This window comes from Streptomyces sp. NPDC002643, from assembly GCF_053592555.1.
The window spans coordinates 1-114876 of record NZ_JBSFVY010000013.1; the positions used below are offsets into that span (position 1 = coordinate 1).

Annotated in this window: 92 protein-coding genes and 6 pseudogenes (1 of these 98 only partly in view); 51 read left to right on the forward strand and 47 right to left on the reverse strand. The window is 70.7% G+C overall.

Translation table 11 applies throughout. The annotated features are described in order from the left end of the window. Positions 1-469: 469 nt before the first annotated feature. The 5 genes and pseudogenes from ACWD4G_RS20620 to ACWD4G_RS20640 all read right to left on the reverse strand — a co-directional run bounded on the left by ACWD4G_RS20620 (position 470) and on the right by ACWD4G_RS20640 (position 3394). Positions 470-931 carry a GNAT family N-acetyltransferase gene (locus ACWD4G_RS20620; protein WP_451295802.1) on the reverse strand — a complete coding sequence of 154 codons (462 nt, stop codon included), beginning with the start codon at positions 929-931 and terminating at the stop codon, positions 470-472. A 655-nt stretch (positions 932-1586) separates the two neighbouring features. Then, on the reverse strand, positions 1587-1910 hold the full coding sequence (locus ACWD4G_RS20625; protein ID WP_451295391.1) for a hypothetical protein: 324 nt from the start codon (positions 1908-1910) through the stop codon (positions 1587-1589). 95 nt (positions 1911-2005) lie between these two features. Further along, a pseudogene (locus ACWD4G_RS20630) lies at positions 2006-2248 on the reverse strand (hypothetical protein). 42 nt (positions 2249-2290) lie between these two features. Further along, positions 2291-2759 (reverse strand): annotated as a pseudogene (locus ACWD4G_RS20635) (MarR family winged helix-turn-helix transcriptional regulator). A 167-nt stretch (positions 2760-2926) separates the two neighbouring features. Beyond that, positions 2927-3394 (reverse strand): MarR family winged helix-turn-helix transcriptional regulator, encoded by a 468-nt coding sequence (locus ACWD4G_RS20640; protein WP_451295393.1) that lies wholly within the window; start codon positions 3392-3394, stop codon positions 2927-2929. A gap of 298 nt (positions 3395-3692) precedes the next feature. On the opposite strand from ACWD4G_RS20640, the gene ACWD4G_RS20645 reads away from it, so the two are divergent. From ACWD4G_RS20645 to ACWD4G_RS20660, 4 genes and pseudogenes are all read left to right on the forward strand, one after another. Next, positions 3693-4073, forward strand: a complete 381-nt coding sequence (locus ACWD4G_RS20645) for a DoxX family protein (RefSeq protein ID WP_451295395.1) — start codon at positions 3693-3695, stop codon at positions 4071-4073. Between the two features lie 27 nt (positions 4074-4100). Further along, on the forward strand, positions 4101-4904 hold the full coding sequence (locus ACWD4G_RS20650; RefSeq protein WP_451295397.1) for a pirin family protein: 804 nt from the start codon (positions 4101-4103) through the stop codon (positions 4902-4904). An 11-nt stretch (positions 4905-4915) separates the two neighbouring features. Continuing rightward, positions 4916-5308 carry an NADPH-dependent FMN reductase gene (locus ACWD4G_RS20655; RefSeq protein WP_451295804.1) on the forward strand — a complete coding sequence of 131 codons (393 nt, stop codon included), beginning with the start codon at positions 4916-4918 and terminating at the stop codon, positions 5306-5308. A gap of 174 nt (positions 5309-5482) precedes the next feature. Beyond that, positions 5483-5665 (forward strand): annotated as a pseudogene (locus tag ACWD4G_RS20660) (HAD family hydrolase); the annotation flags it as partial. 357 nt (positions 5666-6022) lie between these two features. On the opposite strand, the gene ACWD4G_RS20665 reads toward ACWD4G_RS20660, so the two are convergent. Continuing rightward, positions 6023-6361 carry a GNAT family N-acetyltransferase gene (locus tag ACWD4G_RS20665; RefSeq protein ID WP_451295399.1) on the reverse strand — a complete coding sequence of 113 codons (339 nt, stop codon included), beginning with the start codon at positions 6359-6361 and terminating at the stop codon, positions 6023-6025. Positions 6362-6392: 31 nt separating this feature from the next. Next, positions 6393-7382: a pirin family protein gene (locus ACWD4G_RS20670; protein ID WP_451295401.1), complete on the reverse strand. Its 990-nt coding sequence runs from the start codon at positions 7380-7382 to the stop codon at positions 6393-6395. A gap of 329 nt (positions 7383-7711) precedes the next feature. On the opposite strand from ACWD4G_RS20670, the gene ACWD4G_RS20675 reads away from it, so the two are divergent. Further along, a complete protein-coding gene (locus ACWD4G_RS20675; protein WP_451295403.1) occupies positions 7712-8743 on the forward strand; it encodes an LLM class flavin-dependent oxidoreductase in 1032 nt (343 codons plus the stop codon). Between the two features lie 82 nt (positions 8744-8825). Then, the gene (locus ACWD4G_RS20680) at positions 8826-9515 is read left to right on the forward strand and encodes an NADPH-dependent F420 reductase (RefSeq protein WP_451295806.1); all 690 of its coding nucleotides are present in this window, start codon (positions 8826-8828) and stop codon (positions 9513-9515) included. On the opposite strand, the gene ACWD4G_RS20685 is transcribed toward ACWD4G_RS20680, so the two are convergent. Continuing rightward, complete coding sequence (locus ACWD4G_RS20685) at positions 9472-10035, reverse strand: dihydrofolate reductase family protein (protein WP_451295405.1); 564 nt, start codon at positions 10033-10035, stop codon at positions 9472-9474. The genes ACWD4G_RS20680 and ACWD4G_RS20685 overlap by 44 nt on opposite strands. Before the next feature lie 476 nt (positions 10036-10511). Further along, positions 10512-12026: an NCS1 family nucleobase:cation symporter-1 gene (locus ACWD4G_RS20690; RefSeq protein ID WP_451295407.1), complete on the reverse strand. Its 1515-nt coding sequence runs from the start codon at positions 12024-12026 to the stop codon at positions 10512-10514. 158 nt (positions 12027-12184) lie between these two features. On the opposite strand from ACWD4G_RS20690, the gene ACWD4G_RS20695 reads away from it, so the two are divergent. The 3 genes from ACWD4G_RS20695 to ACWD4G_RS20705 all read left to right on the forward strand — a co-directional run bounded on the left by ACWD4G_RS20695 (position 12185) and on the right by ACWD4G_RS20705 (position 14019). Beyond that, positions 12185-12754, forward strand: coding sequence for a hypothetical protein (locus tag ACWD4G_RS20695; protein WP_451295409.1), 570 nt, complete (start codon positions 12185-12187; stop codon positions 12752-12754). Between the two features lie 190 nt (positions 12755-12944). Beyond that, a complete protein-coding gene (locus ACWD4G_RS20700) occupies positions 12945-13472 on the forward strand; it encodes an aspartate carbamoyltransferase (protein WP_451295411.1) in 528 nt (175 codons plus the stop codon). Between the two features lie 55 nt (positions 13473-13527). After that, positions 13528-14019: a GNAT family N-acetyltransferase gene (locus ACWD4G_RS20705; RefSeq protein ID WP_451295413.1), complete on the forward strand. Its 492-nt coding sequence runs from the start codon at positions 13528-13530 to the stop codon at positions 14017-14019. Here ACWD4G_RS20705 and ACWD4G_RS20710 read toward each other — a convergent pair. From ACWD4G_RS20710 to ACWD4G_RS20720, 3 genes and pseudogenes are all read right to left on the reverse strand, one after another. Further along, positions 13996-14748: a phosphotransferase gene (locus ACWD4G_RS20710; RefSeq protein WP_451295415.1), complete on the reverse strand. Its 753-nt coding sequence runs from the start codon at positions 14746-14748 to the stop codon at positions 13996-13998. The two genes, ACWD4G_RS20705 and ACWD4G_RS20710, sit on opposite strands and share 24 nt — an antisense overlap. A gap of 129 nt (positions 14749-14877) precedes the next feature. Next, a pseudogene (locus ACWD4G_RS20715) lies at positions 14878-15078 on the reverse strand (carotenoid oxygenase family protein); the annotation flags it as partial. Between the two features lie 52 nt (positions 15079-15130). Continuing rightward, entirely contained in the window at positions 15131-15376 is a 246-nt protein-coding gene (locus ACWD4G_RS20720) for a carotenoid oxygenase family protein (RefSeq protein WP_451295417.1), read from the reverse strand. 2 nt (positions 15377-15378) lie between these two features. On the opposite strand from ACWD4G_RS20720, the gene ACWD4G_RS20725 reads away from it, so the two are divergent. The 3 genes and pseudogenes from ACWD4G_RS20725 (at position 15379) to ACWD4G_RS20735 (ending at position 16891) form a co-directional block, all read left to right on the forward strand. Continuing rightward, positions 15379-15540 (forward strand): hypothetical protein, encoded by a 162-nt coding sequence (locus ACWD4G_RS20725; RefSeq protein WP_451295831.1) that lies wholly within the window; start codon positions 15379-15381, stop codon positions 15538-15540. A gap of 68 nt (positions 15541-15608) precedes the next feature. Next, a pseudogene (locus ACWD4G_RS20730) lies at positions 15609-16049 on the forward strand (Ig-like domain-containing protein); the annotation flags it as partial. Further along, positions 16046-16891, forward strand: a complete 846-nt coding sequence (locus ACWD4G_RS20735; protein WP_451295808.1) for a L,D-transpeptidase family protein — start codon at positions 16046-16048, stop codon at positions 16889-16891. The pseudogene ACWD4G_RS20730 and the gene ACWD4G_RS20735, both read left to right, overlap by 4 nt. A gap of 125 nt (positions 16892-17016) precedes the next feature. Here ACWD4G_RS20735 and ACWD4G_RS20740 read toward each other — a convergent pair whose 3' ends face one another. Continuing rightward, entirely contained in the window at positions 17017-17325 is a 309-nt protein-coding gene (locus tag ACWD4G_RS20740; RefSeq protein ID WP_451295419.1) for a DUF6355 family natural product biosynthesis protein, read from the reverse strand. Between the two features lie 265 nt (positions 17326-17590). Here ACWD4G_RS20740 and ACWD4G_RS20745 point away from each other — a divergent pair, with 265 nt between their 5' ends. Continuing rightward, complete coding sequence (locus ACWD4G_RS20745) at positions 17591-18568, forward strand: phosphotransferase enzyme family protein (RefSeq protein ID WP_451295421.1); 978 nt, start codon at positions 17591-17593, stop codon at positions 18566-18568. A gap of 38 nt (positions 18569-18606) precedes the next feature. On the opposite strand, the gene ACWD4G_RS20750 is transcribed toward ACWD4G_RS20745, so the two are convergent. The 3 genes from ACWD4G_RS20750 to ACWD4G_RS20760 form a co-directional block, all read right to left on the reverse strand. After that, complete coding sequence (locus tag ACWD4G_RS20750; RefSeq protein ID WP_451295423.1) at positions 18607-19182, reverse strand: dihydrofolate reductase family protein; 576 nt, start codon at positions 19180-19182, stop codon at positions 18607-18609. Between the two features lie 271 nt (positions 19183-19453). Then, positions 19454-20986 (reverse strand): glycosyl hydrolase family 28 protein, encoded by a 1533-nt coding sequence (locus ACWD4G_RS20755; protein WP_451295425.1) that lies wholly within the window; start codon positions 20984-20986, stop codon positions 19454-19456. A gap of 95 nt (positions 20987-21081) precedes the next feature. Next, a complete protein-coding gene (locus ACWD4G_RS20760) occupies positions 21082-24558 on the reverse strand; it encodes an Ig domain-containing protein (RefSeq protein ID WP_451295427.1) in 3477 nt (1158 codons plus the stop codon). Positions 24559-25069: 511 nt separating this feature from the next. Here ACWD4G_RS20760 and ACWD4G_RS20765 point away from each other — a divergent pair. After that, positions 25070-26095, forward strand: coding sequence for a 6-phosphofructokinase (locus tag ACWD4G_RS20765; RefSeq protein WP_451295429.1), 1026 nt, complete (start codon positions 25070-25072; stop codon positions 26093-26095). Between the two features lie 114 nt (positions 26096-26209). Here the strand turns inward: ACWD4G_RS20765 and ACWD4G_RS20770 are convergent, their stop codons facing one another. Further along, entirely contained in the window at positions 26210-27097 is an 888-nt protein-coding gene (locus ACWD4G_RS20770) for a universal stress protein (protein ID WP_451295431.1), read from the reverse strand. A 190-nt stretch (positions 27098-27287) separates the two neighbouring features. Continuing rightward, the gene (locus ACWD4G_RS20775) at positions 27288-27914 is read right to left on the reverse strand and encodes a class I SAM-dependent methyltransferase (RefSeq protein ID WP_451295433.1); all 627 of its coding nucleotides are present in this window, start codon (positions 27912-27914) and stop codon (positions 27288-27290) included. A 266-nt stretch (positions 27915-28180) separates the two neighbouring features. On the opposite strand from ACWD4G_RS20775, the gene ACWD4G_RS20780 reads away from it, so the two are divergent. Together ACWD4G_RS20780 and ACWD4G_RS20785 are read left to right on the forward strand one after the other, a co-directional pair. Then, positions 28181-28894 carry a GntR family transcriptional regulator gene (locus ACWD4G_RS20780; protein WP_451295435.1) on the forward strand — a complete coding sequence of 238 codons (714 nt, stop codon included), beginning with the start codon at positions 28181-28183 and terminating at the stop codon, positions 28892-28894. A gap of 37 nt (positions 28895-28931) precedes the next feature. Next, positions 28932-30098, forward strand: coding sequence for an NAD(P)/FAD-dependent oxidoreductase (locus tag ACWD4G_RS20785; RefSeq protein ID WP_451295437.1), 1167 nt, complete (start codon positions 28932-28934; stop codon positions 30096-30098). Between the two features lie 47 nt (positions 30099-30145). Here ACWD4G_RS20785 and ACWD4G_RS20790 read toward each other — a convergent pair whose 3' ends face one another. After that, positions 30146-30871, reverse strand: coding sequence for a helix-turn-helix domain-containing protein (locus ACWD4G_RS20790; protein ID WP_451295439.1), 726 nt, complete (start codon positions 30869-30871; stop codon positions 30146-30148). Between the two features lie 233 nt (positions 30872-31104). Here ACWD4G_RS20790 and ACWD4G_RS20795 point away from each other — a divergent pair, with 233 nt between their 5' ends. Next, positions 31105-32334 carry a serine hydrolase domain-containing protein gene (locus tag ACWD4G_RS20795; protein ID WP_451295441.1) on the forward strand — a complete coding sequence of 410 codons (1230 nt, stop codon included), beginning with the start codon at positions 31105-31107 and terminating at the stop codon, positions 32332-32334. 93 nt (positions 32335-32427) lie between these two features. Here ACWD4G_RS20795 and ACWD4G_RS20800 read toward each other — a convergent pair whose 3' ends face one another. Both ACWD4G_RS20800 and ACWD4G_RS20805 read right to left on the reverse strand, forming a co-directional pair. Next, positions 32428-33906: a DUF1996 domain-containing protein gene (locus ACWD4G_RS20800; protein WP_451295443.1), complete on the reverse strand. Its 1479-nt coding sequence runs from the start codon at positions 33904-33906 to the stop codon at positions 32428-32430. Between the two features lie 210 nt (positions 33907-34116). Beyond that, positions 34117-35496 carry a DUF5685 family protein gene (locus ACWD4G_RS20805; RefSeq protein ID WP_451295445.1) on the reverse strand — a complete coding sequence of 460 codons (1380 nt, stop codon included), beginning with the start codon at positions 35494-35496 and terminating at the stop codon, positions 34117-34119. A gap of 232 nt (positions 35497-35728) precedes the next feature. On the opposite strand from ACWD4G_RS20805, the gene ACWD4G_RS20810 reads away from it, so the two are divergent. Then, positions 35729-36691, forward strand: coding sequence for a hypothetical protein (locus ACWD4G_RS20810; RefSeq protein ID WP_451295447.1), 963 nt, complete (start codon positions 35729-35731; stop codon positions 36689-36691). Between the two features lie 116 nt (positions 36692-36807). Here ACWD4G_RS20810 and ACWD4G_RS20815 read toward each other — a convergent pair whose 3' ends face one another. Continuing rightward, the gene (locus tag ACWD4G_RS20815) at positions 36808-37470 is read right to left on the reverse strand and encodes an RICIN domain-containing protein (protein ID WP_451295449.1); all 663 of its coding nucleotides are present in this window, start codon (positions 37468-37470) and stop codon (positions 36808-36810) included. A 207-nt stretch (positions 37471-37677) separates the two neighbouring features. Here ACWD4G_RS20815 and ACWD4G_RS20820 point away from each other — a divergent pair, with 207 nt between their 5' ends. Together ACWD4G_RS20820 and ACWD4G_RS20825 are read left to right on the forward strand one after the other, a co-directional pair. After that, positions 37678-39297 (forward strand): protein kinase domain-containing protein, encoded by a 1620-nt coding sequence (locus ACWD4G_RS20820; RefSeq protein ID WP_451295451.1) that lies wholly within the window; start codon positions 37678-37680, stop codon positions 39295-39297. Between the two features lie 83 nt (positions 39298-39380). Then, positions 39381-41273 (forward strand): SMI1/KNR4 family protein, encoded by a 1893-nt coding sequence (locus ACWD4G_RS20825; protein ID WP_451295453.1) that lies wholly within the window; start codon positions 39381-39383, stop codon positions 41271-41273. Between the two features lie 4 nt (positions 41274-41277). Here ACWD4G_RS20825 and ACWD4G_RS20830 read toward each other — a convergent pair whose 3' ends face one another. After that, a complete protein-coding gene (locus ACWD4G_RS20830; protein ID WP_451295455.1) occupies positions 41278-42192 on the reverse strand; it encodes a LysR family transcriptional regulator in 915 nt (304 codons plus the stop codon). Positions 42193-42454: 262 nt separating this feature from the next. Here ACWD4G_RS20830 and ACWD4G_RS20835 point away from each other — a divergent pair, with 262 nt between their 5' ends. Both ACWD4G_RS20835 and ACWD4G_RS20840 read left to right on the forward strand, forming a co-directional pair. Further along, complete coding sequence (locus tag ACWD4G_RS20835; RefSeq protein WP_451295457.1) at positions 42455-44743, forward strand: FdhF/YdeP family oxidoreductase; 2289 nt, start codon at positions 42455-42457, stop codon at positions 44741-44743. A 181-nt stretch (positions 44744-44924) separates the two neighbouring features. Further along, positions 44925-45833, forward strand: coding sequence for a PaaX family transcriptional regulator (locus tag ACWD4G_RS20840; RefSeq protein WP_451295459.1), 909 nt, complete (start codon positions 44925-44927; stop codon positions 45831-45833). Positions 45834-45866: 33 nt separating this feature from the next. Here ACWD4G_RS20840 and ACWD4G_RS20845 read toward each other — a convergent pair whose 3' ends face one another. The 5 genes from ACWD4G_RS20845 to ACWD4G_RS20865 form a co-directional block, all read right to left on the reverse strand. Continuing rightward, positions 45867-46274: a hypothetical protein gene (locus ACWD4G_RS20845; protein ID WP_451295461.1), complete on the reverse strand. Its 408-nt coding sequence runs from the start codon at positions 46272-46274 to the stop codon at positions 45867-45869. Between the two features lie 189 nt (positions 46275-46463). Then, positions 46464-48047, reverse strand: a complete 1584-nt coding sequence (locus ACWD4G_RS20850; protein WP_451295463.1) for a benzoate-CoA ligase family protein — start codon at positions 48045-48047, stop codon at positions 46464-46466. A 10-nt stretch (positions 48048-48057) separates the two neighbouring features. Then, complete coding sequence (gene boxB / locus ACWD4G_RS20855; protein WP_451295465.1) at positions 48058-49479, reverse strand: benzoyl-CoA 2,3-epoxidase subunit BoxB; 1422 nt, start codon at positions 49477-49479, stop codon at positions 48058-48060. Positions 49480-49483: 4 nt separating this feature from the next. Continuing rightward, entirely contained in the window at positions 49484-51151 is a 1668-nt protein-coding gene (gene boxC, locus ACWD4G_RS20860; protein ID WP_451295467.1) for a 2,3-epoxybenzoyl-CoA dihydrolase, read from the reverse strand. A 113-nt stretch (positions 51152-51264) separates the two neighbouring features. Further along, positions 51265-51699, reverse strand: coding sequence for a hypothetical protein (locus ACWD4G_RS20865; protein ID WP_451295469.1), 435 nt, complete (start codon positions 51697-51699; stop codon positions 51265-51267). 498 nt (positions 51700-52197) lie between these two features. Between ACWD4G_RS20865 and lpdA the strand changes: the two genes are divergently transcribed. Next, the gene (lpdA, locus tag ACWD4G_RS20870) at positions 52198-53610 is read left to right on the forward strand and encodes a dihydrolipoyl dehydrogenase (protein ID WP_451295471.1); all 1413 of its coding nucleotides are present in this window, start codon (positions 52198-52200) and stop codon (positions 53608-53610) included. 185 nt (positions 53611-53795) lie between these two features. Further along, on the forward strand, positions 53796-54686 hold the full coding sequence (locus ACWD4G_RS20875; RefSeq protein WP_451295473.1) for a LysR family transcriptional regulator: 891 nt from the start codon (positions 53796-53798) through the stop codon (positions 54684-54686). 73 nt (positions 54687-54759) lie between these two features. On the opposite strand, the gene ACWD4G_RS20880 is transcribed toward ACWD4G_RS20875, so the two are convergent. Further along, positions 54760-55578, reverse strand: coding sequence for an SAM-dependent methyltransferase (locus tag ACWD4G_RS20880; protein ID WP_451295475.1), 819 nt, complete (start codon positions 55576-55578; stop codon positions 54760-54762). A gap of 330 nt (positions 55579-55908) precedes the next feature. On the opposite strand from ACWD4G_RS20880, the gene ACWD4G_RS20885 reads away from it, so the two are divergent. After that, positions 55909-57519 carry a hypothetical protein gene (locus tag ACWD4G_RS20885; RefSeq protein ID WP_451295477.1) on the forward strand — a complete coding sequence of 537 codons (1611 nt, stop codon included), beginning with the start codon at positions 55909-55911 and terminating at the stop codon, positions 57517-57519. A 31-nt stretch (positions 57520-57550) separates the two neighbouring features. On the opposite strand, the gene ACWD4G_RS20890 is transcribed toward ACWD4G_RS20885, so the two are convergent. After that, positions 57551-58543, reverse strand: coding sequence for a bile acid:sodium symporter (locus tag ACWD4G_RS20890; RefSeq protein WP_451295479.1), 993 nt, complete (start codon positions 58541-58543; stop codon positions 57551-57553). A 16-nt stretch (positions 58544-58559) separates the two neighbouring features. Then, positions 58560-60200: a phosphoglucomutase (alpha-D-glucose-1,6-bisphosphate-dependent) gene (gene pgm / locus ACWD4G_RS20895; protein WP_451295481.1), complete on the reverse strand. Its 1641-nt coding sequence runs from the start codon at positions 60198-60200 to the stop codon at positions 58560-58562. Positions 60201-60435: 235 nt separating this feature from the next. On the opposite strand from pgm, the gene glnT reads away from it, so the two are divergent. The 6 genes from glnT to ACWD4G_RS20925 all read left to right on the forward strand — a co-directional run bounded on the left by glnT (position 60436) and on the right by ACWD4G_RS20925 (position 66605). Then, complete coding sequence (gene glnT, locus ACWD4G_RS20900) at positions 60436-61794, forward strand: type III glutamate--ammonia ligase (RefSeq protein WP_451295483.1); 1359 nt, start codon at positions 60436-60438, stop codon at positions 61792-61794. A gap of 76 nt (positions 61795-61870) precedes the next feature. Then, positions 61871-62758, forward strand: coding sequence for a glutamine amidotransferase (locus ACWD4G_RS20905; protein WP_451295485.1), 888 nt, complete (start codon positions 61871-61873; stop codon positions 62756-62758). Continuing rightward, positions 62746-63435 (forward strand): GltB/FmdC/FwdC-like GXGXG domain-containing protein, encoded by a 690-nt coding sequence (locus ACWD4G_RS20910; protein ID WP_451295487.1) that lies wholly within the window; start codon positions 62746-62748, stop codon positions 63433-63435. Before ACWD4G_RS20905 ends, ACWD4G_RS20910 begins: the two co-directional genes overlap by 13 nt. A gap of 13 nt (positions 63436-63448) precedes the next feature. Next, positions 63449-64768 carry an FMN-binding glutamate synthase family protein gene (locus tag ACWD4G_RS20915; RefSeq protein ID WP_451295488.1) on the forward strand — a complete coding sequence of 440 codons (1320 nt, stop codon included), beginning with the start codon at positions 63449-63451 and terminating at the stop codon, positions 64766-64768. After that, a complete protein-coding gene (locus ACWD4G_RS20920) occupies positions 64765-65868 on the forward strand; it encodes an FAD-dependent oxidoreductase (protein WP_451295490.1) in 1104 nt (367 codons plus the stop codon). The genes ACWD4G_RS20915 and ACWD4G_RS20920 overlap by 4 nt, the downstream gene beginning before the upstream one ends. 71 nt (positions 65869-65939) lie before the next feature. Beyond that, positions 65940-66605, forward strand: coding sequence for a helix-turn-helix domain-containing protein (locus ACWD4G_RS20925; protein WP_451295492.1), 666 nt, complete (start codon positions 65940-65942; stop codon positions 66603-66605). Positions 66606-66645: 40 nt separating this feature from the next. Here ACWD4G_RS20925 and ACWD4G_RS20930 read toward each other — a convergent pair whose 3' ends face one another. Beyond that, entirely contained in the window at positions 66646-67767 is a 1122-nt protein-coding gene (locus ACWD4G_RS20930) for an acyl-CoA dehydrogenase family protein (protein WP_451295494.1), read from the reverse strand. A gap of 129 nt (positions 67768-67896) precedes the next feature. Here ACWD4G_RS20930 and ACWD4G_RS20935 point away from each other — a divergent pair, with 129 nt between their 5' ends. Together ACWD4G_RS20935 and ACWD4G_RS20940 are read left to right on the forward strand one after the other, a co-directional pair. After that, positions 67897-68883, forward strand: a complete 987-nt coding sequence (locus ACWD4G_RS20935) for an LLM class F420-dependent oxidoreductase (protein WP_451295496.1) — start codon at positions 67897-67899, stop codon at positions 68881-68883. 251 nt (positions 68884-69134) lie between these two features. Further along, complete coding sequence (locus ACWD4G_RS20940; RefSeq protein ID WP_451295498.1) at positions 69135-70169, forward strand: sulfotransferase family protein; 1035 nt, start codon at positions 69135-69137, stop codon at positions 70167-70169. A 57-nt stretch (positions 70170-70226) separates the two neighbouring features. Here ACWD4G_RS20940 and ACWD4G_RS20945 read toward each other — a convergent pair whose 3' ends face one another. Continuing rightward, positions 70227-70778 carry a hypothetical protein gene (locus ACWD4G_RS20945; RefSeq protein ID WP_451295500.1) on the reverse strand — a complete coding sequence of 184 codons (552 nt, stop codon included), beginning with the start codon at positions 70776-70778 and terminating at the stop codon, positions 70227-70229. A 24-nt stretch (positions 70779-70802) separates the two neighbouring features. Between ACWD4G_RS20945 and ACWD4G_RS20950 the strand changes: the two genes are divergently transcribed. From ACWD4G_RS20950 to ACWD4G_RS20970, 5 genes are all read left to right on the forward strand, one after another. Continuing rightward, positions 70803-70925 carry a hypothetical protein gene (locus tag ACWD4G_RS20950; protein ID WP_451295502.1) on the forward strand — a complete coding sequence of 41 codons (123 nt, stop codon included), beginning with the start codon at positions 70803-70805 and terminating at the stop codon, positions 70923-70925. A 157-nt stretch (positions 70926-71082) separates the two neighbouring features. Further along, entirely contained in the window at positions 71083-72693 is a 1611-nt protein-coding gene (locus ACWD4G_RS20955) for an alpha/beta hydrolase (RefSeq protein ID WP_451295504.1), read from the forward strand. Between the two features lie 305 nt (positions 72694-72998). Next, entirely contained in the window at positions 72999-73835 is an 837-nt protein-coding gene (locus ACWD4G_RS20960; protein WP_451295506.1) for an acyl carrier protein, read from the forward strand. A gap of 388 nt (positions 73836-74223) precedes the next feature. Continuing rightward, positions 74224-76119, forward strand: coding sequence for a serine/threonine-protein kinase (locus ACWD4G_RS20965; protein WP_451295508.1), 1896 nt, complete (start codon positions 74224-74226; stop codon positions 76117-76119). A gap of 162 nt (positions 76120-76281) precedes the next feature. After that, positions 76282-78330, forward strand: coding sequence for a serine/threonine-protein kinase (locus tag ACWD4G_RS20970; RefSeq protein WP_451295509.1), 2049 nt, complete (start codon positions 76282-76284; stop codon positions 78328-78330). A gap of 21 nt (positions 78331-78351) precedes the next feature. Here ACWD4G_RS20970 and ACWD4G_RS20975 read toward each other — a convergent pair whose 3' ends face one another. From ACWD4G_RS20975 to manD, 4 genes are all read right to left on the reverse strand, one after another. After that, the gene (locus tag ACWD4G_RS20975; protein WP_451295511.1) at positions 78352-79422 is read right to left on the reverse strand and encodes an L-idonate 5-dehydrogenase; all 1071 of its coding nucleotides are present in this window, start codon (positions 79420-79422) and stop codon (positions 78352-78354) included. Continuing rightward, the gene (locus ACWD4G_RS20980; protein WP_451295513.1) at positions 79419-80813 is read right to left on the reverse strand and encodes an MFS transporter; all 1395 of its coding nucleotides are present in this window, start codon (positions 80811-80813) and stop codon (positions 79419-79421) included. Before ACWD4G_RS20980 ends, ACWD4G_RS20975 begins: the two co-directional genes overlap by 4 nt. Positions 80814-80895: 82 nt before the next feature. Next, entirely contained in the window at positions 80896-82344 is a 1449-nt protein-coding gene (locus tag ACWD4G_RS20985) for a mannitol dehydrogenase family protein (RefSeq protein WP_451295515.1), read from the reverse strand. Beyond that, entirely contained in the window at positions 82341-83549 is a 1209-nt protein-coding gene (gene manD, locus ACWD4G_RS20990) for a D-mannonate dehydratase ManD (RefSeq protein WP_451295517.1), read from the reverse strand. The genes ACWD4G_RS20985 and manD overlap by 4 nt, the downstream gene beginning before the upstream one ends. A 156-nt stretch (positions 83550-83705) precedes the next feature. On the opposite strand from manD, the gene ACWD4G_RS20995 reads away from it, so the two are divergent. Beyond that, positions 83706-84416, forward strand: coding sequence for a GntR family transcriptional regulator (locus ACWD4G_RS20995; RefSeq protein WP_451295519.1), 711 nt, complete (start codon positions 83706-83708; stop codon positions 84414-84416). 24 nt (positions 84417-84440) lie between these two features. Here the strand turns inward: ACWD4G_RS20995 and ACWD4G_RS21000 are convergent, their stop codons facing one another. Next, entirely contained in the window at positions 84441-86807 is a 2367-nt protein-coding gene (locus ACWD4G_RS21000; RefSeq protein ID WP_451295521.1) for a glycosyl hydrolase family 95 catalytic domain-containing protein, read from the reverse strand. A 90-nt stretch (positions 86808-86897) separates the two neighbouring features. Further along, positions 86898-87794, reverse strand: a complete 897-nt coding sequence (locus tag ACWD4G_RS21005; protein WP_451295523.1) for a PfkB family carbohydrate kinase — start codon at positions 87792-87794, stop codon at positions 86898-86900. Positions 87795-87917: 123 nt separating this feature from the next. Here ACWD4G_RS21005 and ACWD4G_RS21010 point away from each other — a divergent pair, with 123 nt between their 5' ends. From ACWD4G_RS21010 to ACWD4G_RS21040, 7 genes are all read left to right on the forward strand, one after another. After that, positions 87918-89012 carry a LacI family DNA-binding transcriptional regulator gene (locus ACWD4G_RS21010; RefSeq protein WP_451295525.1) on the forward strand — a complete coding sequence of 365 codons (1095 nt, stop codon included), beginning with the start codon at positions 87918-87920 and terminating at the stop codon, positions 89010-89012. Between the two features lie 199 nt (positions 89013-89211). Further along, positions 89212-90528, forward strand: a complete 1317-nt coding sequence (locus ACWD4G_RS21015) for an ABC transporter substrate-binding protein (RefSeq protein ID WP_451295526.1) — start codon at positions 89212-89214, stop codon at positions 90526-90528. A gap of 110 nt (positions 90529-90638) precedes the next feature. Then, the gene (locus ACWD4G_RS21020) at positions 90639-91607 is read left to right on the forward strand and encodes a carbohydrate ABC transporter permease (RefSeq protein ID WP_451295528.1); all 969 of its coding nucleotides are present in this window, start codon (positions 90639-90641) and stop codon (positions 91605-91607) included. Beyond that, entirely contained in the window at positions 91604-92476 is an 873-nt protein-coding gene (locus ACWD4G_RS21025; RefSeq protein WP_451295530.1) for a carbohydrate ABC transporter permease, read from the forward strand. The genes ACWD4G_RS21020 and ACWD4G_RS21025 overlap by 4 nt, the downstream gene beginning before the upstream one ends. Positions 92477-92502: 26 nt before the next feature. Next, positions 92503-93483: a hydroxyacid dehydrogenase gene (locus ACWD4G_RS21030; protein WP_451295810.1), complete on the forward strand. Its 981-nt coding sequence runs from the start codon at positions 92503-92505 to the stop codon at positions 93481-93483. A gap of 63 nt (positions 93484-93546) precedes the next feature. Continuing rightward, positions 93547-95499 carry a DUF2264 domain-containing protein gene (locus tag ACWD4G_RS21035; RefSeq protein WP_451295532.1) on the forward strand — a complete coding sequence of 651 codons (1953 nt, stop codon included), beginning with the start codon at positions 93547-93549 and terminating at the stop codon, positions 95497-95499. Next, positions 95496-96251 carry a sugar phosphate isomerase/epimerase family protein gene (locus tag ACWD4G_RS21040; protein ID WP_451295534.1) on the forward strand — a complete coding sequence of 252 codons (756 nt, stop codon included), beginning with the start codon at positions 95496-95498 and terminating at the stop codon, positions 96249-96251. The genes ACWD4G_RS21035 and ACWD4G_RS21040 overlap by 4 nt, the downstream gene beginning before the upstream one ends. Before the next feature lie 41 nt (positions 96252-96292). Here ACWD4G_RS21040 and ACWD4G_RS21045 read toward each other — a convergent pair whose 3' ends face one another. Further along, complete coding sequence (locus ACWD4G_RS21045; protein WP_451295536.1) at positions 96293-98218, reverse strand: glycoside hydrolase family 97 catalytic domain-containing protein; 1926 nt, start codon at positions 98216-98218, stop codon at positions 96293-96295. 178 nt (positions 98219-98396) lie between these two features. Here ACWD4G_RS21045 and ACWD4G_RS21050 point away from each other — a divergent pair, with 178 nt between their 5' ends. Continuing rightward, on the forward strand, positions 98397-101270 hold the full coding sequence (locus ACWD4G_RS21050; RefSeq protein WP_451295538.1) for a glycosyl hydrolase family 95 catalytic domain-containing protein: 2874 nt from the start codon (positions 98397-98399) through the stop codon (positions 101268-101270). Between the two features lie 103 nt (positions 101271-101373). Here the strand turns inward: ACWD4G_RS21050 and ACWD4G_RS21055 are convergent, their stop codons facing one another. Both ACWD4G_RS21055 and ACWD4G_RS21060 read right to left on the reverse strand, forming a co-directional pair. Further along, positions 101374-102315, reverse strand: coding sequence for a zinc-binding dehydrogenase (locus tag ACWD4G_RS21055; protein WP_451295540.1), 942 nt, complete (start codon positions 102313-102315; stop codon positions 101374-101376). 150 nt (positions 102316-102465) lie between these two features. Further along, positions 102466-103077 (reverse strand): TetR/AcrR family transcriptional regulator, encoded by a 612-nt coding sequence (locus tag ACWD4G_RS21060; protein WP_451295542.1) that lies wholly within the window; start codon positions 103075-103077, stop codon positions 102466-102468. A gap of 136 nt (positions 103078-103213) precedes the next feature. Here ACWD4G_RS21060 and ACWD4G_RS21065 point away from each other — a divergent pair, with 136 nt between their 5' ends. Further along, positions 103214-104131 (forward strand): squalene/phytoene synthase family protein, encoded by a 918-nt coding sequence (locus ACWD4G_RS21065; RefSeq protein ID WP_451295544.1) that lies wholly within the window; start codon positions 103214-103216, stop codon positions 104129-104131. A 114-nt stretch (positions 104132-104245) separates the two neighbouring features. On the opposite strand, the gene ACWD4G_RS21070 is transcribed toward ACWD4G_RS21065, so the two are convergent. Both ACWD4G_RS21070 and ACWD4G_RS21075 read right to left on the reverse strand, forming a co-directional pair. Further along, entirely contained in the window at positions 104246-104740 is a 495-nt protein-coding gene (locus tag ACWD4G_RS21070; RefSeq protein ID WP_451295546.1) for a carbonic anhydrase family protein, read from the reverse strand. A 411-nt stretch (positions 104741-105151) separates the two neighbouring features. Then, entirely contained in the window at positions 105152-106306 is a 1155-nt protein-coding gene (locus tag ACWD4G_RS21075) for a restriction endonuclease (protein ID WP_451295548.1), read from the reverse strand. A gap of 304 nt (positions 106307-106610) precedes the next feature. Here ACWD4G_RS21075 and ACWD4G_RS21080 point away from each other — a divergent pair, with 304 nt between their 5' ends. Both ACWD4G_RS21080 and argB read left to right on the forward strand, forming a co-directional pair. Continuing rightward, positions 106611-107267: an isochorismatase family protein gene (locus ACWD4G_RS21080; protein ID WP_451295550.1), complete on the forward strand. Its 657-nt coding sequence runs from the start codon at positions 106611-106613 to the stop codon at positions 107265-107267. A gap of 403 nt (positions 107268-107670) precedes the next feature. Next, positions 107671-108165 (forward strand): annotated as a pseudogene (gene argB / locus ACWD4G_RS21085) (acetylglutamate kinase); the annotation flags it as partial. Here the strand turns inward: argB and ACWD4G_RS21090 are convergent. Continuing rightward, positions 108159-108374 carry an MbtH family protein gene (locus ACWD4G_RS21090; protein ID WP_451295552.1) on the reverse strand — a complete coding sequence of 72 codons (216 nt, stop codon included), beginning with the start codon at positions 108372-108374 and terminating at the stop codon, positions 108159-108161. The pseudogene argB and the gene ACWD4G_RS21090 overlap by 7 nt on opposite strands. Before the next feature lie 118 nt (positions 108375-108492). On the opposite strand from ACWD4G_RS21090, the gene ACWD4G_RS21095 reads away from it, so the two are divergent. Continuing rightward, the gene (locus ACWD4G_RS21095) at positions 108493-109599 is read left to right on the forward strand and encodes an alpha/beta hydrolase-fold protein (RefSeq protein ID WP_451295554.1); all 1107 of its coding nucleotides are present in this window, start codon (positions 108493-108495) and stop codon (positions 109597-109599) included. 35 nt (positions 109600-109634) lie between these two features. Here the strand turns inward: ACWD4G_RS21095 and ACWD4G_RS21100 are convergent, their stop codons facing one another. Further along, complete coding sequence (locus ACWD4G_RS21100; protein ID WP_451295556.1) at positions 109635-111335, reverse strand: ABC transporter ATP-binding protein; 1701 nt, start codon at positions 111333-111335, stop codon at positions 109635-109637. Continuing rightward, positions 111322-114876, reverse strand: partial view of an amino acid adenylation domain-containing protein gene (locus tag ACWD4G_RS21105; RefSeq protein WP_451295558.1) — the 3' portion only. Its footprint extends 7428 nt past the window's final position; the window shows 3555 of its 10983 coding nt (coding positions 7429-10983); its start codon lies beyond the right edge, outside the window; its stop codon occupies positions 111322-111324. The genes ACWD4G_RS21100 and ACWD4G_RS21105 overlap by 14 nt, the downstream gene beginning before the upstream one ends.

Sequence of the window (114876 nt, forward strand, 5' to 3'; positions counted from 1 at the left end):
GTCAGCCCACCACCCTGCGCATACCTCATGAAGACGGCGTACCGCGAGGATCAAGCCCTGTCAGCCGCTACGACAACCCGAGTTCAAGCTCAGTAGACGGATAATCGGGCGAATTATGTGGAGAGTCCTTTCCGCACAGCCGAAATCCGCGACACCTGCCCAATTCGGGCCACCGCGTTGCCATCCACTCGCACTCGTCCGGTCGTCAAGGCCGACGCCGAAGGACGTCCCCCAGGCCCCGTTCTGCTGACCGGGCCGCTCGCTCAGCTCCGGGCCGCCACGGGCGCCGCCGACCGGGGTGCCGCGAACTCCTGGGATCGGGCTGCCGGGGCCGCTGGTCATGGTGTGGACGTGGGCGCGTAGGTGTGTGTCCGGCCGTCGGATCGCGCGGCGGTCGGCCGCCGAAGTTCGCCCCACAGGGCTACAAGCTCGGCACGCAGGCGAGTGCGGCATCGTATGACTGACCACTTCACGACGGCGCTGCGTAACAGCGGATGGCCACCGTCTGGTGCGGACTCCACTGCTGCTCGGCCGTGGCCATCAGCTCCCAGCCCAGCCGCTCGTACAGGGCTGCCGCCGCGATATCAGACGCGACGACGTCGAGTACCGGATGCAGGCAACGACGTCGCGCTTCCTCCACTGCTTGGCCGACAAGCAGCGCACCGATCCGATGTCCCCTCGCCTGCGGGGCGACGAACAGCCTGCTGACCACGGCGGTCATACCCCGCGTCGTCCCGTTCCGCTCGCTCCACAACATCGGGGCCAGATCGCCTTCGCCGGCTTGCGACAAACTGACATGCCCGACCAGGCCGCCTTCGAGTTCGGCAATCCAGGAGCCCAGCAGGGTGCCGCGTGACAGCCACTCGACGGGCTGATCCGGCCAGTTCAGCGGATAGCCGTCGCGCGCATGGACCTCAGCGAGGACCCGCACGCACTCCTCAACATCGCCATCAGCCCTCTGCCGGACCCGGCGGCTCGGCCTCTCGTCCGACACCCCGGAACTCTCGATGTTCACTCGGGTATAGAAACACAGGCCACAGAGTCACAACCAGCCACTTTCGATACAGGCCCTAGCAGCGGCGAACGGCACGCCGAGAGGGGACCCGACGTACGGCACTGTCCGTCGAGCGCGATTTCTCGTAGGGAAGTGCGGGGCTGCTCGGGGCAGGGCGGCGAGCGACACGGTCACGCGACGTGGGTGGCCGTCATCGGCCAGGCCACGTCCGGCCTGTCGTACGCGGACGAGGAGTTCACGGCGAACCAGCAGACGTTCAGGACCTGCCCACCGAGGGTGAGACCCAACTGCTGGGCGAAGAGGCGCGGTTCTGACGGCGGAGCCGACGCAGTGGCGCATCAGTCGGTTTCCCGACTCCCCCGTGCCGGTATCTGTCCGGGGATGCGAGGTATCCCAGTGAGCGGCGTCAGCCGACGGCCGCAAGCCGGCTCAGGAGCTGCATGAACTGCGCGTCGCCGCCGGCGAGCAACGGAAGCGGCGGCTGCTGGGCGCCGCGCGGCCGACGATCCGGGATGCCCGGGTGCCCTCCGGGGCCGGGGCATCGGCGATCCGCGGCAGGGGCGTGGTGAGGTCACCGACCGGAGGGAGCAGCTGGGTGGCTGCGGCGGCTGACGCGGAGGCGAGGATGGCCTGGAGCCGACGGGACCGCCCCGGCGGCGGCGTGCGGCCGGTCGGCGGGGTTCTTGGCCAGCAGGGTGTGCACGGTGTGCAGCGGCTCCGGGGGTGCGCTGGGGCGAATCCCGGCCAGCCCGGCCGGGGCTTCGTGGACGTGCCGGTAGAGCATCCCGGCGGCGTCCGGGCCGGTGAACGGCGCCTGTCCGGAGGGCAGTTCGTACAGTACGCAGCCCAGCGCGTACAGGTCGGCGGCGGGGCCGACCGGCTGCCGCAGCGCCACTTCGGGCGCGGTGTCAGGCAGCCGTGCCCAGAGCGGGGGCGGCCTCGTCGGGGGTGGCGCCGTCGGTCAGCCGGGCGATACCGAAGTCACTCCGCTCAGGCGTCATCCGGGAACTCTCCCGAGGAAGCGGCGGCCAGGGGCGCGCTTCATCGTGCCGCCCTTGGCGTTCCAGGGTGCGACCCAGCATCAGGTGACCCAGCATCAGGTGGGCGTAGCGCTTCACCGGGTCACGGTCGATGAAATTGCGCAACTACTCCTCCGCACGGGCCAGTTGAGCGGAGTCGCTCGGCGGTGGTCTCCTCGTGCGACGCTCCGGCGCCATTGTCGAACACGTGCAGCGCGCTCGCCCAACAGCCGGCCGCCACCGGCCCCCCTTCCGCCTACGAGGAGGACGGGCCCTCGACGTGCTCGATCACCCGGTTGGCCACATGGGCGAACTGGCGAAGCTCCTCCGGTGTCAGGAGATCGACGAACAACTCACGGACGGCCTCCACATGACGGGGTGCGGCCGCTTTGATCGTCTCCATGCCCTGCGGCGTGATGGCCACGAACGCGCCGCCCGTCCTCCGGGCACTCCTGCCGAGTCACCAGCCCCCGCTTGGCCATGCGGGAGATCTGATGGGACATCCTGCTCTTCTCCCACTCCAGGCATTTCGACAGGTCCACGTTGCGCTTGCGGCCGCCCGGTGCCTCGCTGAGATCGACGAGCACGGCGAAGTCGGCGGGGGACAGATTGGCATCCTGCTGAAGGTGACGGGAGAGCCGACCGGCCAGCTTCTCGTACATGCGAACCACACCGCGCCAGGCTTCCTGCTCCTCCGGAGTGAGCCATTTCGGTTGTTGAGTCATACAACGAGACTACTCACTTGTTGACTCATCATCTATCAGTCGCAGCCGGGGGCGGCTTTTCTCCGCCCCCGACCACCGCAGCGAACCGACGCCGCGAGCCGCTCGCCACTGTTGACGCATCAACTTTGCGCCTCTAGAGTTCAGGGCCGCAAGACAACCACCGACCGTCAGGACGCGTCCTCGTCCAGTTTCGCGACCACCCGGTCGGAGACCTGGCCCAGCGTGCGCAACTCCGAAGGAGTGACATGGTCGAGGAACAGCGCCCGCACGGCCTCCACATGGAGCGGGGCCGCCGCCTCGATCGCCGCGCGCCCCTCCTCCGTGATCACCACGAACGCGCCGCGCGCATCCTCAAGGCACTCCTCCCGTACGACCAGGCCACGCCCGGCCATCCGCGCGATGTGGTGGGACATCCGGCTCTTCTCCCACTCCAGCGCCCGGGCCAGGTCCTGATAACGCTGCCGCCCCTCCGGCACGTCCGTCAGATTCACCAGCACCGCGAAGTCGGCCGCCGACAGCTTCGACTCCGTCTGCAGCAGGCGGGAAAGCCGGCCTCCGAGCTTCTCGTGCAACCGGACGAAGCCCCGCCAGGCATGCTGCTCCTCCGCCGTCAACCACCGCACGTTCTCCTCCATGGAGAAAGTGTAGACGTGGTTGACAGTTCACCAAACGAGGTTCCCCGGATCGCCGCGCCTTACCGCGGCGGCCGGCCACCGCTCCGGGGGTGCGGCGCAACCTGTCCTGCCCTGACTGCCGCGCCGCACCTCCGGGCCCGCCGACACCACTCCCCGAACTCCCGATGAGCGGGTTGACGCGTCATCTAGTCTCACGTAGTTTAGCCCTTGCGCCGATTTAGATGATGCATCAATTACCACCTCCCTGCGAGGCCTGCGCACGACGGTCCCGCACACCCAGCTCTCAAGAGGTATCCCCATGAACGTCGCCCTGTGGGTCGTCGCGGCCCTGCTCTCTCTCGTCTTCCTCGGCGCCGGCGCCATGAAGCTCACGAAGTCGAAGGAGCAACTCCTCGCCTCAGGACCGAACATGGCCTGGGTCGAGGACTTCTCGCCCGGCGTGATCAAGACGATCGGCGCCGTTGAAATCCTCGGCGTCATCGGGCTGCTGCTGCCCCCGGCGGTGGACATCGCCACGGTCTTCGTCCCCCTGGCCGCGACCGGCCTGGCGCTGGTCATGATGGGCTCCGCGATCGAACACGGCCGGCGCAAGGAGTACCAGTCGATCGCCGTCCCCGTGGTCCTGCTCGCCCTCGCCGTCTTCGTGGCCTGGGGCCGCTTCGGACCGCACTCCTTCTGACGGCAACCGCACGAGACTGAGAGACCCATGCCTGCGATCACCGTGGACGACGTACTCGTCCTGCCGCGCCTGCCCGAGCTGGACCCGGCGGGCACGTTCCACCGGCCCGTCCGCCGTCTGGTGAGGGCAGTGCGAGGATTCGAGGGCGACGGTTTCCCGGTACGCCGTGCCTTCGCCGGTGTGCCGTTGCCGGAGCTGGACCCGTTCGTGCACATGGACCATCTCGGCGAGGTCGAGATGGCGCCGGGCGAGCCCATGGGCACGCCGTGGCATCCGCACCGCGGCTTCGAGACCGTCACCTACCTCATCGACGGGGCCGTGGAGCACCAGGACTCCAACGGCGGCGGCGGAAAGCTCACCGACGGCGACACCCAGTGGATGACCGCGGGAGCCGGCGTCCTGCACATCGAACAGCCGCCGGAGCACCTGGTCATGAGCGGTGGGGTCCTGCACGGAGTGCAGTTGTGGGTCAATCTGCCCCGGGCGAAGAAGATGACCCCGCCGCGCTACCAGGACATTCGCGTCAACGCGCTGGTCTACGCCCTGGCGGGGCACGGCACGGTCGGGGCCGAAGCCCGCCCGTTCCAGGAGGGCCGGCTCGCCGTCTTCGGCGAGGGTGACGCACTGCGTCTGACCGCCGACCGCGCCCAGGAGTCCCGCGCACCCAAGCTGGAGCTGTTCACGCTGGGCGGCCTCCCGATCCGCGAACCCGTCGTCCAGTACGGCCCGTTCGTGATGAACACCCCCGAAGAGGTCAAGCATGCCTTCGACGACTACCGGGCGGGCCGCCTCGGCGTCGTCCCCTCCCGGCACCTCCCCCACACTCCCTGAACCAGCCGTTCATCGCCCGCACTAACGCCGAGTTCGAGCTCGTCGACCTCCGGGACTACCCGCTGCCGCACCTGGACGCGCCGCAGCCCCCGGCGATGGGCCGCTACCCGGGCGAGCACACCAAGAAGTGGGCGGAGAAGATCGCCTCGTTCGACGGGTTCGTCTTGTCGTACGGCGGTGTCGGCGGAGCCCGGCCCGTGGAGCATCTGCGGCTGGTCGGCGGCGAGTTGCGGATGGCCAATGTGCGCCAGCCGGTGGCGCTGTCGCGGATGACGGAGTTCGAGAACTTCAGCGTCCTCAAGCCCGGCCACTACAACGTGGCGGCCCTCGGCACCCTGCTCGACCAGGTCGTGGCCTGGAGCAGAGCCCTGCCACCGCTCCGCACGGCCACCGTCACCGCCTGAGCCGACCGGGGACACCAGTCCCTGCCGATGCCGGGTCCGGTACCACCGGGCCCGGCGTTCCGTTCCCGCGGCGGCCAGGGTGGTGATCCCTCGTGCCGGGCTGCTCTGATACTGCTGCTACGGCAGCGCATCCGACCCTGAGTTCTTCCCGCACCCGGAACGCATGTGCCCGCCGCCTTCGGCGACATGCCCAACGACCTGCCCATGCTCGGCGCGGTGGGCCGCCCCTACGCCATGGCCAACGCCCATCCGGACGTACTGGCCGCCGCAGCCGGACGCGCGCCCTCCAATGACGAGGATGGCGTGGCACAGGTGCTGGAAGAGTTCGTCGACGCGCTCACCCGCAGCCGCAGTTGATACATCATCAATTGGAATGGAGTCCACCGGTCGTGCCTCTCGCAGTGCGATTCTCCTCGTACGGCAGCATCGACGGCTTGCGTACCGTCCCGACATGGTCGGCGTGGTGGACGCGGCCGGTGAAGGGGTGAGCGGGTTCAGCGTCGGTGCGAAGGTGCTCGGGTGCTCGACGCCTCCGGCCGGTGTGAGATCCCGGACTTGAACGGCCTCACGGAAGCCGCTGTCGCGCTGGACGCGAGCCAGGCGGGCCACGCGTGAGCGGCGAGATCGTCATCTTGCCGGAGTAGGGCGCGCGCCCTACTGCCGCAGCGTGAGAGGGCGGGCACCGGTCGGCCGGTGCCCGCCCTCTCACAGGTTTCAGCCGACCTGCGACTCCAGCCACCGCAGGACGTCGGGCGTCACCGGATCAGTGAGGTCGGCGAACTCGTCATGGCGCTTGAGGAACTTGGCGACGTAGGGGCAGACCGGCACGATCCGCTGTCCGGACTCGCGTGCGTCGGCGAGTGCGTGCTGGACCAGCTGGGCGCCGAGCCCCTGACCGGCGAAGGCCTCGTCGATCTCCGTGTGGAAGAAGACGCGCTGCTCACCGCGGTCGCGGTAGGAGGTCACACCGACGCGTCGGCCGTCGACCAGGATCTCGTACAGGCGCTCGGCGTCCACTCTCTCGACGACAGGAGTGGCGGAGGACTGGTTCATGGGGTGCCCGCTTTCTTGATCGTGGGTTCGGTCAGCGGCGCGGCCGGTTGCCGCGTGGCTTGATGACGGCGTTCGGGAGGGGCGGAGCGGGAATGCGGCCCCCGGGGAAGTCCTCGATGACGCCGAAGCGGTCGGAGGAGGCTTCCCACTCCGCTCGGGCCTTGACGATGTCGTCGTGGCTGCGGCCGACGAAGTTCCACCACATGACGATCTCCTCCTCGAACGGAGGCCCGCCGAGCAGGATCGTCCGTGCCGTGGTGTCCGACTCGTTCACCAGCGTCAGGGTGTCCTCGCCGCAGGGGACGTAGCCGACTTCGGCCGGCCGCAGCACGGTGTCGAGCAGGCGGACGTCTCCGCTGTCGACCAGCAGACCGTGTTCGAAGGCCGGGTCCACGGCGAACGTGACCGCCGCGCCCGGCGCGAGGAGGATCTCGGCGCCGAGCAGAGACGTGAAGGTCCGCACCGGAGAGGCGGCTCCGGCGAGCGCGCCCAGGAAGACCCTGACCTCGACTCCGTCGAGATGCGTCGGCTCGGGGACGTAGTGCTCGAAGCCCCGCTCGGTGTCGCGACGCTCTTCCGGCAGCGCCACCCACAACTGCACACCGTGGATGATCGTGGTCTTCGCGGTGGAGACCTCGGAATGGGCGATGCCGTGACCACCGGTCATGAGGTTCATCTCACCGGGCCGGATCAGGGCATGGGTCCCCAGGGTGTCGCGGTGCTCGATCTCCCCGCTGAACAGCCAGCTCACGGTCTGGAGCCCGGTGTGCGGGTGCGGGCCGATGTCCATGTTTCCGGACGCGGTGATGTCATGGGGGCCGTAGTGATCGGCGAAGCACCAGGCTCCGATCAGCGTACGGTCCCGCTGCGGCAGCGTCCGCCGCACATACATCGCGCGCGGACCGCCCAGCGGCACGTCCCGCGCCGGCAGGACGTCGACCCGGGGCGCCCCGGCCGGCCTGTCGCCATCGACGAGCGCACCGCAGCGCAGTGCCGCAGGGTCGGTTTCCACGTTGCTCACCGAGAGCACCTCCACACAGCCTTGGTTGACACATCAATTATGTTGGGTGATGATTGACACGTCAACCAGTTGGGTGTCGCGTGTGTCCGCGGAGTGCAGACGGAGAGGCCCATGACCGCCACGGAGTTCGAGCTCGGGCTCAATTCGTTCGCCACCGCGGGGCCCGCTGCTGCCTGCCGCTCATGATGGCCCGTGACCTGCGGCTGAGCCGTTTCGACCTCAAGTACGGCCTCATGAACCTCCCGCGCGAAGCCCGCCCCCGTTCGATCGCGCCGCTGGGCCGCGAAGTCGCCCCGCGGGTGCAGCAATCGCTCACGAAGGAGCCCACCATGTCTGATCTCGTCTTCGGTCTGGACACGTTCGGCGATGTGCCGCAGGACGCCTCGGGCAGGCCGGTGTCCGACGCCCAGGCCATCCGGCAGGTCGTCGACGAGGCCGTTCTCGCGGAGCAGGCAGGCGTCGATGTCATCGCCCTCGGCGAGCACCACCGCCCCGAGTTCGCGATCTCCAGCCCGGAGACCGTGCTCGCCGGCATCGCCACCCGCACCCACCGCATCCGTCTGTCCTCCGGCGTGACCGTGCTCAGCTCCGACGACCCGGTCCGTGTCTTCCAGCGGTTCTCCACGGTGGACGCGCTCTCGAACGGCCGGGCCGAGGTCATCCTCGGGCGTGGCTCCTTCACCGAGTCGTTCCCCCTCTTCGGGTACGACCTGGCCGACTACGACGTGCTGTTCGAGGAGAAGATCGAACTCTTCGCCAAGCTGCTTCAGGAGAAGCCCGTCACCTGGAGCGGCACCAAGCGGGCCGCGCTGGAGGACGCCGACGTCTTCCCCAAGACCGAGTTCGGGCACCTGAGCACCTGGGTCGGGGTCGGTGGCTCGCCCCAGTCGGTCATCCGCACCGCGCGCTACGGCTTCCCGCTGATGATCGCCATCATCGGCGGTGCCCCGGAACGCTTCGCGCCCTACATCGACCTCTACCGGCGCGCCACCGACAAGTTCGGCACCACCGCCCACCCGGTCGGGATGCACTCCCCCGGCTTCATCGCCGACACGGACGAGGAGGCCAAGGAGCTGCACTGGCCGCACTACAAGGTCATCCGCGACCGCATCGGCGCGCTGCGCGGCTGGCCGCCGGTCCGCAAGGAGAAGTACGAGGCCGAGATCGCCCATGGCTCCCTCTACATCGGCTCGCCCGAGACCGTCGCCCGCAAGATGGCCCGCGCGATCGAGTCGCTCGGCGTCGGCCGGTTCGACCTGATCTACACCACCGGGGCGCAGCCTGCCGAAGCCCGGCTGCGCGCCGTGGAGTTGTACGGCACGAAGGTCATCCCGATGGTCCGCGACCTGCTCGCCGACTGACACCGCGAACGGAGAAGACGACATGGACACCACGGCCGTACACACGCTCGGCACCCTGGGCGCGGGCTAGGTCGGCACCGTACTGGCACGTCTGGCCCTGGCATCGGGCTACCGCGTGCTGATCGCCGGGTCGGGCGACCCGGAAAGGATCGCCCTCACCATCGAAGTCCTCACCCCCGGCGCGGTCCCGGTCACCGCAGAGGAGGCCGCGGCCAAGGCGGACGTCGTCATCCTGGCCCTCCCTCTCGGCAAGCACCGCAACGTTCCCGCCGAGGCGCTGGAGGGCAAGCTCGTCGTCGACGCCATGAACTACTGGTGGGAGGTCGACGGAATCCGCGAGGACCTCACCGATCCACGGACCTCCTCCAGCGAGACCGTGCAGGAATTCCTGTCCGGTGCGCGTGAGGTGAAGGCCTTCAACCACATGGGCTATCACGACCTAGAGGGCGGAGCCCGGCCCTTGGGGGTCCGTGGCCGCAAGACGATCGCGATCGCCGGTGACGAACCGGACGACCTCATGACCGTCTCCCGCCTCGTCGACGACTTCGGCTTCGACCCCGTCATCGCGGGCCCTCTCGCCGCGGGCGTACGGCTCGAACCGGGCACCGAACCCTTCGGCGCCGACGTCGACGCCGAGGAACTGCGCGCGATGCTCCACCGCTTACCGGAATCGGAGCGCGGGCGCGCCATCGCCGCGGCACGGTCGGCCGCGCCGGTGCCGGCACCGGCTAGCGCACCACGCGGTGGTGGAGGTAGACGACTCTCGAACTGAAGGTACGGGTCTCGACGAGTTCGAGATCCACTCGGCGCTCGTCCTGGGGAAAGAACGGAATGCCGCCGCCGACCAGCACCGGGTGGACCATGGCCCGGTACTCGTCGATCAGACCCGACGCGGCCGCCTCTGCGGCGAGAGTCGCGCCACCGATCGCGATCTCCCCTTCCCCCGGCTCCGCTCGCAACCGCTCGATCTCCTCCGCCAGGCCACCGGAGGCCAGGCGGGCATGGCCCCGCACCGCCGACAGCGTGGTGGAGAACACCACCTTGGGGAGCGGATTCCAGAGGGCGACCCACTCGAGTTCCGAGTCGGAGAGCGATGATTCCTGGTCGGCGGTCTCCCAGTACAGCATCGTCTCGTACAGCCGTCGTCCCAACAGATGGACGCCGACCTGACGGATCTCGTCGATCCAGAAGCGAAAGACCTCCTCGTCGGGCACCGTCCAGTCGAAGCCGCCGTCCGGCCCGACGATGTAGCCGTCAAGCGAGACGCTCATCGAATAGGTCACGCTGCGCATCGGAAGTCCTCCTCGGTGACGGGTTCGACAGTACGACCGCCAAACGCCGCAGAACTCATCGCGACTCGCGGAATCCGCCCCGCTGGTCCGCTCGGGCGGATCGGTGGCGACCACAAGGTTCGTGGCTGATGTGCAGGCGCTCAAGGCCATGGACGTCACCGCGACCAACTTCGTGCCGCCGGCCTCCGGCCCTCTCCTCGACCGCGCGGCGGATGCGGTCGTCACCGGGTACGTCGTCCCGCCGCCGATCACCCGCGTCCCGCTTGAGCACGCCCCGGCCGTCGTGAACGACACCGTGCCGGGGGCGGCCGAGGCAAGATCGTCGTTCGGGCTCGCCACCCGCCAGGCCCGGGACGCTCGCGGGACAGGCGACGGCGCCGGCGATCGACTCACAATCCTCGGTTCCCGGATGAGGCAGGCCGTGTGGCGCGGCCGGTGTGTTCTACCGGCCGCGCCTGGCCCGGGCACTTTGGTGGCTACTTCGCGGCCGGAGCCGGAGGGTCGGCGACAGGGGTGGTGAGGGGGCTCTTGCCACCGCTGAACGCGAAGTAGAGCACCCCGGCCACGATGACGCCGATGAACCAGGAGTACGGGCCCAGGGTGTCCCCGTATCCGGAGGGGCCGTAGACGGGGAGGAGGCTGGAGAATACGGCGCCCACCGCGGCGGCCGCGAACGCCCGGATGTTCCAGCCGCCCTGGAAGCGGAACTCCCCGTCCTCCTGGTAGAGCGCGGGCACGTTCAGTTCCGTCTTCCTGAGGAGGTAGTAGTCGACGACGATCACGCCGAAGAGCGGGCCCATGGTCGAGCCGATGGCGTTGACGAAGCTGGGGGCGTTGTCCCAGGGGTGCAGCGGGTAGAGCAGCAGCGCGATGACGGCGGCGATGAGGCCGCCGCGCCGGAAGGTCACGTACTTCGGGGCCACGTTGGCGAAGTCGAAGGCGGGGCTGACGAAGTTGGCGACGACGTTGATGCCGAGCGTCGCGACGGCGAAGGTCAGGGCGGCGAGCAGGACGAGGAACGCGCTGTCGAACTTGGCGGAGATCTCGGCCGGTTCGAGGATGACCTCGCCGTACACCTTGCTGGCGGCGGCCGTGGTGACGGCGGCGACGAGGGAGAAGAGGATCAGGTTGACGGGCAGGCCCCAGACGTTGCCCTTCCTCAGGGCCTTGGTGTCCGGGGTGAAGCGCGCGAAGTCGCCGAAGTTGAGGAAGAGGGCGGCGAAGTAGGTCACCCAGGTGGCGGCTATCGCGGCGATCGCGGCGAACGAGCCGGGGCTGACGTCGAGCCCTGTGGCGCTCTTGGCGAGCGCCGCCAGGTCCTTGGCCGGCATGTCGACGGAGAAGGACAGTGCCCCGGCCTTCACGGACAGCGCGACCGCCAGGATCAGCATCATCAGCCAGACCGCGGGGCCGGCGAAGTCCTGGAAGCGGCGGACCGTCTCCATCCCCTTGCTGATGATGAGCAGCTGGGCCGCCCAGACACCGAGGTAGCACAGCACTTCGAGGCCGCTGTGGTCGAAGAGGTGAGTGGTCTCGTGCAGGTGCTGGGGGCCGTCGTAGCGGACGAGGAAGGCGACGATGGCGCCGGCCGCGGCGCTGGTCTGGGCGCCGTACCAGAAGGTGGCGACCACGGCCCGTACGAGGGCGGGGACGTTGGCGCCGAAGGTGCCGAACGAGGCGCGGGCGAGGACCGGGTAGGGGACGCCGGTCTTGACGCCCGCCTTGCCGATGAGGGTCATCAGCCAGTAGATGACCAGCGAGCCCACGCCGATGCCGATGAGGAACTTGAAGGTGTTGCCGGCGACGAGGAACAGGCTGGCGGCCAGGAAGTAGCCGTACAGACTGTGTACGTCCGAGGTCCAGACGTTGAAAATGCTGAAGGCGCCCCACTTGCGCTCGGTGGCGGGGGCGAGATCCGCGTTGTAGAGACGGGGGGAGTACCCCGGCGGTGTGGCGGTTCTGTCCGCGTCCGCGCTGTCCGTGGCCGTCATGTCTTGCTCCTTCGTGCTGGGCCCCGACATCCCCTCCGGCGTCGCGCCGGATGGTTGATGTGTCAGACAAGGGCCCGGACGTTGCGCCGGGATGCCGGACACGTAACGGACTCGTCAACGGAAAACTTTTTCCACTCCTGGGCTCGGCCGCAGACCACATGGTGCATCTGTCGGCGGACGAGGGGATGCCCCGTCAGCCGGTGAACGATGCCCCGTCAGCCGGTGAGCAGCGAGAACCGGGCCAGCGGCTCCACGAGTTCGCGTTCCTGTTGCTCCTGCCGGTGGCGCTGCTGACCATGGCGGCCGCCGCAGCCGCCGGCCGCGTGATCGGCCGGCTGGGAGCGCGGTTGCCGGCTGTGCTCGCCCTCGCTGTGGCGGGCGCCGGGTTCCTCGTCCCGGTGCTGTGGTCCGGAACCGCCGCGATGGTCACCGGCGTGAGCGTGGCCGCGGCGGGACTGGGCGCCCTGTTCGTCGTCGCCTCCGCCACCGCACTCGCCACGGTCGCTCCCCATGAGGCCGGGGTGACGTCGGGCATCGTCAGCACCTTCCACGAGTTCGGCGCCTCGGCCGGCGCAGCGGCTGTCTCCAGCGCCGCCGCCACGAGCATCGCCGCCCACACCAGCGCCCAGAGCGCCTCCGGGTTCGACGACGCGTTCCTCGTCGCCACGGGCATGTCCGCGGTCTCCGCCGTCATCGTTCTGTGGCTGATTCCCGCCAAACATCAGTAGGCCCGAGCCAACAGGCCCGAAAGCCGACAAAGGCGGCGGGCTGCCCCGCACTTCCACCGCTGCGGCGCGGTCGAGCCCGAAGGCACCCGCCCCCACGCACACCCCACCGGCCACCGCGTCGCGGTGATCCCACCCCAACGAAGAGGGCGTACCCGCACGCCCTCGAAGTACTGACTGACGGAGGCACTGGATGCACCACGGCAGGCGTCGGCTCCTGACAGCCGGCATCAGCGCGGCGAGCATCGGCGCGCTGATGGGCGCGGCTCTTCTGATCGGCGGCCCCCGGCAGGACGGCGAACAGGGGCGGACCGACCGGCAGAAGACGATCGCCGAACGCGGCAGGACCGTAATGCCGTTCGACCTCGAACAGACCACCCACCACTTCACCCCGACCGAGACGGGTGGGGTTCAGGACGTCGTCGCCGACCAGCCCGACGACGCCGAGCAGGTCGGTCTCATACGCGCCCACCTCCGGCAGGAGGCCGAGGCGTTCGGGCGAGGCGACTTCGGCGACCCCGCCCAGATCCACGGCGAGAGCATGCCGGGCCTGGCGGAACTTCAGGACGGCTACGATCGCGTCGAGGTGCGGTACCGGGAACGGCCCGACGGGGCCACCCTCACCTACGCCACCGAAGAGTCGGTGCTCGTCGATGCCCTGCACGACTGGTTCGAAGCACAGCTCAGCGACCACGGCGACCATGCCGAGGCCGGCCACTGACCGGCGGACCGAGCACCGAAGCGGGCCCGTCACCCCGCACATCGCACGATCGGAAGTGGAGAGCTTGAACGACCCGTACGAGGTGAGCGAGGGGGTGCCGTCCATCGAGGTCTTCCGGCGCCTGCGCACCGATGCCGGTCTCTCGGACAAGGACCCCGAAGCCGTCGCCCTGGCCCTGCCCAACACCTGGCACGGGGTCGTCCTCCACCACGAGGGCGAGCCCATCGGCATGGGCCGCGTCATCGGTGACGGCGGTACCGCGTTCCAGATCGTCGATGTCTGCGTCCACCCCGCCCATCAGGGCCGCGGCCTGGGCAAGCGCATCATGGCCGCCCTCACCGGAGAACTGGAGCGCCGGGCGCCCGCCACCGCTTACGTCTCACTGATCGCCGACGGGCCCGCCCGCTTCCTCTACGAGAAGTTCGGCTTCGCCGACACCGCCGCGCACGACTCGATCGGCATGTATCGCGTGATGGGTGGAAACCATGGCTCCAGCGGACCGCACACGGCCCAGGGGCCACCCTCACGGCGCCGAGGAAGGGCTTAGTCCCACGGCCAGTTCGTGACGGTGGGCCGACACCCACCGATACGCGGCCCGCACCGCTTCGACGACGCCCTGGTCGCGCAGACGGATCATGGCCGGCTCACCGCGTGACGCCGCTGAGTCGATGCCCCGCCAGCAGCGGTCCTGCCACCACAAGATCGTATCCATGAGCCTCCACGGGTCGGCCAGGCCGTACGCGTCGCAGACCAGCCCGATCCGCCGAGCGGCTTCCGGCACGTCCCTCACGCTCGGGCCAAGGTCCACGTACTGCCAGCAGATGTGCGCGACGTCATGAATGCGCTCACCAGGGGCGGCGAGGTCCCAGTCGATGAAAGCCACCGGCTGCCAGTCACCACGCTCAACCGCGTAGATGGTGTTCTTCGGCGACAGGTCGTTGTGGCAGACAACCTCATGGGTGCCGGCCAACGGAGATCCACTCGTCAGGTCATGGAACTCGCGGACGAGTTCAGCCACCCGCGCCAGGCTCGCGTCCGAGCAGGCGTCCCGCCGCTGACCGAGTGTCCAGGCCGCCTGGCCGTCGAGGTGGCTGAGGATCTCCCGTCCCTGCCCGTCGAAGCCCAAAAAGCGTGGCGCACCAGCCCAACCACGCTGCTCGAACAGGGCCAGCAGCTGATGGACGAAGTCCGAACGCGCCGACGGCGGCCGACGCACGGTCGCACCGATCCGGACAACGTGATTGATGAGGCCACCGGGCAGAGCTGACTCGTCCATGCCACCACCTTGCCAGCAACCGGTTGTTCATCGCCGGAGGCATCGCGAGAGCCCGGACGGCGAGGAGTCCAACGGCGCGCAGGGCGATCCTGCCGCGCCCCGCGACTCAGGGTCAGGAGTCCCTGGGCCCTACGACCCGTCACCGCGGTGGGCGGCGATCGCGCGGTCCAGGGTGTGGTGGTCGGCCCAGCTGCCGTGGAAGCCGAAGGGGACCCGGCTGGGGAGTCTGACCCGGGCCAGCGGGGTGCGGCGCAGGTCGGCGGCGTCGTGGATGAGCAGTTCGCTGAGGTCGGTGGTGCGGTTCCACCAGAGGGTGAGCAGGTAGCCGTCGTTCTCGTTGCGGTCGTTCTCGCGGGCGACGAAGACCGGCTCGCGGGGCTGGTCAGGCCGTCCGGTCCCCCGACGACGGTGGTGCGATCGAGGAGATGGTCGTGGCGGGCCAGTCCGTCGGACATGGTGTCGTCCGCCAGCCGCGTGTGGTGACGAAGTAGCCGTAGCGGGTCGGGCGGCCTGTGTACGCGTCGTTGATCTTGGGGAACTCGCCGTGGATGCCGCTGATCATCTTCTCGGTGGCCCGTCCGGTGGCCAGGTCGACCCGCCACTGGTACGGCAGGGCCGGGGGAACCACTCGTGGGCCACACGCACGAGGTCACCTGGCACGAACTCGGCGGCCACTGGGCCAACACCCACTTCTTCAACGCCTACGAGAACGACGGCGAGCTGATCATCGACGGGCACCGCATCAGCCGGCTCGGCACCCCCATCGACCGCATCGGCACACCGCTCGGCTAGTTCCGCCTCGACCTGGTGGCCCGGAGCATACCCGGCGTGGTCTGGGACGAGAACTCCCTCGAACACAGGTCTCGTTCACCTTCGACAGGCCGATCACCGACAGGAAGGCCGTCGAGTCCGCCGTCGAGGTCACCGCCGACAGCGGACAGAGCGTCGTGGGCCACTGGTTCGGCGGGCAGCGCCTCGGCTTCCTTCCGAAGGAGTACTGGAAGCCCCGCTCCACGGTCACCGTCAAGATCCGTCTCGCCGGAGTGAAGGGGGCCGACGGCGTGTACGGCGAACAGGACCAGACCCTCCGGTTCAAGGTCGGACGCAGTCAGGTGTCCACCGTGGACGCAGTCAAGGGCGGCGGGGACTCCGGTCAGGACGCCGCCTGGTTCTACGACAACTCCCTCATCGGCGACGTGGTCGTGGTGAACAACTCCGACGACAGGGTCATCGCTGCCGACAACGGACTCAACGGCTGGAACATGCCGTGGGGCGAGTGGACGGCGGGGTCGGCGCGATGAGCCAGCTCGTCTCCTCCCTGGGCTCCCGTCTGCCCGTTCCCTCAGCGGTCCTGGCCGTGGCCCTCGCCCTGGCCGGATGCGGTGGCCCCGGCACCAGCACCGGCGCCGACACGCCGGGGGAGGTCCCCTCGGCCACCACCAGTGCGCAGGACACCCGGCCCGTCACGTCCAGCACGGCTCGCGCCCGGTCCGGGCCGAACACGTCCGGCGGGAAGAGCACGGACGCCGAAGGCGTGGCCCCGAGCGCGTCCGCCCCGGCCGAGCTGCCGGGCCTCGGCCCCAAGACGCTCGCCGAGATCCCCGACAACGCCCGGCAGGTCGTCATCGTCACCGGGAAGGGCAGGAACTCCTCCACGTCGCAGGTGGTGCTGTACCAACGCACCGACGACGGCTGGGCCGCCGGGCGGACCTGGGCCGCCCACAACGCGCTCCGGGGCTGGACCGACGACCATTACGCGGGCGATCTGCACTCGCCCATCGGTGTGTTCACCCTCAGCGACGCGGGCGGACCGCCCGCCGACCCGGGTACGAAGCTGCCCTACGACCGGTCCGGCTCCTTCACCATCGGCGGCACCGGATTCGAGGGCGAACCCCTCGCCGGCTCCTTCGACTACGTGGTCGCGATCGACTACAACCGCAAGCGGGGCACCTCCCCGCTCGACTGGACCCGTCCGCTCGGTACGAGCCGCGGCGGCGGCATCTGGCTGCACGTCGACCACGGGGGACCCACCCACGGCTGTGTGAGCCTGGCGAAGCAGCACATGAAGGAGTTGCTGCTGACACTCGACCCGGCGCTGCACCCGGTGGTCGTGATGGGGGACGTCACATCCCTCGAACGGTGACGACCGGTGCCACGAGCGAGCGTTCACGAACCGAGAGGGAGCCGAACGCGGGGCGTGGCGGTGTACTTCGGGACACCGCCACGCCGTCGGAGCGCGTGTGCTCCAGTGGTGGTTCGGGTGCTGGTTCAGCAGGTCCCGACGTACACCGCGTAGTCGATCTCGTCGGTGCTGCCCAGCTTCCTCTCGCCAGGCTTGACGCACCAGTACCGGACGTCGGTGGTCCAGTCCAGCTCGATCTTGATGATGACCTTTCCGCTGCCGCAGTGACCGTAGTAGGCGGTGTCACGGGTCTCGTAGTAGCCGCAGGCCCTCGCGGAGGTGTCCCCCGACGGCGCCGCCGCAGCCGTGGTGGTGGTGCCGACTGACAGCAGCCCGGCCGTGGCGATCGCGGCGGCCGCGGTGGTCAGCCGCTTGAGCGGGATGTGCTTGTTCACGTGTTCTCCTTCGATCGACGGCACCGGTCGCAGGTCAGCGCGACCGGTGGACACGGCAGGGCTCGCGGTCTCAGCTCCGCCGCGGAGTTCTGTCGCAACCGGGCCGGCGGCGCGGCTGTCGCGACCAGAACGTCCGATCCAGGTGTAGTGGCGCACACGTTGTTCGCGCTCGGAACGCTGACACCGAACAAACAACCTCCGAAAAAACCTGCTTTCGGGCATGGGATAGTCACCGTTGACCATCAGCTTGCGGAGGGGTGACCGAATGCGCGACGCAGCCGAGTTCGTGGCGGAGACCTATGCGCTGGGCACCGGCCCGTGGACGGTGACGCCCGTCGCCCGTGGTGCGTTGGGCCAGATCTGGAAGGTGTCCGGGAACGGGTGCTCATGGGCGGCGAAGGAACTCCTCTTCGGCTGCGACGAAGAACAGGTCCGCCGGGAGGCGGCGTTGCGGCAGGCCACGGAGAACCTGGGGATCGCGTCACCGCGGCTCATCCCCAATCGGCACGGCGCCCATGTCTCACGGCTCGCTCCCTCTTCGGGCGGGTCCTACGTCAAGTTGTACGACTGGGTCGACGGCATCGAGGCGGACCCGTCCGACCCGGACATCCTCGACTGGTTCGGCCGGACCATGGCACTCCTCCACAGAGCGGGAGAGGGCGCGGCCGAGGCACCGCACTCCTGGTACGAGCGGTGCCCTCGGGGCTCCGAGTGGAAGGAGCTGCACGAGAGGGTGCGAGAGGCCGGGCTGCCGTGGTCGGACGCGCTGGGCCGGTTCATCGACACCTCCGCGGCGGAGCTGGCGCACTGGGTGACCGTGTCCGGCGCCGGTGACCGGGTGACGTCGCATCTGGACCTGCGGCCCCAGAACGTTCTGGTCGGCGCCCGCGGGCCGGTCCTCCTCGACTGGGACAACGCCGGGCCCATCTCGGCGGAACGGGAACTCGCACGTGCGCTGTACGTGTGGTGCGGCGGCAACGAGGCGAACACCGATGCGGCCCGGCGGTTGGTGCGGGCCTACAGGAGAGCCGGAGGCACCGCCGCCCTCGCGGGGCCGCAGTCCTTCTCCATGCTGTTCGCGACTGACCTGAACTACATCCAGGTACAGGCCGAGTGCGCCATCGACCCGACCGTGACCGCCGCCCAGCGCGAGTTCGCGAGCGACCAGGTCGTCGCCGCGCTGCGCAGGGTGCCCGACCTCGCGGCCGTCGCCCGGTTGACCGCCGCGCTGGAGGACCTGTGACCGCGTACCGCGAACCCCTGCCCTCGCGCGCCCGCGCGTCAGTGGAGGGTGGGCCGGTAGACGAGTTCTTGGATGTGGCCGTCGAGTGTCCGGCTCTCCAGTAGCTCCAGGTCGAAGTCGGCGGCGTCCCGGAAGATCGGGTCCATCCCGGTCCGGCCGGTGATGACGGGGAAGAGCGTCACCTGCAGGCGGTCGACCAGGCCGGCGGCCATCAGTGCCCGGTTCAACGACAGGCTGCCGTGCGAGCGCAGCGGCACGTCGGACTCCTCCTTGAGCCGGGCGACGACGTCGACGGCGTCACCGCTCGCGACGGTCGCGTCCGGCCAGTCGAGAGGGCCTTCCAGGGTCGAGGACACCACCGTCGCCGGCATGTTCCTCATACGCGTGACCCATGGGTCGCGCACATCGGACTCCTCGGTGCTCGCCGCCAGCATCCGTACGAATGCGCGATAGGTGTTGGCCCCGAAGACCATGCGCTGTTCCTCGCTGTACAGGGCGAGGCGGTGGTCGAGCAATTCAGGGCCCTGCTTGCCCCAGTAGCCGGTCCAGTCGCCGGTGGCGGCTCCGTAGCCGTCGAGGCTGGAGAAGATGTCGAAGGTGTAGGTGGCGGTCATGTCGTTCTCCTGCGATGCGGTCGATCGGTGGGGAAGGAGACGGGAAGGGAGCGGGGGGAGAGACCGGCGGTCTTCCCTGAGTGGGCTTCCGAGCCCGTCTCACTCATAGACCCCGCACGCATCCGAAACTCATCGCCATGCCAACCTCCACCGGCCCCGGCCACTCGAATGGCACCGGTGGCCCGACCGCCGCGACCGGCCACCTGCCGGGTGGCCCTGTCCATGGCGCAGGACCAGGCCGGGGACCTGGTCCTGCGCGTCGGCCGGTGTGTTACTCGGCCGCGGCCTCCTCCGTGGTGAGGAAGCGGAGGTTCTGTACGTACTCGTTGACCAGCATGGGGACTCCGTCGGAGGCCAGGTACCAGCGCGGCTTGCCGGTGCTGTCGGCGATGACCCTGCCGTTGACCCGCAGGTTCTCGAAGGTGACGTCCTTGACGGCTTGCTCCTCGGACAGACCCATCATCACCGAGAGGTCGGCGTTCTTGCCGTTGTAGCTGAGGTCCTTGATGTACACGGACTCGATGCCGCGGCCCGCAGAGGTGTTGTACTTGGGGTTGTACTCGACCCGCATGTGGACGAGCTGACCCCAGCGGAAGTCCTCCACGCGGATGTCGTCGAACGTGACGTCCCGGACGAGGTTGCTGTCACCGACCATGAAGGCGATGGCGCCCTGGTAGGTCACCTGCGGTTCACGGTGGTCGAGGATGTCGATGTTCTTGAAGTTCAGGTTCTCCAGCATCTCGGGGGTGTCGGAGTTGCCGTGGACACCGATGTTGATGGGGTGGGCGACATCGGCCCAGAGGGAGCAGTTCTTGACGGTGATGTTGCGGGTGTCGCCGTAGAAGTCCCAGCGGTGGGTGTAGAGGGCGACGGAGTCGTCGGACGTGCGCAGGAAGCAGCCGTCGATCGTGACGTTCTCGGAGCAGTAGAGCTGGATACCGTCGCCCCAGCCCTGGTGGCTGAAGGCGTGCAGGTTCCTGATGGTGAGGTTCTGGGTCTCGGCGACCCGGACGTTCTCATAGCGGGGGTTGAGGATCGTGATGCCGTCGACCGTGATGTTCTCGCAGCCCCGGATGAAGAGCGCGCCGCCGGCGGAGTCGTAGAGCACGCCGCGGCCGATCAGCCGGGAGTTCTCCACGTTCTCGAAGATGAACTGGGAGGTGTGGACGGCGCCGGGGGCCAGGTAGACGGTGGTGTTGCTGGGCACCTTCAGCGTGCGGTCGGGGGTGGTGTGCAGACCTGGCCCGAAGTACATGACGTGCTTGTCGCCCTCGGCGGGCGGGTTCTGCTCCAAGGGGTTCGCGAGCAGATGCAGACAGTCGAAGATCTTGTCGTCGACCTGGACGACTATGGTGCGGGGCCGGTCCAGGGTGAAGCGGGCGGTGCTGCCCAGCACTTCGGGCTTGATGCCGTACGAGTCCGGGCGCACGCGGAAGGTGGTGGCGTCGCCCGGGTTGTAGGTCACCTCGACCTCGACGGTGCCGCAGAAGTCGAAGGCGGCCCAGGAGGAGTTCTGTGCCTTGTTGCTGCCGGTGACCGGGTCGATGAGCGCGAGCTTGGCGAGGTGGACGTCGAGTCTGCGCCAGCTGCCGCCGACCGGCCGGACCTTGACGGTGAAGGAGGTGTTGAGGGGCACTTGCGGAAGGGTCGGGTGGGTGACGACCCTGTCACCGCCGGCGGTGGTGGCGGTGTCGTTCGAGGCGGCGGATGCCTGAGTGCTGCCGAGGACACTGCCGACCAGGCCGGCGGCGGCGATGGTGCCGGCGGCCTGGAGCGTGGTGCGCCGGGACGGGGACGAGTTCATGATGACTCCTTGAGCGGGATGCGGGTGTGACTTGTGAGAGGGCGTGACGTAGGAGAGGGGATGGGCTTGAGGTGATGTGGGTGAGCGCTGCCGGGTCACTGTGATGACGCGTCGGACCGCAGCAGCTGGACCTCGGCGAGGTTGGTGTTGCCGCCGTGTCCGTCGTAGACGCGCAGCATCGGGATCACGGTGCGCTCGGGCAGTTTGAACGTGTACCACTGCTGGTCACTGGTCACCCCCGACAGGGTCAGGAAGGGTGTCCAGGTCTTCCCGCCGTCGGTGGAGCTCTGCAGTTGCGTTCCGTTGGCCCGGCTCGCGTACTTCGCGCGGGGGCGGATCATCACGGCGTCGGCCTCCAGTGAGGAGCCGTCCGTCGGGTTGACGGTCACCCAGCCGTTGGAGGTGGTGGTGTCGGTGTACGTGGTGATGTCGCCGTCGAACATCCGCCATCCGTTGGCCGCCGTGGTACCGGTCCCCGGCCAGGGCGGGGTGGACGCGTCGGCCCAGGCCTGCTCGATGCGTTGGGGCACCATGTGGGTGTTCCACAGCTGGAGCGACGATCCGTCGGTCGTCTCGTGGACCGTGGAGCCGAGTTCGCCGTCGGCCGTCGTGTAGTCGGCGGCGAAGCGCAGCGCCCGGGCGAAGTCCACGTCTTCGGGCAGTACGGCCGTGGCACTCCAGTGCTCGCTGTCGGTGCTGGTGACCGTGGCGTCGACGCCTTCGATGCGGACGTTCACCTCGGCGAGCGGCCGGTCGGCCACCAGGTCGAGTGTCACCGTGTCGCCGTTGACGGCCCGTTGCTGGTCGGAGTTGCTGGTGGAGAGCGTCGCCGACGTGATGGCCTGAGCCGTTTCGATCCGGGAGCCGTCGATCCGGAACTCGCCGAAGGAGGAGATGCCGGGGTAGCTCGGGTCGGTGGGCACACCCGGGTCGTCGACCTGGACCTTGAGGAACCGGAACGACGTGTCCTGGACCTCGGAGCGGACCGGGATGGTCTCCATCCGGAAGTCCGGGGTGGTGTTCGTGGTCTCCCGTGAGGTCAGCAGGGTCCAGGTGGCACCGTCGTTCGAGCCGTAGACGTTGGTGCCCTCGGAGCGGTTGCCGAAGTTGTACCGGGCCTGCAGTCCGAACGCGTCGGCCCGCACCCGGAACCCGGCCCCGAAGTCCATCGTGAACGGAGCCCTCAGATCACCGGAGAAGGTGTTGATGTCTCCGTCGACCATGTTCCACACATTCACCGAGGACAGCGACGACGTGACCAGCGGCGCATAGCCGAGTGTGCCGTCGGCGAGCCTCGGGTTGAGCGGTTGCAGTGCTGCCGCCGCGTCCTGCACGGTGACCAGCCCGTCCAGGAAGGTGCTGTCATCGGCCGTGTCGATGGTGGCCTTCACGGAGGAGACCGCGTCCTTGAACTCCTGGAGGGTTTCCCGGACGTACGTCGTGTCGGCGTCGTACCCGGCCTGCGCCGCGGTGAGCGCGCCCGCCCGGTCCGGTGCGGCCACCAGGTCGAGATTCAGGACGGTGTCGGTCTCGCCGTCGGAGGCGACGACGGAGGCGTGGACGGCATCCGTCCGAGCGCTCGTGGGTGTCCAGCTGAACTCCCCCGTGGCGCTGTCTAGTTGGGCGCCCTCGGGAAGACCGGAGGCCTCGTAGGTGAGGGCCTCGTCGCCCGGATCGGTCGCGGCGAGCGACCGGCTGAGCGGTGCGCCGGCCACGCCGATCAGCGTGGTCCGCTGTCCCTGCGGGAAGGACGGCGGGGTGAGCTGGGCCTTGGCCTGGAGGTTGACGCTGTCGATGTCGACGTTCACGTCCGAGGAGCCGACGATCGTGTAGTAGGCGAGGTTGTCGCCCGCGGTGCTGCCGTGAAGGACGGCGCGGTCCATGTCGTAGGTGATGTAACGCCACTGGCCATGCGTGTCGGGCAGACTCACGCTGTGGTACGGCTTCAGGGACATGTCCTTGCGGATCTTCAGAGTCGCCGGGCCGTTGGTGCGGATCAGCACTCCCACGGGGCTGTATCCGTCGCGGCTGTCGTACATCAGGGTGCGGACCGCGATGGTGGCGCCCTTCTTCGAGGCCCGCATCCTGACGATGTCGCGCCCGTCGTCCTCTCGGACCTCGGAGCGGCCGTCGAGGGGGATGCTGCGCCGCGCCACCTTCACCAGGGGGCTGTCCTGCTCGGGACGGGCCTTGCCGGCCACCTTCTCGGGCAGGGAGAGCCAGTAGTCCGGGTTGTAGTCGGGATTACTGTTCCAGAAGTTGTACGTGCCCGTGCCCCAGTAGAACTGGGGGCCGTCGGCCTGCTCCTTAGCCTTCGCGACGTTGGGCGCCTTTTCCTTGACGTCGACCCCGAACTCGTACCGGTAGATGTCGTACAGCTCGTCGATCGGCGAGAACAGGCGTCCCCGGTAGGCCTCGGAGAGCTTGCCGGGGCCGCCCGTGGTGTCGATCCAGGGGACGGTCCTGCCCATCATGTACGCGTACCAGGCGTCCGCTCCGGCGAGGAGCCGGTCGTTGCCGAAGCGGAACGGGGAGACGGCGTTCGACTTGGTGGACACGGTGCCGGCGGTCGGGTCCAGCCGGGTCTTCTGCACCGTGAGCATGCGGGAGATCTCCGTGGCGATGGCGATGCCGTCCCAGGCGTGTGCCTGGTCGCGGCCCATCTCCTGGTGCTGCACGAACGCGTGGCCGTAGGGGTTCAGGGGGTCGTCCGCGCCGATCACGCGGAGCAGGGAGTTCAGGGCGCCGTTGGTGTGGGTGTTCGGGTTGGTCTTGTTGACGGAGAACCACTCGACGGCCTGCTCGTAGCCGGCCCGGTCGTCGGTGAAGATGTGGCCGGCCAGCTGGCCGACGATCGGGTACAGCTGCTGGTTCATGAAGAACGTGTTGCCGTACAGCAGGGTCTTGATGGCGGGCGTGATGAGGTTCTCGGTGAGGTTCTTGGTGTCCGCGTCGTTCCAGCTGGTGTCGTAGTCGTCGGAGCCGGGGTTCACGCTGGAGTAGCGGAAGATCTCGGCGGCGGCGAGCATACGCATCAACGGGACGCCGGCGTGGATGTGGTCGTCGGGGTACGGCGCGAACTTCGCGGGGTCCATGTGGGACCAGGTCCGGATGATGTGCATACCGTTCGCGCGGTACACGGGGTCACCCGTGATGACGTACTCGATGGCCTGGGTGTAGGCGCCGAAGGCGTCCTGGATGAAACGGGACTGGATGCCCTGCGAGTTGAACGCGTCCGACTTCGGGGTGTCGGTCCCTGACACGCCGTTGGCGACGCCGAGAGTGCGGGACGCGAAGCTGGTGCCGTGCATGGCCGCGTAGTACGAGGCCCACGGCTCCACGCCCTCGCGCACCTGCCGCCGGGCCAGCCGCAGGTTCGAGGCGCTCACGGCGATGCCGGGGTGGGTGAACCCGTCGGCGCTGGTGATCTCCTTCAACGTGACCGTGGGAAAGGCCTCGGGCACCGGATCGGAGGCCGTCGCTCCCTGGGCGGGCGACGCCTGGACGAGGGCCGCGAGCAGAGCACACACCAGGGTGGCGATCGCCCACCACCGCGTCTGTCTGAGCCTCATCCCAGTTTCTTGCCACATACGGATCTCCATTGAGTGGGGTGCCCGCGGACCCGAGCCCGGACGCCGGACGCCGGTGGTCGTGGGCCGCGAGGGGCCGATCGAGAGGAACGCGAGGGGGGTGAGGGGGGTGGGCCGGTTGATCCCTTGGGGCGGGGCGAAAGTCAAGGTTCCTGTGGTGCCGAGGGCGTTGCCGTCACCCTCACGTCCGCATGAATCCGCATCACTCGCAGCCCCTTAGAAAACGGTTACCGGGGACGATAGATCCACGAAGCGCCGCCACACAAGACGTATGCGGCGCTTCACCATCGACAGCGTTGCATTTCGTCTGGATTACGGCCGCTGGTCCGGTAAATGACAGGGGACGGGCTCTGCCCCGGATTTCCTGCCATGTGGTCACAGACATCGGCTACTCGGCAGGAAACGATTACCCGATATCGGCGGGCTCGGGGCGGGTCGCCGACGGAGCGGTCGTCGCCCATGCTGGAGGAGAGGACGCCTTGAGGAGGACGCCATGAGGGTGGGAGTGCTGACCGGTGGCGGCGACTGTCCCGGCCTCAACGCCGTGATCCGCAGCGTCGTCCGCAAGGGCGTCCAGGAGTACCACTTCGACTTCGTCGGTCTGCGGGACGGCTGGCTCGGCGCGCTCCAGGGAAACGTCGTACCGCTGGACGTCGCCAGTGTGCGGGGGATTCTCCCGCGCGGCGGGACCATCCTCGGTTCCTCCCGCACCAATCCGTTCAAGCACGAGGACGGTGTGCGGCGCGTCCAGGACACCCTCGCCGCGCACCGGGTGGACGCGCTCGTCGTGATCGGCGGCGAGGACACGCTCGGTGCGGCCACCGAGCTGAGCCGTCACGGGATCAGGCTGGTCGGCGTACCGAAGACCATCGACAACGACGTGTCCGGTACCGACTACACCTTCGGCTTCGACACGGCCGTCGGTATCGCGACGGAGGCCATCGACCGTCTCCACACCACCGCCGAGTCGCACATGCGCACGCTGGTGGTGGAGGTGATGGGGCGGCACTCCGGCTGGATCGCGCTGCACGCCGGGGTGGCGGGCGGCGCCAATGTGATCCTCATTCCGGAGCGGCCGTTCGACATCGATCAGGTCTGTGAATGGGTACGGAACCGATTCAAGATCAACTACGCGCCGATCGTCGTCGCCGCCGAGGGTGCCATGCCCAAGGAAGGACAGATGATCCTCAAGGACCGGTCGCTGGACGAGTACGGCCACGTCCGGCTGTCCGGCATCGGGGAATGGCTCGCCCAGGAGATCGAGGAACGTACGGCCACCGATGCCCGTACCACGGTCCTCGGGCACATCCAGCGCGGTGGCACCCCGAGCGCCTTCGACCGCTGGCTGGCCACGCGTTTCGGGCTGCACGCCGTCGACGCGGTCAGGGACGGCGACTTCGGCACGATGGTGGCCCTGCGCGGCACCGACATCGTGCGCGTTCCCCTCGCCGACACCCGCAAGGGCACGAAGGCGGTGGACGCGTCGCTGTACGACGAGTTCGAGGTGTTCTTCGGCTGACCGTCTCTTCGATCGACGTGTTCTTCGGCTGGTCTTCCCTTCGAAGTCTTCTTCGGCTGGCCTTCTCCGTGGCCCCTCCGCCCCGGCCCTTCTCGGCCGGCTCTCTCTCCGCCGTCACCCGGTGTGCGGTATGACGGCCACCGGGCAGCGGGTGTGGTGCAGTACGGCGTGGGTCACCGGCCCCAGTCGGCCCTCGGCGGCCTGCGGGTCGCTGCGACGGCCCACGACCAGCAGGTCCGGCTCGTGGGAGGCGTTCAGCAGCGCTTGTGCGGGGTGGAGGAGGACGACGTCGGTGCGGACGGTCACCTCCGGGTACTTGTCCTGCCATGGGCGCAGGGCGTCGGCCGCCCGGAGGACTTCCTGGTCCTCCCAGGTGGCACGGTCCTCCTCGGTGACGAAGAGCCTCTGCGGGGAGACGGACTCGGCGGGAAGGGTCCACGCCTGTACGGCACGCAGTGGCGCCCGGCGGGCCTCGGCGGACGCGAACGCGAAGTCCGCCACCTCGCCGACGGGACGGTGGGCGTCGAAACCCATGACGACCCGGGCCGCGCGGGCCGTGCCCGTCCCGGCCTCGAAGCCGCCGAGCGGCTGCCGGGGCACCAGCACGACGGGGCAGACGGCGGCCGCGGCGGTGCGAAGGGCGATCGAGCCGACCGCCAGTCCGTCGAAGCCGCCCGAGCCCCGGGTGCCGACCACGAGGAGCCCGGCACCGGCCGCCGCGGCGAGGAGTGCCGTGGCCGGGGCCTCGGCGGTCTGTTCGCCCCGCACCGGCAGGTCCGAGTAGCGGGCTCCGAGATCGGTGATCGCCCGCTGGAGCACACGCTCTCCGACACGGTGCAGCGTCTTGGCGGCCTGGTCCGGGACGGCATCGCCCGGAAGGGGCGGGGAGGCGTGCACGAGACGCAGCGGGACCCCTCGCACGACCGCTTCCCGCGCCGCCCAGTCGGCCGCGGCCAGGCTGCGCTCCGATCCGTCGACGCCCGCCAGCACAGGGTGACTCATCGCGTCCTCCTCGGCCCGCCGCCGGCCTCAGCGGGCCCGTCCCGTGTCGGCGTCGGCTCGGTCCCGCTTCCACTGTTCCACGGCGGGCACCCGAGGGTCCTGACGAGCCCGCGCCACGCCACGGTGCCGTCGCCGGCGCGGGAACGTCCCCACGCACTCGCCACTCATGTGGTGTGCGGGAGTGCACGACTCATGCGGTGGTGCGGGAGTGCACGCTGACGGCATAGCCGCAGCCCTCCTGGTAGGGATCTCCGCTCCAGGTGGCGTAGCGCTGCCTCAGGGCCAGTCCGGCCCGGGTGCACCAGTCATCGAACTGGGCCAGGGTCACCGGCGGTTCCGGCAGCGGCAGGTGTGCCGCGTCCAGGCCCATGCCCGTGACCAGCAGTCCGCCGGGGCGCAGTACGGCGGCCAGTTGCCGGACGACGGCCGGCTCGGTGCCGGGGGCCAGCAGCGGGATGACGTTTCCGGCGGCGAGCACCAGGTCGAAGCCCGGTTCCAGGCCAAGGGTGTCCAGGCGGGCCAGGTCGCCGAGGAGCCACTCCTGTGCGGGGGCGTCACGGCGGGCGACGGCGAGCATCGAGGGGTCGATGTCCACGCCGGTGCAGGAGTGGCCCAGCTCGGCGAGCCGGATCGCGACGCGTCCGGTGCCACAGCCCGCGTCGAGAATCCGGGCGGCGGGCTTCAGCAGCGCGTCGCAGAAGGTGGCCTCGCCGTGGATGTCGTGGCCCGATGCGGCGAGCCGTGCGAATCGCCGAGCGTATTCCTCCCCGGCCTGTCCGCCGGTGAGTTCCGCCCAACGGTCGCGTTGCCCGGTCATGTTCAGCACACCTTCCGGTCAGCCCCCGTCACACCGTCACGGCCCTGGTCGTCGCCGTCGCGGCCACGGCCCGGGCCAGCAGGATCTTACTGGTCGGGGGTGCGACCAGCCTGTTGCCCAAGAGCCTTGCCCAGCCAATTGACCGGTCAATTGATTAATTGTACGGTCTATAGAACCACCGTACGCCGCCGGCAGACGGATACCGAAGAACTGGCAACTGGCAGGTCAGCTCGTTCTCGCCGGTTCGTTGCAGGGACGGGTTGGACATGAGCGCGCCGCTTTACGTACAGATCAGACGAGAGATCGAAACGAAGATCCGGGCCGGGGAGCTGCCTCCGGGCACGCGGCTGCCGGCCGAGAAGGATCTCGCCGTCCAGTACGGCGTCAGCCGTGCCACGGCCCAGCGTGTCCTCAACGACCTGGCGGAGGCCGGACTGGCGATCCGCCGGCGGCGGCACGGAACGTTCGTCGCGGATGTGGCGCGGCAGATCAACCTGCTCAACTTCGTCACCCCCTCGGTAGCCGCCAAGGGCACACCGGGCAGGCACGAGGTCGTTTCCGCGCGGATCGTCAGGGCCGCCGACGCCGTCCTGGCCCTGCCCGGCGCCGCCGCCGACACGGCCGTGGTGGAGCTGGTCCGCCGCAAGCTGAACGTGCGTGAGGAGCCGCAGTCGGTCGAGCGGCACGTCGTGCTCTTCTCGGCCGCTCCCGACCTGCTGGGCGAGAACCTCGAAGACCTCGTCACCCTCCCGTATCTGCAGCGCGGAGGCGTACCGATCGACGCGATCCGGCTCTATCTCGACCCGGTGACCCTCGGCGAGCACGACGCCGCGCTGCTGCACAGCGAGATCGGAACTCCGGCGCTGATGAGGCGCAGGGAGTTGCGTGCCGCCGACGCGACCACCGTCGAGGTGGTCACGACCCTCGTCCGTCCCGGAACCGCCGAGTTCTTCCTGGAGCTTCCGGTGCCGGCCATGTGAGCAACGTGTCGCTTTTCGGAAAGGGGATGCGCACACAATGAAGGTCATCATCATCGGTGCCGGTGTGCTGGGCGTGAGCGTCGCGAGACAGCTCGCCGTCGCCGGCGAGGACGTGCTCCTGCTCGATCAGCGGGGAGCCGGTACCGGTACGTCCTCGACCACGTTCGCCTGGACCAACTCCAGCCGGAAGCCCGACCCCGCCTACCACCGGCTGAACCTCGCGGGGATGGAGGAGCACGCCAGGCTGGCCGAGCGACTGCCCGGCGCACCGTCCTACTTCCCCAGCGGCGCGCTGCAGTGGGCGGACGCCGCGAACGAGCAGCGGCTCGCCGACAACGTGGCACGGCTGTGCTCCGTCGGCTACCCCGCGCGGTGGGTCACGCCCGACGAAGCGGGGCGGCTCGCGGGCGACCTCCGCGTTCCGGCGAGCATCACGTCCATCGCGCACTTCCCCAGCGAGGGATACGTTCTGCCGGAACTCTTCGTGCGGAACCTGCTGACGGATGCCCAGCGGCACGGCGCCGCCCATGTGATCGGCGAGGTCGAGGCCATCGACGACGGGTCCGACGCGGTGGCCGTCACCCTGGCCGGTGGCGGGGTCCACAAGGGCGATCGCGTCGTCCTGGCGGCAGGCCGCTGGACACAAGGGCTCGCCGCGCGGGCCGGGATCGACGTTCCCATGGTGACGGACACCGGCCGCGGAGCCCAGACGGTCGGCCTGCTCGGATACGCCAGGTCCCCTCTCCTCGACCTGCGCTGTGTGATCCACAGCCCCGGCCTCAATCTCCGCCCCGGGGCCGACGGGCAGACGGTCCTGCAGGCCCTCGATCTGAACGCCGACGTCGATCCGGCGAACCCCCCGTCGATCGACGGGGAAATCGCGAGCACCCTCGCCCGACGGTTCTCCGCGCTGCTGCCCGAGCCCGGCCGGGCACCGGAGATCGGCCTGCGGGTCGGCCTGCGGTCACTGCCCGCGGACGGCCACACCGTCGCCGGCTACGCCTCCGCGCGGTCCCGCGTCTACTGCCTGGTCTCGCACAGCGGGGTCACCCTGGCTCCGATTCTGGGCCGCCTGGCCGCCGCCGAACTCACCACCGACCGGGCACAGGACCTTCTCGATGCCTTCCGGCCCACCCGGTTCACCGGCGTACCGCGCTCGGACATCGAGGTGGACCAGCGCGCCACCGGTCTGGGCGAGCAGTAGCCGACAGCCCTCCACCGTGACGTACGGGAGGGGAAGTCGATCCGTCATCACTGTGGTCCGGCGTTCCGGGCGGCTTGGGTCCGCCGCCACTGTTCCATGACCTTCAGCAGGGACTCGTTCACGAGGAGGAGGAACTCGGCGGAGGCGGCGAAGCGGGCGCCGGCCGGGGTCGTGGCTCCCAGGACTTCGGTGGCGCGCTGCGACGCGGCCGCCAGATCGTCGTTCGACTTCACCGCCGCGAGGACGGACCGGACCCAGACCTCGTCGTCGATGACATAGCGTTCGCGGCGGCCGCCGGGAGTTCGTTGCCGCTTGAGCAGTCCCTGCTGTTCGAGGAAGGTGACGGCGTGCGAGACGGACGCCGGGCTGACGCGAAGCCGCTGGACCAGGTCGACGGCGGTGAGGGTGCCCGAGTCGGCGATCAACAGGCAGGCCAGCACCCGGGCCATCATCCGGGGCAGGCCCTGCTGTTCGAGCAGAGTGGTGAAGAACTCCGTGAAGTCCTGGACCGCTTGAGGGTCTCGGCCGTGCCCGCCGTCGGGGATCGGCGGGGCTTGGGGCGGCTCCCGCCGGGGTCGGCGGGCGCGATGCCGTGTGGCCTCGTGCGCCTGGTCCGCCCGGTAGCCGTCGGGGCCGCCGTTCCGGGTGACCTCGCGCATGACGGTCGAGGAGGGGCGCCCCAGGCGGCGGCCGATCTCCGTGTAGCCGAGCCCCTCGGCCAGTCCCTCGGCGATCTGCCGACGCTCCTCATGGGTGAGTCTGCCTCCGGGCATCGGTGCTCGTCCCCTCTCCGCACGGCATGCGTTCATTCGCAGCGCCATTGCAATCCTAGCCCTCATCGTCTATTGCGTTCAGCGTCAGCATCATTGCAATTCTGGTCTCAACTCCCCTGATTCTGCTGCAATATGACCTCTCCTCAATCTTTGACGGATCAGTAAACGCAATGTAGCCTCGCATGCGTTCAGCAATTGTTGAATATAGGTGACCGTACGCATGGGGGTTCGCGATGGGGAACGGGAACGGCGGCTTCTCCGACAGAGGGCTGCGCCGACTGCGCGAGGTGCTGGCACGACCTGTCGAGTCCGGGAGGATTCCGGGGCTCGTCGCCCTGGTCGGCCGGGGCGACGAGACACACGTCGAGGCGATCGGCGCCATGAGCCGTGACGGCGGTGCTCCGATGCGCCGGGACACGATCTTCCGGATGGCGTCCACGTCCAAGCCGGTGACGGTCGCGGCGACGATGGTCCTGCTGGACGAGTGCCGTCTGCGCCTCGACGACCCGGTGGAGTCATGGCTGCCGGAACTGGCCGACCGTCAGGTGCTGATGCGGATCGACGGCCCGCTGGACGACACGGTGCCGGCGCGGCGGCCGATCACCGTACGGGACGTGCTGACGTCCACGTTCGGGCTCGGCATGGACATGATGTCGCTGGGCACTCCGATCATGAACGCGGTCTTCGAGCAGGGGCTCACGCCCAATCTGCCGGAGCCGATGCCCGAGCCGGACGAGTGGATGCGCCGCCTGGGCGGGCTACCGCTCATGCACCAGCCCGGGGAGCGCTGGCAGTACCACATCAGCAACGACCTCCTCGGCGTGCTGGTGGCCAGGGTCACCGGCCAACCGTTCGAGACGTTCCTGCGGGAACGCGTCTTCGATCCGCTGGGGATGAAGGACACCGGCTTCCACGTACCCGACGACAAGATCGACCGGCTGCCGACGCTGTACGCCCCCGACCCGCAGACCGGAGAGTTCCTGGTGTGGGACGAGGCCAAGGGGGGACGGTGGAGCCGGCCTCCGGCGTTCCAGGGCGGCGGTGGCGGGCTGGTGTCCACCGTGGACGACTACCACGCCTACTTCCGGATGCTGCTCCATCACGGCCGCCACGGAAAGCAGCGGATTCTGTCCCGGCCCGCCGTCGAGCTGATGACCACCAACCGGCTCACTCCGGAGCAGAACGCCGCCCGGAACGCCCTGGCCGCCGACAGCGTTCATGTGTCGTTCGGCCAAGGGCAGCACGGCGGCTGGGGCTTCGGCATGGCGGCGCGCACCTACCGCGGCGACTACGCGCCCGTCGGCCAGTTCGGCTGGGACGGCGGCAGCGGAACGTCGACGTACGCCGACCCGGTCAACCAGGTCACCGGCATCCTGCTCACCCAGGTCGGGGCGTCCGTCCCGGACTCGGTGCGGCTCATGCACGACTTCTGGACCACGCTCTACCAGGCGATCGACGACTGACACCGCCCCGCGTCCCGCCGCGCCCGCGGCGGCCGGAGGACCATGACGGTGGGCGCCGTGAGCACGGCACCCACCGTCGGTCGGTACACGACCTCAGCTGCACTTACGTCCGGTGTTGATGCACTGGACCGCCTTGTTCATCAGCTTCGGGTCGAAGACGTTGATGAAGTCACCGTGGTCGGTGACCGGCTTGTGCTGCTGCTCGGGGAAGCTGTCCAGGGAGAAGAACGGCCGGGTCTTGCCGTTGTCCTTGATGCTGGGCGCGTCCACGTCGTACACCAGCCGCTGCACCAGCTGCGGGATGGCCTTGAAGCCGGCCGGGCAGTTGCCGCTCGCGTCGGCGAAGGCCACATGCGTACGGTGGTTGGCGCTGTCGATGTTCGTGCCGTCCCAGCAGCTCTGGAACTTGAAGGTGCGCACCACGTCGCGACCGGAGGGGCACAGGGGGTACTTGTCCTTCAGCTGCACCTTGTTCTCGAAGCCGGTGCAGCTCCAGGAGGCGTTGGCGTTGGCGGTGCCGTTGACGAACGCCTTGGCGTCACCGGTGATGATGCGCAGGAACTTGGGCATCGCCACCACCTTGCCGCGGGGGCTGCCCACGAAGTTCAAGGTGGCCTGCTTGGCCGTCAGAATCCGGCCCGTGTTGCCCTCGGCGCCGCCGCCCTGCTGGTCGGCGTCGAACTCCTTGGTGCCGTCCTGCAGCCGCAGCACCGGCCAGTAGTAGGACGACTTGTCGCCCTTGTTCTTGCAGCTGGTCTGGGCCTTGGCGAAGTCCTGGTCGCTGGAGAAGGCGTCGTTGTCCTGGTTGCCGACGTAGTCGTGCATGTGGTGCGCGCCGTTGGTGACACCGGGGGCGACGATGACGTTGTCGCTGTTGTACAGCTTGTTGGCGTTCACCCCGCACTTGCTGACGAAGACGCCCTTCGACGCCTTCCCCGACCTGGCGGGCGTGCGGACATTGGGCTTCACCTTGGTGATGTCCACGAAGTCGGCGGCGACGGGGCCGTTGCCGGTGCTTCCCGCGTTGGTGTTGTCGCCGCCCTGGTCGTTGCCCTGGTTGTTGCCGCCGCCCTGACCGGGGGTGGGCTGGCTGCCGGTGGCGCGCAGTGTGCACGGCGCCAACGCGTCGAGGCCCTGCGGCTTGGCTGCCACACGGCCGATGGCGGTGGCGATCCGGTCGATGGTCGCCTTTCGCTTGTCCTTCAGGGGGCCCACGATCGCGTTCTGCGCGAAGTTGGGGTCCTGCTGAATCGCCTTCTGGGAGGTGGAGAGGCGCTGGTACGCCTCGGATATCTGCTTGTCGAGAAGTGCCAGTTCCTTGTCGACCTGGGCCTTGGCCTGGGCCGGCACGGATGTCAGCTTCTGGCCGACATCGGGGCAGTCGATGGTGGACGTTCCGGCCGCGAGCGCCTGCTTCTGGGCAGAGCCCTTCGTCCCGCTCGTCCCGCTCGTTTCACCGGCCGAGGCGTAGATGTTGACCGCCACCAGTCCGCCGGCCCCTATGGCCACCGCGGCCACCGCGCCCACTGTCCGGCGGGCGGTGTTCGATCTCTTTCGCGTGCTGCGTCTCATCGGGCCTCTCAAGGACATCTCCGGGGCCGGCAGGCTCCCGGCATTGGATCAAGCGCGCCCTCACATACGGATCTGCACACCGAATGCTCAGCGAATTCCCAGATTTGTAGAATCCTCCAGGCGCAAATGGTCCATGAGGGCCCAATTCGCACGGGGTCGGTCGACCCGGCACGGGGTCGGCCGACGGGACCCGCCGGGCTCGTACGGGGTTCAGTCGCAGCAGTCGCAGCACTTGCACGGGTTGCAGCAGCCGCCGTCACCGCAGCCGCAGCCGTCGCCCGAGCCTCCGCCGGAACCACCGGAACCACGACCACCGCCGCCCGAACCGCTGGAACCGCCGTAGGAGCCGCCCGAGTTGCCGCCGCCCTGGCCGCCGGACCAGCCGTCGCCCCCGCCGCCGTCCCGGCCGGAGCCGTCGCGACCCGAGCCGCTGTTGCCGTTGCCGTTGCCGTTGCCGAACTCGAAGGGCTCCGCGTCGCCCTCTTCGCAGGCGCAGCAGTCGAAGCACGACTCGCAGGTGGCGCACAACCGGCGCCACCGGCCGCAGCGTCGGCACTGCCCCTCCTCCGGCCGACGCGACGCCGTCGGGGCGCCCTCCCCGACCGCGCCCGCGAGCGCCTCGACGCCACAGGCCGTGCCGGTCCCCGAGGGCGCCTTCGTCGCCGTACGACGTCCCGGCCAGGGCAGCGTGAACGGGGTCCGTCCCTGGTGGCGGTGCTGGTGGTGGGGGTGGGGGTGGGGCGAGAAGACTCGGTCGACGGCACGTTCCAACTCTGCGCCCAGAAGCGCCCGTACCAGCCGTCCGTCGACGAACTCGGCGTCGGACAGGGCGAGTCGGATGCCATGGACGGCGTCGTCGCAGAGCCGGCGCACCTCGGCGCGGTCCACGCCGGTCACGGCGATCGGGTTCCAGGCGCCGGACGCCTCGTCCGCGTCCAGATCCTCCACCGCGTCCAGCAGATGCGCCAGCCGACCGAACAGACGGCCGGCCTCCGCCAGCGGTTCGGCGTTGCCCGGGCGGTCGGCGAGGACCGCGGTGTGCGCGAAGGCGGCGGCGGTCGCCGTCTCCGTGGGCTCGGTGACCGTCAGCAGCGAGCCGCCCGGGCCGGTCGACCTCTCGATCTCCGACTGGCGTTCGACCGCGTCGAGCAGCACCGCCGTGTCGAAGCCGAGCCGTTCGCCGCCCACGGCACCCGCGCGGTCCCAGCCCCGGGCGATGCGTCGCGCCGCCAGGGTGACCGGGCGGCGCCCCAACAGGCCGTCGCCGTCGGCCACATGGTCACGTATCTTCGCCGCGGCCAGCACCAGCGACACCGTCGCCGCCAGCCGGGCGCCCTCGCCCTGCGCCACATCGGCCGACCGCATCCCGCGCAGTGGGCACGGACCGGCACCGCGCCGCCAGTCGCCGGTACGCTCCGACTGCGCCTCGGTCAGCACCGAGACGATCAGCCCGTCGTAGTTGGTGGCCACCCGCGCGAACTGCCCGTACTCGCCGCGCAGCGCCAGGCACAGTCCGCACAGATGCGCCATCCACTCGGTACGCAGGCCCTCGCCCAGCCGATGACGGCATGGCCTGATGATTCCGAACACCGAAACTCGCCCCCGTAGACACAGATGACAGGACCGCAGGCCACATCGACCGCAGGTCACGCCGACGACCTCGACCGACGTCGACACGCGGCCGACATCCTAGAAGATCAGTTCCCGAGGGTGTCCGGAAGGCCGGGAGCGGGGGCTCCAATCGGCCTCGGCGGACACCGTCGCCTGGCAGCATGTTCCGGTACCGACGCAGGTACGCCCCCAGGCCGGGCTGAACGAGGCCGTGGCGTTCGGGCCGGAGCGGGCGTGGGCGGTGGGTGCCGATGCCGTCGGCCGTGAGGCGCCCGGTTTCCCGCTGGTGCTGCGCTGGGACGGAACCTCGTGGCGGCGACAGAATCTGCCGGGGATCGGCTGGCAGGGAGAGCTGCTGTCCGTCGCCGGCTCACCGACCGCCGTCTGGGCGGTCGGCCGCGACTCGGCGGGCGGCGCCCGTCTGCTGCGTTTCGACGGCGGCGCCTGGTCCGAGAGCCGGCCGCCGAGTGGTGTCGCGCTGACCAGGGTCGTCGCCGGTGGCGGTGAGACCTGGCTGATCGGTTCGCGGGACGGCGTTCAGGTCCTGCTCCGCAGGGACGGGCGTGGCTGGCAGCAGGTGCCTGCGCCACCGGGGGCCGTGTACGGCCTGCACATCCTGGCGGCGGACGACGTCTGGGCGGCGGGCGAGACCAACTCGGGCGCGGCCGTGTCGCATTGGGACGGGCGGGCGTGGGAGCAGACGGTCGTGTACGGGTTCCCGCGGTCGGCCGTCGGCAGTGTGCTCGCGGTGTCGCCGACGGAGGTGTGGGCGGGCGGCACGGCCGGGTTCGTCGGCGGCCCGGTGGGGCGGCCGATTCCGCCGCTGCTGGTCCGCTTCGACGGGCAGGCGTGGAACAGGGTGACCGTGCCCACCGACTTCGGCGGGATCACCTCACTCACGTCCGACACGTCCGGCGCGCTGGGCTGGGTCGCGGTGGCCCGCTCGCAGAAGTGGGGCCCGCCGGGCAGCACTCCCCCGTGGGTCCCCGGGCCGGATTTCCTCGCCTGGGACGGGCAGTCGTTCACCGAGTACGGCGAGCCCGCGGTGGCCGGGGAGGGTGACTCCAGGACGCTGCGGCTGGCGCCGGTGCCGGGTACGACGACGGTGTGGTCGATCGGCCGCGCCGACGGCCCCGAGGGCACCTTCGCGCCGCGCATCCTGCGGTTCGGCTGAGACGACCGGTCCAGCGACGCGTCGCCGTGGATGAAGTCGAGTGCGGAGGGCGCCGGAGGGGAGCGGCGCGGTCTCGTCGAGCCGCGCCGCCCTGTCGCCGGTGGTTACGCCGCCGGTCAGCGCCAGGCCTGGTAGTGCTGCCAGTTGCAGCCGAAGGTGCGCAGGTTGCCCAGGCCCCCGTGGTCGTCGAGGCAGCGGCCGGTCGCCACGCTCTTGATCTGGATGGCGCCGCCCTCGTACGGGGCGACCTGCCACTTCTGGAAGTCGCTGTCGTTGCAGGCGAAGGTGCGCAGGTTGCCCAGGCCGCCGTGGTCGTCCAGACAACGCGCGGTGGCGACGTTCTTCAGGACGCGGGCGCTGCCCACGGTGAAGACCTCCCACTTCTGGAAGTCGGTGTTGTTGCAGGGGAAGGTGCGCAGGTTGCCGAGACCGCCGTGGTCGTCCAGACAGCGCTTGGTCGCGTCGTTCTGGAAGGTCTGGCGCGGCGCCGCGAGGGCCTGGCTCGTGCCGGACGGGTCAGCGGCGCCTCGGGGCGCGGCGTCCACCGTGGCGACGCCGGCCACGGTGATGGAGAGAAAGGTGAGCCCTGTGGCCAGCACGCGAGCCGTATGTGAGGACAGGGCAGTTCGTACGCGGGTCATGGATGGATCGATCCCTTCCGGGGCGAGGTGGGTCGGCTGCGGCGGCTGCGTGCCGTGCACAGCCGGGGCACCGTGCGTCGGGCCGTCGGCGGTCGCCGTCGGCGTCTCGTGATCCACCCTTTCGACCCGCGCTGTCATCCCGGTCACACCTTGGTCACTTCGCCCTCCGGCCGTGGCTCGGCCCGAGGCCGGAAGCTGGAGGCCCGCTTCTTTCCGCGTCAATTGCCCATATTCACACGGTAGTTGAGCGGCGTGTGGTGCACAGGTGCTCCGCTATGCTCGGCGCTTTCGAACGCACGACGGCCGACGGGCGCCCAGGCCGTCGGGAAGGAAACGTGAGAGCGCGTGACACCCGCAGATGGCGATCACCCGGTGGCGAGCCGTTCGCAAGGAGGCTCGGGACACGGCTCGGGACACGGCTCGGAACGCCACTCGGGACATGGCCCGGAATACGGCTCGGTACGGCTGATCGCCGGCCGGTATCGGCTCCACGACGTCCTCGGCAAGGGTGGCATGGGCACGGTCTGGCGGGCTCACGACCAGCTGCTGGACCGGCCGGTCGCCGCCAAGGAGCTGCACATCCTCACCGAGGGCGCCGAGGAGAACCGCGTCCGGCTGCGCCGCGCCGTCCGTGAGGCCCGCGCGGTCGCCCGGGTGCCGCATCCGCATGTGGTCGCGGTGCATGACCTGGTCGAGTCCGAGGACCGGTTGTGGATCGTCATGGAACTCGTCGAAGGGCCCTCACTCGCCCACCGGATCGCCGAGTCCGGACCGCTCAGCCCACAGCGGACCGCCGCCCTCGCACTGCAACTGGTCGACGCGCTGGACGCCGTGCACGCGGCCGGCGCCCTGCATCGGGACGTCAAACCCGCCAACGTACTGCTGCGCCCCAACGGCAACGCCGTCCTCACCGACTTCGGCATCGCGGCCCTGGACGACGGAGAGTTCCTGACCACCACCGGCGAACTCGTGGGCTCGCTGGAGTTCATGGCGCCCGAGCGGGTGACCGGAGCGGAGACCGGCACGCCCTCCGACCTGTGGTCGCTCGGCGCGACCCTCGCCACGGTGTGCGGCGGTCTGTCCCCCTTCCGCAGGCCGAGCGCGCCCGCGACGCTGCACGCGGTGGCGTACGAGGAACCGTTCCTGGCGGAGCGGCTCGGCCCGCTCCTGCCCGTTGTCGAGGCGCTGCTGCGCAAGTCGCCGGACGAACGCCCCTCGGCCGCCGCCACCCGTACCGCGCTGGGGCGTGTCGCGGCGGGCGAGGCGGACGCCGAGCCGTTGCCGCCGGCGACCGTGCGTGTGCCCCGGCCCGCGTCCCCGTTGGCGGAGGCGGACACGATGACCAGCGGTCAGCGGCGGCTCGTGGCTGCCGGGGGGAGCGACCCGACGGCGCGGCGCACCACGTCGCTCGGGCCCGCCCGGCCGCCGTCCCGCTCGGCCGTTTCGGCGGGCGGGAGACGGCTGGTGTGGGCACTCGCCGGTACGGCGGTCCTGGCTGCGGGTGTCGTGGGCGGGCTCTTCCTCACCGGGACGCTGCCGCCCGAGGAGAAACCGGCGACGACCACGACCAGTTGGACCGTCCAGTCGGCGACCGGCTGGCAGTCGATGGCCGGGGTGTCCGTCCAGCGGGGCGACAAGGTGACCGTGCGCTATGTCTCGGGCCAGTGGACGGCCGACTACCGGAACATGCCCACGACCGGGCCCGCCGGTTACGACGCCGCCACCGACAAGTTGCTGGACGGGGCGAAGAGTTGCAAGGTCAAGCCCGCGGCCCCGTTCGGCACGCTGCTGGCCCGCCTCGTGGGTGAGAAGAACTTCCCCGTCCACTCCGTCAAGCGGAAGACCTCGTTTCGGGCGTCTGGTGACGGCACCCTGCAACTGGGCATGAACGACGCCGCCGGTTCCTGCTCGCAGGACAACAAGGGCGCGATGAAGGTCCAGGTCAGCGTCACGCACCAGAGCTGACGGCAGCGCTCGGGGAGGAGCCGCGCGCTGGGGGCTCGGCGAGCGGCGGGGCGCTGTCAGTGGTGGGTGGCAGTATCGGGCGTATGACGGACACCACACCATTCGACTGGCGGTCCTTCCTGCTCAAGTGGAGCGGGGAGTGGGCGGATTGTCTGCCGGACGACGCGACACGGAGCGAGGACGACGAGCGCGCCCGGCAGGCGCGGTGGCTGGGGTTCCCGCCCGCGTCCGAGGAGCGGATCGCGGCCCTGGAGGAGCGCCTCGGCCGCCGGATGCCTCTGTCGTACCGGGAGTTCCTCAAGGTCAGCGACGGCTGGCGGCACGCGGGCGGGTTCGTGTGGCTGCTGGCGGGGACCGAGGACGCGCAGTGGCACGACAACAGGTCGGGACTCGCGGACATCTTCGAGGAGTATCTGGACGAGGACGCCGGGCCCGAGGAGCGGCGGGAGGTGGACCTGTGGCGGCGCGGGCTGCAACTCGACGTGGAGGCCGACGCCACCCATGTCCTGCTCGATCCCGAGGACGTCGGCGAGGACGGCGAGTGGGCCGTGTACACCTGGGCGAGCTGGCGTGCCGCGCCTCCCGAGCGGCACGCGAACTTCGTCGCGTTCATGCGGGAGATGTACCGCGAGTTCCACAGCCTGCGGGCGCGCGGAGGCGACGGGGAGCCGGAGTTCGTCAACGACACGACCCGTGAGCTGGACGCCCAGGTGGACCAGGCCCGGCTGGAGGCGCTGCGCGGCGGCTGGGAGCGGGCCGCGACGGCGCTGGCGGAGGCCCAGGGGTACGACAGGCCTCGGGCCGCCGGGCTGGGTGACCAGATACGCCGTCTGCTGGGGGAGACCTCCATGGTGTATTTCAAGGACCTGGTGACGGACCCCCGGTACGCGCCGGATCTGCTGCCGCCGCTGGTCGCCGAGCACGCGGCGCACTCGTACCGGGACGACTCCACGCTGACGTTCCATCTGCGGGGCGCCGACGACGAGGTGGTGTCCCTGGCGTACGCGACGCTGGATCAGGTGCGTGACGGCACGTACCGGTACGCGGCGGCCGGGGAGTTCGGGGGCGCGGTCGAGCGGGCGCGGGAGCTGGCGCGGTGGGGGGACACCGACGAGGCATGGCGGACGCTGAGGGACGCCGTGCCTCTGTGGGAGCCACTGGGCCCGGATCATCTGGCGCCGCTGGGGTGGCTGGCCGATCCCGTGCTCGGGCCGCTGCTGACCCCGGAGCGGGGCCGGGAGCTGCTGTCCGTGCCGAGGGGCGGGCGGACGGGTGTGGCGCCGGGGCCGACGGCCCGGCTCGATCCGGACGGCCTGGCGTGGCTCGCGGAGCCGGACCCGGGCAACAACCGCACGTCCTACCGGTTCGTCCTGGTGGAGGGCGTGGAGCCGGAGGAGCTGCCCGGACGCCTCGCGGACGGGGACGGGGCGGTGCTGAGCGCACCCCGGACCTTCTGGGAGGCGCGGCAGAGGGCGTTGGACGGCAAGAGGGAGTTCTCGTCCTTCGACGACCGGGCTCTCGTGGCGGTCGGGCGGGCCGGCGCCGACTGGAGTTTCGCCTTCGACGGCGATCCCGCCCCGTTCAACCGCGAGCGGTTCGTCTCCCTGGCCGCGGCCGCCGGGGCGGGTACCCGCGCGGTGGTGGTGTGGAGCGGCCTCAGGTCATGGCACGGGGAGCCGTACTTCCACCTCTCGGTGGCTCGGGACGGCATCGAGGAGTACGCGTTCACGTACGCGGGCGGAGAGGTGCGGCGGAGCGGGGAGATACCGGTGGCGCTGGACCCGACCCGGTTCTTCGATGGTCCGGAGGTCGGCGGGGAGGTGGAGCGGGCGCTGTTGGAAGCGGTGGCCGGGGAGTTCGGTGTCCGGCTGCCGCGTCACGCGATCGTGCGCGGGCGACTGCACACGTTCACCACCCGGTCCTGGACGCGGCCGCCCGGGATCGGGGAGACGTATTCGGTGATCCGGCTGGGTTGACGGGTCAGTCGGGCAGCCGTTCCAGCGTCGAGGCGATGTCGGCCCGGTCGGCGACGTCCAGGAGGGCCTGCCCGATCATGGAGACCGGTTCGCGGGCCGGGAGTACCAGGGCGATGCGCTCCGTGCGGACGGGGCGGACCAGTGGGACGGCGTGCATTCCGAGGGGGACGCCGAAGACGTGCAGCCAGGCGTGCGGCACGATGCTCGCCCATTGTCCGGCCCTGACCTGCGCGAACAGGGAGGCGATCGAGTCGGTCTCGACGCGCGGGGTCACGGAGACGCCGACGGTCTCGAAGACGGCGTCGAGGACCTGGCGACCCTGCATCACGGGGTGCAGCAGACAGAGCGGGTACTGGGCCGCCTCCTCCCAGGAGATCTCGTCCGGGCCGGAGCGGGGGGCGGAGCGCCGGGTCAGGAGGACATAGCGTTCCTGATAGAGGGGGACGAGCTTGAAGTCGTGTTCCACGACGGTGCGGTGGTAGGTGACGGCGGCGTCCAGTTCGTATGCCCGCAGCCGGTTGACGATGTCCTCGGACTGCAGGTCGGCGAAGACCTGGACGGTCGCGAGCGGGTTGGCGGCGCAGAACGGCTGGGTCAGCAGCGCGACGGCCGTGGAGGCGGTCGGGACGGTGCCGATGCGCAGCCGCCCGCTCAGCCCGGCCCGCAGTGCCTGGATCTCGCCCCGCATCGCGTCCCGGTCCGCGAGGATGCGCCGCGCCCACATCACGACGCGTTCGCCCTCCGGTGTGAAGCCCTCGAACCTGCGGCCCCGCTGCACCAGGGGGATGCCGAGTTCGTCCTCCAGCTTCCGGATGCCCTCGGAAAGGGTGGGCTGGGAGACGTAGCAGGCCTGGGCCGCCTTCGCGAAGTGGCGGGCGCGTGCGAGGGCGACGAGGTATTCGAGTTGGCGCAGCAGCACATGTCAATGATCCACCGTGTCCGGCGGTCCGGCCGGGCGGGCCCTCGCACGCCGCGTCGATCGGCGTGCGGCACTGATCGTGACGCGGGGCTGATCGGCGTGCGGCACTGATCTGCGTGCGGGGCTGATCGGCGTGCGGGGCTGATCGGCGTGCGGCCTTGATCGGCGTGGCCTGTCAGTCGATAGGAACTGCCGCTTTGACCTGGGGCGACGCGTCGGCGAAGAGTGTGCGTGGACACAAGCGGAGAGGGCGTGGTGCGCGGTGCGGGACTTCGACGAGCCGGATGAGGGCGAGTTGTCGGTGACGGCTCCCAAGACCTGGGCCACCGGCGCCCCCGCTGTCGTCCACGCCCTGAAGTACGCGCTGGGCCAGACCTCGCCGAAGCGCACCGCGCTGACCCTGCTCAACATCAACCAGGCGAAGGGCTTCGACTGCCCGGGGTGCGCCTGGCCCGAGCCCGCGCCGGGGCAGCGGCATCGTAACGAGTACTGCGAGAACGGCGCCAAGCACATCAGCGACGAGGCGACCTCGCGGCGGGTCACCGCCGACTTCTTCCGGCAGACTTCCGTGGACGAGCTGAGCCGCCGCTCCGACTACTGGCTCAACCAGCAGGGCCGGCTGACCGAGCCGATGGTGCTGCGCGAGGGCGCGACCCACTACGAGCCGATCGGCTGGGACGAGGCCCTGGACCTCCTCGCCGACGAACTGCGCGCCCTGGACGACCCGAACGAGGCGCTGTTCTACACCTCCGGCCGGCTCGCCAACGAACCGGCCTTCCTGCTCCAGCTGTTCGCGCGGGCCTTCGGCACCAACAATCTGCCGGACTGCTCCAACATGTGCCACGAGTCCAGTGGTTCGGCACTGAACGAGACCCTCGGCATCGGCAAGGGCAGCGTCAGCCTCGACGATCTCCACGACTCCGATCTCGTCTTCGTCGTCGGCCAGAACCCCGGCACCAACCACCCCCGTATGCTCTCGGCGCTGGAGGAGACCAAGCGGCGGGGCGGCAAGGTCGTCGCCGTCAACCCGCTGCCCGAGGCGGGGCTGCTCCGTTTCAAGCACCCGCAGAAGGCACGTGGCGTGATCGGCCGTGGCACGGAGATCGCCGACCAGTTCCTGCAGATACGGCCCGGCGGGGACCTCGCCCTGTTCCAGGCGCTGAATCTGCTGCTGGTCGAGGCGGAGGACAAGGAGCCGGGCACGGTCCTGGACCGCGCGTTCATCGAGGCGCACACCAGCGGATACGACGCCTTCGTCGAGCACATCCGCGGCACCTCGTGGGACGCCGTGCTGGACGCCACCGGGCTGAGCCGCGACGAGATCGAGCAGGTGCACGAGCGAGTCCTCAAGAGCCGCAGTGTCATCGTCTGCTGGGCCATGGGACTGACCCAGCACAAGCACGGCGTGCCCACCATCCGCGAGGTCGTCAACTTCCTTCTGCTGCGCGGCAACATCGGCCGGCCCGGAGCGGGTGTGTGTCCGGTGCGCGGGCACAGCAATGTCCAGGGCGACCGCACGATGGGGATCTGGGAGCGGATGCCCCGGGCGTTCCTCGACCGGCTGGGCCGGGAGTTCGCGTTCACCGCGCCGACGGCCCACGGGCTGGACTCCGTCGACTCCATCCGGGCCATGCGCGACGGCTACGCCAAGGTCTTCGTCGGGGTCGCGGGAAACTTCGTCCGCGCGACCCCCGACAGCGACGTCACCGAGGCCGCGCTGCGCAACTGCCGTCTGACCGCGCACATCTCGACCAAGCTCAACCGCTCCCACGCCGTGTGCGGACGCACGGCGCTGATCCTGCCCACCCTCGGCCGCAGCGACCGTGACATCCAGGCGGGCGGCGAGCAGTTCATGACGGTCGAGGACTCCATGAGCGAGGTCCACGCCACCCGGGGACGCCTCGACCCCGCGTCCGAGCATCTGCTGAGCGAGGTGTCCATCATCACCCGCCTCGCCCGCAAGGTGCTGGGCGCCGAACCGGACATCCCCTGGGCGGACTTCGAGGCCGACTACGACCTCGTACGCGACCGTATCTCCCGGGTCGTCGAGGGCTTCCAGGATTTCAACGAGCGGGTACGGCGGCCGGGCGGCTTCCGGCTGCCCAACCCCGTCAACTCCCGGGTGTTCCGCACCGCCGGCGGCAAGGCCGTCTTCAGCGTCAACGACTTCACGATGCTCCAGGCAGCGAAGGGCCATCTGGTCCTGCAGACCCTGCGCTCGCACGACCAGTGGAACACCATCCCGTACGCGATGGACGACCGTTACCGTGGCATCAAGGGCGGCCGGCGCGTCGTCCTCGTCAACCCGGCCGATCTCACCGAACTCGGCCTCGCGGACGGCGATCTCGTCGACCTGGTCAGCGTCTGGTCCGACGGCACGGAACGCCGCGCCGACGCCTTCCGTGTCGTCGGCTACTCCACTCCCCCGGGTTCGGCCGCCGCCTACTACCCGGAGACCAATGTCCTGGTCCCCCTCGACAGCGTGGCGGACATCAGCAACACCCCCACGTCGAAGGCCGTGATCATCCGCCTGGAGCCGGCCGCCGCGTGAGCGACAAGCGACAAGCGACAAGGTGACGCTCTACTGAGATTTTTCGCGACGCGAAGATAATGTGTCACGTTGGAGGGCTTCGGATTTCCGTGTCCCGGAGGCCGGATACGCTGAGGACGTCGGTGTCCCACGAGGTCGCGGGGGGCATCGGGCGGGCGGCGGTGAGAGAGGCGGAGGGGCCATGGTGGAAGTCGCGTCGCGTGGGCCGGGCCGCAGGAGCCGCGCCGACCGGGCCACGGGGGCGGGCACCCGTCCGGTGGTGAGCCGACGCCGTGAGGTCGGTGAGGTCAGCGCCCGGTCGCTGCTGATGACCATGCTCGGTGAGTACGTCCTGCCCAAGGACACCCCGGTGTGGACCTCGGCGCTGGTGGAGGCGCTGGCCCTGTTCGGCGTGGAGGAGAAGTCGGCCCGCCAGGCGCTCGCCCGGACCGCGGCGGAGGGCTGGCTCGTCTCGGAGCGCGCGGGCCGCCGGGTGCGCTGGGCGCTCACCCCTCCGGGCCGCCGGCTGCTGACCGAGGGCGCCCAGCGCATCTACGACTTCGGCAACGGCGACCGCGCACGGGCCGACACGTGGCTGGTCGTCCTGGTCTCAGTGCCGGAGTCCAAGCGGGATCTGCGCCACAAGGTGCGCACCCGGCTCACCTGGGCCGGCTTCGGCTCCCCCGAACCGGGCGTGTGGATCACCCCTCACACCGACCGCGAGACGGAGGCGCTCGGCGTCCTGAAGGAACTCGGGCTCGCCGACGGCGCGATGTCCTTCACCGCCGCCTACGGCGCGGTGGGCAGCGAGACGGCCATGGTGGCGCGTGCCTGGGACCTCAGTGAGGTGGAGGAGCGCTACGAGGCGTTCATCGACGAGTTCACCGGGCTCCGCCCCGCCGACGACGACGCCGTGCTGCACGCCCAGACCATGCTGGTCCACGAGTGGCGCCGCTTCCCCTTCCTGGACCCGCGTCTGCCGGCGAGGCTGTTGCCCCCGGGCTGGAGCGGCGCGAAGGCGGCCGACCTCTTCCACGCCCGACACGCCGAGTGGACCCCGGTGGCGCTACGGCGCTGGGAGGAGCTGATGGACGGGCACGCCGCGGGCTGAGGCCCCGTACCCGCCGTCGGCGGCCACCGGGCCTCACCTCGGGGCTCGGCCGCGCGGGTCCCTCAGGGCTCGGCCGCTCCGGTCGTATCCGGCGACGAGTGCCGTATCCGCGCCGACGGGTCCGAGCCCGCCGGCTCCCCCGGGCGCTCCGAGCGGCCGGTCGCGGCCCGGCAGGGGTTCGGTGAAGAACCGCTCGTGGTCGGCGACGAAGTCCTTCGACTCCGGTGCCACCCTGCGGTCCTGGGAGATCGCCGGCACCGGGCGGACGGGCTCGCAGTGGCCCACGATCTCCAGGGCCGCCGCCCGTACGCCCGCCACGGTGGCGGGGTGCGCGCGGAAGGTGGCGCGGCGGTGGACGAGGGTCACACGGGCGGCGATCCGGCGCAGGGTGAGGGTGAGTGCCCCGTCGAAGGCGCTGTCGCCGCCCCCGACGATCACCACGTCGCGGCCCGCGTAGGCCCCGCCCCCTCGTAGGGCGCGGCGACCGGCAGCGGGCGCGGGGTGAAGGGGCCGCAGGGGGCGGCCCGGTCGAGGAGCCGGTCGACGAGTTCCCGTCCTCGTACGGCGGGGAAGCCGGCGATGTCGCAGATCTGCGTGTCCTCCTTGGGGCTGGGGTGGGCGGGATGGCTGTCAGCCGGGCGGTGGCTCCGTCCAGGAACCGTCGCGGGCCATGGCGCGCAGGACGTTGCGGCGGATCTTGCCGGTGGGGGTGCGTGGCAGCTCGGGCAGGCCGATCACGCCGCGCGGGCGTTTGAAGGCGGCGAGGCCCTCGCGGCACCAGGCCACGAGGGCGTCGGGGTCGACTGCGCGGCCGGGTCTCGGCACCACGCAGGCGACGGGCTTGTCCAGGCCGTCCGCGTCCGGGACGCCCACCACCGCCACCTCGGCCACGTCCGGATGGGCGAGCAGCCGCTCCTCGACCTCCGCCGGGGCGACCCAGATACCGCCCGCCTTCAACAGGTCGTTGGTGCGGCCCATACAGGTGTAGGTGCCGTCGGCGTTGCGGACGTAGGTGTCGCCGGTGCGTACCCAGTCGCCGAGGAAGACCTGGCGGGTGGTCTCGGCCCGGCACCAGTAGCCGGTGGCCGCCGACTCACCGCGGACGTACAGCTCGCCGGGCGTGCCCACGCCCTCCACCACCCGGCCCTCGGTATCGCGCAGTTCCACCGCGTATCCGGGGACGGGTTCGCCGGAGGAGCCCGGGTGGACGCGGCCCGAGCGGTTGGAGACGAAGATGTGCAGCATCTCGGTGGAGCCGATGCCGTCGAGGACCTCCACGCCGTACCGCCGCAGCATCTCGTCGTACATGCGTGCGGGCAGTGCTTCACCGGCCGAGACGCCGACGCGTACGGTCGCGAAGGCGTCGTCGGGGATGTCGGGGGCGGCGAGCAGGGGTCCGTAGAAGCCGGGTACGCCGAACAGGACGGTGGCCCGGTCGCCGGACGCCCGCTTGGCGAACAGCGCGGGGGACGGTCTGGAGGGTTCGAGCAGGGCCGTGGCGCCCGCCGCCAGCGGGAAGAACAGCGAGTTGCCGATGCCGTACGCGAAGAAGAGTTTGGCGACGGACAGACAGCGGTCGTCGGGGCCGATGCCCAGTACGCGGCGTCCGTAGTTCTCGGCGACGGTCTCGATGTCGATGTGCCGGTGCATGGCGGCCTTGGGCGTGCCCGTGGTGCCGGAGGTGTAGAGCCACAGGGCGGGCGAGTCCGGCCAGGTCGGGTACGGTCCGTCGGCCGTGCCGGCGCCACCGTCCAGCAGCCGCTGCCAGGTGTGGCCCCGGACGTGGTCCGGCAGTCCGGTCGGGTCGTCGCCGGTCAGTACGGCGTGCTCGACCTGCGGGGTGTCCGCCAGTGCCGTGCGCAGGACGGGGCCGAACGCGGCGGAGCCCAGCACCACGCGGCTGCGTGAGTCGGCGACCAGTTTGGCCAGTTCACCGCCGGTGAGCATGGTCGAGGCGGGGACGGCGACGGCGCCGATGTGGAAGGCGGCTAGGAGGGCGGTGAAGAGTTCGACGTCGTCCGCCATGCACATCAGTACGCGTTCCTCCGGACGGACGCCGAGGGCTCGCAGTCCTGCCGCGACCCGGCGGACCTCGCCGGACAGTTCCCCGTAGGTGAGCGTCCGGGTGGGGGTGACGACGGCCGTGCGCTCGCCGGCGCCCTCTCTCAGATGCCGGTCGACCAGCCAGTCGGCCGCGTTGAACAGCTCGGTCATCCGGATCGCCTCACACCAGTCGGACGTACTGGTAGTCGAACGGTTTTCCGTTGATGCCGTTGACCGGCGGTGCCACCCAGTGGGCGATCTTGCCGCGCTCGTAGACCGGCCGCATCAGCGATCGTACGAACGCCAGATCCTCAGCCGTGGGCAGCCAGTGCTTGCGGGAGTCCTCCCAGGTCCGCTCGTCGACGATGGTGCCGTCGGGGGTGATGTGGTGACCTGCGGCGAGGCCGACGTCGCGGTTGAAGCCGGGGTGCGGCAGCCGGAAGCGGAAGTCGATGCCGTGCTCGTCCAGGATGCGGTTCCAGCGAGTGACGCCGCTGCGGCAGTCGGAGATGTACTCGTCGCGCAGATCCAGGTTGAGGGCGAGCAGGGCGGGGACCTCGTCCTGCGACCAGCAGCCGTCCTGCCCCGGCTTGTCCAGGAAGGCGCTGTCGTCGGTGAGGCGGTGGTCGTCCTTGCGGCGTTCCTCCTGCCAGCGGCCCTTGAGGCCGGCGGTGTAGTAGTTGGCCGCGTTGGTGGAGGTCTCGCTGCCGAACAGGTCGAGGGAGACGGTGTAGTGGAAGTTGATGTACTTCTGGATGATCTCCAGCGGGATGCCGCCGCAGGCCGCGATGTCCAACGTGTCGTGCTCACGGACGAGTTGGGCGCTGCGGGTCACCACGCGGTCGACGCCGGTGGTGCCGACCATCATGTGGTGGGCCTCTTCCTTCAGCATGAAGGTGCAGGTCCGTGACAGCGGGTCGAAGGCGGACTCCTTGAGCGAGCCGAGCTGGTACTTGCCGTCCCGGTCGGTGAAGTACGTGAACATGTAGAAGGCCAGCCAGTCGGCGGTCTCCTCGTTGAAGGCGCCCAGGATGCGCGGTGCGTCGGGGCTGCCGGAGTTGCGGTGGAGCAGCGCCTCGGCCTCCTCGCGGCCCTCCCTGCCGAAGTAGGCGTGCAGGAGATAGACCATGGCCCACAAGTGGCGCCCCTCCTCCACGTTCACCTGGAAGAGGTTGCGCAGGTCATACAGGCTCGGTGCGGTCAGGCCCAGCAGGCGCTGCTGTTCGACGGAGGCGGGTTCGGTGTCGCCCTGGACGACGATCAGGCGTTGCAGGTCGGCGCGGTACTCGCCGGGGACCTGCTGCCAGACCGGGTCACCCTGGTGCTCGCCGAAGGCGATCCGGCGGTCGGGGGTGGGCTCGGCGAGGAAGATGCCCCAGCGGTAGTCGGGTACGTCGACGTGGCCGAAGTGGGCCCAGCCGTCCCGTCCGACGGAGACGGCGGTGCGCAGGTAGACGCCCTGGTTCTCCAGAGTGGGGCCCATCTCGCCCCACCAGTTGAGGAACTTGGGCTGCCAGCCCTCCAGGGCACGTTGGAGGCGGCGGTCGTCGGCGAGGGCGACGTTGTTGGGAATCCTGGAGTCGTAGTCGACCTTCGTGGGCATCGGGTCACACTCGCTTCCGGTCGTAGACCGCCTTCCGCCCGGTGCCGTAGCGGCGCAACGCGCCTTCCGGGCCGGATGCGTTGGGGCGGGTGAATATCCAGTTCTGCCAGGCGGTGAGCCGGCCGAAGATCTTGGTCTCGATGGTCTCCGGGCCGACGAACCGGTGGTTGGCCTCCATGCCGGTGAGCGCGTCCGGGCTGAGCGCGGCCCGTCCCTCCAGCACGATGCGGACCTCGTCCTCCCAGTCGATGTCGTCGGGCGCGTCGGTGACGAGGCCGAGTTCACGGGCCTGGGCGGCGCTGAGGGGCTGTCCGTGCTCCCGGCGCAGCCAGTCGAGGTGGTCGTCCTGCCGGTAGAAGCGGGACTGGAGGCGGGTGAGGCCGTTGCCCATGGGGAACGGGCCGAAGTTGGCGGCGGAGAGGGTGAGTCGGGCGCGCTCGTCGCTGTCGGGGTCGTCGATCGGCGGGCCGTCCAGCATGTACTGCAGGTCGCAGGCAAGGGCCAGCTCCAGCAGGAGTCCGGCGAAGCAGCTGCCGGGTTCGATCAGGGCGACGAGGCTGCGGCTGGTGACGTCGAGGCGTTTCAGGGTGCGCTTGTAGTAGTGCAGGATCTCGTTCGCCAGCCAGTCGCCGTCGGTGGCGGCTGCGAGGACGGCTCGCTCATGGGCCAGTACGGGATCGGGGTCGCCCTCGGTGCGCAGCACCCAGGTGCCCAGCTCGGTCTCGTTGGTCCGCAACCGCAGGATCAGGTCGTCGAGTTCGCGGGTGAGGGCGAGCAGCCAGCCGTCGGCGCCCTGGGCGTGGAGCGCGGCGGCGTCGGCGGGGGCTTCCCCTTCCGGGCCCCGTACGGTGATCCGGACCAGGCCGAGCGGGGCGTCGTACTCGGCGCGTACGTGGCGGTAGGCGAGGCCGGTGTCGGTGATCTCCCGCTCCAGCGGGGTCAGTTGGATGCCCCGGGCCTCGGCGGGCCGTGAGCTTTCGCGGGCGGCCTCCAGGGCGCGCTGTTCGACGACCGTACGGAAGTCCCGGCGCGGGACGACCTCGTCGACCAGCCGCCAGTCCACCGCCGTCTTGCCCTTGATGCCGTCGCTGCGGGTGGCGAAGAGGTCCGCCAGGTCCTTGCGCACCCGGCGCTTGTCGACGACCCGGGTCAGCCCGCCGGTGCCGGGCAGTACGCCCAGCAGGGGCACCTCGGGCAGGGCGACCGCCGAGGAGTTGTCGTCGATCAGCAGGATGCGGTCGCAGGCCAGGGCGATCTCGTAACCGCCGCCCGCGCAGGAACCGTTGATCGCGGCGATGAAGGTGATCCCGGAGTGCTCCGAGGCGTCCTCGATGCCGTTGCGGGTCTCGTTGGTGAACTTGCAGAAGTTCACCTTCCACTCGTGCGGGGAGGCGGCCAGCATCCGGATGTTGGCCCCGGCGCAGAACACCTTCTCATTGGCGCTGGTCACCACCACCGAGCGCACCTCGGGGTGCTCGAACCGCAGCCGCTGTAGCGCGTCGTACAGCTCGATGTCCACGCCCAGGTCGTAGGAGTTGAGCTTCAGCTCATATCCGGGGACCAGGCCGCCCTGCTCGTCGACGTCCATCTCCAGCCATGCGACCGGCCCGTCCGTACGGAGCTTCCAGTGCCGGTACGCGTCCGGACTGCGGTCGAAGGACACCACCACCATGACGAAGCGCCTCCTCGCGCCTGCACGGGTTCCGATGGCGAAATCTTCTACAGCTAGTTGGATGTACGTCAAGGCTCTGTAGAACATCAAGGGCTCTGTGGAATGTGGAGTCTTCAGCCCACCCCTAGGATGCCCTCGGCCCGTTCGCGGTCCTGACGGAAGTCGGCGGGGGAACCGCCGTGCGCGGTGCGGCCCTTGCGCATCACGGCCACCTCGTCGGCGTGCCGGAAGGCCGGCCGCAGATCCTGTTCCACCAGCACGACGGCGATGCCCTCGCCGCGCAGCCCTTCCAGCACCTCGGCGATGGTGTCGACGACGGCGGGTGCGAGGCCGTCCGACGGTTCGTCCAGGAGCAGCAGCCGGCTCGGGTTCCTCAGCAGGGCCCTGCCGATGGCCGGCATCTGCTGTTCCCCGCCGGGGAGTTGACCGCCCGCGTTGCCACGCCGCTCGGTGAGACGGGGCATCAGCTCGTGGACGCGCTCCTTGGCCCAGGGGCCGTGGCCGCCCTTGGAGGCCCTGGCCGCGAGGGTCAGGTTCTCCTCCACCATGAGCGGGGCGACCACCCGGCGGCCCCGGGGGCACGATCGCGACGCCGGAGCGGGCGACGATATGCCTGCTGGGCCCACAGGGCACCGCCGACCCATACACGAACCCCGCAGCGAGCAGTGCCGGTCCGACGAACAGGCTGTTCTGGGCGGCGGGGACTTCGGTCTGCGGGCCCTCTCCCTCGTCGGGCGGCGCGAGATCGGCCGTGTGACCGCCGAGCTTGCCGTCGTGTTCGTCGAGGTGGCGGGCGAAGCCGGCGCTCAGGTCCTCACCGATGGGCGCGTAGACACCCGACGGCGGCATCAGCAGGTCGATCTCGACATCGCCCCCGGACGCGTAGCCTTCGGATCGGCTCACCGTGGACTCGCCGAGGCTCGACCCATTGCCCGGCAGAGGGGCGGTGTCCGACCCGACAGGGGCCAAGGGCCCGCCCATACTCGGATCGAACGGCAGTGGAAACCGAAGAAGACCGAGGAAAGCCGAGAGAAGGGGAACGGCCCATGGTCGAGCAGGACGAGCGATTCGATGTTGTCGTACTCGGAGCCGGCCCCGGCGGCTATGTGGCCGCCGTCCGCGCCGCCCAGCTGGGCAAGCGTGTCGCGGTCGTCGAGGAGAAGTACTGGGGCGGCGTCTGCCTGAACGTCGGCTGCATCCCCACCAAGGCCCTGCTCCGCAACGCCGAACTCGCCCACCTCTTCACCCATGAGGCGAAGACCTTCGGCATCAAGGTCGACGGCCAGGTCTCCTTCGACTACGGCGAGGCCTTCCGCCGCAGCCGCAAGGTCGCCGACGGCCGTGTCAAGGGCGTCCACTACCTGATGAAGAAGAACAAGATCACCGAGATCGACGGCCGGGGCGCTTTCCTCGACCCTCACACCCTCCAGGTCACCGGCTATGACGGCGACACCCGCACCATCGGCTTCGACCACTGCGTCATCGCCACCGGCGCCACCCCCAAGCTGCTCCCCGGCACCCGCCGCAGCGCCCGCGTGGTGACCTTCGAGGAGCAGATCCTCGCCGACGACCTCCCGCAGTCCATCGTCATCGCGGGCGCCGGCGCCATCGGCATCGAATTCGCCTACGTGCTCCACAACTACGGCGTGAAGGTCACCATCGTCGAGTTCCTCGACCGCATGGCACCCCTGGAGGACGCCGAGATCTCCGCCGAACTCGCCCGCCGGTACCGCAAGCTGGGCATCGACGTCCTCACCTCCACCCGGGTCGACGCCATCGACGAGACCGGACCCCGGGTACGCGTCACCGTCACCGGCAAGGACGGCGCCCAGCAGACCCTGGAGGCCGACAAGGTCCTCCAGGCCATCGGCTTCGCACCGAACGTCACCGGCTACGGCCTGGAGAACACCGGCGTGACGGTCACCGAGCGCGGCGCGATCGACGTCGACGGCCGCTGCCGCACCTCCGTCCCACACCTGTACGCCATCGGCGACGTCACCGCGAAGCTGATGCTCGCCCACGCCGCCGAGGCTATGGGCATCATCGCCGCCGAGACGATCGCGGACGCCGAGACCATGGAACTCGACTACGCGATGATCCCCCGCGCCACCTTCTGCCAGCCGCAGATCGCCAGCTTCGGCTACACCGAGGCCCAGGCCCGCGACCTCGGCCACGACGTCAAGGTCGCCAAGTTCCCCTTCACCGCCAACGGCAAGTCCCACGGCCTCGGCGACACCACCGGCTTCGTCAAGCTCATCAGCGACGCCAGGTACGGCGAACTGATCGGCGGCCACCTCATCGGCCCCGACGTCACCGAACTCCTCCCCGAACTCACCCTCGCCCAGCAGTGGGACCTCACCGTCCACGAGGTCGCCCGTAACGTCCACGCCCACCCGACCCTCAGCGAGGCCGTCAAGGAAGCCGTCCACGGCCTGGCCGGCCACATGATCAACATGTGAGCCCGCCGCCGGGGTGGGCCGTGCCGGTGGGTCACTCGCTTGCGGCGGTGTCACGACGATGCGGAAGCACGGGCTCCGGACACGACGCCCATATAGCCGCTGGCTATGCTGACGCGACAGGGCCCCGACCGTAGGCAGAGGGAAACACGCCCGGTACGGGACATCAGCGAAGGGAGCGATAAGGCATGGCTATGACCGACCGCCTCAACATCGAAGGCCTGCGGTATGCGCAGGCGGTCGCCGAGACCAGGTCGTTCAGTGCTGCCGCGCGTGCGTACGGGGTGACGCAGCCCGCTCTGTCCAACGGGATCGCCAAGCTGGAGGAGCGCCTCGGCGGCAGGCTGTTCGACCGGTCGCCGCGTGGTGTGACCCAGACGGCGTTCGGTGCCCGGATTCTTCCGCTGATCGAGCGCGCCCTGATCGCGCTGGACGCCGTCGGCGCGGAGGCCAGACGGCTGAACGACCCCGGTGAGCAGAAGATCCGCGTCGGCGTCTCCCCTCTGATCGGCTCGCATCTGGTCGCGCGGGCGTTCAGCATGGTCCGGGAGCTGCCCGTGCCCCGCGACCTGGTGCTGCGCGAGGCGCACATGCGGGACCTGCGTGAGTGTCTGCAGGCCGGTCAACTGGACATCATCCTGATCCCGGCGGTCACCGCGATGCCGCGCTTCGAGCACCGGGTCATCGACGTCGAACCGATCGTCGTCGTCAGCCCCGAGACCGAGGACGCGGCTCCGCTCGAACTGCACGAGGCCGGCAAGGAGCGCTTCATCCTGGTTCCGGACACGTGCGGCCTGACGACCTTCACCACTCAGCTCTTCCAGGCGAACGAGCTGCCGCTGCACACCTATCCGGGAGAGGCCGCGAGCTACCAGGGCCTGGAGGACTGGACCAGACTGGGCCTGGGCTCGGCCATGGTCCCCCGCTCCAAGCTCACCTCACCCGACGTACCCCACCGGCCGCTGCTGAACGAGGGCCGCGAGGTGCAGATCTCCTTCGAAGCGGTCTGGAGCGCCGACTCCCCCTTGGCCGCGGACCTCCTCCACCTCGCCGACAGCCTCGCGGCCGCGCGCCGCTGAGACGCCCGCCGCTGAGGCGCGTGCCGCTGAGGCCCCGGCCGACCGCGCCGGTCGGTCCGGCCGGGGTCCGCCGTCAACGCTTCGTTCCCACACCGCCGAAGTGGGTGACGTCGATGTCCTCGTCCGTGGGTTCGGGGCGCCAGCGGGAGCAGGAGACGAGGCCCGGGGGCAGGAGTTCGACGTCGGCGAAGAGGCGCGCGAGGTCGGTGTGGCTGCGCAGGGTCATCGGGGCGGAGCCCTGGCTGTTCCAGTAGTCGACCGCCGCGGTCATCGCCTCGCCGTCGACCTCGGTGGTGGGGTGGGAGATGACGAGGTAACTGCCGGACGGTACGGCGTCCATGAGGCGTTTCACGATGGCGGCCGCCCGCTCGGTGTCCATGACGAAGTTGAGGACGCCCAGCATGGTGATCGCGATCGGCTGCTCGAAGTCCAGGGTGGCCGCGGCCTTCTCCAGGATGGTGTCGGGTACGTGGAGGTCGGCCTCGATGTAGTCGGTCCGCCCCTCGGGTGCGCTGGTGAGGAGGGCGTGTGCGTGGGCGAGGACGATGGGGTCGTTGTCGACGTAGACGATCCGGCAGGACGGGTCGACGCGCTGGGCGACCTCATGGGTGTTGTCCGCGGTGGGCAGACCGGTGCCGATGTCCAGGAACTGGCGTATGCCCGCGTCCGAGGCCAGGAAGCGGACGGCGCGGGCGAGGAAGCGGCGGTCGGCGACGGCCGAGCGGGGAAGCTCGGGCACGAACGAGAGGATCTGGTCCCCGACCTCCTCGTCGACCTGATAGTGGTCCTTTCCTCCCAGCCAGTAGTTCCAGATCCTGGCGGAATGGGACACGTCCGTCCGGAGTCGGTCGATACGTGCGGCACCTTCGTCGTGGTGTGAGGGGTCGGGCATGCCGTGCGGCCTCCTTCGAACAGGGTGATCAGGTACCTGCACAACTTAGACACAATTGTTCAACTACCGCAGACATACTGGCACTTCGGCCTCGCACGAGACGGCCGATCGACAACTCCCGGAAGCGGCACGGCATTCGGGACCCCTCCCCGGCCGCCCACCGGACCATGGGGCACCGGTAATGACACAAGGTGTCCTGTCCGTGTGGTGGTTGGGGGAGTGAGTCCCGGTATGAGTGGACCCGAAGAGCCGCTGGATGTCCGTGGCGCGGAAGAGTCGGCAGATGTCCCTGGCACGGGAGAGTCAGCGGACGTTCGCCTCAAAGAGCCCGTGAACGTCGTGCCCGAGGACGTCGTGCCCGAGGACGTCGTGCCCGTGGATGTGTGGCGGGCCGTGGCGGCCGGGCTGTTCAATCTCGGTGGGCTCGGGCTCGGCTATGTGCTGCTGCGGCGCTGGCCGCAGGCCGCCCTGTGCTGGATCGCGACCGGCTGGCTGCTGGTGGCCGCGCTGCCCGCGGACCCCGACGGACTGCCGGGCGCGGCGGTGGGGACGTACGTCCTGGTGCTGGTTCTGGCCGCGATCCACGGGGCGTGGCGGGCGCGTCGTACGCGGCTGGCGTGGCCGTGGCGGTCGACGGTCGCCGCCGGGCTCGGGCTCGTACTGCTCGCCGTGCCGGCCGGCGCGGCGGTGGGGTACGAGGCGGCGCGGGAGGAGGCGTACCAGCGGATGCTGCTCGACCGGCTCGCCCGGACGGACCGGCTGGTCACCGCCGCCTCGCGGCGGGACGGCTTCGCCGAGGCCGAGGAGGACTACACACGGGCGCTCAAGGCCTACCGCGCGCTCGCCGACGACCACCCCGGCAGCCGGGCGGCCGAGCGCGTCCCCGACCGTCTCGAACGGTTCTACGACACGGTCGCCGCGCCGTACCGCGAGAAGAAGTACTGCGAGGCCCTGGAACCCCTGCGGTATCTGTGGCAGCTGCCCGACAAGATGAGCGGGATGCGGCTCGGCTCCCTCACCGTCTGGCCCGAGAAGCCCCTGGCCACGTCGCTCTACGAATGCGGCATCACGAACCTCGGCACCGACGCCGTGGCCGAGGCGAAGGCGAACGGCGGTGCCCTGGCCGAACTGCTGCGGGAATTCCCCGACTCGGAGCAGGCCGCCAAGGTCGAGCCGGCCGTCGGCGCGGCGATCGACAAGCAGTCCAAGGCGCTGAAGGGCGACGATCCCTGCCCGGCCGGGGAGGAGTTGCGGGCCATCAGCCGGACCATGGTCGATCTGCCCGCGGGCAGTCCGGGTGACGGTCTGCGCACGGACGCCGTGAACGCGGTGGAGGCCGGTGCGTACGCGTGCGGGCTGGACCAGTTCGAGGACGACGAGTTCGGCGCGGCGGCCGAGACCCTGAACGACTTCGCCGACACCTACGAGGACAGCGAGAACGCCGAGCGTGCCCGGCAGATCGCGATCGCCGCGGAGATCGCCGAGGAACGGCCCGAGGCGGGCCGGAAGCTGCCGCCGTCCCGCGCCCCGGGCGGCTCCAAGATGCCCATGGAGATCACCAACGACGCCCCGACCGCGGTCGAGTTGCTCTACACCGGCCCGGTCACCGGCAGCATCACCCTCCCGGCGTGCACCGGCTGCACCGAGTACTCCAGCAGGTCGGAGGCCGAGAGCGCCGCCTGCTCGAACAGCGGTGTCGACTACCCGACCACCTACCTCAACCTGCCCGAGGGCGACTACCACACCCTCCTCAAGTACGCCGACGAGGACGCGGAGGACGTGACGAACGAGTCCGACGGCATGAGCATCGATCCCGGATACACGTACACCTACTGCGCCTACGTCGTGAGCGAGAGCGGCTATCCGGGGTACCCCGACTTCCCGACCCTGCCGGAACTCCCGGAGATCGAACCCATCGAACCCGTCGAGCCGCTGGTCTGACCCACCGGAGCCGCCACGACGCCGGGAGACGCTACGGCAGCCGGGCTGGTCCCTCGGCCGGCGTCCGGTCGGGCATCAGCCGGGGGACGAGACGGACATAGGTGACCATGCCGAGGACTTCGACGAGGGTCTGCGTGACCACGACGGCCGCGGCGAGCGCGAGGGGGTCGGGAAGGGCCAGGGCCAGGGGCAGGACGACCAGGGAGTTGCGGGTCGCGCCGGTGAACACGATCGCCCGGCCCGCCGGGACGTCGAGGCGGAACAGTCGGGCCACGGCCTTCCCGGCGAAGGCCATGATCACGAGGAACGCCGCGTAGAAGGGGATGACGGCGACGACGTCGGTGAGGCTGTCGTCGAGTTCGGGGACCTGGGAGGCGACCACGGTCAGCAAGGTCGCGGCCATCAGCGGCACCATCGTGGTGGTCGCCGCGTGGGCGGCCCGCCGTCCGGCCGGGCGGCGGGCCGCCCACGCCTGCAGGGTCCAGGCGAGCGTGAGCGGGACGACGATCAGCACGACGAAGGCCTCCATGAACGGGCCGGCGTCCACGATGTCCGCCAGGCCGGGGCCCATGAACAGATACAGCAAGCCCGGGAGCAGCAGCATCTGTGCCACCAGCAGCAGCGGGGTGGCGGCCAGCAGGCGGTGCCCGGCGCCGCCGGCCAGTCCGGTGAAGACGATCACGTAGTCGACGCACGGGCACAGCAGCACCAGCAGGACCCCGACCCGCAGGGCCCGGTCGGCGGGCAGGAAGGCGAACATCGCCGCGACCACCAGCGGTACGACGACGAAGTTCACCACCAGCGCGGCGGTGAGGAACCGGCCGCCGCGCAGGGAGCGGAACAGCTCTGCCGCCGGGACCTGGAGAAAGGTGACGAGGAGCAGAGCGCCGAGGACGGGGCTGATGGCGTGCCCGAGCCCGGGGCCGATGTCCGGCACCAGCAGTCCCAGCAGGCCTCCGACGGCCATCGCCCCGAGATAGATCGCGACTTGGTGGCGTTCCATCGCGACCTGGTGATGCTCCATGCGCGTCACTGTCGTGTCAGCCGCCGAGTGCCGTGAGGACGACGGACCTGGCCTCCTCCTGGACGCGGCTCAGATGGTCGGGGCCGTGGAAGGACTCGGCGTAGATCTTGTAGACGTCCTCGGTGCCGGAAGGGCGGGCCGCGAACCAGGCGCCCGCGGTGCTGACCTTGATGCCGCCGAGGGCGGCGCCGTTGCCGGGGGCCTCGGTGAGGACCGAGGTGACCGGTTCCCCGGCGAGGGTGTCGGCGGTGACCTGGCTCGGGGACAGCTTGGCGAGCAACGCCTTCTCCTCGCGGGAGGCGGGGGCGTCGACGCGCGCGTAGGCGGGGGCGCCGAAGCGGTCGGTGAGCCGCGCGTAGTGCTGCGAGGGGGTCTTGCCCGTGACCGCGGTGATCTCGGAGGCGAGCAGGGCCAGGATGATGCCGTCCTTGTCGGTGGTCCACACCGAGCCGTCGCGGCGCAGGAAGGACGCGCCCGCCGACTCCTCGCCGCCGAAGCCGAGCGTGCCGTCGGACAGCCCGTCCACGAACCACTTGAAGCCGACGGGGACTTCGACGAGCGTCCGGCCGACGTCCGCCGCGACCCGGTCGATCATGCTGGACGACACCAGGGTCTTGCCGATCCCGGCCCCCGCGGGCCACCGCTCCCGGTGGGAGAACAGATACGAGATCGCCACGGCCAGGTAGTGGTTGGGGTTCATCAGGCCGCCGTCGGGGGTGACGATGCCGTGCCGGTCGGCGTCGGCGTCGTTGCCGGTGGAGATGTCGAACCGGTCGCGGCGCTCGATGAGCGAGGCCATGGCGTACGGCGAGGAGCAGTCCATGCGGATCTTGCCGTCCCAGTCGAGCGTCATGAAACGCCAGGTGGGGTCGGTGAGGGGGTTGACCACGGTCAGGTCCAGGCCGTGCTGTTCGGCGATCCGGCCCCAGTAGGCGACGGAGGCGCCGCCCAGCGGATCGGCGCCGATGCGTACGCCCGCGGCCCGGATGGCCTCCAGGTCCAGCACGTTCGGCAGGTCGGCGACGTAGGCGCCGAGGTAGTCGTGGCGGCCGGTGCCGGGCGCGGCCAGCGCGCGGGCGTAGGGGATGCGCCGTACGTCCTTCAGGCCGCCGGTGATGATCTCGTTGGCGCGGTCCTGAATCCAGGAGGTCGCCTCGGAACCGGCGGGGCCGCCGCTCGGCGGGTTGTACTTGAAGCCGCCGTCGGCGGGCGGGTTGTGCGAGGGGGTGACCACCACGCCGTCGGCGAGACCTGAGGTGCGGCCCCGGTTGTGGGTGAGGATGGCGTGCGAGACGGCCGGGGTGGGGGTGTAGCCGTCGCTCTGGTCGATGAGGACGGTCACGTCGTTGGCGGCGAACACCTCCAGTGCCGTGATCCGGGCGGGCTCGGACAGGGCGTGGGTGTCGGCGCCGAGGAAGAGGGGGCCGTCGGTGCCCTGGGCGGCGCGGTACTCGCAGATGGCCTGGCTGGTGGCGGCGATGTGGTCCTCGTTGAACGCCGCCGCGAGGGACGAGCCTCGGTGCCCCGAGGTGCCGAACGCCACCCGCTGGCCCGGTTCGGCCGGGTCGGGGTGCAGCGCGTAGTACGCCGTGACCAGACGGGCCACATCGACGAGGTCCTCGGGCCCGGCGACCTGCCCCGCTCGCACTTCCTGCATTTCCCCGCTCCTCCGCAAGGGTCGACCGTTGGGTACGGCGCTCATTCTCCCCCGCCCGGCGCACCCGGACGCGCACCGGGCGCCGTCCGGTTCCGCCCCACGCCCCCGCCGGACCGCGCCGTGCCGCCCCCGAGCGCCGGTTTACCGGCCGGCAACGGAGGGGAAACACTCCCTGCGTTTCATGACATGAGACTTTCGGTCACCACAGTAGACAGGCCGATCCCCGGGGAGCGCCATGTCCGATCCGCTGAACTCCACCCCGCCCGCGTCCGCCACCCAGTCCCTCGCCTCGCTGGCCAAGGCCGACGGCGTACGGTTCCTGCTCGCCACCTTCACGACGCTGACCGGCAAGCCCTGCGCCAAGCTCGTCCCCGTCGAGGCGGCGGACGCGCTGCAGGGCGAGGGCGTCGGGTTCGCCGGCTACGCCGCCGGCGCCATGGGTCAACTGCCGCGCGACCCCGATGTGATCGCCGTGCCGGACGTCTCCTCGTACACCCCGCTCACGTTCGTCCGGCCCGGCCTCGGGATGGTGCACTGCGATCCGCATGTCGAGGGCAGCCCGTACGCGTTCGCGCCCCGGGTGATCCTGCGGACGCTCGCCGAGAAGGCAGCCGCCGAGGATGTACGGCTGGTCAGCGGCGCCGAGGTGGAGTACTTCCTGGTGCAGCGGGCGGCGGACGGCACGCTCACCACGGCCGACCGTCTCGACGACGCCGCGCAGCCCTGTTACGACGCCCGAGGACTGACCCGCATGTACGACCATCTCACCGCCGTGAGCGATGCGATGGTGCGGCTCGGCTGGGGGCCGTACGCGAGTGATCACGAGGACGGCAACGGGCAGTTCGAGCAGAACTTCCATCACTCGGACGCGATGACGACCGCCGACCGGGTCGTGACCCTGCGCTATATCGTGCAGGTCCTGGCCGAACAGCGCGGTATGACCGCCACGTTCATGCCGAAGCCGTTCACCGACCGCACCGGCAGCGGGCTCCATATGCATCTGTCGCTCTGGAACGGCGAGCGCCCGCTCTTCCCCATCGGCGACGGCGCCGAGGACGCGTACGGGATGGGGTTCGGCCCCGAGGCGTACCACTTCGTCGCCGGGCTGCTGGCCCATGCCCCGGCGCTGCACGCGCTGATCGCGCCGACGGTCAACTCCTACAAGCGCACCGGCGCCACCACGACCGCCTCGGGCGCCACCTGGGCGCCCCGCACGGCGAGTTGGGGCGGCAACGACCGTACCCACTTCCTGCGGGTGCCGGACGCGCAACGGGTCGAGTTGCGGGGCGGAGACGGTTCGGCGAACTCCTATCTCGCGGCGGCAGGCGCTCTCGGCGCGGGCCTGGACGGCGTACGCCGGGCGCTCGACCCGGGCGAGCCCGGTATCGGGGACGGCGGCCCCCGGCTGCCGCGCACGCTCCTGGACGCGGTGCACGCGCTGGAGGGCGACGACGTCGTACGCGGGGTGCTCGACGCGGTCGATCCGTCGGCCGGGGTCAGCGACTACTACGCGGAGTTGAAGCGGGAGGAGTTCTACACCTGGCACAACACGGTCTCCCCGTGGGAGGTCGACCGCTATCTCACCGCCGTATGACGTCCGATGACATCCGGCTTCCGACAAACCCTTCTGGCCCTTCTGCCCTTCTGAAATGCCCTTGGGAGGTCATGCCATGTGCGGCATAGCGGGACTCCAGGTGCGCGATCCCTCGTTGGAGCCGAGGCTCGGCGAGTTGCTCACCGGAATGCTTCACCAGGCCGCCGAGCGCGGCCCCGACTCGGCGGGCGTCGCCCTCTACGGCGACACGCGGCTCACCCCGGCCGGACACGCCGCCGTGAGTGTGCTGACCCCGGACGCGGAGCCGGAGCGGATCGCCGCGCTGATCGGCCGCGGCACCACCGCCGTCACCGTCGGCCAGAGCACGGTGGTCCACTCCCCCACCCTCACCACCACCGATCTCGAACGGGCCGTGCGCGCCGCCTTCCCCTCGGCCGTCGTCACCGGACGCGGCACGGAGCTGGCTGTCCTCAAGGGCGTGGGGCACCCGGGCGCGCTCGCCGAGGAGTTCGATCTGCGGGCCGCCACCGGACGGCAGGGCATCGCCCACACCCGGATGGCCACGGAGTCGGCGGTCACCCCCGAGGGGGCCCACCCGTTCTCCGTCGACGAGAACGTCTGCCTCGTCCACAACGGCTCCTTCGCCAACCACGCCACCATCCGCCGCGAACTGCGCGCCTCGGGCATCGCCTTCGACAGCGAGAACGACTCCGAGGTCGGCGCCCGCTTCGTCGCGGCCCGACTCGCCCAGGGACACGACCTGGAGAAGTCGCTGCGGCTGCTGTGCGAGCGGTTCGACGGCTTCTACACGCTGCTGGTGACCACGGGTGACACGTTCGCCGTCGTCCGGGACGCGATCGCGTGCAAGCCGGCCATCGTCGCCGAGACCGACGCCTGGGTGGCGATGGCCTCCGAGTACCGGTACTTCGCCCATCTGCCCGGCATCGGGTCCGCCCGCGTCTTCGAACCCGAGCCCGAGGAGGTCTACACGTGGAAGCGCTGACCGCCACCGAGGCCGATCTGTCCCGGCAGTCCGTACGGGACCTCAACCGCGCCCTGCACCAGGCCGATCCGGGTACGTCCTGGCGGGTCACCCGTCCCGACGGCGCCCACAACGTCGCCGTCGGCCTCACCAGGGAGCTGGACGTCGTCATCGACGGCCCCGTGGGCTACTACGGCGCGGGCATGAACCAGCTGGCCACCGTCACCATCAACGGCAACGCGGGCACGGGCGTCGCCGAGAACATGATGTCGGGCACGGTCCGGGTGCGCGGCAGCGCCTCCCAGTCCGCCGGGGCCACCGCGCACGGCGGACTGCTCGTCGTCGAGGGCAACGCCTCGGCCCGCTGCGGGATCTCCATGAAGGGCGTGGACATCGTGGTGGGCGGCGACGTCGGCCATATGAGCGCCTTCATGGGCCAGGCGGGGCGATTGGTGGTCTGCGGCGACGCGGGCGACGCGCTCGGCGACTCCCTCTACGAGGCCCGTATCTACGTGCGCGGCACGGTCAAGTCCCTGGGCGCGGACTGCGTGGAGAAGGAGATGCGGGACGAACACCTCACCGAACTGGCCGAGTTGCTGAAATCGGCCGAGCGGGACGAGGACCCGGCCGACTTCCGCCGCTACGGCTCGGCCCGGCGGCTGTACCACTTCCAGGTCGACAACTCGGCCGCGTACTAGAGGAGTTGTTCCCGTGGACTTCGCTTCCCAGGGTCTGCGCGAGTCGGCGACGTTCGACCGTGCCACCATCCACGCCATCCAGCGCGCCGCCGAGACCGGCGTCTACGACATCCGTGGCTGGGGCGCCAAGCGGCGCGTCCCGCACTTCGACGACCTGCTGTTCCTCGGCGCGTCCATGTCCCGCTATCCGTTGGAGGGCTACCGTGAGCGCTGCGACACGGACGTCGTCCTCGGCGACCGCAACGCCACCCATCCGCTGCGGCTGAAGACCCCGGTGACCATCGCGGGCATGAGCTTCGGGGCGTTGTCCGCGCAGGCCAAGGAGGCGCTGGGCCGGGGAGCGTCCGAGGCCGGTACGTCGACGACCACCGGCGACGGCGGAATGACCCCCGAGGAGCGCGGCCAGTCCAAGCACCTCGTGTACCAGTACCTGCCGTCCCGCTACGGAATGAACCCGGACGACCTGCGCAGGGCCGACGCCATCGAGGTCGTCCTCGGCCAGGGTGCCAAGCCCGGTGGCGGTGGCATGCTGCTCGGCCAGAAGATCACCGACCGGGTCGCCGGGATGCGGACCCTGCCCGTCGGCATCGACCAGCGCAGCGCCTGCCGCCACCCCGACTGGACGGGCCCGGACGATCTGGAGATCAAGATCCGCGAGCTGCGGGAGATCACCGACTGGGAGAAGCCGGTCTACGTCAAGATCGGCGCGACGCGCACCTACTACGACGTGAAGCTCGCCGTCCAGGCGGGCGCCGACGTGGTCGTCCTCGACGGGATGCAGGGCGGCACCGCCGCCACGCAGGAGGTGTTCATCGAGCACGTCGGCATCCCGACCCTGGCCGCGCTCCCCCAGGCCGTGCGGGCCCTCCAGGAGCTGGGCGTGCACCGGCAGGTGCAGCTGATCGTCTCCGGCGGCATCCGGGGCGGCGCCGACCTGGCCAAGGCCATGGCGCTGGGCGCGGACGCGGTGGCCATCGGTACGGCGGCACTGATCGCGCTGGGCGACAACCACCCCCAGTGGGACGCCGAGTACCGGGAGTTGGGGTCGGCCGCCGGGTACTACGACGACTACCAGGACGGGCGAGACCCGGCCGGCATCTCCACCCAGGACCCGGAGCTGTCCGCGCGTCTCGACCCCGTCGAGGGCGGACGGCGGCTGGCCAACTTCATCCGGGTGATGACCATGGAGGCCCAGACCATCGCCCGCGCCTGCGGCAAGGCCCACCTGAGGCATCTGGAGCCCGAGGACCTGGTGGCGCTCACCATCGAGGCCGCCGCGATGGCCCGGGTGCCGCTCGCGGGGACCACCTGGATACCGGGAGCCGGACTGTGACGGCCCGGGTGGACCTGGCGGTCGTCGGCGCCGGGCTGATGGGGGCGGCCACCGCGTGGGCGGCCACCCGGCGCGGGCGGTCGGTCGCCGTCCTGGAGCAGTTCGGCGCCGGGCACGACAAGGGCAGCTCGCACGGCAGCGCCCGTATCGTGCGCCGCGCCTATCCGGACCCGCTGTACATCCGGATGACCGGCCAGGCGCTGGAGCTGTGGCGCGAACTGGAGGCCGATTCGGGTACGCGGCTGCTGCGGATCGTCGGCGGCATCGACCACGGCCGGCTGCGCGACCCGGAGGGCATCGCGGCGGCCCTCGCCGCGGCCGCCGTACCGCACGAGCTGCTGCCGCCCGAGGAGGCCGGGCGCCGCTGGCCGGGGCTGCGCTTCGACGGGCCCGTGCTCTTCCACCCCGAGGCGGGCACGGTCGACGCGGCCGGAGCCGTGGCCGCCTTCCTCCAGCGGGCCGGGGCGCGCGGGGCGGAGGTCCGGTACGACCGCGCCGTACGAGGCATCACCGTGCTCGGCGACGAGGCCGTACGGCTGGAGACCGACGGCGGCACGATCACGGCACGCCGGGCCGTGATCGCCGCCGGGGCCTGGGTGACCGATCTGCTCGGCGGGCTCGTACCGCTGCCTGAGCTGACCGTCACCCAGCAGCAGGTCTTCCACTTCCCGCGCCGTGACCCGTCGGCCCCGCCCTGGCCGATCGTCGTCCACAAGGACGCCCTCAACACCTACAGCCTCCCGGGCGGACGGGACGGCGGCCCCCAGGACGGCCGTAAGATCGCCGAGCACGACGCGGGCGGCCCCACCACCGCCGGCACCCGCAGCGGACTGGTCGACCCCGCCGCACGGGAGCGGATCACGGCCCATGTACGCCAGTGGCTGCCCGGTCTGGTGCCGGAGCCCTTCAACGAGGCGACCTGCCTGTACACCAGCACACCCGACGAGGACTTCGTGCTGGACCGCTCCGGCCCCCTGGTCGTCTGCTCGCCCTGCTCGGGGCACGGCGCGAAGTTCGCCCCGCTGATCGGGGAGATGGCCGCCGACCTCGCCCTGGACGGGGCCGCCCCGGAGCCTCGCTTCACGCTGGCCGCCCGCTGAGCGGACGTGCCCGCGCTGCCCTCACCGCCCCGTCTCCTGCGGTGAAACAGCGGCGCGGCACAATGAACGGCATGGCCACCGATCCGGACAAGCCCGCTTTCCCCGCCCGTGCCGCCGATCTGCCGGACCGCGAGGTCGATCCCGGCGAGGCGGCACGGAAGCTGGAGCTCGAAGTCGTCATCGGCCGACAGGTCAGGGAGTACCGCACGGCGGCGGGCCTGTCGGTCGCGGAGATGGCGGCCAGGGTGGGGATCTCCAAGGCCATGCTCTCCAAGATCGAGAACGCGCAGACCTCGTGCAGCCTCACCACGCTCGGCCGGCTCGCCACCGGTCTCGGTGTCCCGGTCACGGCACTGTTCCGGGGCGTCGACGCCGACCGCGAGGCCGTCTTCGTACCGGCGGGGCAGGGCGCCCGCATCGCCCGCCGCGGCAGCCGTGTCGGCCACCTCTACCAACTCCTCGGCGCCCTGCGCGGCCCCCACAAACGCATGGAGGCCGTCCTGGTCACCCTCACCGAGCAGAGCGAGGTCTTCCCCCTCTTCCAGCACCCGGGCACCGAGTTGCTCTACATGCTGGAGGGCGAGATGGTCTACGGCCATGGCGAGGCCAGCTACACCATGCGCCCCGGAGACGCCCTCCAACTCGACGGAGAGGGCACCCACGGGCCACAGGAACTGGTGGAACTCCCGATCCGCTTCCTGTCGGTCACGGCGTACGGCGACCACGTACCGCACTGAGCGGGCATGGCGACCGAGGGGGGCCGCCGGGCGCGGCCCGTCAGACGTAGCCGGGGAAGGGCGGCACGCCCATCAGCACCGCGCCGGCGCCGTCGTACACGCCCTCCTGGAGGAACGCGTGCTGCGGGACCACCGAGGCGTCGCGCAGATAGCGCTGCATGGGGTTGCCGTCCTCGATGGCGGGGATGCCTGCGAGCCGGTAGGCGGTGCTCACGACGTCGAAGGAGGTCCTGGCGAGGTGGGTGGAGGCGAGCCGCAGGAGGCTGGCCTGTTCGGGTGTCGCCGGGTCGCCCGCCTCGACGGTGGCCCAGACCTCCTCGGTGATCTCGTAGAAGAAGGCGCGGACGGAGCGGAGCGCGGCCTCGGCCTGCCCGACCGCGATGCGGTAGGCGGCGCGTTCGGCGGGCTTGGGGGCGCCCGTGTAGCCGGAGCGTCCGCCCTGGGCGATGACGTGGTCGAGGGCGGCGCGTGCCACGCCGAGGCCGACCACGGCCAGGACCTGTGCGGCGTAGGGGACGCTCGGGTAGCGGTAGAGCGGTTCGTCGACGGTGGGCGCGCCGCCACGGACGAAGGTCCACTCATCGGGTACGACCGCGCCGTCGACCACCAGGTCGTGGCTACCGGTGCCGCGCAGGCCGACGACCTCCCAGTTCTCGGCGATCTCCACCTGCTCCGGCCGCAGGACGGCGGTCAGTGGCCGTCCCGCCCTGTCCTCACCGGCGCGGATGCCGACGCCGAGGACGTCCGCGCCCTCGCAGCCGCTGGCGAACCGCCAGCGGCCCGAGACCCGGTAGCCGCCGGGTACGCGCTCGGCGGGCTGCACCGGGAACAGGCCGCCCGCGAAGGCCACATCGGGCCCGTCGGCGTACAGCCGCGCCTGGGTGTCCAGGGGGAGCGCCGCGAGATAGACCAGGGACGAGCCGAAGCTGGCGACCCAGCCTGCCGACCCGTCCACGACCGATATCCGCTCGACGACGCGCAGGAACTCCGCCGGGGGCAGCGCGTCACCGCCGAACCGCTTCGGGGTGCTCGCCCGGTAGATGCCCGCCCGCTTGAACTCGGCGACGACATCGCGCGGCACCTGACGCTTCTGCTCGAACTCGGCCCGCCGCTCGGCCACCAGTGCCAGCACCCGGTCCAGTTCCGATGGCGTCCGCGTCATGAGAAGTTCCCCTCGCACCGGTTTCGGGCGGTCACCTCTCCCGCCTCGTCGTGACGTCAAGTCTGCCAACTTCGAGGCGAGGGCGGCGGTGGGCTGTTTCTCTTTCTCCCGGCCGGGGACCCGGTGCTCATGGTGCACATCGGGTACACGATGATGACCGAGCAGGCCGGGCCCCGTGAGCTGGTCGAGCATCTGCTGCTGGCCGAGGACGCGGGCTTCGACTTCTCGGTGACGTCCGACCACTACTTTCCGTGGCTGCGTGCGCAGGGCCACTCGCCGTACGCGTGGAGCGTGCTGGGCGCGGCCGCCCAGGCGACCTCGCGTATTCCGCTGATGACCTATGTGACCTGCCCGACGTTCCGCTATCACCCGGCGGTGGTCGCGCAGAAGGCGGCGACGATGCAACTGCTGTCGCGGGGACGGTTCCGGCTGGGGCTCGGCTCCGGTGAGAACCTCAACGAGCATGTGGTGGGCGGCGGTTGGCCGTCCGTCGACGTACGGCACGACATGCTGCGGGAGGCGGTGGAGATCATCCGGGCGCTCTTCGCCGGCGGGCATGTGAACCACCACGGGGCGCACTACGACGTGGAATCCGCCCGGCTGTGGGACCTGCCCGAGGAGCCGCCGCCCCTCGGTATCGCCGTCTCGGGCGCCCGGTCCTGCGCCCTAGCGGGCCACCTCGCCGACCTGGTCATCGCCACGGAGCCCGAGCCCGGGCTGCTCCGGGCCTTCGACCGGCACGGCGGCACGGGCAAACCGCGCGTGGGCCAACTGCCGGTCTGCTACGACCCCGACCGCGACACGGCCGTCCGTCGCGCCCATGACCAGTTCCGCTGGTTCGGCGGTGGCTGGAAGGTCAACTCCGAGCTGCCGCACCCGGATTCCTTCGCGTCGGCCACGCGGTTCGTCGCACCCGACGACGTCGCCGCGTCCATCCCGTGCGGCGACGACCCGGAGGTGTTCGTCGAGGCCGTACGCCCGTACGCCGAGGCCGGGTTCACCGAGATCGCCCTGGTGCAGATCGGCGGCGAGTCGCAGCCGGCGTTCGTGAACTGGTCGGAGAAGACCCTGCTGCCCGCGCTGCGCGAGGCCTTCGCGGCGCCCGGGGACGGATGAGGCTCCCCCGGTGAGGCCGGGTTCCCGCGCGGCCTCACCGGGTGGGTTCTGGCGCGGCCGGACCAAGCCCGCCCCGCCGGTTCGGCCGGGGCTGTCGCCGCCGTGTGGGAAGATCCCTGCGTGTGGAGCGCTGAAGTGCCGTCCTGGCGGGAGACAGGCCGCCGTCCCGACCGGCCGGGCGGGACGCCCGTCCACCGGCTTTTTCTCGGCGGGACGATTCTCGCCGTGTCACGAAGCCATGGAGGCTGACGGTGCGTTCGCTGACGTTCGTCATCGGTACCGGGCGCAGCGGCTCGACCGCGCTGTCCCGCATCCTCGACTCCCACCCCGACGTACTGAGCCTCAACGAGTACATGGCGTCCGTGGGCGGCGTCGCCTTCCCCGAAGGGGCGGTGAGCGGTGAGGAGTTCTGGCAGTTCCTCTTCCGGCCCGCCGCGCACTTCGAGCGGATGATCCGCAGCGGTGTGCCGCTGCCGGAGTTCCTCTACACCCGCCGCCCCGGGCGGTACACGGCGGAGACCACCGGCATCCCGGCCCTCTCCCTGATGGTGCTCCCCCATCTCACCGACGACCCGGACGGACTCCTCGACGATCTCGGCGCGGCGGTGGCCCGGTGGCCCGAGCGCACCGCCGCCGAGCACCACCGAGCACTGTTCGACCTGCTCGGCGCGCGGTTCGGGCGGAGCGCCGCCGTGGAACGCTCCGGTTACTCCACCGGCTGGGCCCCGCAACTGCGGGCCGCGTTCCCGGACGCGAGGTTCGTGCACCTGTTCAGGCAGGGACCGGACTGCGCCCTGTCCATGAGCCGTCATCCCGGGTACCGCATGATCGCCCTGCACCGTGAGATCAAGGCACGAGTCGGCGTCGACAGCATCGCCGACCTGACCGACGAGCACGTCCGTTCCCTCCCGGCGGACCTGGCGCCCCTGCTCACCGAACGCTTCGACGCCGCCCTCGTACGCGACCGGGACATCCCCCTGCGCACCTTCGGCACCCTGTGGTCCGAACTCGTCACCGAGGGAACGGAGTTCCTGCGCCAACTGCCCCCGAGACAGCGCACGGCCCTCTCGTACGAGGACCTGCTGGACCGTCCCGCCGACGAACTCACCCGCCTGGCCGAGTTCATCGGCGTCGATCCCCTTCCCGCGTGGCTGCGCACCGGGACCGCGCTCCTCTACCACAGCCGCCGTGGCTCCGCCCTGCGGCTACCGGCCGCCGCACTCGCCGAGTTGGAGGAGACCTGCGCCCCGGGCACCCGGGCGCTGGAGGGAGGGCCGGGTCGTTGACATGACGCGCGCTGCCGCCGCGCGGAGTCGACTTTCTCCGGCCGTTGTCGTCATCGGTCAGGTTCCTCGGCCGTTCTCGTCGGACGCGGTGGGCTGCCGACGCGGAGCCTCGTCGTCAGGGATGTCCGGACTCGCGAAGTGGAAGGGGAGGGACAGGCGGGCTGCCAGGGCCCTGCCGACCCGTTCGGCGGCCACCGCCGACGGATGCCTCCCGTCCAGCGCCGCGTCCTCTCCGAGGTGGCTTCTGGCCGTGCTCGTGCCAAGGGTGGCCGGCGTGTGCTCGTCGGCGGGTCCGGCGGTGATGGCCGGCAGACGCACGAACCAGTCGTGGACGGTGTCGCCGTCCCACACCGCCTCGATCGCCACGGCGCGGGCCGGGCAGCCGCCGACACGAGAGGCCAATGACTCCAGATCGAGGGGACTCTCCGGGACGCGCGCGATCCGGTCGCCGTGGTGGGCATAACGGTCGGCGACGATGAACTGAGCGGTACCGACGCCCACATCGCCCCGGTCCCGACCGGCGTCGACGACGGCCCGGATCGCCGCGATCCGGGCGTCCCGCAGTATGTGCGCGTCGATCTCGTCACGGACGGCGCGGCACAGCTTCACCAGGAGTTCCTGGACCGCGCCACGGTGCCCGAGGAACTGGGGGTCACCATCGCCTGGCACAAGGTGCCCCATCGGCTGGGCGGTTGGGCCGACTGGGACCCGTCCGACCCCGCTCACGAGGTGGCCTTCCTCGCCCAGGGCCTCTGAACGGCGTTGGAACTCCCGTGACCCGCGCGGCCCGGAACCGGTACCGCGCCGGTAATCGAGCGGCACTCCGACCAGAGGACCAAAATCCTTGTCCCTCACGGGTGTTCGCACCATGCTGTGATCACGTTGTGAACTCCTGACCCATGGAGGGACATCCGTGTCATCCAACCCCCCGCTTCTCCCGCGTTCGAAAGGGCGCGGGAGACTGGCCGTCGGTGCTGTGGTCGCCGCGCTGTTCGGCCAGTTGTTCACCGGGACCGCCGTCGCGGCTCCTTCGGCGGACCTGTCCTCGGCGGAGACCGCTTCGCCCGGGCGCATAGCCTGGGAGCCGTGTGAGTCGCCTTCGGGCGAGGGCACCTTCGAGTGCGCCACCATCAAGGTGCCCGTGGACTGGAAACGGCCGCGCGGCGCCACTCTCGACCTGGCGCTCGCCCGCCATCCGGCGACGGACCCCGAGCGGCGTATCGGTTCGCTGCTGATCAACCCCGGTGGCCCGGGCGGGTCCGGCGTGGGCTTCGCGTTGAGCGCCCCCACCTCGTTCTCGCCCGAACTGCTGGAACGCTTCGACATCGTGGGCTTCGATCCGCGCGGCGTCGGCCTCAGCGACCCGGTGATGTGCGACAGGGACCTGGTGGCGGCCCAGGGCGCCGTCCTCTACCCGGACAGCGCCTCCGACTTCGCCGCCCTCCGCGGCGCGAACCGCGCGCTCGGCGAGAACTGCCGCGACCTCACGGGCCCCCTCCTCGACAACATGGACACGGCGAGTGTCATCCGCGACATGGACGCGATCCGCGCCGGGCTCGGCGAGCGGCGGATCAGCTACTACGGCGTCTCCTACGGCACCGGGATCGGCCAGCAGTACGCCGAGCGCTATCCGCACCGCGTGCGCGCGATGACACTCGACTCGAACATGGACCACAGCCTGGACAACTGGTCCTACCAGAAGACCGAAACGATCGCGATGGAGGAGTCGTACGGCCAGTTCGCCGACTGGTGCGCCCGTACGCCGTCCTGTGTGCTGCACGACCGTGACGCGCGCGCCCTGTTCGACTCGCTCTACGAGCGTGCCGCCGCCGGTGAGATCGTCCTGCCGGGTGAGCCTCCGTACACCTTCACGCCGGAGGATCTGCAGGGCCTCGCCTTCGGTTATATGTACGACCCGGCCACCTGGTTCCAGTTCGCTCAGGACCTCGCGTATCTGGATGCCCCCACCCCGGCGGAGACCCGGTCGCTCAGGCAGCGCGGTGAGCCGACGGCGTTCGCGTATCTCCCGGTGATGTGCCAGGACTACGACTTCGACGTGCCCTCGTACGCCACGCTCGCCCGCTACGAGCGCAAGTTGGCCCGCCTCGCCCCGGTCACCCGGCTGAACTCGCTCGCCTGGACCGATCTGACCGGCTGCCAGGACTGGCCGGCCGAGGTGACCAACCCGCCGCACCGGCTCCGGGTCGACGGCACCCCGCCGATCCTGGTGACCAACAGCCGCTACGACGTGGCCACTCCGCACTCCTGGGGTTCCAACGCGGCCCGGCAGATCGGGCGCGAGGCCGTGTTCGTCACCTACGACGGTGTCGGCCACGGCGACTACTGGCTGAGCCCCTGCGCACGCGACGCCATCGACACCTATCTGATCACCCTGGAGACACCCGCCAAGGGCACCCACTGCCCCGCGGTCTGGCCGACCGGGCCGTCCGCCCAGCGGCAGTCGCCCGGCGACGGACTCGTCAACCCGCTGCCCGATCTGCTGGGTACGGGCACGCGCCGGTGAACCGCGTGACGCGGTCGTGAAGGTCTGAACGCTTGAGGGCCTGAGGCCTTGGCTTGAGGGCCTGAGGTCTTGAGAGGAGAAGCCCGGCCCCGGTCACCCGGGGCCGGGCTTCTCGCGTTTCACCGGGCTTCTCCGGGCTTCTGCTTCTCGGGGCTTCTCCGGGCGTTCACGTTCGGACGCCGAAGCGGAAGGGGGCCGTCATACAACCCCAAGTCACCCCTTGTGTGTCAAACAGGTGCCGTCTCCCCAGGGGGCACGGCTCGCAGGACAAGACCACAACCGGCCACCACACCCACGGAGTCCACGTGCGCCAGTCCACGTCGGCGGCAGCCCGCCTCACCACGACCGCCGTCCTCGCCCTCGCCCTGACCACCGCGGGCGTACTGCCCGCCCACGCCCTCGACCGCGCGCCCAGCGCCGCCAGCGCCGCCGGCGCCCAAGCGGACGCGGCCTATCTGCTGGACATATCCGCCGACAGATTCACCACCGACTACGACGAGCGGACGGTCGATCTGACCGGTGTGCTCACCCGGGCCGACGGCACCCCCGTCGCCGACGCGCCGGTCGAGGTCGGGCAGTCCATGCTCTACGCCACCTGGAACCCGTGGGGCGACCCCATCGACCCGACCGAGCGGGAGACCCGCGGCCTCGGCACCGTGCGGACCGACGCCGAGGGCCGGTTCACGCTGGCCGATGTGCCGGCGGACCGGTGGGAGCAGACGGCGAGCCTGTTCCTCAATCCCCGTCACAGGGTGGAGTTCTTCGCCTCCTACGACCCGGCCGAGGACCCGACCGACCACGACATCGTCTTCGCCCGCGCGCTGGTCACCGTCAAGCCGGTCGTCAGCTCCCTCACGTACTCGGTCAACAAGACCCAGGTGCGAGCCGGGGACACGCTCGTCGTGACCGGGAAGGTGAGCTGGCCCGCCGGGCACGGGCCGGTCGCCGGGACGCGGGTGTTCCTGCGGACGTACTTCGAGAGCCAGTACAACGCCCAGACCACGACCGACGCCAAGGGGAACTTCACCCTCCGGGCCAAGATCCGGGGCTACGACCGGGAGTTCGTGGTCTTCTCCGCGCCCGCGGACTACTACATCGCCAAGGCGAGCAAGGCGCTGCCGGTGAAGAACGTCACGCCGTAGCCGGGCAGCGGGTCTCCCGCCGCCGAGCCCGCACATCCGGAGGCTCCGGGAGGTGCGCCGGGGCCCTGCCCGAGGGTGTTCGGGAGGGCTCCCGGAGGCTCCGCGCGACCATGGGCCGCTAGGCCCTGTCGTCAAATTCCCGTCTGCCCCGCGACGCCATGCACGCTCCCCCACTGCCTTAAGGGCGTGGGAGGTGCCCCCACTCGCCGCACCGGGCGAAAGCCCAAGTACATCCAGTACGAGGCCTTCCGCCCGGCACGCCGAGAGCACGCTCCCCCACTCTCGGCTTCGCTCGAGCGGGAGGTGCCCCCACGACGCCGCGAGGCCGCCCTCCGGGCGACGACGGGAATTTGACGACAGGACCTAAGGGCCGGTGAAGGGAGAGGTCGTGGCTGTCGAGCGGGAGCGGGAACGGGTCGTCGCCAGGCGGTACGCGCTGCGGGAGCGGCTGGGCGCCGGTGGCGGCGGAAGCGTCTGGCTGGCCGATGACCTGGAACTGCTGGCCCAGGTGGCGCTCAAGGAGATCGACGTACCGGAACTGCCCGCCGAGGCCGCCGGCGACCGGGCCGGACGGGGGCGCAAGGAGGCGCTGAAGGCGGCACAGCTGCGCGAGCATCCGAACGTCGTCACGGTGTACGACGTCGTCGAGCACGACGGGCGGCCGTGGATCGTCATGGAGTATCTGCCCGGTACCAGAGATCTGCGCGCCGCCGTACTGGAACGGGGTCCGCTGCCGAGCCGTGAGGTCGCCCGGATCGGGGCCGCCGCCCTCGACGCGCTGGACGCCGGGCATCGGATGGGCATCATCCACCGGGATGTGAAGCCCTCCAACATCCTGCTCGCCCCCGACCATCGCGGCGTCGCCGACCGGCGGGTCCTGCTCACCGACTACGGCATCTCGCTGCGGCCCCGTGAGACCCGGTTGACCCGGAGCGGCATGCTGGTCGGCACGCCGGGGTTCGTCGCGCCCGAGCGGCTGTCCGGCGGCGAGGCGTCCGCCGCGACCGATCTCTTCTCACTCGGCGTCACCCTGTACTTCGCCGTCGAGGGAGTCGCCCCCTTCGACCGTGACACACTCGACGGCACCCTCATGTCCGTCCTCACCGCCGAACCGGACGCACCGCGCCGAGCGGCCGACGGGCTGGCCCGAGTGATCACGGGGCTGCTGGCGAAGGACCCGGAGGAGCGGTTGACGGCGTCCGAGGCGGCGGGGCTGCTCGCCGAGGCCGCCGCCGAGGAAGTGGAGGGGTGGAAGGGGAGGGATCGGGAGCAGCCGGGCGGTGAGGGTCAACCAGGTGGCGGGGAGCGGCTGTTCACCCTTGCTCCTGGTGCCGGCGAGGGAAACGGTCAGCGGGCCCCGTCCCGGCGGGCGCTCGGCCTGCTCGCGCTCGCCTTCGTGTTGATGACGAGTGGAGGGGTCGCCACCGGAGCGGCCCTGGCCGGTGGCGAGGGGGAACCGTCCGGGCGGGGTGTGGTGGCCAAGGGCGGTCCGGCCGACGGGACTTCGCCCACCCCGTCGCCCACCCCGTCGCCCACGGTCACCCGCAGCGCGTATCCGTACGGTCGACAGGTGGGGCTGCGGGAGGAGTTGACACCGGGGCAGTGTGTGGACGCCGACTGGGAGGAGGGGGAGTTCGAGGGGCGGCCCGCGCTGAGGATCGTCGACTGTCACGAGGACGATCCGGAGGGGCAGGTGATCACGACCGTCGAATCCCCGGGCGCCGAAGGGGAGTCCTCGCCGGCCACGTCCGGTGCGGATACCGCCGAGGGTGAGTGTGCCCGGCGCACCGCCGAGTTGCGTCGGACCATGGCCGACCCGGTGCTGTACGTCGTCACCCCCGAGTCCGGGCAGAGCGAACCGCCTGGCTCGGCCTGTGTGCTCTTCCTGGAGAACGCCACCGTCGGCGGACCGCTGGGCGCCTTCCGTACGTACGGCGAGGAGGTGACCGTGACGCAGCTGGGGCCGGGCGACTGCGTCGACGCCGTGGAGGACAAGGACGACGGCACCTACACGATCACCCTGGTGAGCTGCGACGACCCGCACACCGACCAGATGGTGGGCTGGGTCCGGTCCCTGGGCGAGGACTCGGCCGACGGCGTCGACATGGTGGGGCTGTGCGAGCGGAAGTACGGCGTCAACTGGGTCCGGGGGAAGGAGTACGAGATGTCCGGCTGGTACTCCGGCGACGAGGAGTGGGACTCCGGGTTCCGGCAGGTGCTGTGCGGGGTGGGCCGGGAGAACGGCGGCAGGATGCCCGGGGGCGCGGTGGAACCGGCGTACTGATCCGGGCCCGTCCTGCCCTGCACATCTCACCCTCCGCGTGGGGCGTGGATCGCGAAACATCCCGTGAAGGTGGGAACATCCCGTGAAGGCCGGGTGCGCCCCGGTCCTCCGCCAGTAGGTTCGGTCGCGGTTCTCCGGATCTACGGTCGAGGGGTGTGTGGGGTGCGCCTGGGAACGACGGTCGGCGGGCGTTACCGGCTGACGCGGGGCCCCTTCGACGGGGGAATGGGCGAGGTGTGGCTCGCCCGCGATCTGAAACTGCCGAGAGAGGTCGTCCTCAAGCGGTCTCGCCTCCCGGACGCCGGCGCCGAGGGCTTCGACCGGCTTCAGGCCGAGGGACGGGCCCAGGTCCACGCGGGTCACGCCCATGTGGTGACGCTCCACGACGTACTGCCACTGCCCGACGGGAGTTCGTGGCTGGTCATGGAGTATGTGTCCGGCGGCAGCCTCGACGGCCGGCCCCCGCTGTCCCCGGAACGGGCGGCACGCGTCGGCTCGCAGATCGCCGCCGCGCTCACGGCACTGCACGCCAAGCGGATCGTGCACGGCGACATCAAGCCCGCGAACATCGTCGTCACCCCCGAAGGGCTAGCCAAGCTGGCCGATTTCGGGGCCGCGTACCGTGCCGGCGGCGACGACACGATCACCCCCAACGGCCGGGTCAGCTACACCCCCGACTACGCCGCCCCCGAGGCCGTCACCGGCCGCCCCGAACCGGCGTCCGACATCTTCTCCCTCGCCTGCGCCCTCCACGCCCTGGTCACCGGCCACCCACCACGGCCCGGCGCGGACGACGACGAGGACTCCTACAACCCCTTCCTCGCCCAGCGCATGGCCGAGCGGGGCGACTGGGAGGTGACCGGGGACACGGGGGTGCTGGCCCCGGTACTGCCGGCCATGCTCGCCCGCGATCCCGGGGACCGCCCCGACGCGACGGAGGTCCAGCGGTTGCTGGAACGGATCGCGGGGCCTCAGACGCCGCTGCCGCCGGCGGTGGGGAAGGGGGCCGAACAGAGGGAGGCTGAGGGGGAGGCGTCCGAGGAGAAGGGGGCCGAGGGCAGGGCGGGTGAGAGGAGAGGGGCCGAGGGCGCGTCGGGGGTCGGGGACTCGCGGGGCGGCTCCGATGTGAGTCGTCGGCATGGGCTCGCGGCCCTCTTACCCTCTCGGCCCGGGGCCCTCTCGGCAGTCCTCGGCGTGGGCGCGCTGTCACTCGTCCTCGTCCTCGTCGTCGCCCTCGTGCTGGCCGGGGGCGACGACACGGGCAGCACGGGCGGCGGGACACCGTCCGGTTCGGCCGCGCCGTCCACCGCGCCCCGGGCCTCGTCCACCCCGACCGGTGGGCCGCCCGGCACGGTCACGGACACGGACTCGGTCTTCGGCGACCCCCGTACCGCCGATCTGTGCGCACTCGCCGACGCCTCCGCGCTCAAACGGTTCGGGGAAGCGGAACTCGACCGGGACTACGGCAACTTCGACCGCTGTGACGTGCTCGTGGACACCGGTGACGAGGGCACCGTGCATGTGAAGTTCTGGTACGACACCGGCGGTCCCTCGGAACTGGCGGTGCCGACGCGGACCGTGGGCGCCGTGAGGGTGGTGGACGAGGACGACGACAGCGACGCCTGTGTCAAGGCCCTGCTGCCGGTCGGGGACCCCGAGGTGGTCGTCGAGGTCATCGCGCAGGCCGAGGACTCCGAGGGCGATCCACCGCTCTGCGGGATCGCCGAGGCGGCCACCGCGTACGCCGTCGAGGAACTCAACCGAGGCCGTCTGCCCCGGCGCTCCCCGACCGCCGCCGAGGACTCGCTGATCCACCAGGACGCGTGCACACTGCTCAGCGCGAGCGATCTGGAGGCCATCCCGGGCATCGACGCCCGCGACCCGGAGATCGGCTTCGGGAACTGGGACTGCGAGTGGGAGAGCACGACCAACGACCTGTGGGCCGAGCTGCGCTTCGACCGCGACCAGCCGCCCACCGCCGCCGACGGCGCCCTCACCCGGATCGGCGGCCGTACCGCCGTGATCGAACCGGACGAGGAAGGCGACGACACCTGCCGTATCAGGGTCGTGCATCGCGCCTACGTCCACGACGGCGAGTCGATGGTCGAAACCCTGAACGTGACCGTCGGCGGGGACCCGTCCGCCGAGCGCCTGCGCCGCCTCGCGACGGAACTCGCGGCAGCGGCCATCACTCGGGCCGCGACCCGATGACCCACCTTCTGTCGTACCCCGTCACGATCGAACGGGTGCCGGTGCCGGCCGCTCCCCATCGAGTCGCAGCATCACCTTGCTGCTCGCGGTCGTGGGGTCCGCCGCCACCGTGAGGGCCTGCTCGGCCTGTTCGAGTGGGAAGCGGTGGCTGATGACCGGGGTGATGTCCAGGCCGTCGCGCAGGGCGTGGAGGGCGTCGTCGATCTCGTCGACGAAGCGGTAGGAGCCGATCCAGGTGATCTCACGGGTGACCAGGTCGCCGAGGGCGGCGGGTACGGCGGTGCCGGGCAGGTTACCGACCTGGACGAGGGTGCCGCCACGTGCGGTCGCCCTCAGGACCGGGCCCAGTGCGGACGGTGCGCCGGATGCCTCGAAGACGACCTCGACGTCCTGCGGCAGTGCCTCGCCCCGTGAGAGGTCGACCGTGGTGTCGGCGCCCATCCGGCGGGCCACGGTGAGGGAGGAGGCGGAGAGGTCGGCGGCGAACACCGTCCGCGCGCCACGGTACTTGGCCGCCGCGACCACCAACGCGCCGATCGGACCGGCCCCGTTGACCAGCACCGTACGCCCCCGCAGCGCCGCGACGCGGCCCACGGCGTGCAGGGCGACGGCCAGCGGCTCGGCGAGGGCGCCCGACTCGGTGTCCACGCCGTCGGGCAGGGGGCGGACCTGGGCCGCGCGGACCGTACGGAACTCGCTGAAGCCTCCGTCCGTGTGGGGGGTGAAGGCCGCCGAGCCGAAGTAGCGGACGTGGGCGTGGAGGTTGGTGCGTCCGGCGAGGTGTTCGGGGACCTCGCCGATGAGTTGGGCCGGGTGGACGGTGACGGGTTGCCCCTCGGACAGGCCGGTGACCCCGGCGCCGACTGCCGCGATCCGCCCGGCGACCTCATGGCCGAGGACCAGGGGGTGGGCGAGGGACGCCGTACCCGACGCCCCCTTCCGCCAGTACGCCACATCGGAGCCGCAGATGCCGCCCCACTCCAGGGCGAGCAGCACCTCGCCCGGACCGGGTTCGGGCCGGGGCCGTTCGTCGATCCGGACATCACCGGCGCCGTGCACCACGACGGCCTTCATGGGCGCCGTACGGTTCATACCGCGTCCTCCAGTCGGACCAGGTCCCGTCCCCGGGTCTCCGGGGAGAGCCATGCGCTGACGAGGGTGATGAGGGAGTAGACGACGAGCATGGCGGCGATGGGCCACCAGCTTCCGGTGGCGGCCGTGAGGCCTGCCGCGAGGACCGGGCCGATCGCGGTGGCGAGGACGCCGCCGATCTCCTTGGCCAGGGCGAGTTGGGTGAACCGGGTGCGGGAGCCGAAGAGTTCGGCCATGGTGACGCTCTCCAGCGCGAAGAGTCCGAGGACGCCGATGTTCAGGCCCAGGACCATGCCGAGCATCAGGGCGGGTGTGCTGCCGGAGGTGATCAGCAGCAGGAGCGGGAAGGCGGCGAGGGCCGTGAGGGAGGTGAGGGCCAGATAGAGCGTGCGGCGGCCGAAGCGGTCGCCGAGGATGCCGATGGCCGGGACCGTGAGGAAGCCCAGCAGCGAGCCGTAGACGATGGCGTCGGTGGGTACGGAGCGGTCGGCGGCGAGGTTCGTGGCGATGTAGCCGACGAGGAAGGTCTGGATCAGCCCGGAGTTGCCGGCCTGGCCGAAGCGCAGTCCGAGTGCGAGGAAGAAGGCGCGGCCCTTGCGCTGCCTCAGGCCCGCCTCCAGCAGCCCGGTGTCGCCGGACGTGCCCTCGGTGAGCGCCGACTCCACCTCGCTGCGGCTCATCGCCACACCGTCCACGACATCGGGGCGTTCCTCGAAGACGGGGCTCTCCTTGAGGTTGCGCCGCAGCCACACCGCGAACAGCAGCAGGAGGAAGCTCATCAGGAACGGCAACCGCCAGCCCCAGGACAGCAGTTGGTCCTCGCTGAGCACGGCGAGGAGGATCGCCCACAGCCCGGACGCGGCGAGGGTGCCGGAGTTGGTGCCGAGCGACACCAGGGACGAGACGAGTCCGCGGCGCCCGGTCGGGGCGTACTCGGCGAGCATCACGGTCGCCCCGGCGATCTCCGCGCCCGCGCCGAAGCCCTGGGCGAGCCGCAGCACGACGAGCAGGACGGGCGCCAGGATGCCGATGGTGGCGTAGGTGGGCAGGATGCCGATGAGGGTGGTCGAGGCGCCCATCAGCAGGATGGTGATCGTCAGGACCTTCTTGCGGCCGAGCCGGTCGCCCATCCTGCCGAAGTAGACCGCGCCGGCGAGTCGGGCGACGTAGCCGACGCCGTAGGTGGCCATCGCGGCGATGAGGCCGATGGCGGGGCTGACGTCCGGGAAGAAGATCTTGTTGAAGACGATCGCCGCCGCCAGCGAGTACAGCTGGAAGTCCATGAACTCCATGGCCGTTCCCAGCCAGCCGGACACGGCGGCCTTGGTGAGGTCTCTGGTGGTGCGTCGTACGGCGCCGGCCGGCTCGGCCGTGGTCGTGGGGTCCTTCATCGTGAACTCCGTTGTTCGGCGTATGAGTTGGGGAGGGCGGGAGTGACCGAGGGTGGGAGTGGGCGCGGACGCGGGAGCGGGCTCAGAGGTCCACGTGTCCGGCCCTTAGCGCGGGGAGGTGGTGGGCGACGGCGGTGACGAGCGCGGAGTCGTCCGCCAGGTCCGCCGCCCCGACGGCTCTCAGGAGGGCGCGGGTGGTGTCCGTGTCGGCTGCTCCGGGGCGGTGGCAGGCGGCGAGAGCGTTCCGGGCGGGGTCGGGGAGGTCGGGGTCGCGGGTGAGGCGCACCCAGGCGGCGAGGGCGAGTTCGAGCATCGGTGTGGCCGTGCCGCGTACGCGGAGCGTGCGCAGGGCGGGCAGCCAGCGCTCGGTGATCTTCAGCGAACTGTCCGAGGCGATCTGGCGGAGCCGGTGGCGCATGGCCGGGTTGCCGAAGCGGGTGACGAGGTCGTCGGCGTAGCGGTCGGGGTCGGGGGCGCCGTCGGGCAGGGTGGGGGCGACCTCGGCGCACAGGGCCTTGACCAGGCGTTCGCCCCAGCCCGCCGCCATGACGTCGGCGATGGTGGTGTGGCCCGCGGCGAGCCCTAGGCAGGCGAGCGCCGAGTGGGAGCCGTTGAGCAGGCGCAGCTTGGTGAGTTGGTAGGGGGCGGCGTCGGGGACGAGAAGGGCGCCGTCGAGTTCCCACGGGGGGCGTGGGGCGGTGAAGCGGTCCTCCAGCGCCCACTGACGGTAGGGTTCGCCGCTCACCGGCAGTGCGTCGTGGACTCCGCCGAGGGCGGTGGCCGTGGCGGTGAGGTCGTGCGGTGCGGTGGCGGGGACGATGCGGTCCACGACCGTGGCGGGGAAGGCGACGGACTCGGCGATCCGGTCCAGGACGCGCCCCCGGTCCGGCCAGTCGGTGGCGCGGACGAAGTCGTGCACGATACGGCTGAGTACGGCGCCGTTGTCCGCCATGTTGTCGCAGGAGACGACGGTGATCGGGGGCGCCCCGGAGCGTGTCCGGGCCGCGAGGGCGCACGCGAGGCGGCCGATGACGGTCGACGCGCCGCCCTCGTGGGAGGCGGCCAGGTCGGCCACGACCGCCTCGGCCGTGAGGTCCAGGCCGCCGGTCGTGGGCGAGCGGTGGTAGCCCTTCTCCGTGATCGTGAGGGTCACGACGGTGACCTCGGGGTCGGTGAGCAGGGCGTCGACGGCCGTCCGGTCGCGTTCGAGCGCGTAGGCGCCGGTGAGCGCGCCGACGACCCTGGGCCGGCCGCCCTCCGGGTGCCGTTCGGTGAGCGAGTACAGGCAGTCCTGGGCGCGCAGGGCGTCGACGGTCGCCGTCGAGCGTGGGGCGACCGCGGCGATGCCCCAGGGCTCGCCCGAGCGGGCGGCGGCGTTCTCGGTGTAGACGGCCTGGTGCGCCCGGTGGAAGGCGCCGATACCGAAGTGGACGATGCGGGTGCGGAGTTCGGCGGGGTCGACGAGGGGCCGCGCGGCAGGCGGGAGGGTGGGCAGCGCGGCGCGGTCCAGCCGGGGAAGGCCGCCGCTCACCAGTCGTGCACCGTGCCGTCGAGGCGGCGGGCGACGGGGAGGTAGCGCCGCTGGTACGGGAAGCGCTCGGCGGCCTTCTCGTCGTAGTCGACGCCGAGTCCGGGCTCGTCCGAGGGGTGCAGCATGCCGTCGGCGAAGGTGACGCCCGTGCGGAACACCTGCCAGGCCTCGTCGGGGTGGCCCATGTGCTCCTGGATGCCGAAGTTCGGTACGGCGATGTCGAGGTGGACGGCGGCGGCCATGCTCACCGGGGAGAGATCGGTGGCGCCGTGCGAGCCGGTGCGGACGTGGTACAGCGCGGCGAGGTCGAAGATGCGCCGCAGATGGGTGATACCGCCGGCGTGGGCCACGGTGGTGCGTACGTAGTCGATGAGCTGTTCGGTGATCAGGTGCCGGACGTCCCAGATGGAGTTGAAGACCTCGCCTACGGCGATCGGTGTCGTGGTGTGCCGCCGGATGAGCCGGAACGCCTCCTGGTTCTCGGCCGGGGTGGGGTCCTCCATCCAGAACAGCCGGCACCCCTCGACGGCCTTGCCGAAGCGGGCCGCCTCGATCGGTGTGAGCCGGTGGTGCACGTCGTGCAGGAGGTGGAAGCCGAAACCGAAGCGCTCCCTCACGGCCTCCAGGTAGGTGGGGGCGAAGCCGAGGTAGGCCTCGGTGTCCCAGGGCTGTTCGTCGGGGAGGTCGGTGGCGGCGGGTTCGTAGAGCTTGCCCTTGCGGACGCCGTAGGTGCCGCCGATGTCGGGGACGGCCGCCTGGGCGCGTACGGCCTTGTAGCCGAGTTCCAGATGGCGTTCGACGTCGTCGAGGAGGGAGGGGACGTCGGTGCCGCTGGCGTGGGAGTAGACCAGCACGCCGTCGCGTGAGCGTCCGCCGAGCAGTTGGTGGACGGGGAGGCCGGCGGTCTTGCCCTTGATGTCCCACAGGGCCGTGTCGACCGCGGCGATCGCCGTCATGGTGACGGGGCCGCGTCGCCAGTAGGCGCCCTTGTAGAGGTACTGCCAGGTGTCCTCGATCCTCGCGGGGTCCCGGCCGACGAGGAGCGGGGCGAGGTGGTCGCGCAGATAGCTCGCCACGGCCAGTTCGCGCCCGTTGAGGGTGGCGTCGCCGAGGCCGATGACTCCGTCGGTGGTGGTGATGCGCAGGGTGACGAAGGTGCGGCCCGGGGAGGCGACGAAGACCTCGACGCGCTCGATCTTGCTCACTGAGGGTCTCCTTACAGCGGGCGGCGCCGCACGGCTCCCGTCGCGCAGCACTTGTATGGAAGCAGCTGTCGTACAGACGGGCAATACCTGTGCTGCGGTACGTCCGCTGCGATACCTGTGCTGGGATACGCCTTCTGGCATACGTAGGATGTGGTCATGGCCCAGACGAACCGGCGGACCAGCCGACGCTCCATTTATCTGAAGCTGCGGCAGATGGTGCTGACCCTCGAACTGCCCCCGGGTGCCGCGCTGTCGGAGAACGAGCTGGCCGCGTCGCTGGGCGTGAGCCGTACGCCGGTGCGGGAGAGCCTGATCCTGCTGGCCCAGGAGGGGCTGGTGCAGATCTTTCCCAAGATCGGCTCGTTCGTGTCCCGGGTGGACCCGGCGCAGGTCGCGGACGCGCAGTTTCTGAGGGAGGCCGTGGAACTGGCCTCGCTGGACGCCCTGCCCGCCGAGCTGGACCCCTCACTCGTCGAGGAGCTGGCGGCCAACCTCGATCGTCAGCAGCGTACGGGGCTGGATCTGGAGGAGTTCTTCGAGCTGGACGAGGCCTTCCATCAGGGCCTGATGCGGCTCAGCGGCCACGGGAACGTATGGACGACCGTGGCCGCCGCCAAGGGCCACCTGGACCGGGCCCGCCGACTGGGCCTGCACGAGAACGTCTCCCCCGGGGTCTTCGCCGACCAGCACCGGGAGATCTTCGACGCGGTCGTCAGTGGCGACCTCGCGCTGGCCCGCACCGCCATGCGCACACATCTGCGCGCCGTCTTCAGCGACATCGAACGCATCCGCGCCCACTCACCCGAACTGTTCGCCACGGGCTCGTCGTCGGTGCCGGTGCGGAAGAACGTGGTGGTCTGGGAGTGACCCAAGCGTCAGGACACGGCCCGCTCAGGTGATGGGCAGGCCCCAGCGTGGGGCGTTCTCGTTCGGGGGGACCGGGGCGATGGTGAGGTCGGGGTGGGTGCCCTTGGGGGTGATCAGGGCCGAGTCGCCCTTGCGCAGGGGGACTCGGATGGTGTCGTCGCCCAGGTCGGAGTGACGGAGACTGCGACCCGCCGCGTCTCGTACCTCGACCGGTCCCGGTATGTCGTGGCGTACGACGCAGGGGGCGCCCGCCTCGCTCTTGAGGCGGAGCCAGCGGGTCGTGCCGTCGCGGCGGCACGCGCTCAGCAGGAAGGCGCCCTGGGTGCGGAAGTCGTGGACGGTGAGGTCCGACCAGGCGGCGGGGAGGGCGGGGAAGACTCTGATGGTGCCGCCCCAGGACTGGCAGATCATGTCGTGCAGGGACTGGGCCGCCGAGAGCGGGGTCTCGATGACCGGGCCCGACTCCTGGTACATGGTGTTCGGCTTGATGAAGCGGGTCATCAGCTCGCCGAGATAGCGCAGCGCGTCCTCGCCCTTGCCGAGCAGGGCCGACATGGAGGCGGCACCGGTGAAGGTGTAGCCCTGGAGGGCGCCCTCGAAGCCGACCCAGTGGGCGAGCGACCTCTCGATCAGGGCGCGTTCGTCAGGGGTGCGGCCGGTGACCTCATAGAGGGGGTACACGGCGAGCAGATGCGAGTAGTGGCGGTGGGACTTCGCGAAGGGGATGTCCGCGCCGATCATGAAGCCGTTGTCGTCGGTGGGGTAGGGGGTCCTTCTCGCCAGTACTTCACGCCAGCGTGGGGCCGACTCGTCCTTGACGCCCAGGAGTTCGGCCGTTTCGAGGAGGGTTCGGCAGCCCCAGGTCAGCAGCATCAGGTCGTAGTTGCAGTCGCGTGAGTTGCCGCCGTACTCCGGGGAGAAGGTGGCCGGCAGATGCAGCGCGCCGTCCGGGCCGGGCTCCAGGAAGTGCAGGTAGTAGTTGACCGCCTGGCGGAGGAGGGGGAAGAGGACGTCCCGCAGGATCGACCTGTCCATGGTGTGGCGGTAGCTGAGCCAGACGTTGTGCAGCGCCCAGGTGAGGTTGCCGACCTCCGGGGTCGGCGGGTCCTGGCCGGGGATGCCGACGCCGTACCCCATGAGGGTGCTGGACGCGCCGTTGATCAGCTGGGGGTCGGTGGTGCGGGGGATGCCGAGGGAGTCGGAGCGGTACGGCCGCGGGGTCTCCTTGGCTAGGTTGGCCCGGAACTCGCTCAACGATCGTGTGATCGCGTCGAGTTCGAGGTGGTTGGAGCCATGGATGAGCCAGTACTCCAGCTGGGCGTTGAGGTTCCACCAGGTGTTGGGCCAGGGCGTGGGTTCCAGCCAGGGGCCGCTCGTCGCCATCACCGGGGCGTCACGGCGGGCGGCGGAGGCCGTCTTGTAGAGCTGTATCCAGTAGAAGCGCTGGATACGGGCGTCGGGGAGGGAGAGGAAGCTCTTGCGGTAGTAGGCGTGCCACCAGGCGCGGTGGGGCGATGCCAGTGCCGTGTAGGGCAGTCGGGCGGCTGCCCGGATCGCCTTCAGGGCCCGGGGCAGGGCCGTGGTCGTCGGGTAGGAGTGCGCCACGTGCGCGTACAGCGTGCGGGTACGGCCCCGGGTCCGCTCCCGCCACGCGGTGACGTGCTGGCCGCCGGCGAGCAGTGGCTGTACGGCGGCGTTCGTCCCGTCGTGGCCGGAGAGCCGGGCGGGAGGGTTGCCCTGATAGCCGTCTGGCAGGGGCTTGAAGGCGGCCCTCGGGCTGATGGCGTCGGCCGGATGGAACACCCAGCGGAAGTCGCGCTCGCCCTCGCTCGCCGTCACCTCCACGGCCAGGACCGAGCGGTCGTTGTGGATCAGGGCACGCAGGGCCAGGGTGCCCTTGTCCGTGGTGAGCGTTCCGGTCAACTCGGCGTCGTGCAGCGACAGTCGCCAGTCGAGGCCGGTGATCACACCCACCGGTTCCAGGGTGAAGTACCCGATCGGCAGCCGGGCCAGGCCGAACAGAGACCCGAACTCCGGGCGATGGTCCTGCACTTCGGAGTGCTGGACGTTGAAGCGTACGGCTCTCGTCTCGGCGCCCGGTTCGGCGTAGATCCCGGAGCCGAGGAAGCCGTTGCCGAGGAACGGCCCCTCATACCAGGTGGTCGGCATCCGCTGCCAGACCAGGTCGGCGTCGTCGAGGACCGTTCGCCAGGGGTCGGTGGACGGTACGGCTACGTCGGTGCGGTCACCGTGGTCGGCGGCCGTCGCGTACGGGGTCGGGCCGGTGGCCAGTAAGGCGCCGCCGACGGCGGCGGAGCCGGTGGCGAGGACGGTACGTCTGGAGGGATCGGGCACGGAGGGGAAAGGCACGGCGCCTCCCGGCAGGCTCATCGAATCATCGGAGCTATCCCGCGATGAAACATAGAGTTGGGGAAAGTGCGCGTCAATGCGGAGGTAGAGATCCGATGTGTTGGGTGTGTGTCAGTCGTCCAGCATCCAGGCCCGGGTGCCGAACGAGGTACAGGACCGCGAGGCCACGACGGCCGCGGCGCGCAGAGCATCGACGAAACCGTCCGATGACAGCCGACGCCGCGTCGCCAGGTGATACGTGAGCGCTCCGTGCAGGATGTCGCCCGCGCCCAGTGTGTCCGCCACGGGCACGGTGGGCACTTCCACCGTGCCGCCGCCGTCGGGGCCCTCCCACACGATCGGCTGCCCTCCCCCGCTCACCGCCGCCCACATCACCCCCCGTTCCCGCAGGAACCGCAGGGTCTCGGCCGGCGTGCTCGTGCCCGGCGGGTGGAAATCCGCCGAGCACACCGCCACGTCGACGAACGGCAGCAGCGCCGGCGTCCCCGGCTTCCAACTGCCGCCGTCCAGTACGGCCCGGCGACCGGCGGCGCGGGCGGCGCGGGCGGTGGCCAGGGCCAGTTCCCCGTGGTGGCCGTCGAGTTCGACGATGTCGCAGTCCGCCACCAGTGCGGCGAGTTCGTCGGGCGGGGTGAGCCGGTACGCCGTGGCGTTGGTCGAGGCGACGGCGCGTTCGCCGCTGGCGGCGGTGACGAGGATGGACGACACGGCGGGCGGTTCCGGCGCGACGGCGGCCAGGTCCATGACCGCGACATCGGCCCGGTCCAGATCGGCCTTGGCCGCGGCTCCGAGCGGATGGGAGCCGATCGCGGTGAGCAGGCGGGCCGCGCCGCCGAGGTGGGCGAAGGCCACGGCCGCGTTCGCCGCCGGGCCGCCCGCCGCCACGACCTGCTCATGAGCCGTCAGTTTCTCGTCGGAGGCCGGGACATGGTCCACGAGTTGGATGACATCCAGCGTGCACAGCCCGACGAACAGCCCTCGCGGACGCCCCTTCGTCTCCGACCGCATCGACGAACCCTCTCTCCTCGGCTCCCCCGCCTCCGTACCGAGGTATATCCCACCGAGCCCGGACTGATCGATTGATCGGTACGATGGGGGAATCGCGACCGTTCGATCGAAAGCGGTGGGGCAGTGCGGGAGTCGGCGGAGAAGCGGCAGGCCCGGATCGCGGAGCTGGTGCGGGGACGGGGGGTCGCGCGGATCACCGATCTCGCCGATGAACTCGGGGTCTCCGTCGTCACGGTCCGCCGTGACGTCGAGGAACTGGCCCGGCGCGGGGAGATGCGCAGGGGGCACGGCGTGGCGCGGTCGCTCGGGCCGGTGCCCCAGGCGAGCGTGCCCGGCGGCGATGCCGTCGCCATGATCGTGCCGGAGCGCAACACCTACCTCACCGAGGCCGTCCAGGGAGCCCGCGAGGCCGCCGAGAAGGCCGGGCTGCGACTCGAACTGCATCTCGCGGCCGACGACGGCGGCGCCGAGCGCGAGGCGGTGCGCCAGGCACTCGACGGCGGTGCGCGCGGCCTGCTGCTGTCGCCGCACTGGCGCACCCGGGCGGAGGAGACGGAGGCGGACCACGGCTGGCTGTCCGAGCTGGACGTCCCGGTCGTGCTGGTGGAGCGGCGTCCGGCCCGCGCCGGCGCCATCTACCCGCTGGACTCCGTGCGTTCCGACCACGCCTACGGAGTACATCTGGCCCTGGAGCACCTCACCGGGCTCGGGCACCGGCGGATCGTCCTGGCCGCCCGGGACGACAGCCCCACCGCGCGGGTGATCCGCGACGAGTTCGCCGCGCAGACCGCCGCGCGGGGCCTCGACGACGGCTGTCGTACGATCCTCAGCTCGCGCACGGCGGGCCCGGACGCGTCCGCCGCCGATCCCCGCTCGGCGGACCTGGTGGAGGCCGTGCGCGCGACGGAGGCGTCGGCGGTCCTCATCCACAGCGACCGGGACGCGTTGGTGCTGGTCCAGCGGTTGCAGGCGGCCGGTGTCGAGGTGCCGGGGCGGTGCTCGGTGGTGGCCTACAACGACGTGGTCGCCGACCTGGGTCCCGTCCCGCTGACGGCCGTGGCCCCACCGAAGACCGAGCTGGGGCGCATCGGGTTCGACCTCCTGCTGCGCCGACTCGGCGCGGCCCGCGAGGGCTTCAGACCGGGCGCGACCCGACATGTGGAGCTACTGCCGTCCCTCGTCGTCCGCGAGTCCACGGCCCCCCTCGCCGAGCGCTGACACCGACACGCTCCCAGCATTCACCGCACGCCGCCACCGCCAGCGCCACCGCAGTCATCGCACGCCGTCGCGCGCTCGCCCTCCCTTCCCTCCCCTCATTATTCGTTTGACCGCTTTAGTTTCTTCTGTTCGATCTATTGACGCCTTTTTCGTCCCGCGCCCAGGATTTCGGTGACCCAGCAACGACGCGGGAGGGCCCATGCCTGGTCGACGACGTGAACGCCCGGCCGCCGCCGCACTGTTCGCCGCCCTCGCCCTGATCCTGGCGGGTTGCTCCTCGTCGGGCGGCGACTCGGTCGGGGGCGGGCCGGTGCGGCTGACCTTCTGGTCGGCGCTGCGCGGCACTCAGGAGGTCGTGGACGAGTTCAACCGCGGCCAGGACAAGATCCGGGTCGACTACCAGCAGGTCCCCTCCGGCCCCCAGGGCGGCTGGGCCAAGCTCAGCAACGCCGCCCGCGCCGGCAACGCCCCGGACGTGGCGACCATGGAGTACCCGCAGCTCCCCGGCTACGCGATCGACGGCGTGCCCCGCGATCTCACCGGCATGCTGCCCGACTCCGTACGACGGGCCTTCCTCCCCCAGGCCCTCGATCTGACCACCCTCGACGGCCGTATCTACGCGGTACCCGTGGACATCGAACCGATGATGTTCTTCTACCGTCGGGACGTCTTCGCCGAGTACGGCATCCCGGTCCCCAAGACCTGGGCGGAGTTCGAGAGTTCGGCCCGCGTGCTCAAGAGGGCCGACCCCGGCGCCCGTATCGCCAGTTTCTTCACCAACGGCTCGCAGCACATGGCCGGGTTCGCCCGGCAGGCCGGGGCACGGTGGTTCCGGACCTCCGACGAGACCTGGCACATCGACCTGGCCGACGCCGCGACCCGCAAGGTCGCCGCGTACTGGCAGAAGCTGGTCGACGAGGACCTGGTACGGGTCGAGCCGGTGGACAGCCAGCAGTGGCGGGCCCATCTGCAGAGCGGTGAGACCGTCGGCTATATGGCGGGTGCCTGGGCGGCGGGATCGCTGATGAACTCCACGCCCGGCGGCAAGGGCAAGTGGGCGATCGCCCCGCTCCCCCAGTGGGACCCCGCCAAGCCGTCGCTCGGCACCCAGGGCGGCTCCACCTTCGCCGTCACCAAGGACAGCCGGCACCCCGAGGAGGCACTGGAGTTCATCACCTGGATGGTGACCAGCCCGGACGCCCTGCGGGCCAAGCTCTCCAGCGGGATCAGCAGCGCCTTCCCGGCCGTACCCGCGCTGGTCCCGGTGGCGCGGGAGGAGATGGACACCTCCTACTACTCCGGCCAGGACATCTTCGGTCTCTTCCAGCAGTCCGCCGGGCTCGTCTCCCCGCGCTGGGAGTGGGGGCCGCGGATGACCTCCACGATCACCTCCGTCGAGGACGGCTTCGCCAAGGCCGGAGCCGGCAGCGGCACGATCATCGGCGCGCTGCGCGAGGGGGAGCGCAGAACGCTGCCCGATCTGGAAAGCCTCGGCCTGTCGGTCACCACGAACTAGCAGAGCCCCCGGCCTGTCGATCATCACCCACTGGACGAGCCTCGGCCCATCGGCCACCACCCACCAGACGAGCCCCGGCCTGTCGGTCACAACCAACCAGAGGTGCAGCCGTGAGCACAGCGCTCTCCGAACATCAACGCACCGGTCCGAAAGCGCCCACCGCGCGGCCCGCCCGGCCCCGCCGCGCCGGACGCCGTCAGCAGGGCCTCGCCTGTGCCGTGCTGCTCGCCCCGTTCACGGCGCTGCTCGTGGCCGTGTTCCTGGTCCCGGTCGGCTACGCGATCTACCTGAGCTTCTTCGGCCAGGACCACGAGGGTCTCGGCTTCGGTGGCGGCACCACCGTCTTCACCGGTCTGCGCAGCTATCTCGCGGTCCTCGGCGACCCGAGCTTCCGCTCCGGCTTCGGCGTGATCGCCCTCTACTGTCTGATCTTCGTCCCCGCGGTCGTCGTCGGCGCGCTCGCCCTCGCGCTGCTGCTCGACTCCGGGCTGATCCGGCTGCGGCGCACCGCGCAGATGATGCTCTACCTCCCGCACGCCGTGCCCGGCCTCATCGCCGCCGTCATCTGGCTGTACCTCTACACACCCGGTCTCAGCCCGGTCATCGATCTGCTCGCCGACATGGACGTCCACATCGACTTCCTCGGCCTGAACACCGTGCTGCCGTCCATCGTCAACATCGCGCTGTGGAGCGGCCTCGGCTACAACATGGTGATCTTCTACGCCGCCCTCCAGGCCCTGCCCCGCGAGGTGATCGAGGCGGCGCGGATCGACGGCGCCGGTGGTATCCGTACCGCGCTGCTGGTCAAGGTGCCCATCATCCGGGGGTCCGTGGTGATGGTCTGCATGTTCGCTCTGATCGGCGCGCTGCAACTGTTCACGGAGCCCACGCTGATGCACCAGGCGACCCCGATGGTCAACTCCCGCTACACGCCCAACATGTACATCTACGACGCCGCTTTCCGCCGCAACAACTACGGCCTGGCCTCCGCCGCTTCCGTGATCCTGCTCCTGGTCACCTGCGCCCTGTCGTACGCGGTGACCCGGTGGGCGGGCCGCCGGGAGAGGAGCGCCCGATGACCGCCCTCGGCCCCGCGTCCGCGCGGTCTTCCGGCAGCGGACTCACCAGCCGTACCGTCGCCAACACCGTCGTCCTGATCGCCGCCCTCTACACCCTGCTGCCCGGCCTGTGGCTGCTGCTGGCCGCGACCAAGAACTCCGACGCCCTCTTCGGCAGCGACATCTTCTCCTTCGGCGACTTCTCCCTCGGCCACAACCTCACCGAGCTGTTCTCCATGGAGGAGGGTGTCTACGGCCGCTGGTACGTCAACAGCCTGCTGTACGCGGTGGTGGGCGCGCTCGCCGGTGCGCTGATCAGCGTGGCCGCCGGGTACGCGTTCGACAAGTACGACTTCCCGCACAAGGAGAAGCTGTTCGGGCTGGTCCTGACCGGGGTGATGGTCCCGCCGACGGTCCTGGCCCTGCCCCTGTACCTGGTGGCGTCCGGCATCGGCCTGGTCAACACCTTCTGGGCGGTGTTCGTCCCGGTCCTCTTCAACCCCTTCGGCGTCTATCTGGCCCGCCTGCTCAGCAGTGGCTATGTACCGACGGAGGTCCTGGAGGCCTCCCGGGTCGACGGCGCCGGCGAGCTGCAGACCTACTTCCGGGTGAGCCTGCGCATGCTCGGCCCGGGTTTCGTCACCGTCTTCCTCTTCCAGCTCACCGCGATCTGGAACAACTTCTTCCTGCCGATGGTGATGCTCTCCGACGAGAAGCTGTATCCGCTCAGCCTCGGCCTCTACACCTGGAACAGTTCCGCCACCGTGTCGCCCGAGTACTACCCGCTCGTCGTCATCGGCTCGCTGCTCGCCGTGGTCCCGCTGATCGTCGCGTTCGTGACGCTCCAGCGGTACTGGAAGTCGGGCCTGACCGCGGGGAGCGTCAAGTGACCCGCCGCCCGCGCGCCGCCCTGGCCATGGCGCAGCGCACCGCCCGCCAGGTACTCGACGCCGATGCGCGCGCCCGCCTCGCCGCGCTGACCGACATCGACCCGCTTCTCGTCCTGGACGACCTCACCACGCCCGCCGCCCAACATGCCCTGGCGGACGTCGAGTTGCTGGTCACCGGCTGGGGCTGTCCACCCCTGGACGCCGCCGTGCTGGGGGCGGCACCCCGGCTGCGTGCGGTCGTCCACACCGCGGGCACCGTACGGCACCACATCACCCCGGCCTGCTGGGAACGCGGCCTGCGTGTCTCCTCCGCCGCCGCGGCCAACGCCGTGCCCGTCGCCGAGTACACCCTCGCCATGATCCTGCTCGCCAACAAACGCGTCCTGGAGACCGCCCGTGTCCACCGCGCGGAGCGCCGCCGTGTCGACTGGAACGAGCGCCACCCCGAGATGGGCAACTACCGCCGCACGGTGGGCATCCTGAGCGCCTCGATCATCGGCCGCCGGGTCATCGAGTTGCTCCGCCCGCACGATCTGACGGTCCTGCTGTACGACCCGTATGTCACCGACGCCGAGGCGCGCGCCCTGGGCGCCCAACCCGTTTCCCTTCAGGGGCTGTTCGAGCGCGGTGACACCGTCAGCGTGCACACTCCGCTGCTGCCCGAGACGCACGGTCTCGTCAGCCGCGACCTCCTGGCCCGGATGCGCACCGGCACCACGCTGATCAACACCGCGCGCGGCGCCGTCGTCGACCAGGACGCCCTGATCGGGGAGGTGACCTCGGGACGACTCCACGCCGTCCTGGACGTCACCGAACCGGACCTCCTGCCCGCCGACTCCCCGCTCTACGACTGCCCCAACGTCCTCCTGACCCCCCATATCGCCGGTTCCAAGGGCGGAGAGCTGCGCCGCCTCGCCGAACTGGCCCTCGCCGAGGTCGAGTCGTACGTCCTCGGCCGTCCCTTCACCCACCCCGTACGCCCGGAAGCCCTGGCCCGCCTCGCCTGAGCCACCGGACCGGCCGCGACACACACACGACGCGACACAGACGAACGGAGGCGTGGCCCCGCCATGCCCGAACTCCCTTTCCCCCTCCCGACCGAAGACCGCACCCTCAGCCCGCACACCGGCTACACCCGAGCCCACTGGGAGGCGGTGGCCGACCACCTCCTCACCTCCGCCCTCCGCTACGCCACCCCCGGTCACGCCCTCATCGACCTTCCGGGCCCGCCCTCGAAGTCCGGCGTGCGCTCCGACGGTCTGGAGGGCTTCGCCCGTACGTTCCTGTTGGCGGCCCTGCGCACCGCCGGTGCCTCCGGGAAGGACCCGCACGGCTTCCTGGAGCGTTACACCGCCGGTCTCCGCCGGGGCGCCCTCACCCCCGGCCGCGACGACGCCGAGTCCTGGCCGGAGATCGGCCACCACGGCATCCAGGGCCAGCCGATGGTGGAGTCCGCCTCGGTGGCCCTCGGTCTACGGCTCACCGCGCCCTGGACCTGGGACGCCCTCCCCGCCGACGACCAGGACCGCGTGGAGCGCTGGCTGCGCGGCGCGCTCACCCACACTCCCGCGCCGAACAACTGGTATCTGTTCCCGTTGACGGTCGCGGGTTTCCTGGAGTCCGTCGGACGCGGTGACGCCCTGACCCGCCGCGCCGTCGAACGCGGTCTGGACCTCCTGGACGGCTGGTACCAGGGCCAGGGCTGGTACTCGGACGGCGACGGCCGCGCCTTCGACCACTACAACGGCTGGGCCCTGCACCTCTATCCACTCCTGCACGCCCATCTCGCCCGGGACCAGGAGCTGTCGGCCCGGCTCGGCCCCCGTCTGCGGGAGTTCCTCGACGGCTTCGCCCTCCTCTTCGACTCGAACGGTGCCCCGATCCACCACGGCCGCTCCCTGACCTACCGCTTCGCGGCGGGCGCGGCTGTGGCGCTCGGCGCTCTCACCGGCCACACCCCGCTCGCCCCGGGCACCACCCGCCGCGTGCTCAGCGGAGCCCTGCGTCACTTCCTCGACCGGGGCGCGCTCGGCGAGGACGGCATCCTCACCCTCGGCTGGTACGGCCCCCACGCGGCCACGCTCCAGCGGTACTCCGGGCCCGGTTCCCCGTACTGGGCGTCCAAGGGCTTCCTCGCCCTGCTGCTGCCGCCCGAGGACCCGGTGTGGACGGCGACGGAGGAACCCGCGCCGGTCGAGGGCGCCGATCGCGTACTGCCCCTTCCGGCCCCCGGGTTGCTGATCCAGACCACCGCCGGGGACGGACTGGTACGGCTGCACAACCACGGCAGCTACAAGCTCGACTCCCGCGCCCCGGAGGCGGCCCCCGGGGACCCGCTCTACGCCCGCCTCGCCTACTCCACCCGCACCGGCCCCACCGGCGCCGCCAACACCCCCGACAACCACATCTGGCTGGAGGCCCGGGGCACCCACAGCGCCCGTATCCGTATCAACCCACTTGCCCACGGCTCGAATTGGCTGGCGTCCTGGCATCGCCCGGTCTTCCCCGAGGGCGGCCCGGTCCTCCCCTCGGCCCGTATCGAGAGCCTGACGCTGGTACGCGGCAGCCTCGAACTGCGGGTGCACCGCACGATGGGCGCACCACCCGGAACACCGATCCACCACACCGGCTGGGCGGTCGCCCTGTCGCCCTCCTCCTCCGCCTCCGCCTCCGAAGCCGCGGACCATTCCGACGGAATCAGCCTCGACGGACCCGACGTGAGCAGCCGGCTCCTCCCCCTGTACGGCTGGCGGACGCTCCGTCCCGTCCGCGCACCTCAGGGCACCGCCCACGGCCCCTGGGCCCTGGTCCCCCAACTCACCGGAACCGTCGGCGAGAACCCCTCCGACACGGTCTTCGCCGCCCTCGCCTCCCTCACCGCCGAACCCGATCCTCCCCCGCTCTCCGGGCAGGTCACCGTCGAGGTCGACGGCCTTGCCCTCACGGCCTGCTGGGCCGATGGCACCCGCACGGTCGTCCATCTCTGCGACGGGGGCCTGACCGTCACCGAGGACCCGGCGTGACGGCCCGCCTCGGGCTGTGCTCGGTCACCCTGCGCCATCTCGACGCGCCCGGTGTGATCGCGGCGGCGGTGGACGCGGGCCTGGAATGCGTCGAGTGGGGCGGCGACCTCCATGTACCGCCCGGCGACACGGACATCGCGGCCCGGGTACGGGACGCCACCGGGGCGGCGGGCCTGGCGGTCGCCTCATACGGCTCGTACTACCGGGCCGGGCACTCCGACCCGGCGGAGTTCGAGCCGGTGCTCCACTCGGCCGTACGGCTGGGAGCGCCCCGCATCCGGATCTGGGCGGGCGCCACGGGCACCGAGGAGACTGGCCCCGAGAAGCGGGCGGCGGTCGTCGGGGACACCCGGCGGGCGGCCGAGCTGGCGGCCGAGGCGGGCGTCGACCTCGCCTTCGAGTTCCACCGCAACACCCTGACGGACGGCGCGGACCGCACCCTGCGGCTGCTGGAGGAGGTGGGCCGGGCGGACGTACGGACGTACTGGCAGCCCCCGTTGGACACGCCGGACGCCGACGCCCTCGCCGGGCTCGACACGCTGGTCGACCGGGTGGCCGCCGTGCACGCCTTCTCGTGGTGGCCCGGTACGACGCGTCTCCCCCTCGACGCCCGTGCCGAGCTGTGGCGGGCGGCCCTGGGCCGTGCGCACGAGCGACGCCTGGATGTCCTGCTGGAGTTCGTCCCCGACAACGACGAGAAGGCGCTGGCCCGCGAGGCCCGGACGCTCCGGGCGCTCGCGGGTGGCGTGTGATGCGGGGCCGCGGTCATCTGGTGTGTGGCTGCGGCGGGACGTCAGCCGCAGGTCGTGCGGCCGGGTTCGGCCGGGCACACGCGTGCCGCGTAGCCGCCGTTCGTCGGTATGTCGACCGTCAGCCGGGAGTCGGCGGTGACCTCGCGGGTCTCGGTGGTGAGGCCGTCGCCGTTCGGGGCGTCTCGGTAGAGGTCGAGGAGCCAGCGGCCGGGGCCGAGGAAGTCGAGCCGTTCGTCGAGGGTGCGGGCGGTTCCGGAGGTCACGGCGCCGAGGAACCACTCGTCGCCCGACCGGCGGGCGAACACCGCCCGGTCGCCCGGCGCCCCGTCGACCAGTTCGGTGTCGTCCCAGACCGTGGGCACCCCGCGCAGAAAGCGTTCGGCGAGGGGCCGGGCGCGGTACGACTCGACGCTGTCGGCGAAGTGCTGGACCCCGGACTCGTACACCACCGACAGGGCCAGCTCGGCGGCGTCGCTGGTGGGGCGTACGCCGGTGAAGGTGACCGGGGTGAAGTCCATCGAGCCGGTGAGGTTTCGGGTGAAGGGCAAGGTCGTGTAGTGGGCGGCGGGGAAGGGTTCGCGGCCCGGACGCGGGCGGGTGCCCTCGGCGCCCCTCACCGCCTCGACCGTCATCAGCTGGGGCCAGGTCCGCTGCTGGCCCCGGGGGATCGTGCCGCCATGGAAGTTCAGCATCAGTTCGTCGCGCGCGCTGCCCGCGAAGATCGCGTCGTACCAGCGCATCCGGTCCTGGCCGTCCGACTCCATGAAGTCGATCTTCAGTCCGACCGCGCCCCAGGACTTCCACCGAGGCAGCAGGGTGTCGATCTCGCTCGCCGCGTCGATGGTCTGCCAGCGCACCCACAGCCAGACGCCGACGCCCTTCTGCCGTGCGTAGGCGATGAGTTCGGGCATCCAGTCGTTGCTCCAGCCGGAGTCGACGAGGACGTACTCCCAGCCCTGTTCGGCGGCGTGGTCGACGAACTTCTTCTGTGCGGCGAGGCTGCTCGGGCTGGACCCGTCGGACCACCAGGACCAGGCGGCCCTGCCCGGTTTGATCCAGGAGGTGTCGGGGACCTTCGAGGGGGCCGCGAGGTCGGTGATCAGGTCGCTCTCGGTGACCGTGGCGAGATCGCCGATCACCATGGTCCGCCACGGGGTCGCGAAGGGTGCCGTGGTCACCTCGGCGGGGTCGGGCAGCCGGAGCCGGAAGCGGCCCGCGTCCGGGTCGACGCCGTCGAGGGTGAGCCGGGAGCCGGCGTAGGAGCTGTCGAGGCCGGACTCGCCGAGCAGCAGCCAGCTGTCGTCGGTGACGCGGAAGAGGGACGGGTAGCCGTAGTCGGTGCCGGTCCTGGCCTTCGCCAGTTCGGTGCGGGTGTGGAGGGACTCGTAGTCCTGGCGGCCGTTGTCGTACGGCAGCAGGTAGGCGTCGGACCGCGCCGGCACCGCGTAGCGCGAGGTCTCGCCGAGGACGGTGACGGTACCGCTGTCGCCGTCGCCCTCGGGGAGTTCGTAGCGGTAGGCGATGCCGTCGGAGGCGACCCGCACGGCGATCCGCAGGATGCGGCCCTGTTTGCGGAAGGTGAGGACGGATTCGTTGGCGTCGAGGGTGTGGTGGGTGCGGGCGCCGGTGGTCGTCGTGTAGGTCTCGTGAATCCGGCGGTCCTTGCGGCCGGCGTAGGTCAGGCCGGTGGAGAAGTCGGTGACGGCCGTGCGGATGCCGAGGGCGGAGGGCCGCAGCACCGTCGTACGGCCGTCGCGGGCGGTCAGGGTGAGTGCGCCGGAGTCGGTGAGGGACAGTTCGGCGGACATGTCGCCGCCGGGAGCCGTGGTGCGCCATGTCCGCCGGGAGCCGGTGTCCTGGCCTTCGGCGGCGACGGTCGGTGCGCACAGGGCGGCGATGCAGACGGCGATCGTCACGGCTTTGGTGACGGCTCTGGCTCTGGTGACGGCGGATCGTATGACGGGCATGGGTGCCTCCCAAGCGCAGGAGTCATCGATTCATCGGAGGTAACTCATGGGCAGGTCCGGTCTATTGACGCATCATTAGCCACTTCTTACGCTCCCGTCTAGCTGATACATCGGATCAATCTGAGTCGTAGTCATGAACCGTAGTCATGAGCCGCAGTTCTCTGATGGGAGATCGATGATGGGAGTCAGCAGACGGGGATTCCTGGGCGGAGTCGCCGCCGGGGCCGCCACACCGGTCGCCACGGCCGGACCCGCCTCGGCGGCCTCGGCACAGGCGGGTGGGCCCGCGACGCTGGTGGGGATGCGCACCGACCGCGAATGGCGGGAGTTCCTCGGCGCGCAGGACCCGGTGTGGAAGCGGATACCGCGCACCTGGTACGAGGGGCCGTTCCTCGGCAACGGGCTGCTCGGCTCGATCGTCTACCAGGAGCCCGGCCGCAACGCGCTGCGCTTCACCGTGCACCACAGCGAAGTGCAGGATCACCGGCCGGAGTTCGGCAGCGACTGGGGCGTGGCCCGGCTCCCGGTCGGCAACCTCCTGCTGCACCCGGTCGGCACGCTCACCGGCGCCGATCTCCGCCTCGACCTGTGGAACGCGGAGATCAGCGGCACCGTCACCACCGACAAAGGCACCATCCGGCTGCGCGCGCTGGTTCACAACGACCGTACGCTGCTGCTGGTCACCGCCCGCGCGGACGCCGGGGAGCGGGACTTCCGCTGGGAGTTCGCGCCCTCACCGGCGGTCAGCCCGCGTATCGTCCGCGAGGACCCGCCGGCCGCCATGCCGCCCAACCCGGCACCGGTGACCACCGAGGAGCCGGACGGGACGACGCTCGTGGTGCAGTCGCTGGCCGGGGGCGGCCGGACGGCCACCGCCCATCGGGAGCGCGCGCACGGCGACGACCGTACGTACTACCTGGCCGTCACCCACTCCCACCCCGGCACCGACGCCGAGGGGCGGGCCCGTACGGCGGTGCGCAAGGCGTCCGCGCTGCCCGTGTCCAGTCTGCTGCGCACGCACCGCGAGTGGTGGCACCGCTTCCACCGCAAGAGCTTCGTCTCGCTCCCGGACGGCATGCTGCAGAGCTTCTACTCGATCCAGCTCTACAAGCTCGCCTCCGCCGCCCGCGAGCACGCCCCCGTCATGGCCACCACCGGCCCCTGGCTGGAGCCCACCCCCTGGCCGGCGGTCTGGTGGAACCTCAACGTCCAGTTGGAGTACTGGCCGGTGCACGGCTCCAACCACCTCGAACTGGACGCTGTCCCCCGCACCCTCGCCGAGCACACCGACACCCTCATCGGCGCCCTCCAGCCGCAGTACCGTGCCGACTCGGCGGGCCTGCGCCGCAGCACGGACGCCCAGTGCGACGACAACGGCACGGTCCCCGTACCCGGCGCCGCCACCGGTGATCCGGAGGTCGGCAACCTCCCCTGGGCGCTGCACAACGTATGGCTGAGCTACCGCCACACCATGGACCGGGGACTGCTGGAGGACATCCTCTTCCCCTTGCTGCGCCGGACCACCAACTACTACCTGCACTTCCTGTACGAGGGCGACGACGGGCGGCTCCATCTGCCGAGGACGTACTCGCCCGAGTACGGCAGCGCCCCCGACTGCAACTACGACCTGGCGCTGCTGCGCTGGAGCTGCCGGACCCTGGTCGAGTCCGCCGAACTGCTCGGCGTGGACGACGAGTTGGCGCCGCGCTGGCGTGAGGTGCTGGAGAAGCTCACCGATTACCCGGTGGACGACGACGGCTTCATGATCGGTGCCGGGGTGCCCTTCGCGAAGTCGCACCGGCACTACTCCCACATGCTCTCCGTATACCCCCTCTACCTCGTCAACTGGGAGCAGCCGGAACAACGCGACCTGATCGAACGGTCGTTGAAGCACTGGATCGGCTTCGAGGGAGCCCTGCGCGGCTACAGCTTCACCGGTGCCGCGTCCATCTCCGCGATGATGGGCCGGGGCGACGACTCACTGACGTATCTACGGGAGTTGGTCGCCCGATTCGTCCAGCCCAACACGATGTACTACGAGGCGGGTCCGGTCATCGAGACTCCGCTGTCGGCGGCGCAGAGCCTGCACGACATGCTGTGCACGAGTTGGGGCGACACCATTCGGATCTTCCCCGCCGTGCCGGGGCGTTGGCGGGATGTCACCCTGCATGACTTCCGTACCCAGGGCGCCTTCCTGGTCAGCGCCGTCCGCAAGGGCGGCAGCACCAGATGGGTACGGGTGCGCAGTCTGGCCGGGGAGCCGTGCCGGGTGCGGCACTCGATGGGCGGTCGGGTCACCGTCGCGGGGATCGGCGGCCCGGCACCCGAGTGGCGCGATCTGGGAGACGGCGTGGTCGAACTCGACCTTCCCCGGGGTGCGGAGGCCGTGATCCACCCTGTCGGTCGGCGCCCGGAACTGCGCATCGCCCCCGTGCCGGTGAGCGACCCGGCCGACCGCTGGGGCCTGCCGGAGCCGCCGCAGACCGGGAGCGTCACCCAGGTCGACCTCACCGGTCACTTCGACAACGACGCCATCACCACCGAGATGTACTACGGCGACGGGGACTTCGACGGCACCGGCCGCACCTACCCCATGGTCCAGCTCCCGCAGACCGGCCAGACCACCGACTCCGGCATCGGCTTCGCCTTCAGCAACGGCAGCGAGGGCACCGACAACAACGTCGTCGCGGCCGGGCAGGAGATCGCCGTACCGCAGGGCGCGTACGGCAGACTGCACGTCCTCGGCGCGGGCGACACGGGAGACGTCACCGTCCCGGCGACCCTCCGTTACGCCGACGGCACCACCGGCCCGGCGCGGATACGGCTCACCAACTGGCTGGCCTCCGGCCCCGCGTACGGCGAGACGACGGCGGTGGCGACCAGTCAGATCCACACCCGCAGCGGGCCGCTGGCCACGAAGGCGGCGATCTTCCATCAGAGCGTCGACCTCGACCCGGCCCGTCAGCTGGCCGGCATCACCCTGGCCGCTCCGCCCTCCGGCACGGCACGGGCCCATGTGTTCGCGCTGTCGCTGGAGGCGGTCGGCGGGTAGGCGCGTCGGAGTGAGGGGGTTGGGCTGAGGGAGTTGGGCCGTCGCCGCGTCGGTCTCGGCAGGAGTCCGTCTCAGCAGGAGTCGGTCTCGGTAGGAGTCCGTCTCAGTAGGAGAGGACGATCCTGCCGAACCGCTCGTTCCTCGTCAGCTCGGTGAAGGCCGCCCGGAACGCGCCTATGTCGTGGACCGCTTCCACGACGGGCGTGATCTCACCTCGGGTGACCATGTCCAGGACACGGGTCTGCGCCACGGCCGAGGAGTGCGGGACATAGACGAGCGGCACGCGCCTCCGGCTGAACAGCGACGCGGCCAGGCCCGGGAGGTCCTTGTGCGCGTTGACGTTGACGAACGCCCCCGTCCGGGACAGCTTCCTCCTCACCCGGCCGAAGCGCAGCCGCCCGGAGAGGTCGAGGACGACGTCGTAGGTGCCGGGCAGGTCCTCGAAGGAGGTGTCGGCGTAGGAGTGGGCGGTGGTCGCGCCGAGTTCCTTGAGGCGTGACAGGGAGTTCCTGCCGCCGAGCGCGGTGACGTGGGCGCCGAGAGCGGAGGCCATCTGCACGGCGTACACGCCCACACCTCCGCTCGCGCCGACGACGAGGATCTGGTCGCCCCGGTGCGGTGCGGCCTTGTCGAGTCCGGTGAGCGCGGTCTGCGCCCCGATCGGCAGGGCTGCGGCGTCGGTGAAGCCGAGGTCATCGGGGATCTCGGCGAGGTATTCCTCGCGGACGGCCACGTACCGGGCCAGGGCCTTCTCGCCCCGCGTCAGATGCGGGCCGCCCATGACCCGTTGCCCCTCCGTGAGCCGCCGGCCGCCCGAGCGCACCACACCGGAGAACTCCAAGCCGAGATTGACGGCCCTCCTCCTCGTCCGGCGAGCCAGGGACCGGGGGTCGTCGTCCTGCGCGAAGCCCTTCTCCCAGGCGCCGAGGGCGACGGCCCGGACCTCCACCAGCACCTCTCCCTCAGCGGGGCGCGGGACGGGCACCGCCCCGATGTGGAACTTCTCGACGCCCTTCTTCGCGGGGTCGATGAGCACTGCCTCCACGAAAGCTTTCTCCTTTCGGTTCTCGACCGCTGACGCGGAAGCCCCACGGGTCCGGACGAGTCGACCGCCGTCTCTCCGGACGATTCGGCGGCCGCCTCTCCGGACGCGACGGCGGCCGCCCCTCCAGGCGCGACGGTGTCGCTTCCCGGGTCACGACGACGGAGTCCGCTCCGGGACCGGAAAGAGCCGCATGAGCACGTCCACCGCCTCGTCCTGGCGCAGCCGGCCGGCGATGACCGCTTCGCACAGGCGGTCCGCGGCCCCCAGGAAGGCCGCCGTCAGGGCGTACGCGGTCCGCTGATCGACCCCGAGCAGCTCGGCCACCAGCCCTCGGTACCGTTCGGCGTCATCGGCATACACGGTGCCCACGGGTTCACCCGAGGCGATGAGAGCGGCACCGATGTCGGCGTGGAGGGCACCGTTCTCCAGCGTGCACGCGACATAGACGTCGCACAGCGCCCGCAGCGCGCCCTCGGCCCCGTCCCCGGCCTCCCGGTACCCGGCCATCACCCGCAGGACGGCGTCCTCGTACTCGGCGCCCACGCGCTGGATCATGGCGCGCAGCAGCCCGGTGAGGGAGTCGAAGTGCTGGTAGGCGATGGGCTTGCTGACGTCGCAGGCGTCCGCGAGACGGGCGAGCGTCAGGGAGCCGGCCCCGTCCTCCCGCGCCATGCGCAGGGCTGCCTCCAGCAACAACTCCTTCCGCGCCGCGGCCGACACCCGCCGCCGCTTCACCGCACTCTCCGCGCCGGCGCCTGCCATGCTTTCCGTCCTTCCCCTGCGGACCATTACCTACGATCAGTAACTTACGGGAGGTAACTTACCTCCCGCAGCTCAAGGGCGGCAAGCTCGTAGCTCAAGGCGGCCAGCTCACGATCACTCCGCCTACGATCACCCCATGAACGCATGGAGTCAGAGCCTGAAGGCCGCGGGGATCACGGAGTCCCGACTGCGCGAGGACTACGGCGCCCAGCGGCGACTGGTCGCACGATTCCGTCGGGCCTCGTACCTGGCGGCGCGGTTGCTGCTGCCGCGCCCGGCCCTGCCCCATGTGGTCGCGATGACGGCCTTCATGCACCACGGCGACAACGTCCTCGACACCGGCACCACCGCACAGCGCGCCGAGGCGTGGGCCTCCTGGGAGCGGCGGGTGCGCGAAGCGCTGGAGACCGGCGCGAGCGAAGATCCGCTCCTGCGCGCCCTGCTGCACACCCTCGCGGCGCATCCCCGGCAGCGCGACGTGCTGGAGGAGTATCTGTCCACCGCCACGGCCGACTTGGAGCTCACCGGCTTCGCCACCGAGAGCGACTACCAGGACTATGTGGACGCCTACTCCCTGCCGGGGTTCATGCTCATCGCCTCGCTCCTCGGCCCGGACGGCGACGACGGCGGGCGCTTCCGGGCGGGCTGCAGGACCTTCATCGACGCGAGCCAGCGGCTCGACTTCGTCAACGACCTCACCGAGGACCTGCCGCAGGGCTGGTCGGGCATCCCCGCCGAGACGCTGGAGAAGTTCTCGGTCACCGTGGAGGACCTGGCGGCGGAGCGCGAAACGGCGGGTGTGCGGGACCTGGTCCGCCATCAGGTCGGCGTGGCCCGGGCCGGTTTGGAGACGGCCAGGGGGCTGACCGATCTGGTCGAGGCTCCCTACCGGCCGCTGGTGGGCGCGCTGATCGAGATCGAACTCCTCACCGCCGACGCGGCGCTGGCCCGTGGCGCCGCCCTGCTGCGGGGCCCGGCGTCCCCACCGGTGGCGGGCACCCTGCGGGTGCTGCTGAAGGCCCGCCGGGAACGCCGGCGGGGGCGCGGCAAGTAACGCCGAGGCGGAGCAGGCGGGGACACCTGGGCGGAAACGGCGTGGACGCCGAGGTGCCCAGGCTGAGGCGGCGGGACTCCGCGAGGGACCGTCCCGCCACACCGACACGCGGCACTACCACCAGCGATGCCGGTCGCTGAGGACGCGTCGGTCGCCGAGCCCCCGCACCTCGCGGGCGTTGCCCGTGGGGAAGACCGTTCGGTAGTGCCGCATGGCTTCGGCGGATGCCTGCACCGGGTGGGTGAGTACGTTCCAGCGCACTCCCAGGATGTAGGGGTACACGGTGGTGGAGCCGATGTAGCGGTAGGACTCGGTGCAGGTCGGCAGCAGTGCGTCCAGGGCCGCTTCGGGGATCTCCCAGGACTCGGAGGGGTCGGCACGGCGGGCCGAGGCCAGCAGCCGGTCGAGGGGGTCGTTGGCCTGCCCCGGGTGGACGAAGGCGCTGACGACCGTGTACGCGCTGCCCTGCGCCGCCGCGTTCGGGCCGCCCTCGGCGCTCACGCGCTTGTACTTCATGTGCTGTTCCATCGGGAACACCACCCCGCCGACCGTGTGCTCGGAGGGTGTGTGCCAGTGGACGTCCACCAGGTGGTAGAGGTCGGCGCCCACCTCCAGCAGACATTCCTCGCCGTGAAGCGGCCCGGCCTTGACCGTGGCCTCTTCGCCCCGTGGACAGCCGGGGCGAGCGCCATCGGGTCGGGCGTCGCCGGGCGGGCCCTGCGTCGCGCGTTCGAAGCGCAGCCGTAGCGGGAGTGTCGCCGGGTGGCGGAAACGCAAGGGGGGGCAGGGCCGAGCAGTCGGTGTCCTGGGGGCGGATGTCCACCGGGCTCTGCAGGAGTTCGGTGTCGACGGTGGGCGACACGGGTGCGGTCTGCGACATGGGCGTACGCCTTCGGTCGGTTCGAGGGAGTCGGCGGGTGCCGGAGTCAACGCGTACCCTCCCCCCGCCGCCCCGCCCTGTCCGGACACGAAAGGTCACCCGGACTGCTGAACAGGCATCTCACGCCTTGACCGGGGCCGTTAACGGCTGTCGGCGGCGGCCAGCATCTGGTGGGCCACCGTGTTCACGGCCTCCACGGCGCCCTGTCGGTCGAACCGGAAGAGAGCCGTGCCGCTGGTCTCCGCCCAGGTCCGGGCCTGGGGGGTGTAACCGGCGGCGGAGAAGAACACACCGGTCTTGCCTTCGTTCACGGCGACTCCGTGGAGCTGTTGCACGGTGGGGCGGCCGGTGGCCTTGCCCTCCAACTTGACCTGGGCCACGGCCTCTTCGCTCACCACGTCGATGCCGCCGTCCGCGCCGACCGGTGTGGCCGTCGCGTCGGCGAAGCCCAGGTAGCGCATCCACTCGGCCGCTATCAGCTCGGCGTCGCGGGCCTCCCTGATCAGCCGCTCGGGCGGTCTGCCCGAGGGCACGACCGCCGTGCGGCGGGAGGAGGCGGCGAGTTCACGGGCGGCCAGGGTCACCTCCAGCCCGTGGTTGGAGGTGACGTGGAAGGTGCGGGTGCCGGAGATGACGAAGCCGTGTTCGCCGGGCTCGACCTGGGGGTCGGTGTCGCGGTAGGCGACGTCCCGGTCCTTCACCACCAGCGCCCGGTCGGTGATGATCGCCAGCGGCCGAGGGCCCTTCCCCGACAGGGTCTCGGGAGTGCCGACGGCGAGCCCGAGTATCCACTCGTCGGCGGCGACATGGGCGCGGGCCAGTTTCGTGAACCGCACTTCGAGGGGTTGGGGGTCGAGCGGGCGCAGTCGGGTCATACAGGCGGCGATGGACTCCTCGATCGCCGCGCCGAGCGGCGGCAGTTCCTCCAGAAGCCGCTTCGCCTCCCGGGCGAGGTCCCGTACGGGTACGCCTCCGCTCGTCGAGGAGGCGGCTTCCTCGACCGCCCGCATCGCCCGCAGGTCGGCGGCCTCCACCCGTGCCCCGGCGCTGAAGCCGGCCTTCCAGACGACCGCTGCCAGCGCGGCGAGCAGGCTCACCCACAGCACCGCCCATGAGGTGAGGGCGATCGCCGCCACGGTGCCGACGAGTGCCGTCGAGCAGCCGAGGGCGCCGGCGCCGATCCCGGGACCGCCCTCGGGCGCGCACGGTCGGCCGTCCGCCCGCGCATGCGAGGCCATGCCCTGCCGGGTCGCCATCACCTCTTGACCGCACAGCGGACACGCCAGAGCGCTCATCGAGCCCACCCCCACACTTACGCATTTCTTGATCTTTTTTCTTGATCTTTCCCCGGTCCGGAGAGTAACAGCGCCCACTGACAGCGCCATGGGCGCCGGGCTGACCGGCCCCTGCGGCAACACGAGGGATGCGGCCGCCGCTCCCGCACGGGCGCCAAGTCGCTTCGCCCAGACGCCCGTTGGGGCCGCTCGCAGGCGAACGGGACAGGGTCTTCCCTCACCGGAAATGAATGGTTAGGTTAGGCTAAGCTAAGGGCATTCGAGTCCGGGCCGCGACCGCGTGATCACGGGGAGGGCATCACTCATGGACCAGCCGGCCATAGGTTCCTACCCCATGCCGGACCGGTCCGCCCTCCCCCCGTCCCGCGTCTCCTGGCGGATCGACCCGGCGCGCTCCGCACTGCTCATCCACGACATGCAGAACCACTTCGTCGGCGCCCTGCCCACGGGACGCCGTCCGGTGGTGGACCTCGTCGACAACATCGCGGCCCTCCGGGAACTCGCCAACACCCTCGGCATACCGGTCGTGTTCAGCGCGGAGCCGGCCGGACAGCCGCCGGGCCGGCGCGGTCTGGTCGCCGACATATGGGGGCCGGGCATCGGGGACGAACCGGACGCCGCCGCGATCATCGCGCCGCTCACCCCTCGCCCCGGTGAACATCTGCTGGCGAATGTGCGCCACAACGCCTTCCTGCGCAGCCACTTGGGCAGACTGCTGCGGTCGGAGGGCCGGGACCAGCTGATCATCTGCGGGGTGTACGCGCACCTCGGTGTGCTTCTGACCGCCGCGGACGCCTTCATGAACGACATCCAGCCCTTCGTGGTCGCCGACGCGGTGGCCGACTTCTCCGCCGAGGAACACACCCTGGCGCTGCGCTGGGCCGCGCGCAGCGGCGTCGTCTGTACGACGGACGGTCTGCTGCGGGGCCTGCTGCTGCACCGGGAGCCGAGAAACGCGTGACCGCGCCCCGCGACACCTCGCGAAAGGCGCACGAAACACCACCGGACACCACGGGAGAGACCGAGCTTGGCATCTCCCCCAGCCGAAGCAGGGGGATTCTTCCCTCGCGGGTCGAGCTTTCTGCTTCACAGCCCGTAGCCACCGGGGTTACCGGCGAAGGGACGGTGTACCGCCCATGGTCTTACACAAGCTCCACAGACCTGACTTCCCGCCAGCCCGGCGGTAGACCCGGACGGCTTGGTTATCGCCGCCCGAGCACGACAACCGTACAAGCCGCCTGCTCCACCGCCAGACCTGCCGGTCAGAGCACGGTCTTTCGCCCTGGAGGCGAAACCCCGCCCCTGCCCTGCTCCGCAGGATTCCGTTTCCTCCCCCGCCTGAGGGCGGGGGTATCCACGGAGGAGATCCGATGACCGCCGTACGGCGCCCGGCACGGGTGGACGGCCGGCAGGTGGACATCGGGCTCGTCGGCGAGGTCGTGGACGTGAACCCGGGCATGGTGCGCGCGCTCCTCGAACAGGGGCACATCCCCGTGGTGTCCCCGGTGGCCCGCGGTGAGGACGGGCAGATCTACAACGTCAACGCCGATCTCGCGGCGTCGGCGCTGGCCGTGGCCCTGGACGCCGAGCGGCTGGTGATGCTCACCGATGTCGAGGGGCTGTACGCGAACTGGCCGCACAGCACCGAGGTGATCCGGCGTCTGACGGCCGACGCGCTGGACGGAATGCTGCCGGGGCTGGCGGACGGGATGCTGCCGAAGATGGAGGGCTGTCTGCGCGCCGTCCGGGGCGGGGTGCGCCGGGCCCATGTACTCGACGGCCGCGTACCGCACGCGGTACTGGAAGGCGTCCTCGGAGAGACCAGCCCCGGTACCACGGTGGTTCCGGAGAGTCACTGACTGTCCATGGACTCCGCGAGGGAGCGGGGGCGCAGATCGGTCCAGTGGGTCTCGATGTACTCCAGGCACGCCTCGCGGGTGTTCTCCTCGAAGACGGTCGTCCATCCACCGGGTACTTCGGCGAAGGACGGCCACAGGGAGTGCTGGCCCTCGTCGTTCACCAGGACCAGAAAACGGCCGTCGTTGTCGTCGAAGGGGTTGGTGCTCAACTCCGCTGCCTCCTCGGGTCCGACGGGCCGATGACAGCCCCGCCGACACTGGTTAAGTTAGGCTCACCTAATCAACGCGAGCCTAGCCGTTGCTCTTTCCCCTCACAAGGAGACGTCCATGCGGGTCGTGGAGAATCCCTTCGCCGCGTTCGGGTCGACCGACGAGCCCGGCACCGACGAGTTCTGGGCGGCGGCGCGGACACCCGTCTCCGTCCCGGCCGGTGACGGCGGTTGGGTGACCCTGTTCCTGTGGCGCGGATCGGAGGCGGGCATCGGCTCGGAGGCGGGCATCGGCTTCGAGAGCTGGTCGGAGCCGGTGCCCCTGACCCGGTGGGCCGACACGGACTGCTGGTACGCCGAGGTGCGGATGCCCGCCCGGCTGCGGGTGACGTACCAGTTCCTGGTGGGTGACGAGGCGTTCGCCGATCCGCTCAACCCGATGGGTGCGGGCGGTGACCGGTCCGTCGTCGCGACTCCGGACACCCCGGCCCAGCCGCACTGGCCCGCCATCGGCGCGGACGGCGTCCTGCCCCTGCCCCGCACCCGGCTGCGCTGGACCAGCGAACGGCTCGGCGGGCGGCGTACCGTGCGGGTCCATCCGGCGGGCGGCGGCGGGCCGTTGGTGCTGCTGCTGGACGGGGACGACTGGCTGTATCTGCATCCGGCGACGGCCGCGTTCGACTCGGCTGTCGCCGCCGGTGACCTGCCTCCCGTCACCCTTGTCTTCGTGCCGGCCAAGGACAGGGAGGCCGAGTTCGCGTGCCGGCGTGAGCTGTGGGAGGCGGTCCGGGACGAACTGCTGCCGCTGGTCGCGGAGTCCGGCGTACCCGCCGACCCGGGGCGGCTGGTGGTCGCCGGGCAGAGCCTCGGCGGGCTGAGCGCGCTGTACGCGGCGCTGGAGTTCCCGGAGCTGGTGTCCAGGATCGCCTGCCAGTCGGGCTCGTTCTGGTGGACGCCCGACGCCATCGGCGGACCGGACCCGCTCGGCGGCCCGGTCGGCGGTGCCCTCGCCGACCGGCTGCGGGAGCGCCCCGATCTGTCGGGCCTGCGGATCGCCTTCGACGTGGGGGAACACGAGACGCGGATGCTGCCCCACTGCGCCCTGACCGAGTCCCTGACCGAGCGGGCCGGTGCGACCGTACGGGTCTCCCGTTCCCCGTCGGACCACGACCGGGCGGGGTGGCGGGAGGCCCTGCTCAGGGATGTCGCCTGGGCGCTCGCCTGAACGTCCCGGGGGCCCGACGAGTCGCACCCGACGGATCAGCGGGCCACCGCCGCGCAGTACCCCTCGTCCGTCGCCAGCAGATTGCGGTGGGTGTCCTCGGCGGTGATGACCCCGTCGTCGAGGACGAGGACACGGTCGGCGGCGTCCAGCAGGGCGGGGCTGCTGGTGATGACGACGGTGGTGCGGCCCCGGCGGAGCTTCGCCACATTGCGGGCGATGAGCTGTTCGGTGACCGCGTCGACGGCGGTCGTCGGGTCGTGGAGGACGAGCACCTCGGTGTCGGCGGCCAGGGCGCGGGCCAGGGAGAGGCGTTGGCGCTGGCCCCCGGAGAGGTTGGCGCCCCGGTCGCGTACGCCGTAGTCGAGGCCGTCGCGGTGCAGGGCGACGACATCCGTCAGCATGGACGCCTCGACGGCCTCGGGGACCGTACGGCTGGTGCCCGACGGGTCGATGTTGGTGCGGAGGGTGCCCGCGAAGATCTCCCCGTCGTACGGGTTGACGAGCAGATACTCGCGCAGCGCCTCGATCGACAGATCGGCGAACTCCCGCCCGCCGACGCGCACGCTTCCCTCGTACGTGTCGGGCGGCACGTTGGCGGCCAGGACGGCTGCCAGGTCGGCCGCCGCGCGCGGCTGGTAGGCGGCGATCGCCACGAACTCCCCTGCGGTCACCTGGAACTTCAGCTTGCGCAGGGTGCCGTGGCGGACGCAGTCGATCTCCAGGTCGCCGCCCGTGGACGGGTGTTCGGTGCCCGGGGTCGTGACCGGGGGTGCGGACAGCACCAGGGCCATCCGTTCGGCCGAGGCTCGCGCGATCATCACGTACTTCGGCATCTCCGAGAAGAGTTTCAGCGGTTCGATGATGAACTGGGCCAGTCCTACGGCCATCACCAATTCCCCGATGGTGATCTGGCCGTTGAAGGCCAGCCAGCCGGCGAGCAGGGTCACGGCGGCGGCGAGGACCGCGTTGAGGGCGAGCGCGGCGCCCGCGTACACGCCGTTGACCTTGGCGACGGTGATCGCCTGGTGCTTGGCCTCGGTGCTGACCTTCCGGTAGGAGTGGAACGCCTGGTGGTTGCCGCCGAAGCCGTGCAGCGGGCGCAGGCCGATGATCAGGTCGGCGACCTTGGCGCCGGCCCGCGCGACCCGGGCCTGCTGTTCCTGGGTGCTGGCGCCGATCCGCTTGGACAGCACGCTCAGGATCGACAGGATCGCGACGGTGCCCACGATGACCAGCAGGCCGAGACGGAGGTCGGCGAGGCCCAGCGCGACGGCCGCGACGGCCACCGCGACCGTCGAGCTGATCAGCAGGGGCACGACCTCGATGATGTCGGCGGTCTGGTCGGCGTCCTCGGTGGCGATGGTCAGCACCTCGCCGGATTTCAGGTCGACGTCCCTGGCCACGGGTTGGAGACCGCAGGCGGCGACCTTCACCCGCCAGCGGTGCGCCTCGGTCGTGTTGGCCTTCTGCAGGACCCGCATCCCGAACCGCCACGACAGCGACACGGTCGTGATGATCACGGCGAGCGCGGCGATCGACAGGGCCAGCGAGCCGGGGCTCCGGTCCCGCAGCGCGTGCTCGACGATCAGGCCGAGCGCGATGGGGAACGCGGTCTCACCGGCCTGGTAAAGGCCCATGAGGACGGTGCCCCCGATCATCGCGCCGAGGTTGCGCCGCAGGGCGGTCCGCAGGATGTCGGCCCCCGGGCGGGGGCGCTTGGTGTCAGGAGTTTTCATCGAGGTGGCGGGCAATCGCTTCCGGGGTGCGCAGGGTGAACAGATCACGGATGGTGATCACGGGACCGTACTCTCGGCGGAGCAGCCCGTTCAGCCGGACCGCCAGCATGGAGTGTCCCCCGAGGGACACGAAGTCGCTCACCGCGCTCACCTCGTCGTCGTCCAGGTCCAGTGCCTCGGCGAAGAACTCGCACACCACGGTCTCGGTCTCCGTCTGCGGGCCGCGCTCCCCCACGGTGGTCAGCGCGCCCAGCGGCTTGGCCTCCGGGAGCGCCTTGGTGTCAGCCTTCCCGTTCACCGTCAGCGGGATGCTGTCGACCTGGGCGTAGTGGGTGGGCCGCAGGAAGTCCGGCAGCCCGGCGCCCACTTCGGCGGCGACCGTCGCCAACTCGGCCCCGTCGTCCAGCACCAGATAGGCGGCCAGCCGGTACGCGCCGTCGACCTGTGGGTCGGGCTGGGCGACGGCGGCGACGAACCGTACGGCCGGATGAGCGGCGAACACGGCCTCGACCTCGCCGAGTTCGACCCGGTGCCCCCGGATCTTGACCTGCTGGTCGGTGCGGCCCAGATACATGAGATTGCCGTCGGGCCGACGCACCACCAGGTCCCCGGTGCGGTACATCCGCTCGCCGGGCTCACCGAAGGGGCAGGCCACGAACCGGTGCGCGGTCTGGGCGGGCTGCCCGAGATAGCCGCGCGCGATGCCGATGCCCGACACATACAGCTCGCCGGGAACCCCGTCCGGCAGCGGCCTCAGCCACGGATCGAGGACGTAGACGTCGGTGTTGTCGATGGCGACGCCCACCACCGGGTCCGCGCACTCGAAGGTGCCGACGCCGAGGGTGTTGATGGTGTACTCGGTGGGCCCGTACAGGTTGTAGCCGACGGTGCCCTCGGTCTCGGCGAGCCGCTGCCACAGCGTCGGGGTGACGGCCTCACCGCCGAGCAGCACCAGCGGGGGCCGCCGGTCCGGGTCGTCGAGCAGGCCCTCGGCGACCAGCTGCTGGGCGTAGGTCGGCGTCACATTGATGACGTCGATGCCGTGCTCCAGGCAGTACTCGACCAGCCGGGGCGCGTCGCGCCGCAACTCCTCGTCGCAGATGTGCACTTCATGCCCGTCGGCGAGCCACAGCAGCTCCTCCCACGACATGTCGAACGCGAACGACACGGTGTGCGCGATCCGGAAGATCCGGTGGCCGTGTTCGGCCAGCACCGGTTCGAAGATCCGGCGCTGATGGTTGATCAGCATGTTGGTGAGCCCGGCGTACTCGGTCACCACACCCTTGGGCTTCCCGGTCGAACCGGAGGTGTAGATCGTGTACGCGGGGTGCCGCAGCCGGTCCGGGTCGTCCGGCGTGAACGTCACGAACGGCTCGGCCTCGGGCAGCGGACTATCCAACTCGATCAGTTCACTGGTCAATCCTGTCAGCCTCGGCTGCACAGCGCTCACGGTGAGGATCACATCCGGGCGGGCGTCCTCGACGATCGCGGCGATCCGTTCGTCCGGGTGGTCCAGCTCCAGCGGTACGTACGCCGCGCCCACCCTCAGTACGGCGAACAGCGCCACGATCGAGTCCAGCGAGCGCGGGATCGCGAGCCCCACGGTGGTCTCGGGGCCGATACCGCGTCCGGCGAGCACACCCGCCACGGCCCGGCTGCGGTCCCTCAGCCCGGCGAAGGTCATGGTCGCGCCGTCGGCGACGAGCGCGATCCGCTCCGGGGCACGGTCGGCGGCCTGGTCGAACCGGTCGACGACGGTGTCCGTGCCGACCTCCGTACGCTCGCCGGGCACCGGTGCCGGGCCCAGCCCCCGCAGTGCGCCGACCGGTCCGGTCGCCCGCGCCAGGTCCTCCAGCACGCTCAGGTAGTCGTCGAGGAGACGGCGGGCGTTGTCGCCGTCCTCGTCGCGGTACTCCAGCTTGACCGTGAGCCGGTCGCCGGGGGTGACGACCCAGGTGAACGGATAGTGGGTGGAGTCGTCGGCCTTCACCGAGGTGATGCCGTGCCGGGTGTTCATCGCGGCGAACGCGTCCATGTCCAGGAAGTTCTGGAGCACGAACAGGTTGTCGAAGAGGGTGTCGTGGCCGCTGGCGCGCTGGATCTCGCCGAGCCCCAGGTGCTCATGCTCCATGGCCTGGACCCGGGCCGTCTGCACGGCCGTCAGATAGTCGCGGACGGTGTCGTCCGGCCGTGCCCGGGTCCACATGGGCACGGTGTTCAGGAGCACGCCGACGATGTCGGACAGCCCCTCGCCGTCGCGGCCGGAGACGGTCACACCGAACACGGCGTCCGCGCGGCCGGTGTGCGCGCCGAGCAGGAGACCGAAGGCACCGGTCAGTACGGAGTTCAGTGTGACGCCGTGCACCCTGGCGGCTTCCCGCAGCAGTTCCGACAGTTCGGCGGAGACCGATTGGACGAGGGCGCGCGGCAGGTCGTCGGTGAGGACCGGTGCCGGACCGGCGAGCAGCGTCGGGCCGGGGAGCCCGGCCAGGTGCTCCGCCCAGAAACGTTCCGATACGGCCGGGTCCTTGGCGTCGAGTGCCCGGGCGTGCTCCTCGAAGCTGGGCGTGGCCGGGACCGGGGCGGTCGACTCACCGGCGAGGGCGGCCTCATAGGCGTCGAAGAGGTCACGCAGCACGATCTCGCGGGACCAGCCGTCCCACAGCAGCAGATGGTAGCTGAACAGGAGCCCGTCGCGGCCGTCGGGCAGCCGCACCACGGTCAGCCGGATCAGCGGCGGCTGCCCCGGGTCGAAGCCGGTGTCGCGGTCCCGGGCGCGCAGTTCGTCGACCTCCGCCTCCGTGGACAGCACGACGGTACGGACATCGACGCGCCGCCCCGCCCTGAGCACCTGGACGGGGTTCCCGTCGCCGTCGGTGGTGAAGCCCGCGCCGACGACCGGGTGCCGTCCGATGACGTACGCCATCGCCTCTGCCAGCGCGTCGGTGTCCAGCCGCCGGTCGAAGGTGAACCAGCTCTGCGCGACGTAGTGTCCGGCCGAGCCCGCCATCTGGGCCTGGAAGAACAGGCCTCGCTGGAGCGGGGTGACCGGTGCCGTGCGCTCGGCCGTCCCGGCGGCCTCCGCGATCTGCTCCAGCGCGCCGAGCCAGTGCCCGGTGATCCCGTCGGGGACGCCCTCGGCGAGGGCGAACTCAGCGTGCAGGCTCCCCGTCGCCTCGTCCAGCCACGCGTTGACCTCGACGGCGTACGGGCTGCCCTGGTCGCCGCCGGTGAGGTGCAGGGCCTGGGACTCGCTGCCCCGGCCGAGGTAGTTGAACAGCACCTGGGGGCGGCGGGCCGCGAGCAGCGGGGCCGTCTGCGGGTTGAGGTACCTGAGGCGGCCGTACGCGACATGCGCGGCCTCGTCCGGCTGGCGTTCGGCGACCTCGCGGGCCGCCGCCACCGGGTCGGTGTGCGCGGTGAGCCGTACGGGTGCGATGGAGGTGAACCAGCCGACCGTATGGGTGTAGTCGTGGTGGTCGAGGGCCGGGACCCGGCCGTGTCGTTCCAGTTCGATGGCGAGGTCGGTGGGCGAGGGCTG

Excerpts from the sequence above, each read along its gene's own strand:
- ACWD4G_RS20640 (WP_451295393.1), bottom strand. The coding sequence starts at position 3,394 with ATGGAGGAGAACGTGCGGTGGTTGACGGCGGAGGAGCAGCATGCCTGG.
- ACWD4G_RS20645 (WP_451295395.1), top strand. The coding sequence starts at position 3,693 with ATGAACGTCGCCCTGTGGGTCGTCGCGGCCCTGCTCTCTCTCGTCTTC.
- ACWD4G_RS20650 (WP_451295397.1), top strand. The coding sequence starts at position 4,101 with ATGCCTGCGATCACCGTGGACGACGTACTCGTCCTGCCGCGCCTGCCC.
- ACWD4G_RS20665 (WP_451295399.1), bottom strand. The coding sequence starts at position 6,361 with ATGAACCAGTCCTCCGCCACTCCTGTCGTCGAGAGAGTGGACGCCGAG.
- ACWD4G_RS20675 (WP_451295403.1), top strand. The coding sequence starts at position 7,712 with ATGTCTGATCTCGTCTTCGGTCTGGACACGTTCGGCGATGTGCCGCAG.
- ACWD4G_RS20685 (WP_451295405.1), bottom strand. The coding sequence starts at position 10,035 with ATGCGCAGCGTGACCTATTCGATGAGCGTCTCGCTTGACGGCTACATC.
- ACWD4G_RS20690 (WP_451295407.1), bottom strand. The coding sequence starts at position 12,026 with ATGACGGCCACGGACAGCGCGGACGCGGACAGAACCGCCACACCGCCG.
- ACWD4G_RS20695 (WP_451295409.1), top strand. The coding sequence starts at position 12,185 with ATGGTGCATCTGTCGGCGGACGAGGGGATGCCCCGTCAGCCGGTGAAC.
- ACWD4G_RS20700 (WP_451295411.1), top strand. The coding sequence starts at position 12,945 with ATGCACCACGGCAGGCGTCGGCTCCTGACAGCCGGCATCAGCGCGGCG.
- ACWD4G_RS20710 (WP_451295415.1), bottom strand. The coding sequence starts at position 14,748 with ATGGACGAGTCAGCTCTGCCCGGTGGCCTCATCAATCACGTTGTCCGG.
- ACWD4G_RS20735 (WP_451295808.1), top strand. The coding sequence starts at position 16,046 with ATGAGCCAGCTCGTCTCCTCCCTGGGCTCCCGTCTGCCCGTTCCCTCA.
- ACWD4G_RS20745 (WP_451295421.1), top strand. The coding sequence starts at position 17,591 with ATGCGCGACGCAGCCGAGTTCGTGGCGGAGACCTATGCGCTGGGCACC.
- ACWD4G_RS20750 (WP_451295423.1), bottom strand. The coding sequence starts at position 19,182 with ATGACCGCCACCTACACCTTCGACATCTTCTCCAGCCTCGACGGCTAC.
- ACWD4G_RS20755 (WP_451295425.1), bottom strand. The coding sequence starts at position 20,986 with ATGAACTCGTCCCCGTCCCGGCGCACCACGCTCCAGGCCGCCGGCACC.
- ACWD4G_RS20760 (WP_451295427.1), bottom strand. The coding sequence starts at position 24,558 with ATGAGGCTCAGACAGACGCGGTGGTGGGCGATCGCCACCCTGGTGTGT.
- ACWD4G_RS20765 (WP_451295429.1), top strand. The coding sequence starts at position 25,070 with ATGAGGGTGGGAGTGCTGACCGGTGGCGGCGACTGTCCCGGCCTCAAC.
- ACWD4G_RS20770 (WP_451295431.1), bottom strand. The coding sequence starts at position 27,097 with ATGAGTCACCCTGTGCTGGCGGGCGTCGACGGATCGGAGCGCAGCCTG.
- ACWD4G_RS20775 (WP_451295433.1), bottom strand. The coding sequence starts at position 27,914 with ATGACCGGGCAACGCGACCGTTGGGCGGAACTCACCGGCGGACAGGCC.
- ACWD4G_RS20780 (WP_451295435.1), top strand. The coding sequence starts at position 28,181 with ATGAGCGCGCCGCTTTACGTACAGATCAGACGAGAGATCGAAACGAAG.
- ACWD4G_RS20785 (WP_451295437.1), top strand. The coding sequence starts at position 28,932 with ATGAAGGTCATCATCATCGGTGCCGGTGTGCTGGGCGTGAGCGTCGCG.
- ACWD4G_RS20790 (WP_451295439.1), bottom strand. The coding sequence starts at position 30,871 with ATGCCCGGAGGCAGACTCACCCATGAGGAGCGTCGGCAGATCGCCGAG.
- ACWD4G_RS20795 (WP_451295441.1), top strand. The coding sequence starts at position 31,105 with ATGGGGAACGGGAACGGCGGCTTCTCCGACAGAGGGCTGCGCCGACTG.
- ACWD4G_RS20800 (WP_451295443.1), bottom strand. The coding sequence starts at position 33,906 with ATGAGACGCAGCACGCGAAAGAGATCGAACACCGCCCGCCGGACAGTG.
- ACWD4G_RS20815 (WP_451295449.1), bottom strand. The coding sequence starts at position 37,470 with ATGACAGCGCGGGTCGAAAGGGTGGATCACGAGACGCCGACGGCGACC.
- ACWD4G_RS20825 (WP_451295453.1), top strand. The coding sequence starts at position 39,381 with ATGACGGACACCACACCATTCGACTGGCGGTCCTTCCTGCTCAAGTGG.
- ACWD4G_RS20840 (WP_451295459.1), top strand. The coding sequence starts at position 44,925 with ATGGTGGAAGTCGCGTCGCGTGGGCCGGGCCGCAGGAGCCGCGCCGAC.
- ACWD4G_RS20850 (WP_451295463.1), bottom strand. The coding sequence starts at position 48,047 with ATGACCGAGCTGTTCAACGCGGCCGACTGGCTGGTCGACCGGCATCTG.
- boxB (WP_451295465.1), bottom strand. The coding sequence starts at position 49,479 with ATGCCCACGAAGGTCGACTACGACTCCAGGATTCCCAACAACGTCGCC.
- boxC (WP_451295467.1), bottom strand. The coding sequence starts at position 51,151 with ATGGTGGTGGTGTCCTTCGACCGCAGTCCGGACGCGTACCGGCACTGG.
- ACWD4G_RS20865 (WP_451295469.1), bottom strand. The coding sequence starts at position 51,699 with ATGGTGGAGGAGAACCTGACCCTCGCGGCCAGGGCCTCCAAGGGCGGC.
- lpdA (WP_451295471.1), top strand. The coding sequence starts at position 52,198 with ATGGTCGAGCAGGACGAGCGATTCGATGTTGTCGTACTCGGAGCCGGC.
- ACWD4G_RS20875 (WP_451295473.1), top strand. The coding sequence starts at position 53,796 with ATGGCTATGACCGACCGCCTCAACATCGAAGGCCTGCGGTATGCGCAG.
- ACWD4G_RS20880 (WP_451295475.1), bottom strand. The coding sequence starts at position 55,578 with ATGCCCGACCCCTCACACCACGACGAAGGTGCCGCACGTATCGACCGA.
- ACWD4G_RS20890 (WP_451295479.1), bottom strand. The coding sequence starts at position 58,543 with ATGGAGCATCACCAGGTCGCGATGGAACGCCACCAAGTCGCGATCTAT.
- pgm (WP_451295481.1), bottom strand. The coding sequence starts at position 60,200 with ATGCAGGAAGTGCGAGCGGGGCAGGTCGCCGGGCCCGAGGACCTCGTC.
- glnT (WP_451295483.1), top strand. The coding sequence starts at position 60,436 with ATGTCCGATCCGCTGAACTCCACCCCGCCCGCGTCCGCCACCCAGTCC.
- ACWD4G_RS20905 (WP_451295485.1), top strand. The coding sequence starts at position 61,871 with ATGTGCGGCATAGCGGGACTCCAGGTGCGCGATCCCTCGTTGGAGCCG.
- ACWD4G_RS20925 (WP_451295492.1), top strand. The coding sequence starts at position 65,940 with ATGGCCACCGATCCGGACAAGCCCGCTTTCCCCGCCCGTGCCGCCGAT.
- ACWD4G_RS20930 (WP_451295494.1), bottom strand. The coding sequence starts at position 67,767 with ATGACGCGGACGCCATCGGAACTGGACCGGGTGCTGGCACTGGTGGCC.
- ACWD4G_RS20935 (WP_451295496.1), top strand. The coding sequence starts at position 67,897 with ATGGTGCACATCGGGTACACGATGATGACCGAGCAGGCCGGGCCCCGT.
- ACWD4G_RS20975 (WP_451295511.1), bottom strand. The coding sequence starts at position 79,422 with ATGAACCGTACGGCGCCCATGAAGGCCGTCGTGGTGCACGGCGCCGGT.
- ACWD4G_RS20980 (WP_451295513.1), bottom strand. The coding sequence starts at position 80,813 with ATGAAGGACCCCACGACCACGGCCGAGCCGGCCGGCGCCGTACGACGC.
- ACWD4G_RS20995 (WP_451295519.1), top strand. The coding sequence starts at position 83,706 with ATGGCCCAGACGAACCGGCGGACCAGCCGACGCTCCATTTATCTGAAG.
- ACWD4G_RS21000 (WP_451295521.1), bottom strand. The coding sequence starts at position 86,807 with ATGAGCCTGCCGGGAGGCGCCGTGCCTTTCCCCTCCGTGCCCGATCCC.
- ACWD4G_RS21005 (WP_451295523.1), bottom strand. The coding sequence starts at position 87,794 with ATGCGGTCGGAGACGAAGGGGCGTCCGCGAGGGCTGTTCGTCGGGCTG.
- ACWD4G_RS21015 (WP_451295526.1), top strand. The coding sequence starts at position 89,212 with ATGCCTGGTCGACGACGTGAACGCCCGGCCGCCGCCGCACTGTTCGCC.
- ACWD4G_RS21025 (WP_451295530.1), top strand. The coding sequence starts at position 91,604 with ATGACCGCCCTCGGCCCCGCGTCCGCGCGGTCTTCCGGCAGCGGACTC.
- ACWD4G_RS21030 (WP_451295810.1), top strand. The coding sequence starts at position 92,503 with ATGGCGCAGCGCACCGCCCGCCAGGTACTCGACGCCGATGCGCGCGCC.
- ACWD4G_RS21035 (WP_451295532.1), top strand. The coding sequence starts at position 93,547 with ATGCCCGAACTCCCTTTCCCCCTCCCGACCGAAGACCGCACCCTCAGC.
- ACWD4G_RS21045 (WP_451295536.1), bottom strand. The coding sequence starts at position 98,218 with ATGCCCGTCATACGATCCGCCGTCACCAGAGCCAGAGCCGTCACCAAA.
- ACWD4G_RS21050 (WP_451295538.1), top strand. The coding sequence starts at position 98,397 with ATGGGAGTCAGCAGACGGGGATTCCTGGGCGGAGTCGCCGCCGGGGCC.
- ACWD4G_RS21060 (WP_451295542.1), bottom strand. The coding sequence starts at position 103,077 with ATGGCAGGCGCCGGCGCGGAGAGTGCGGTGAAGCGGCGGCGGGTGTCG.
- ACWD4G_RS21065 (WP_451295544.1), top strand. The coding sequence starts at position 103,214 with ATGAACGCATGGAGTCAGAGCCTGAAGGCCGCGGGGATCACGGAGTCC.
- ACWD4G_RS21075 (WP_451295548.1), bottom strand. The coding sequence starts at position 106,306 with ATGAGCGCTCTGGCGTGTCCGCTGTGCGGTCAAGAGGTGATGGCGACC.
- ACWD4G_RS21080 (WP_451295550.1), top strand. The coding sequence starts at position 106,611 with ATGGACCAGCCGGCCATAGGTTCCTACCCCATGCCGGACCGGTCCGCC.
- ACWD4G_RS21095 (WP_451295554.1), top strand. The coding sequence starts at position 108,493 with ATGCGGGTCGTGGAGAATCCCTTCGCCGCGTTCGGGTCGACCGACGAG.
- ACWD4G_RS21100 (WP_451295556.1), bottom strand. The coding sequence starts at position 111,335 with ATGAAAACTCCTGACACCAAGCGCCCCCGCCCGGGGGCCGACATCCTG.